General features: G+C 73.9%; 103 protein-coding genes and 4 tRNA genes (1 of these 107 cut by a window edge). 56 read left to right on the forward strand and 51 right to left on the reverse strand.

Going from position 1 to position 114,094, the window contains the following annotated elements; translation table 11 throughout:
• Together H505_RS44355 and selD are read left to right on the forward strand one after the other, a co-directional pair.
• Positions 1-472 (forward strand): SelB domain-containing protein (locus H505_RS44355; RefSeq protein WP_034519839.1); only part of this gene is annotated, 472 nt, incomplete at its 5' end.
• Positions 469-1,470, forward strand: a complete 1,002-nt coding sequence (gene selD, locus H505_RS0125775) for a selenide, water dikinase SelD (RefSeq protein WP_026404289.1) — start codon at positions 469-471, stop codon at positions 1,468-1,470. The genes H505_RS44355 and selD, both read left to right, overlap by 4 nt.
• Before the next feature lie 30 nt (positions 1,471-1,500).
• Here the strand turns inward: selD and fdh are convergent, their stop codons facing one another.
• The 4 genes from fdh to H505_RS0125800 all read right to left on the reverse strand — a co-directional run bounded on the left by fdh (position 1,501) and on the right by H505_RS0125800 (position 8,863).
• Positions 1,501-4,752, reverse strand: a complete 3,252-nt coding sequence (fdh, locus tag H505_RS0125780) for a formate dehydrogenase (RefSeq protein WP_211238563.1) — start codon at positions 4,750-4,752, stop codon at positions 1,501-1,503.
• Between the two features lie 93 nt (positions 4,753-4,845).
• Complete coding sequence (locus H505_RS0125790; protein ID WP_211238564.1) at positions 4,846-6,618, reverse strand: hypothetical protein; 1,773 nt, start codon at positions 6,616-6,618, stop codon at positions 4,846-4,848.
• A gap of 154 nt (positions 6,619-6,772) precedes the next feature.
• A complete protein-coding gene (locus tag H505_RS44360; protein WP_051301166.1) occupies positions 6,773-7,552 on the reverse strand; it encodes an SCO6745 family protein in 780 nt (259 codons plus the stop codon).
• Positions 7,553-7,666: 114 nt separating this feature from the next.
• Positions 7,667-8,863 (reverse strand): hypothetical protein, encoded by a 1,197-nt coding sequence (locus H505_RS0125800; protein WP_026404293.1) that lies wholly within the window; start codon positions 8,861-8,863, stop codon positions 7,667-7,669.
• A 239-nt stretch (positions 8,864-9,102) separates the two neighbouring features.
• On the opposite strand from H505_RS0125800, the gene H505_RS0125805 reads away from it, so the two are divergent.
• Positions 9,103-9,672, forward strand: a complete 570-nt coding sequence (locus tag H505_RS0125805; RefSeq protein ID WP_026404294.1) for a hemerythrin domain-containing protein — start codon at positions 9,103-9,105, stop codon at positions 9,670-9,672.
• 46 nt (positions 9,673-9,718) lie between these two features.
• On the opposite strand, the gene H505_RS52500 is transcribed toward H505_RS0125805, so the two are convergent.
• The 3 genes from H505_RS52500 to H505_RS44365 all read right to left on the reverse strand — a co-directional run bounded on the left by H505_RS52500 (position 9,719) and on the right by H505_RS44365 (position 12,893).
• On the reverse strand, positions 9,719-10,885 hold the full coding sequence (locus tag H505_RS52500) for a PP2C family protein-serine/threonine phosphatase (protein ID WP_051301167.1): 1,167 nt from the start codon (positions 10,883-10,885) through the stop codon (positions 9,719-9,721).
• Between the two features lie 253 nt (positions 10,886-11,138).
• Positions 11,139-11,699 (reverse strand): MarR family winged helix-turn-helix transcriptional regulator, encoded by a 561-nt coding sequence (locus H505_RS0125815; protein ID WP_169528860.1) that lies wholly within the window; start codon positions 11,697-11,699, stop codon positions 11,139-11,141.
• A 102-nt stretch (positions 11,700-11,801) separates the two neighbouring features.
• Positions 11,802-12,893, reverse strand: coding sequence for an Lrp/AsnC family transcriptional regulator (locus tag H505_RS44365; protein ID WP_034519844.1), 1,092 nt, complete (start codon positions 12,891-12,893; stop codon positions 11,802-11,804).
• Positions 12,894-12,964: 71 nt separating this feature from the next.
• Here H505_RS44365 and H505_RS0125825 point away from each other — a divergent pair, with 71 nt between their 5' ends.
• Together H505_RS0125825 and H505_RS44370 are read left to right on the forward strand one after the other, a co-directional pair.
• Positions 12,965-14,188, forward strand: coding sequence for a M20 metallopeptidase family protein (locus H505_RS0125825; RefSeq protein ID WP_026404297.1), 1,224 nt, complete (start codon positions 12,965-12,967; stop codon positions 14,186-14,188).
• Positions 14,185-15,612 carry an MFS transporter gene (locus H505_RS44370; protein WP_211238565.1) on the forward strand — a complete coding sequence of 476 codons (1,428 nt, stop codon included), beginning with the start codon at positions 14,185-14,187 and terminating at the stop codon, positions 15,610-15,612. The genes H505_RS0125825 and H505_RS44370 overlap by 4 nt, the downstream gene beginning before the upstream one ends.
• Before the next feature lie 40 nt (positions 15,613-15,652).
• Here H505_RS44370 and H505_RS0125835 read toward each other — a convergent pair whose 3' ends face one another.
• The 3 genes from H505_RS0125835 to H505_RS0125845 form a co-directional block, all read right to left on the reverse strand.
• The gene (locus H505_RS0125835) at positions 15,653-16,387 is read right to left on the reverse strand and encodes a DUF4184 family protein (protein WP_026404298.1); all 735 of its coding nucleotides are present in this window, start codon (positions 16,385-16,387) and stop codon (positions 15,653-15,655) included.
• A gap of 113 nt (positions 16,388-16,500) precedes the next feature.
• Positions 16,501-18,000: an FAD-dependent oxidoreductase gene (locus H505_RS44375; protein ID WP_084550817.1), complete on the reverse strand. Its 1,500-nt coding sequence runs from the start codon at positions 17,998-18,000 to the stop codon at positions 16,501-16,503.
• A 4-nt stretch (positions 18,001-18,004) separates the two neighbouring features.
• Positions 18,005-18,970: an AurF N-oxygenase family protein gene (locus H505_RS0125845; RefSeq protein ID WP_026404299.1), complete on the reverse strand. Its 966-nt coding sequence runs from the start codon at positions 18,968-18,970 to the stop codon at positions 18,005-18,007.
• Positions 18,971-19,104: 134 nt separating this feature from the next.
• Between H505_RS0125845 and H505_RS44380 the strand changes: the two genes are divergently transcribed.
• A complete protein-coding gene (locus H505_RS44380) occupies positions 19,105-19,728 on the forward strand; it encodes a TetR/AcrR family transcriptional regulator (protein ID WP_034519847.1) in 624 nt (207 codons plus the stop codon).
• On the opposite strand, the gene H505_RS0125855 is transcribed toward H505_RS44380, so the two are convergent.
• From H505_RS0125855 to H505_RS0125905, 11 genes are all read right to left on the reverse strand, one after another.
• The gene (locus H505_RS0125855; RefSeq protein ID WP_245592630.1) at positions 19,697-20,704 is read right to left on the reverse strand and encodes a TRM11 family SAM-dependent methyltransferase; all 1,008 of its coding nucleotides are present in this window, start codon (positions 20,702-20,704) and stop codon (positions 19,697-19,699) included. The two genes, H505_RS44380 and H505_RS0125855, sit on opposite strands and share 32 nt — an antisense overlap.
• Positions 20,705-20,951: 247 nt before the next feature.
• Positions 20,952-21,806, reverse strand: a complete 855-nt coding sequence (locus H505_RS0125860) for an SMP-30/gluconolactonase/LRE family protein (protein ID WP_051301168.1) — start codon at positions 21,804-21,806, stop codon at positions 20,952-20,954.
• Positions 21,803-22,723: a sugar kinase gene (locus H505_RS0125865; RefSeq protein ID WP_026404302.1), complete on the reverse strand. Its 921-nt coding sequence runs from the start codon at positions 22,721-22,723 to the stop codon at positions 21,803-21,805. Before H505_RS0125865 ends, H505_RS0125860 begins: the two co-directional genes overlap by 4 nt.
• Positions 22,720-23,358: a bifunctional 4-hydroxy-2-oxoglutarate aldolase/2-dehydro-3-deoxy-phosphogluconate aldolase gene (locus tag H505_RS0125870; RefSeq protein ID WP_245592631.1), complete on the reverse strand. Its 639-nt coding sequence runs from the start codon at positions 23,356-23,358 to the stop codon at positions 22,720-22,722. Before H505_RS0125870 ends, H505_RS0125865 begins: the two co-directional genes overlap by 4 nt.
• Positions 23,352-24,497 (reverse strand): galactonate dehydratase, encoded by a 1,146-nt coding sequence (gene dgoD / locus H505_RS0125875; RefSeq protein ID WP_026404304.1) that lies wholly within the window; start codon positions 24,495-24,497, stop codon positions 23,352-23,354. The genes H505_RS0125870 and dgoD overlap by 7 nt, the downstream gene beginning before the upstream one ends.
• Positions 24,498-24,537: 40 nt before the next feature.
• The gene (locus H505_RS0125880; RefSeq protein WP_051301169.1) at positions 24,538-25,305 is read right to left on the reverse strand and encodes an SDR family NAD(P)-dependent oxidoreductase; all 768 of its coding nucleotides are present in this window, start codon (positions 25,303-25,305) and stop codon (positions 24,538-24,540) included.
• Positions 25,302-26,291 (reverse strand): DUF4380 domain-containing protein, encoded by a 990-nt coding sequence (locus tag H505_RS44385; RefSeq protein ID WP_051301170.1) that lies wholly within the window; start codon positions 26,289-26,291, stop codon positions 25,302-25,304. The genes H505_RS0125880 and H505_RS44385 overlap by 4 nt, the downstream gene beginning before the upstream one ends.
• A complete protein-coding gene (locus H505_RS0125890) occupies positions 26,288-27,349 on the reverse strand; it encodes a zinc-dependent alcohol dehydrogenase family protein (protein ID WP_026404306.1) in 1,062 nt (353 codons plus the stop codon). Before H505_RS0125890 ends, H505_RS44385 begins: the two co-directional genes overlap by 4 nt.
• Positions 27,350-27,367: 18 nt before the next feature.
• Positions 27,368-28,387, reverse strand: a complete 1,020-nt coding sequence (locus tag H505_RS0125895) for an ABC transporter permease (protein ID WP_034519849.1) — start codon at positions 28,385-28,387, stop codon at positions 27,368-27,370.
• A 29-nt stretch (positions 28,388-28,416) separates the two neighbouring features.
• A complete protein-coding gene (locus tag H505_RS0125900; protein ID WP_026404308.1) occupies positions 28,417-29,913 on the reverse strand; it encodes a sugar ABC transporter ATP-binding protein in 1,497 nt (498 codons plus the stop codon).
• A 54-nt stretch (positions 29,914-29,967) separates the two neighbouring features.
• Positions 29,968-30,975 carry a substrate-binding domain-containing protein gene (locus H505_RS0125905; RefSeq protein ID WP_026404309.1) on the reverse strand — a complete coding sequence of 336 codons (1,008 nt, stop codon included), beginning with the start codon at positions 30,973-30,975 and terminating at the stop codon, positions 29,968-29,970.
• Positions 30,976-31,133: 158 nt separating this feature from the next.
• Here H505_RS0125905 and H505_RS0125910 point away from each other — a divergent pair, with 158 nt between their 5' ends.
• From H505_RS0125910 to H505_RS50060, 3 genes are all read left to right on the forward strand, one after another.
• Complete coding sequence (locus tag H505_RS0125910; RefSeq protein ID WP_034519851.1) at positions 31,134-31,832, forward strand: FadR/GntR family transcriptional regulator; 699 nt, start codon at positions 31,134-31,136, stop codon at positions 31,830-31,832.
• Positions 31,833-31,965: 133 nt separating this feature from the next.
• Positions 31,966-32,268 (forward strand): DUF6247 family protein, encoded by a 303-nt coding sequence (locus H505_RS0125915; RefSeq protein ID WP_026404311.1) that lies wholly within the window; start codon positions 31,966-31,968, stop codon positions 32,266-32,268.
• Between the two features lie 363 nt (positions 32,269-32,631).
• Complete coding sequence (locus H505_RS50060) at positions 32,632-32,781, forward strand: hypothetical protein (RefSeq protein ID WP_157433127.1); 150 nt, start codon at positions 32,632-32,634, stop codon at positions 32,779-32,781.
• Here H505_RS50060 and H505_RS48085 read toward each other — a convergent pair.
• From H505_RS48085 to H505_RS0125955, 6 genes are all read right to left on the reverse strand, one after another.
• The gene (locus tag H505_RS48085; RefSeq protein ID WP_084550821.1) at positions 32,774-33,451 is read right to left on the reverse strand and encodes a TetR/AcrR family transcriptional regulator; all 678 of its coding nucleotides are present in this window, start codon (positions 33,449-33,451) and stop codon (positions 32,774-32,776) included. The genes H505_RS50060 and H505_RS48085 overlap by 8 nt on opposite strands.
• Entirely contained in the window at positions 33,448-33,888 is a 441-nt protein-coding gene (locus H505_RS0125935; RefSeq protein WP_026404312.1) for a Zn-ribbon domain-containing OB-fold protein, read from the reverse strand. Before H505_RS0125935 ends, H505_RS48085 begins: the two co-directional genes overlap by 4 nt.
• Complete coding sequence (locus H505_RS0125940) at positions 33,885-35,045, reverse strand: thiolase family protein (protein ID WP_026404313.1); 1,161 nt, start codon at positions 35,043-35,045, stop codon at positions 33,885-33,887. Before H505_RS0125940 ends, H505_RS0125935 begins: the two co-directional genes overlap by 4 nt.
• Positions 35,042-36,292 (reverse strand): amidohydrolase family protein, encoded by a 1,251-nt coding sequence (locus tag H505_RS0125945; RefSeq protein ID WP_026404314.1) that lies wholly within the window; start codon positions 36,290-36,292, stop codon positions 35,042-35,044. Before H505_RS0125945 ends, H505_RS0125940 begins: the two co-directional genes overlap by 4 nt.
• A gap of 48 nt (positions 36,293-36,340) precedes the next feature.
• A complete protein-coding gene (locus tag H505_RS44395) occupies positions 36,341-37,810 on the reverse strand; it encodes an MFS transporter (RefSeq protein WP_051301172.1) in 1,470 nt (489 codons plus the stop codon).
• 162 nt (positions 37,811-37,972) lie between these two features.
• Entirely contained in the window at positions 37,973-39,220 is a 1,248-nt protein-coding gene (locus H505_RS0125955) for a CaiB/BaiF CoA transferase family protein (protein ID WP_084550824.1), read from the reverse strand.
• Between the two features lie 468 nt (positions 39,221-39,688).
• Here H505_RS0125955 and H505_RS0125960 point away from each other — a divergent pair, with 468 nt between their 5' ends.
• The 5 genes from H505_RS0125960 to H505_RS0125980 are packed head-to-tail and all read left to right on the forward strand — an operon-like array spanning position 39,689 to position 45,022.
• Positions 39,689-40,504: a mycofactocin-coupled SDR family oxidoreductase gene (locus H505_RS0125960; RefSeq protein ID WP_026404316.1), complete on the forward strand. Its 816-nt coding sequence runs from the start codon at positions 39,689-39,691 to the stop codon at positions 40,502-40,504.
• Positions 40,504-41,949 (forward strand): aldehyde dehydrogenase family protein, encoded by a 1,446-nt coding sequence (locus tag H505_RS44400; protein WP_051301173.1) that lies wholly within the window; start codon positions 40,504-40,506, stop codon positions 41,947-41,949. Before H505_RS0125960 ends, H505_RS44400 begins: the two co-directional genes overlap by 1 nt.
• 21 nt (positions 41,950-41,970) lie before the next feature.
• Positions 41,971-43,251 carry a cytochrome P450 gene (locus H505_RS0125970; RefSeq protein WP_026404317.1) on the forward strand — a complete coding sequence of 427 codons (1,281 nt, stop codon included), beginning with the start codon at positions 41,971-41,973 and terminating at the stop codon, positions 43,249-43,251.
• Positions 43,248-43,487, forward strand: coding sequence for a ferredoxin (locus H505_RS0125975; protein ID WP_051301174.1), 240 nt, complete (start codon positions 43,248-43,250; stop codon positions 43,485-43,487). Before H505_RS0125970 ends, H505_RS0125975 begins: the two co-directional genes overlap by 4 nt.
• Positions 43,488-43,495: 8 nt before the next feature.
• Positions 43,496-45,022 carry an AMP-binding protein gene (locus tag H505_RS0125980; RefSeq protein ID WP_026404319.1) on the forward strand — a complete coding sequence of 509 codons (1,527 nt, stop codon included), beginning with the start codon at positions 43,496-43,498 and terminating at the stop codon, positions 45,020-45,022.
• Here H505_RS0125980 and H505_RS0125985 read toward each other — a convergent pair.
• Together H505_RS0125985 and H505_RS0125990 are read right to left on the reverse strand one after the other, a co-directional pair.
• Positions 45,009-45,650: a response regulator gene (locus H505_RS0125985; protein ID WP_026404320.1), complete on the reverse strand. Its 642-nt coding sequence runs from the start codon at positions 45,648-45,650 to the stop codon at positions 45,009-45,011. The two genes, H505_RS0125980 and H505_RS0125985, sit on opposite strands and share 14 nt — an antisense overlap.
• A complete protein-coding gene (locus tag H505_RS0125990; RefSeq protein ID WP_026404321.1) occupies positions 45,647-46,618 on the reverse strand; it encodes a HAMP domain-containing sensor histidine kinase in 972 nt (323 codons plus the stop codon). Before H505_RS0125990 ends, H505_RS0125985 begins: the two co-directional genes overlap by 4 nt.
• Positions 46,619-46,780: 162 nt before the next feature.
• Here H505_RS0125990 and H505_RS44405 point away from each other — a divergent pair, with 162 nt between their 5' ends.
• Both H505_RS44405 and H505_RS0126000 read left to right on the forward strand, forming a co-directional pair.
• Positions 46,781-47,233 (forward strand): cation:proton antiporter regulatory subunit, encoded by a 453-nt coding sequence (locus tag H505_RS44405; RefSeq protein ID WP_034519853.1) that lies wholly within the window; start codon positions 46,781-46,783, stop codon positions 47,231-47,233.
• 11 nt (positions 47,234-47,244) lie between these two features.
• Positions 47,245-47,610, forward strand: a complete 366-nt coding sequence (locus H505_RS0126000) for a hypothetical protein (RefSeq protein WP_026404322.1) — start codon at positions 47,245-47,247, stop codon at positions 47,608-47,610.
• Position 47,611: 1 nt separating this feature from the next.
• Here the strand turns inward: H505_RS0126000 and H505_RS0126005 are convergent, their stop codons facing one another.
• From H505_RS0126005 to H505_RS0126015, 3 genes are read right to left on the reverse strand one after another with little or no spacing between them, the layout of a single operon-like run.
• The gene (locus H505_RS0126005; protein ID WP_051301175.1) at positions 47,612-47,938 is read right to left on the reverse strand and encodes a TraR/DksA family transcriptional regulator; all 327 of its coding nucleotides are present in this window, start codon (positions 47,936-47,938) and stop codon (positions 47,612-47,614) included.
• A gap of 37 nt (positions 47,939-47,975) precedes the next feature.
• Entirely contained in the window at positions 47,976-48,809 is an 834-nt protein-coding gene (locus H505_RS44410) for a hotdog domain-containing protein (RefSeq protein ID WP_064743706.1), read from the reverse strand.
• 45 nt (positions 48,810-48,854) lie between these two features.
• Positions 48,855-49,718, reverse strand: a complete 864-nt coding sequence (locus tag H505_RS0126015; protein ID WP_026404324.1) for a helix-turn-helix domain-containing protein — start codon at positions 49,716-49,718, stop codon at positions 48,855-48,857.
• 131 nt (positions 49,719-49,849) lie between these two features.
• Between H505_RS0126015 and H505_RS0126020 the strand changes: the two genes are divergently transcribed.
• Positions 49,850-50,890: an NAD(P)-dependent alcohol dehydrogenase gene (locus H505_RS0126020; protein ID WP_026404325.1), complete on the forward strand. Its 1,041-nt coding sequence runs from the start codon at positions 49,850-49,852 to the stop codon at positions 50,888-50,890.
• Between the two features lie 65 nt (positions 50,891-50,955).
• Here H505_RS0126020 and H505_RS0126025 read toward each other — a convergent pair whose 3' ends face one another.
• Positions 50,956-51,327, reverse strand: a complete 372-nt coding sequence (locus tag H505_RS0126025; protein ID WP_051301176.1) for a group I truncated hemoglobin — start codon at positions 51,325-51,327, stop codon at positions 50,956-50,958.
• A 241-nt stretch (positions 51,328-51,568) separates the two neighbouring features.
• Here H505_RS0126025 and H505_RS50065 point away from each other — a divergent pair, with 241 nt between their 5' ends.
• Complete coding sequence (locus H505_RS50065) at positions 51,569-51,925, forward strand: hypothetical protein (RefSeq protein WP_157433128.1); 357 nt, start codon at positions 51,569-51,571, stop codon at positions 51,923-51,925.
• Between the two features lie 61 nt (positions 51,926-51,986).
• Here H505_RS50065 and H505_RS0126030 read toward each other — a convergent pair whose 3' ends face one another.
• Together H505_RS0126030 and H505_RS0126035 are read right to left on the reverse strand one after the other, a co-directional pair.
• Complete coding sequence (locus H505_RS0126030) at positions 51,987-52,157, reverse strand: hypothetical protein (RefSeq protein ID WP_157433129.1); 171 nt, start codon at positions 52,155-52,157, stop codon at positions 51,987-51,989.
• Positions 52,158-52,424: 267 nt separating this feature from the next.
• Positions 52,425-52,498, reverse strand: a tRNA-Gly gene (locus tag H505_RS0126035).
• A gap of 140 nt (positions 52,499-52,638) precedes the next feature.
• On the opposite strand from H505_RS0126035, the gene H505_RS0126040 reads away from it, so the two are divergent.
• A tRNA-Pro gene (locus H505_RS0126040) sits at positions 52,639-52,715 on the forward strand.
• 58 nt (positions 52,716-52,773) lie between these two features.
• Complete coding sequence (locus H505_RS0126045) at positions 52,774-53,808, forward strand: NAD(P)-dependent alcohol dehydrogenase (protein ID WP_026404328.1); 1,035 nt, start codon at positions 52,774-52,776, stop codon at positions 53,806-53,808.
• Here the strand turns inward: H505_RS0126045 and alaS are convergent.
• Positions 53,789-56,359: an alanine--tRNA ligase gene (gene alaS / locus H505_RS0126050; RefSeq protein WP_026404329.1), complete on the reverse strand. Its 2,571-nt coding sequence runs from the start codon at positions 56,357-56,359 to the stop codon at positions 53,789-53,791. The genes H505_RS0126045 and alaS overlap by 20 nt on opposite strands.
• A 205-nt stretch (positions 56,360-56,564) precedes the next feature.
• Between alaS and H505_RS0126055 the strand changes: the two genes are divergently transcribed.
• Positions 56,565-57,011, forward strand: a complete 447-nt coding sequence (locus H505_RS0126055; RefSeq protein WP_233617611.1) for a hypothetical protein — start codon at positions 56,565-56,567, stop codon at positions 57,009-57,011.
• A gap of 9 nt (positions 57,012-57,020) precedes the next feature.
• Here the strand turns inward: H505_RS0126055 and H505_RS0126060 are convergent, their stop codons facing one another.
• Entirely contained in the window at positions 57,021-57,719 is a 699-nt protein-coding gene (locus tag H505_RS0126060; protein WP_026404331.1) for an HAD family hydrolase, read from the reverse strand.
• A 72-nt stretch (positions 57,720-57,791) separates the two neighbouring features.
• On the opposite strand from H505_RS0126060, the gene H505_RS0126065 reads away from it, so the two are divergent.
• Together H505_RS0126065 and H505_RS44415 are read left to right on the forward strand one after the other, a co-directional pair.
• Positions 57,792-58,409: a hypothetical protein gene (locus tag H505_RS0126065; RefSeq protein ID WP_034519857.1), complete on the forward strand. Its 618-nt coding sequence runs from the start codon at positions 57,792-57,794 to the stop codon at positions 58,407-58,409.
• Positions 58,406-59,200, forward strand: coding sequence for a nucleotidyl transferase AbiEii/AbiGii toxin family protein (locus H505_RS44415; protein ID WP_051301177.1), 795 nt, complete (start codon positions 58,406-58,408; stop codon positions 59,198-59,200). The genes H505_RS0126065 and H505_RS44415 overlap by 4 nt, the downstream gene beginning before the upstream one ends.
• A 171-nt stretch (positions 59,201-59,371) precedes the next feature.
• Here the strand turns inward: H505_RS44415 and H505_RS0126075 are convergent, their stop codons facing one another.
• The gene (locus tag H505_RS0126075; RefSeq protein ID WP_051301178.1) at positions 59,372-61,204 is read right to left on the reverse strand and encodes a glycoside hydrolase family 18 chitinase; all 1,833 of its coding nucleotides are present in this window, start codon (positions 61,202-61,204) and stop codon (positions 59,372-59,374) included.
• 206 nt (positions 61,205-61,410) lie between these two features.
• Positions 61,411-61,881 carry a MarR family winged helix-turn-helix transcriptional regulator gene (locus tag H505_RS0126080; RefSeq protein WP_026404334.1) on the reverse strand — a complete coding sequence of 157 codons (471 nt, stop codon included), beginning with the start codon at positions 61,879-61,881 and terminating at the stop codon, positions 61,411-61,413.
• Between the two features lie 59 nt (positions 61,882-61,940).
• Between H505_RS0126080 and H505_RS0126085 the strand changes: the two genes are divergently transcribed.
• The gene (locus H505_RS0126085; protein WP_026404335.1) at positions 61,941-62,360 is read left to right on the forward strand and encodes a cupin domain-containing protein; all 420 of its coding nucleotides are present in this window, start codon (positions 61,941-61,943) and stop codon (positions 62,358-62,360) included.
• 28 nt (positions 62,361-62,388) lie between these two features.
• On the opposite strand, the gene H505_RS0126090 is transcribed toward H505_RS0126085, so the two are convergent.
• Both H505_RS0126090 and H505_RS44420 read right to left on the reverse strand, forming a co-directional pair.
• Positions 62,389-63,036: a LuxR C-terminal-related transcriptional regulator gene (locus H505_RS0126090; protein WP_026404336.1), complete on the reverse strand. Its 648-nt coding sequence runs from the start codon at positions 63,034-63,036 to the stop codon at positions 62,389-62,391.
• Entirely contained in the window at positions 62,988-64,295 is a 1,308-nt protein-coding gene (locus H505_RS44420) for a sensor histidine kinase (RefSeq protein WP_245592632.1), read from the reverse strand. The genes H505_RS0126090 and H505_RS44420 overlap by 49 nt, the downstream gene beginning before the upstream one ends.
• Positions 64,296-64,668: 373 nt before the next feature.
• Between H505_RS44420 and H505_RS0126100 the strand changes: the two genes are divergently transcribed.
• Entirely contained in the window at positions 64,669-67,188 is a 2,520-nt protein-coding gene (locus H505_RS0126100; protein WP_026404337.1) for a Tex family protein, read from the forward strand.
• A gap of 114 nt (positions 67,189-67,302) precedes the next feature.
• On the opposite strand, the gene H505_RS44425 is transcribed toward H505_RS0126100, so the two are convergent.
• On the reverse strand, positions 67,303-68,544 hold the full coding sequence (locus H505_RS44425; protein WP_051301179.1) for a hypothetical protein: 1,242 nt from the start codon (positions 68,542-68,544) through the stop codon (positions 67,303-67,305).
• Between the two features lie 510 nt (positions 68,545-69,054).
• Between H505_RS44425 and tig the strand changes: the two genes are divergently transcribed.
• From tig to clpX, 4 genes are all read left to right on the forward strand, one after another.
• Positions 69,055-70,566: a trigger factor gene (tig, locus tag H505_RS0126110; RefSeq protein ID WP_026404338.1), complete on the forward strand. Its 1,512-nt coding sequence runs from the start codon at positions 69,055-69,057 to the stop codon at positions 70,564-70,566.
• A 272-nt stretch (positions 70,567-70,838) separates the two neighbouring features.
• Positions 70,839-71,471 (forward strand): ClpP family protease, encoded by a 633-nt coding sequence (locus H505_RS0126115; protein WP_034519902.1) that lies wholly within the window; start codon positions 70,839-70,841, stop codon positions 71,469-71,471.
• A gap of 61 nt (positions 71,472-71,532) precedes the next feature.
• Positions 71,533-72,198 (forward strand): ATP-dependent Clp protease proteolytic subunit, encoded by a 666-nt coding sequence (locus H505_RS0126120; RefSeq protein ID WP_233617615.1) that lies wholly within the window; start codon positions 71,533-71,535, stop codon positions 72,196-72,198.
• Between the two features lie 173 nt (positions 72,199-72,371).
• Positions 72,372-73,646 carry an ATP-dependent Clp protease ATP-binding subunit ClpX gene (clpX, locus tag H505_RS0126125; protein ID WP_026404341.1) on the forward strand — a complete coding sequence of 425 codons (1,275 nt, stop codon included), beginning with the start codon at positions 72,372-72,374 and terminating at the stop codon, positions 73,644-73,646.
• An 88-nt stretch (positions 73,647-73,734) separates the two neighbouring features.
• Here clpX and H505_RS44430 read toward each other — a convergent pair whose 3' ends face one another.
• The 3 genes from H505_RS44430 to H505_RS0126145 all read right to left on the reverse strand — a co-directional run bounded on the left by H505_RS44430 (position 73,735) and on the right by H505_RS0126145 (position 75,920).
• Positions 73,735-74,394: a response regulator transcription factor gene (locus H505_RS44430; RefSeq protein ID WP_034519906.1), complete on the reverse strand. Its 660-nt coding sequence runs from the start codon at positions 74,392-74,394 to the stop codon at positions 73,735-73,737.
• A gap of 23 nt (positions 74,395-74,417) precedes the next feature.
• The gene (locus tag H505_RS0126135) at positions 74,418-75,191 is read right to left on the reverse strand and encodes a sensor histidine kinase (protein WP_051301180.1); all 774 of its coding nucleotides are present in this window, start codon (positions 75,189-75,191) and stop codon (positions 74,418-74,420) included.
• A gap of 123 nt (positions 75,192-75,314) precedes the next feature.
• Entirely contained in the window at positions 75,315-75,920 is a 606-nt protein-coding gene (locus H505_RS0126145) for a hypothetical protein (RefSeq protein ID WP_026404344.1), read from the reverse strand.
• A 956-nt stretch (positions 75,921-76,876) separates the two neighbouring features.
• On the opposite strand from H505_RS0126145, the gene H505_RS0126150 reads away from it, so the two are divergent.
• Complete coding sequence (locus tag H505_RS0126150) at positions 76,877-79,498, forward strand: valine--tRNA ligase (protein WP_026404345.1); 2,622 nt, start codon at positions 76,877-76,879, stop codon at positions 79,496-79,498.
• 136 nt (positions 79,499-79,634) lie between these two features.
• Positions 79,635-80,582, forward strand: coding sequence for a hypothetical protein (locus H505_RS0126155; protein WP_026404346.1), 948 nt, complete (start codon positions 79,635-79,637; stop codon positions 80,580-80,582).
• Here H505_RS0126155 and H505_RS0126160 read toward each other — a convergent pair.
• Positions 80,542-81,759, reverse strand: a complete 1,218-nt coding sequence (locus H505_RS0126160) for a folylpolyglutamate synthase/dihydrofolate synthase family protein (protein WP_026404347.1) — start codon at positions 81,757-81,759, stop codon at positions 80,542-80,544. The genes H505_RS0126155 and H505_RS0126160 overlap by 41 nt on opposite strands.
• A gap of 113 nt (positions 81,760-81,872) precedes the next feature.
• On the opposite strand from H505_RS0126160, the gene H505_RS0126165 reads away from it, so the two are divergent.
• The 18 genes from H505_RS0126165 to H505_RS0126250 all read left to right on the forward strand — a co-directional run bounded on the left by H505_RS0126165 (position 81,873) and on the right by H505_RS0126250 (position 106,205).
• Complete coding sequence (locus tag H505_RS0126165) at positions 81,873-83,294, forward strand: bifunctional folylpolyglutamate synthase/dihydrofolate synthase (protein ID WP_026404348.1); 1,422 nt, start codon at positions 81,873-81,875, stop codon at positions 83,292-83,294.
• 5 nt (positions 83,295-83,299) lie between these two features.
• Complete coding sequence (locus tag H505_RS0126170; protein WP_051301186.1) at positions 83,300-83,674, forward strand: DUF4233 domain-containing protein; 375 nt, start codon at positions 83,300-83,302, stop codon at positions 83,672-83,674.
• A gap of 654 nt (positions 83,675-84,328) precedes the next feature.
• Entirely contained in the window at positions 84,329-86,053 is a 1,725-nt protein-coding gene (locus H505_RS0126175; RefSeq protein ID WP_026404350.1) for a hypothetical protein, read from the forward strand.
• A 41-nt stretch (positions 86,054-86,094) separates the two neighbouring features.
• Positions 86,095-86,505 carry a nucleoside-diphosphate kinase gene (gene ndk, locus H505_RS0126180; RefSeq protein ID WP_026404351.1) on the forward strand — a complete coding sequence of 137 codons (411 nt, stop codon included), beginning with the start codon at positions 86,095-86,097 and terminating at the stop codon, positions 86,503-86,505.
• A gap of 183 nt (positions 86,506-86,688) precedes the next feature.
• Positions 86,689-87,723, forward strand: coding sequence for a rod shape-determining protein (locus tag H505_RS0126185; protein WP_026404352.1), 1,035 nt, complete (start codon positions 86,689-86,691; stop codon positions 87,721-87,723).
• A 51-nt stretch (positions 87,724-87,774) separates the two neighbouring features.
• Entirely contained in the window at positions 87,775-88,797 is a 1,023-nt protein-coding gene (gene mreC, locus H505_RS44435; RefSeq protein ID WP_064743707.1) for a rod shape-determining protein MreC, read from the forward strand.
• 1 nt (position 88,798) lies between these two features.
• Positions 88,799-89,401 (forward strand): rod shape-determining protein MreD, encoded by a 603-nt coding sequence (mreD, locus tag H505_RS0126195; protein WP_026404353.1) that lies wholly within the window; start codon positions 88,799-88,801, stop codon positions 89,399-89,401.
• Positions 89,398-91,473: a penicillin-binding protein 2 gene (gene mrdA / locus H505_RS0126200; protein WP_026404354.1), complete on the forward strand. Its 2,076-nt coding sequence runs from the start codon at positions 89,398-89,400 to the stop codon at positions 91,471-91,473. Before mreD ends, mrdA begins: the two co-directional genes overlap by 4 nt.
• Entirely contained in the window at positions 91,470-92,654 is a 1,185-nt protein-coding gene (gene rodA / locus H505_RS0126205) for a rod shape-determining protein RodA (protein ID WP_125617274.1), read from the forward strand. Before mrdA ends, rodA begins: the two co-directional genes overlap by 4 nt.
• Positions 92,655-92,727: 73 nt before the next feature.
• Complete coding sequence (locus H505_RS0126210; protein WP_026404356.1) at positions 92,728-94,650, forward strand: TIGR03960 family B12-binding radical SAM protein; 1,923 nt, start codon at positions 92,728-92,730, stop codon at positions 94,648-94,650.
• 326 nt (positions 94,651-94,976) lie between these two features.
• A complete protein-coding gene (locus tag H505_RS44440) occupies positions 94,977-95,831 on the forward strand; it encodes a TIGR03936 family radical SAM-associated protein (protein ID WP_064743708.1) in 855 nt (284 codons plus the stop codon).
• A 191-nt stretch (positions 95,832-96,022) separates the two neighbouring features.
• On the forward strand, positions 96,023-99,508 hold the full coding sequence (locus H505_RS44445; RefSeq protein ID WP_051301181.1) for an Rne/Rng family ribonuclease: 3,486 nt from the start codon (positions 96,023-96,025) through the stop codon (positions 99,506-99,508).
• A gap of 318 nt (positions 99,509-99,826) precedes the next feature.
• Positions 99,827-100,141, forward strand: coding sequence for a 50S ribosomal protein L21 (gene rplU / locus H505_RS0126225; RefSeq protein ID WP_026404357.1), 315 nt, complete (start codon positions 99,827-99,829; stop codon positions 100,139-100,141).
• 13 nt (positions 100,142-100,154) lie between these two features.
• On the forward strand, positions 100,155-100,412 hold the full coding sequence (gene rpmA, locus H505_RS0126230; protein WP_021595697.1) for a 50S ribosomal protein L27: 258 nt from the start codon (positions 100,155-100,157) through the stop codon (positions 100,410-100,412).
• A gap of 100 nt (positions 100,413-100,512) precedes the next feature.
• A complete protein-coding gene (gene obgE / locus H505_RS0126235; RefSeq protein ID WP_034519863.1) occupies positions 100,513-101,907 on the forward strand; it encodes a GTPase ObgE in 1,395 nt (464 codons plus the stop codon).
• 18 nt (positions 101,908-101,925) lie between these two features.
• On the forward strand, positions 101,926-103,038 hold the full coding sequence (gene proB / locus H505_RS0126240) for a glutamate 5-kinase (RefSeq protein WP_026404359.1): 1,113 nt from the start codon (positions 101,926-101,928) through the stop codon (positions 103,036-103,038).
• A gap of 8 nt (positions 103,039-103,046) precedes the next feature.
• The gene (locus tag H505_RS0126245) at positions 103,047-104,342 is read left to right on the forward strand and encodes a glutamate-5-semialdehyde dehydrogenase (RefSeq protein WP_281173492.1); all 1,296 of its coding nucleotides are present in this window, start codon (positions 103,047-103,049) and stop codon (positions 104,340-104,342) included.
• Between the two features lie 99 nt (positions 104,343-104,441).
• A complete protein-coding gene (locus tag H505_RS0126250; protein ID WP_026404361.1) occupies positions 104,442-106,205 on the forward strand; it encodes a TIGR03767 family metallophosphoesterase in 1,764 nt (587 codons plus the stop codon).
• A gap of 83 nt (positions 106,206-106,288) precedes the next feature.
• Here the strand turns inward: H505_RS0126250 and H505_RS0126255 are convergent, their stop codons facing one another.
• Complete coding sequence (locus tag H505_RS0126255; RefSeq protein WP_026404362.1) at positions 106,289-107,320, reverse strand: M48 family metallopeptidase; 1,032 nt, start codon at positions 107,318-107,320, stop codon at positions 106,289-106,291.
• Positions 107,321-107,478: 158 nt separating this feature from the next.
• On the opposite strand from H505_RS0126255, the gene H505_RS0126260 reads away from it, so the two are divergent.
• From H505_RS0126260 to H505_RS0126280, 5 genes are all read left to right on the forward strand, one after another.
• Positions 107,479-108,687, forward strand: a complete 1,209-nt coding sequence (locus H505_RS0126260) for an RNA-guided endonuclease InsQ/TnpB family protein (protein WP_026404363.1) — start codon at positions 107,479-107,481, stop codon at positions 108,685-108,687.
• 118 nt (positions 108,688-108,805) lie between these two features.
• A complete protein-coding gene (nadD, locus tag H505_RS0126265) occupies positions 108,806-109,408 on the forward strand; it encodes a nicotinate-nucleotide adenylyltransferase (RefSeq protein ID WP_026404364.1) in 603 nt (200 codons plus the stop codon).
• Between the two features lie 183 nt (positions 109,409-109,591).
• Positions 109,592-110,005, forward strand: coding sequence for a ribosome silencing factor (gene rsfS, locus H505_RS0126270; RefSeq protein WP_026404365.1), 414 nt, complete (start codon positions 109,592-109,594; stop codon positions 110,003-110,005).
• Positions 109,998-110,654, forward strand: coding sequence for a histidine phosphatase family protein (locus H505_RS0126275; protein ID WP_026404366.1), 657 nt, complete (start codon positions 109,998-110,000; stop codon positions 110,652-110,654). The genes rsfS and H505_RS0126275 overlap by 8 nt, the downstream gene beginning before the upstream one ends.
• A 79-nt stretch (positions 110,655-110,733) precedes the next feature.
• A tRNA-Ala gene (locus tag H505_RS0126280) sits at positions 110,734-110,806 on the forward strand.
• A 125-nt stretch (positions 110,807-110,931) separates the two neighbouring features.
• Here H505_RS0126280 and H505_RS51195 read toward each other — a convergent pair.
• Complete coding sequence (locus H505_RS51195; protein WP_026404367.1) at positions 110,932-111,540, reverse strand: peptidoglycan-binding domain-containing protein; 609 nt, start codon at positions 111,538-111,540, stop codon at positions 110,932-110,934.
• A gap of 195 nt (positions 111,541-111,735) precedes the next feature.
• On the reverse strand, positions 111,736-111,924 hold the full coding sequence (locus tag H505_RS50075) for a hypothetical protein (protein ID WP_157433131.1): 189 nt from the start codon (positions 111,922-111,924) through the stop codon (positions 111,736-111,738).
• 50 nt (positions 111,925-111,974) lie between these two features.
• Between H505_RS50075 and H505_RS0126290 the strand changes: the two genes are divergently transcribed.
• Entirely contained in the window at positions 111,975-112,532 is a 558-nt protein-coding gene (locus tag H505_RS0126290; RefSeq protein ID WP_157433132.1) for a hypothetical protein, read from the forward strand.
• 85 nt (positions 112,533-112,617) lie between these two features.
• A tRNA-Ala gene (locus H505_RS0126295) sits at positions 112,618-112,690 on the forward strand.
• Positions 112,691-112,778: 88 nt separating this feature from the next.
• Here the strand turns inward: H505_RS0126295 and H505_RS0126300 are convergent.
• Together H505_RS0126300 and H505_RS0126305 are read right to left on the reverse strand one after the other, a co-directional pair.
• The gene (locus H505_RS0126300) at positions 112,779-113,879 is read right to left on the reverse strand and encodes a baeRF2 domain-containing protein (protein WP_026404369.1); all 1,101 of its coding nucleotides are present in this window, start codon (positions 113,877-113,879) and stop codon (positions 112,779-112,781) included.
• 55 nt (positions 113,880-113,934) lie between these two features.
• Positions 113,935-114,094, reverse strand: partial view of a DUF1360 domain-containing protein gene (locus H505_RS0126305; RefSeq protein ID WP_026404370.1) — the 3' end only. 350 nt of this gene lie beyond the right edge of the window; 160 of the gene's 510 nt are visible here — the last part of the coding sequence; its start codon lies beyond the right edge, outside the window; the stop codon is at positions 113,935-113,937.

The following is a 114,094-nucleotide window of genomic DNA, read 5'->3' on the forward strand; positions in this document are numbered from 1 at the left end:
CGCCGCCCGCCGCGCCCTCGGCCTGCCCGACCGCGCACTCGTCGACGCCCTCGCGGACGGGCTGCTGCACCGCGACGGCCGCCTCTACGCCAAGCCCCCCGAACTGCCGCCGCACGTCCGCGCCGCCGTGGACGCGGTCCGCCGCGACCTCGCCGCGGCCCCGTTCCGCGCACCCGACGCGCACCGGCTCGCCGAACTCGGCCTCACCCCGCGGCTGCTCGCCGCGGCCGCCGCCGCGGGCGCCCTGCTCAGGATCGGCGACGGGCTCGTCCTGCTGCCCGGCGACGACGCCCGCGCCGCCGCCCGGCTCGCCGAACTCGACGGGCCGTTCACCCTCAGCGAGGCCCGCCGCGCGCTCGGCACCACCCGCCGCACGGCCGTCCCGCTGCTGGAGCACCTCGACGCCCGCGGGTACACGATCCGCGTGGACGACCTGCACCGACGCTGCCGCGACCCCGAGGGGGCACCATGACCGCCACCGCCGAACGCCTCACGCAGTACGCGCACGGCGGCGGCTGCGCCTGCAAGATCCCGCCCGGCGAGCTGGAGGACGTCGTCGCGGGGCTGACCGCCGCGCCCCGGGACCCGAACGGGGAGCTGCTCGTCGGGCTCGACACCGGCGACGACGCCGCCGTCGTCCGGATGCCCGGCTCCCCGGACGCGGTCGTCGCCACCGCCGACTTCTTCACCCCCGTCGTGGACGACCCGTACGACTGGGGGCGCATCGCCGCCGCGAACGCCCTCTCGGACGTGTACGCCGTCGGCGGCCGCCCGCTCGTCGCCGTCAACCTGCTGGCCTGGCCCCGCGACGTCCTGCCGTTCGACGTCGCGCGGGAGGTGCTGCGCGGCGGCCTCGACACGGCGGCGCTCGCGGGCTGCCACGTCGGCGGCGGGCACAGCGTCGACGACCCCGAGCCCAAGTACGGGATGGCCGTGACGGGCGTCGCCGACCCGGACCGGCTGCTGCGCAACGACACCGGCGCCCCCGGGCTGCCGCTCACCCTCACCAAGCCGCTGGGCGTCGGCGTCCTCAACAACCGGCACAAGGCGACCGGCGCGGTGTTCCCGCAGGCCGTCGCGGCGATGGCGGAGCTGAACCGGGACGCGTCCGCCGCCGCGCTCGCCGCGGGCGCCCGCTGCGCCACGGACGTCACCGGCTTCGGCCTCCTCGGGCACCTGTACAAGCTCGCCCGCGCGTCCGGCGTCACCGCCGTCGTCGACGCGGCGGCCGTCCCGTACCTGGACGGCGCGCGGGAGGCCGTCCGGGACGGGTTCGTCAGCGGCGGCACCCGCCGCAACCTCGACTGGGTCGCGCCGCACACCGACTTCGGCGCCGCCGGCGAGGAGACCCGCCTGCTGCTGGCGGACGCGCAGACCTCCGGCGGCCTCCTCGTCGCCGGCGAGGTCCCGGGCCACCCGGTCGTCGGGGAGCTGGTCCCCGCCGCCGGCCGTGCGGTCGTCGTCCGCTGAACCCGCCGCCCGGCCGCCCCGCGCCGGCCCCTAGATCCCGGTGCCCGTCTCGTCCGTGATGCCCGCGCGGCGCTGGTAGTCGCGGACGAAGTCGAGGAGCGCGGCGCCGCGCGGGCGGCGGCCGGGCCGGATGTCGCAGGCGAGGGCCTTCGTCTCCTGGATGTGGGTGTTCGGGTCCAGCGAGAGGTGCAGCAGCTCGTTCGCGGCGTCGCCGGTGCTGTAGCCGTTCGGGCCCCAGTGGTAGGGGAGGCCGATCTGGTGCAGGGGCCGCCCGTCGACGACGAGGGGCTTCATCCGCTCGGTGACGAGGACCCGCGCCTCGACGGCGCTGCGGCCGTTCACGATCGTCGCCCAGCCGCCGTGCAGCAGGTTCCGCTCGGCGGCCAGCTCCGGCGAGACCTCGCAGAAGAACTCCGGCTGGAGCTCGGCCAGGTAGGGCTGCCACCGCGACATGCCGCCCGCCGTGTGGTGCTCGGTGAGGCGGTACGTCGTCACCACGTACGGGAACACGTCGGCGCCCGGCTCGCCGCCGCTCGGCTGGTACCGGTTCGCCGGGTGCGGCCGCAGCACGTCCCGGACGGGGTTGTGCTGCCGGGCGTACAGCGGGTTCGCGAACGGCGACTCCTGCGGCTCGTAGTGCGCCGGCAGGGGCCCGTCGATGAGGCCCGTCGGGGCGAACAGCCACGCCTTGCCGTCGGCCTGCATGATGAACGGGTCGTTGCCCGCGAGCGCGGCGGGGCCGGTCGAGCCGTGCTCCGGCAGGTGGTCCGGTGCCTTGTCGGCGGAGAAGTCCGGCACGTCGTGGCCCGTCCACCGGCCCTCGCCCGGGTCCCACCAGACGAGCGCCTTGCGTTCGCTCCACGGGTTGCCGTCCGGGTCGGCGGACGCCCGGTTGTAGAGGATGCGGCGGTTCATCGGCCACGCCCAGCCCCACTCGGGCGCGACCCAGTTCTGGTCGCGGCCGGGCTTGCGGCGGGCCGTCTGGTTGACGCCGTCCGCGCGGCAGCCCGCGTAGATCCAGCAGCCGCACGAGGTCGACCCGTCGTCCTTGAGCTGCGTGTAGGAGGAGACCGGGTGCCCCTCGCCGTCGTACCCGTTGATCTCGGCGAGGACGGCCTCGGCGTCGGGCTCGGCGAGGTCGCCCTCCGTGGGGTAGTCCCAGGTGAGGTCGAGGACGGGCCGGTCCATCTCGTCGTCGGAGCCGGCGAGCTTCTCCCGGATGATGCGGCCCAGGTGGTACATGAACCACAGGTCGCTGCGGGCGTCGCCGGCCGGGTCGACGGCCTTGTGGTGCCACTGCAGCATCCGCTGCGTGTTGGTGAAGCTGCCGTCCTTCTCGGTGTGCGTCGCGGCGGGCAGGAAGAACACCTCGGTGCCGATGTCCTCGGTGCGCAGCTCCCCGGACTCGATCTCCGGGCCGTCCTTCCACCACGTCGCCGACTCGATCAGCGAGAGGTCGCGGACGACGAGCCAGTCGAGGTTCGCCATGCCGAGGCGCTGCACCTTCGCGTTGGCGGACCCGACGGCCGGGTTCTCGCCCATCAGGAAGTAGCCCTTGCAGACGCCGTCGATCTGCGCCATCGCCGTCTCGTACGTGCTGTGCGAGCCGGTGAGGCGCGGCAGGTAGTCGAAGCAGAAGTCGTTGTCCGCGGTGGCCGCGTCGCCCCAGTACGACTTCAGCAGGCTCACGAAGTACGACCGCATCTCGCCCCAGAAGCCCTTCTTCGCCGACTCGCCCTCGACGAACCGGTCCAGGTCCAGGCCGGGGTGCGCGTGCGGCATCGGGATGTACCCGGGCAGCAGGTTGTACAGGGTCGGGATGTCGGTGGAGCCCTGGATCGAGGCGTGCCCCCGCAGCGCCAGGATCCCGCCGCCGGGGCGGCCGATGTTGCCGAGGAGCGTCTGCAGGATCGACGCCGTCCGGATGTACTGGACGCCCACCGTGTGCTGCGTCCAGCCGACGGCGTAGGCGAACGCGGTCGTCCGGTCCCGGCCCGAGTTGTCGGCGACGAGCCGGCACACCTCCAGGAACCGGTCGGCGGGGACGCCGGTGATGCGCTCCACCATCTCCGGGGTGTACCGGGAGAAGTGCCGCTTGAGCACCTGGAACACGCACCGGGGGTCCTGGAGGGTCGGGTCGCGCCGCGGGTCGCCCTCGCCTATGCCGGGCCCGCCCGACCCGGCCGCCTCGCCGCGCCCGGACCGCGCCACCGCCCGCCGGTGCGCCTCGTACGCCTGGTCCCGCTGCCCCGACGCCGCCTGCACCTGCATGCCTTCGTACTGCCAGCTCCGCAGGTCGTAGGTGCGGTGCTCCGGGTCGAAGCCGGAGAACACGCCGTCGAGGTCCTCGGTGCCGCGGAAGTCCTCGCTAAGGATCACCGACGCGTTGCTGTAGTTCAGGACGTACTCGTGGAAGTACGCGTCGTTCTGCAACACGTAGTTGACGATCCCGCCGAGGAACGCGATGTCGCTTCCGGCGCGGAGCGGGACGTGGACGTCCGCGAGCGCGCTCGTCCGGGTGAACCGCGGGTCGACGTGGACGACCTTCGCGCCGCGCGCCTTCGCCTCCATCACCCACTGGAACCCGACCGGATGGCACTCGGCCATGTTCGAGCCCTGGATGACGATGCAGTCGGCGTTCTGCAGATCCTGCTGGAAGGTGGTCGCGCCGCCGCGTCCGAACGAGGTTCCCAGACCGGGAACGGTGGAGGAGTGTCAAATACGCGCCTGATTCTCGATCTGCACCGCGCCGAGCGCGGTGAACAGCTTCTTGATCAGGTAGTTCTCCTCGTTGTCGAGCGTGGCGCCGCCGAGGCTGGCGATGCCCAGCGTGCGCCGCACCCGCAGGTCGTCCTGCTCCCACTGCCAGCCGTGCCGCCGCGCCTCGATCACCCGGTCGGCGATCATGTCCATCGCGGCGTCGAGCCCGAGCTCCTCCCATTCGGTGCCGTGCGGGCGCCGGTACAGGACCTTGTGCTCGCGCGCCGACCCGGTGGTGAGCTGGAGGCTGGCCGAGCCCTTCGGGCACAGCCGCCCGCGGCTGACGGGCGAGTCGGGGTCGCCCTCGATCTGGGTGACCGCGCCGTCCCGGACGTACACGTCCTGGCCGCAGCCGACCGCGCAGTACGGGCAGACCGACTTCACGACCTTCTCCGCGGTGTCGACCCGCGGCTTCAGGTTCGCGGTCGCGGCGCTCTTGACGGCCGCGCCGCGCCCGAGCGGGTCGCCGTCGGAGAACTGGCGGTAGACGGGCCACGCGTCGATCCACTGCCGGACGCCCATGCCGCACACCGCCTCTCGTTCTCCCGGAACCACCCGGACGCAGCGTCACCTACCCGGCTCCGGCCCGCTAAACACCGCGGGCGCGGTCTCCGGTCATTTCCCCGCGAACACCGCGAGGTGCTGCGAGATCGGCTCCGGCCGCTCGCCGTGCTGCACGGCCGCCGCGGTGAGGACGTCCAGGTGCTGGTACCCCGGCGCGACGATGTCGCCGGGCCGCGGGTCGCGGGCGCCGAGACCGTCCCCGGCCTGCAGGTTCAGCGTCGGGTTCGCGTCGATCCCGCCGGTGTGGACGGCGTCGTCGGCGATGCCGGGGGCGTCCGCGAGCGCGATGTCGGCGATCAGCTTCGTGGGGAAGTAGTGCTCCGTGAAGTCCAGCGGATGCTCGGACAGGCTGCGGGCGAGCTGCGCGATGTCGGTGGCCTCCTTGGCGGCCGTCGTGAACGGCCCGCCGTGCTTCGACGCGTACCCCGGGTCGTCGGGGGCGCCGACGAGGTCGAAGTTCCGCCACGTGTACAGCGGGCCGTGCGGGGTGTCGGGGACCGCCTTGCGGTCGGGGCCGAGCAGCGCCGCGAGCCCCCCGAGGCCCAGCCGGTCCAGGTCGTTCGGCGCCGGGAACTCCTTGTCGACGACCTTCCCGCCGTCCCAGAACCCGACGCTGGCCTGCATGAACGCGAGCGGCTGCGAGTTGTCGTCCAGCAGCCCGCCGAGCGCGGCGGCGTTGGTGAACCGGAAGTCGCGGACGGTCGGGGTGCCGGCGATGAACGTCGGGTAGTCCTCGGCGAACAGCAGCCGGTAGGTGGTGTCGGTGTTGAACGACGACGGGACGTACGTCGCGAGCTCCGAGACGCCCTCGGGGTCGAGCCGCGCGGCGAGGCCCGCGATCGCGAGGAGGTTCATCGTCTCGGTGTTGACGACGGCGGGCGCCGACAGCGCGCGCGGGACGACCCCGGCCGCCAGCCCCACCCGGACGACGCCCGCGCCGAGCGCGACGAGCGGCACCATGTCCGCCGGGAACCCCTCCATCCCGAGGATGCCGGTGTCGATGCGGGTGTCGAGCGCGAAGTACCCGGCGCACTGCGCGTGCCCGGCGTCGGCGGTGGTGGCGCGGTCGCCGTCGAAGTCCCACATCGCGAAGTAGGCGGTCAGGACGCCGCCGAGCGAGTGCCCGCCGCACATCACCTTCCGCTTGCGGAGCTCCTGCTCCGGCAGCTCCCGGACGAGGAGGTCGTACTGGTCGCGGACGGTCTGCTCCAGCCCGACGTGCTGGAGCCACTCCACCTGATCGTTCGTCCGGTACCCGGCGAACCTCCGGCCGTCGACCTCCTTCTGCCGGTAGTAGTAGTCGACGGCGAGGCGGACGTCCCCGGCCGCCAGCCCCGCCTGGATGCCGGTGCGGTCCTCCAGGCAGTTGGACCGCCGGTCGAGCGCCCAGAACTCGACGCGGTCGCCGTTCTCCGCCGCCGCGCGGACGGTGTTGCGCGCGAGCCCGTCGAACGATCCGGCGCCCGCGAAGATGCCCGGTTGCGCGACGAGGATCCGGTCCGCGTCCGCCGGGTCCGCCGGGCCGTCCGCGTGCCGGTACCGCAGGTACGACAGCCAGTCGCACGCCTCGGGCCGCGGCCCGGCCGACTCCGGCCGCGGTATCCGGACCCGCACCACCGACTCCGCGACGTCGGTGACCGGCGAGCTCGACGCGACGGGCGTCTCGGTCCGGTCGGCGGCGCGGGCGCCCGCGGGCGGCGCGGACGGGACGCCGGCGGCGAGCGCCGCGGCCGCGAGCGACGCGGCCGCCAGGACCGCCGCGGCGCGGCTCCGGGACAACGGGGAACGGGCGGTGCGGCGTCCGGCGCCGGGGCTCGGCCTCATCACGCTCTCCTCGGGGGAGGACCGGTCGATGAGTCGACAATGGACGCCGCGGCCCGCCGGAGCTAGCCTCCGGCGGATGAATCGCCGCCCGCCGGTTGTCCGCGGCCGCCAAATTTCCGGACGACTGCCCGGTGCGGCCGCCCGGTGCGGCGGCTCAGGCCAGCGCGACCGCGCGGGCCTTCTCGACGAGCTCGGCGTACTCGGCGAACTCGGGCGGCGTCAGCGCGCGCCCGTACACGGCCGCGGTCAGGCGGTTCGTCGCGGCCTCGGCCTCCGCGCGGCGGGCCAGCGCGGACGCGTCGGCGGCCGTGCCGTCCTCGACGCCGCGCCAGCCGAGGAACCGGGCCCGTGCGGGGCCGCCGCTCTCGTACCCGGCGAGGATCGCCTCCAGGGGGCGGAGCCCGGCGGCGGTCGTCGCGCACAGGTGCAGGGCGCCGCGCCACTCGCGCAGCACGTTGATGAGCTGCATCAGCCGGGCCGGGCCGCCGTCGGCGGTCGGCTCCGCGCGCCAGCCGCAGAACAGCGGGAGGCCCGATCCGTCGGCGGCGTCGACGACCCGGCCCGCCAGGTCGGTGAGCCGCTCGACGTCGGCGGCGCCGAGCCCGGCGAGGCGGTCCTCGCCCCACCGGGCGCAGGCGCGGCCGTACCGGCGGGCGGCCTCGCGGGCGCCCGCGACGGCCACGCCCTCGTCCCAGAAGAGCCGGACGGCGCCCGGCTCGAACCAGCCGAACGCGGCGCAGATCACGCTCGCGTCGACGTCGCCGAGCACGCCGCCGCGCCCGGCGAAGTAGAACGCGAACGGGTTGTCGTACCCCGCCTCCTTGCCCCGCTCTCCGGTGACCGGGTCGAGCATCCAGGCGGCGCCGATGTCGTGCACGGCCCGGTCGACGGCCGGGACGGTCTGGTCGATGTCGGTTACGGTCGGTTCGCCCACTCGCGGCACCCTTCCCACGTGAAACCGAATGGCTTTCGGTGTGGGGAGCGTACCGGCCCGGGCGCCCCGCGGTCACGGGGCCGCCCCGCCCGCCCGGCCGTCCGGCCGCCCGGGCTACCCGAGGCGCAGCCGCTCGACCGGGTGCGCGCCCTCGGTCTCCAGGCGGTACTCCTCGCCGTACTTGTCGATGTGCTCCTCGATGACGCGCTGCTGCGGCGGCCGCTCGGCGTTGATCTTGGCCTGCCACTCCTCGAACCGGCGGTGCGCCTCCTGGACGTAGCCGGTGCCCAGGGTCGTCCAGTCGATCTGGGTCGCCAGCACCTCCCGGACGTACTCCTTGTTCGGCTCGAACCGGACCGGCTCGGGCAGCGCGGGCGCCAGGATGCTCTCGGGGTCGCGGCCGTCGTGCTGCCGCATCAGGTCGCACGCGATGTGCAGGTGCTCCAGCTCCATGTTCAGGTGGAGCTCCCAGATGCCCTTGACCCGCGGATCGGTCTCGGTCTGCATGAACGAGTAGTAGAGGTAGCACTCGTTGTACTCGTGGTTGACGAGCCGCTCCCACCAGGTCTCGCCCGGGTCGACCAGCGACTCGTAGTGCGTGACGTGCTCCTCTTCCACCAAGCCGATCTCCTGGTAGAGCTGGCGGGCGATCGGCTCCATGTACATGGGGCCGACGTTCATGTAGAAGTTCATCGTCTGCTGCTCGGCCGCCATGATGGTCAGCGCGTGCAGCTTCGACAGCGGCGCGGCCGTCTGCCGGTCGTAGGGCTCGCGGACGTTGTCCATCGGGTGCCGGTGCTGCAGGGGGCCGGGGCGTCCCGGCATGACCTCGGTGAGCTGGTCGACGATCTTCTCCGCCCGGCGGTGCTCGATCATCTCGTAGAGGTTCGCGTACCGGTAGAGGTGGTCGAAGTCCTCCAGCAGGCCGAAGTCGTACGCCTGCTTGAGGTAGGGGTCGGGCTCCATCCGCGCGACCCAGCCGGTGAGGTCGACGGCGACCTGCTCGTAGGACAGGGTCGTCTCCAGGACGGACGCCTGGCCCGGCAGCAGCCAGTTGACGGTCTTCTGCTGCTGCTGCTCCATGTAGCGGACGTGCGCGAGCTTCTGCTTGACCTCGGGGTCGGGGCAGACGCGGTTGAAGTGGTGGCTGAACATGATCGCCTCCACCTCGATGCCGTTCATCGTGATGATGCGGCACTTGGTGTAGGGATCGGCGTGGTCCGGGTCGACGGGCGCGACGTCGAGCTGGCCCCAGTCGCGCAGCTGGTCGTCGAGCGGGATGCCGCGGTGTTCGAGCGGGTTGAAGGCCACCAGGCTCACCCTCCTGTGGAGACGTTCGTCGGGTCGGCCGCCGTTCCCGCCGGCCGCTTCTCGTGGGCATTGCCGCACGTACCCCGCCCGTCCTGTTCACACATGGGCCGGACGACCGTGTACGGGATCTTTGCCCGCCCATCGCCCCTTCCTCGCTTACCGGTCCGGGTCCCGGGTACTCCACGGGCGCCCGCGCCGTGCGCCGGGCCGACCGTTCGCCGAGACACCGGAGGAACCGCATGAGCACCGCACCCACCACCGTCGAGAACGACATCGTCGACCTCCTGCGCGCCCAGCACGGCCAGATCCGCGACCTGTTCGACAAGGTCGAGCACACGACGGGCAAGGAGCGCACGGAGGCGTTCCAGTCGCTCGTCCGGCTGCTCGCGGTGCACGAGACCGCCGAGGAGGAGATCGTCCACCCGGCGGCCCGCAAGGCGCTGCCCGGCGGCGACGGGATCGTCGCGGACCGGCTGCGCGAGGAGCGCGCCGCCAAGGAGCTGCTCGCCGAGCTGGACGGCATGGACACCGCGGCGCCCGACTTCCTGGAGAAGCTCGACCGGCTCCGCGTCGAGGTGCTGACGCACGCGCGCGCCGAGGAGCGCTACGAGTTCGACCGGCTGGGCGACCAGTTCAGCGAGGGCCAGCGCAGGGGGATGGCGGCGGCCGTCAAGGCGGCCGAGGCGAGCGCGCCCACGCACCCGCATCCCGGCACGGAGACCGCGACGAAGAACATGCTCGTCGGGCCGATGGCGGCGGTCGCCGACCGCGTCCGCGACCTCATCCGCGACGCCCGCGACAAGGGCTGACGGCGCGGCGGCCGTCCCGCCCCGGTGCCGACCCGACGGGGGCCGGTCAGTGCCAGTCGAGGCAGACCACGACGGCGTCGTCGGCCAGGTCGGCGCCCTCGTGGTACTCGATCAGCTCGTCGATGACGGCCAGCGGGACCTCGCCGGCGTCCTGCAGCCGGGTGCGGCGGGTGGCCTGCTCCAGCGCGGCGGCGCCGAACTCGCCGCGCGCGGTCCGGGCGGAGAACACGCCGTCGCTGACGACGACGAGGCGGTCGCCGGGTTCCAGCCGGAACCGCTGCGGCTTGTACTCGGTGTCGGGGAACATGCCGAGCGGGAGCTGCTGCTCCAGCTCGACGGCGGTGACGTCGGTGCCGCGCATCCGCAGGATGCGCGGCGACCCGGCGTCGATGACGTGGACGACCCCGTCGGCGAGGTCGATGCGCATCACGAGCGTCTCGGTGAACTCGCGGCCGCCGTAGCGGACGTGCACCATGTCGTTGGCGAGGCTGGCCTGCTCGGCGATGTCCGCGCCGGAGCGGCGGGCGTTGCGCATCGCGCCGACGGTCAGCGACGTCAGCAGCGCCGCCTGGATGCCGGTGCCGGAGCCGTTGGTGACGGTGAGCGCGAGATGGTCCCGCTCGGCGGACCAGTCGAAGTTGTCGCCGCCGATGGAGTACGCGGGCTCCAGGTGCCCGGCGAGGGCGAACCGGTCGCCGGCGCAGGCGTGCCCGGGGAGGAGCTGCCACTGCAGCTCGGCGGCGAGGGTGAGGCGCTTGTGCCGCCGGGCCCGCTCGTAGCGGTCGGTGTGGGGCCACGCGACCTTCAGCGCCGAGCCCAGTATCTCGCCGACCTCCTCGAAGCGGGCGAGGTCGTCGTCCGTCCACGGGTCCACGGCGGCCAGCTCCAGCACGCCCATCCGCTCGCCGCGGCTGACGACGGGCACGAACAGGACCTCGGGGGCCGCGCCGCCGCCGTCCCGGCCGGGGGAGGACCGGACGGGGCGCCGCGACACGAACGCGCGGCCCGCGGCCGTCCCCCGGACGCGCAGGACGCCGCCGTCCCCGGCCGGTTCGGCGGCGTCGCCGTGCGGCGGGACGGGCAGCAGGAGGCGCGAGTGGTAGTCGTTCAGCAGCAGGCGCACCGCGGCGAGCCCGGGGCGGGCCTCCGCGAGGGCGGCGGCCAGCGCCTCGGGGAGCGCGTGCGCGGGCGCGGACCGCAGTGCCCGCTCCACCGCGCTCCAGGGACTCGCAGACCCGCCACCCACTTCGTCCCCCGTCCTGCCCCAACAGCGATGATCATGACGAACGGCGACCGCCTGCCCCCGGGCCCGGTTCGTCCGGTGGGTCCTACCCGCTCGGGACGGAGAACCGCAGGGGAAGACTGCCAGAGAAGTTTGCCATATGGCAAATACTTGACGGCGCGCGGGGCGGTCCGGCGGCGCCCGCCGTGCTCCGCGTCCCGAGCGCGCCCGTCCGGGCGCCCGGTCAGGCCGTCCGCGGGCCCGCCGCGCGCACCGCGCCCGGTCCGGCCGCCTCCAGCCGGTCGCAGGCCGTCCCGAACTCGGTCAGCGCGTCGATGAGCCGGCCCCGGGACGTCGGCGACAGCTGCTCCAGCACCTCGCGCACCGCCTCCCGGCGCCGCCGGGTCAGCTCCCCGTGCAGCCGCTCGCCCTGGTCGGTGAGCCGCACGATGATCTCGCGCCGGTCGGCCGGGGCCGGCTCGCGCACCACCAGCCCGGCCGCCTCCAGCCGGTCGCACAGCCGGCTCGTCGAGGACGGGATCGCGCCGAGCTGCTCCGCGAGCCCGCCGAGGTTGAGCCGCCCGAACCGCGCGATCGCCTCCACCGCGCGGAGCTGGATCGGCGACACCGCCGGCTCCAGCCCCTGGTCGGCGCGGCTCCACAGCTGCGCCGCCGTGCTCAGCGCCCGTTCCACGGCGGCCGTGACGTCGCCCGGCACGCCGCCCGGTACGGGGCCGGCCCCGCCGGCGCCCGTCCCGTCCGCCGCTTGCCCGCCGGTCGGCGGCCCTGGTCCTCGCTGAGTCACACCCCCGCCTTTCTGGAGCTCCTCCACCGCGCCCCCGGCGCGCCGCCGTGCCCGCCCCGCCGGGGTTCCGGGCGCGGTGCGGGCGGTATCCCACGATACGCCTCAGGCGGGGCCCCGCCGGGACGGGCGAGGGCCGGTGCGCAGCCGGTCCACCAGGTCGCCGAGCGCCGCCTCCGACAGCGGGTCGTCCCAGGTCCAGAACGGGACGGTCCGCAGGTGGCGGCCCCGCGGGTCGAGGATCTGCCCCGCCAGCTTCATCTGCCACAGCCCCACCGCGCGGTCGGTGACCGTCAGCTGCGGGAAGCTGCGGCGCAGCGCCGTCTCGAACGCCTGGACCCGCTCGATCGACCGCAGCCACACCGCGAACAGCATGTTGTCGGCGCCGGACAGGGACGCGCACATCCGCGTCTCGCGCAGTCCCGCGAGCCGTCCGGCCAGCCGCGCCACCTCGTCCGGCGGCGCGCTCGCCCACAGGTACACCGTCACCGGCCAGCCCGACAGCGACCGCGCGACCTCGCACCGGTACATCAGCGCGCCGCCCCGCTCCATCCGGGCCAGGCGCCGCCGGACGGTCGTGGGGCTGAGGCCGGTCCGCTCCGCGAGCCGCGCGACCGGCTGCCGGCAGTCCTCCACCAGCAGCCGCGCCAGGTCGCGGTCCTCCTGCCGCAGCGCCCACTCGCCGGTGCCGCTCGGGCGATCGCCGAGCAGCACGTCCCGCTGCCGGTCGTCGAGCCGGTCGAGGCGCCACCGGCTGCCCTCCGAGTGCAGCGTCGTCGCGATCTGGGTGCGGGTCGCGGTCACGCCCGCCAGCCGCCCCAGCCGGAACCCGACGTAGCGGGCCAGCTCGGCGTTGTCCCGCAGGACGACCGTCGCGATCAGGTCCCGGCCGCCGGTGACGTGCTCGAGGTTGAACACGTTGGGGTCCTCGGCGATCTCGGCGGCGACCTCGTGCAGCCGCCCCGGCGCGCAGTCGATGTCGATGAACGCGACGACCGGCGTCATCCACTCCACCGCCACCGGGAAGCACGCCAGCCAGGCCAGCCCGGCCGCGGTCAGCCGCGCCCAGCGGCGCGCCGCGGTGGAGGCGTCCACACCGAGGGCCGCGCCGATCCGGCGCCAGTCGGCGCGGGGCGCGGTCTGCAGCGCGGTGACGAGCTGGTGGTCGAGTTCGTCGAGGGTGCCCGATGCGTGCATGGAATCCGGGTGCCGTGGCGGATATCGGCAGGTGGCGACCGGATAAACGGTGCGAACCGCACCATACCCGCATGTCGATCCGTGAAGACGCCGCCGACCTGCGGGAAGAGCTCTCCCTGCTGCGGCGGGACCTGCACCGCGAGCCCGAACTCGGACTGGAGCTGCCGCGCACCCAGGAGAAGGTGCTCGCCGCCCTGGACGGCCTGCCGCTGGAGATCTCCACCGGCACGGCCCTCACCTCCGTCACCGCCGTGCTGCGCGGCGGCCGCGCCGGACGACCGGACGGGACGCGCGGGCCCGCCGTGCTGCTGCGCGGCGACATGGACGCGCTGCCCGTCCACGAGGACACCGGCCTCGACTACGCCTCGGCGATCCCCGGCCGGATGCACGCCTGCGGCCACGACCTGCACGTCGCGGGACTCGTCGGCGCCGCGCGGCTGCTCGCCGCCCGCCGCGCCGAGCTGCCCGGCGACGTCGTGTTCATGTTCCAGCCGGGCGAGGAGGGCATGGGCGGCGCCAAGATCATGATCGACGAGGGGGTGCTGGACGCCGCCGGCGACCGCGTCGCCGCCGCCTACGCCCTGCACGTCTTCTCCACCGTCCTCCCGCAGGGCATGGTCGCCACCCGGCCCGGGCCGATGCTCGCCGCGTCCGACGCCGTGCGCGTCACCGTCCGCGGGAAGGGCGGCCACGGCTCGTCCCCGCACGCCGCCAAGGACCCCGTCCCCGCCCTCGCCGCCATGGTCACGGCCTTTCAGACGATGGTGACCCGCGACCTCGACGCCTTCGACCCCGCCGTCGTCACCGTCGGGTCCGTGCACGCCGGGACCGCGGGCAACGTCATCCCCGAGACGGCCGTGCTGGACGCCACCGTCCGGTCGTTCTCCGCGGACGCCCACCGCCGTGTGCGCGCGGGGATCGAGCGGGTGGTCCGCGGCATCGCCGAGGCGCACGGCGTCACCGCCGACCTCGACTACACCGAGCAGTACCCGGTCACCGTCAACGACGGCGCCGAGGCCGCGTTCGCGATGGACACCGCGCGCGACCTGCTCGGCGGCGAGCGCGCCGTCGAGGCGCCGCGCCCGATGGCCGGCTCCGAGGACTTCTCGTTCGTCCTGGCCGAGGTGCCCGGCGCGTTCCTCGGGCTCGGCGCCTGCCCCGCCGACCGCGACCCCGCCACCGCGCCCATGAACCACTCTCCGCAGGCCGCCTACGACGACGCCGTCCTGCCCGACGCCGCCGCGCTGCTCGCCGAACTGGCCGTCCGCCGGCTGGGCCGCGGAGAGACCGCGTGACGGCCACCGCGGGCGCCGCGGCGCCCGGCCCCGGGGGCCCGGGCGGCGCGCCGCCCGTCCAGTCCGTGACCGCCGTCGTCGGCGTGCTGGTCATGTTCGAGGTCGTCAGCGGCTTCCTGCAGGCCGGCGTCGCGCCGATGCTGCCCGGCATCGCCGACCACCTCGGCATCTCCGACTCCGCCGTCACCTGGGTCGTGTCCGTCCAGCTCCTCGCCGCCGCCGTCGGCGTCCCCGCGTTCGGGCGGCTCGGCGACCTGTACGGCCACCGGCGGATGCTGCGCGTCGCGCTCGTCTCCGTCGCGATCGGCTCGGTGCTGGTCGCGCTCGCGCCCAACCTCGCGGTCATGCTGGTCGGCCGCTTCCTGCAGGGGCCGCTCGCCGCGCTGCTGCCGCTGGAGATCTCGCTCGTCCGGGACCGGCTGCCGGTCGAGCTCGCCCGCCGCGCGATCGCCCGGCTCATCGGCGCCCTCACCTTCGGCGGGCTGCTCGGCGGCGTCGGCATGGGCGTCGCGGACGCCGCGTTCGGCGACGTCCGGCTCGTCCTCGCCGTCCCCGCCGTCCTCGCGGTGCTGTGCGTGCCCGTCGCGTGGACGCTCGTCCCCGAGGCGGTCACCCGCGCCACCGGGCGGGTCGACTGGCCCGGCATCGCCCTGCTCGCCCTCGCGGTCGTCGGCGTCCTCGCGGGCGTCTCGCTCGCCGGCGAGCGGGGCTGGACGGACGGCGCCGCCCTCGGCTGCCTCGCGCTCGCCCTCGCCGTCCTCGCCGCCTGGGCGGTCATGGAGCTGCGCGTCCGGCAGCCCCTCGTCGACCTGCGCGCCATGGCCGGACGGCACGTCGCGCCCTACTACTTCGCCTCGTTCGCGTTCGGCGTCGTGTACTTCGGCGTCCTGTCCCCGAACTCGACGTTCATGGCCACCGACCCGGACGAGGCCGGCTACGGGTTCGGCATGTCCGCCCTGGCGATCTCCATGGTGACGCTGCCCGCGCTGGCCTGCAGCATCGCGACGTCCGCGCAGACCGCGCGGCTCGCCGCCAAGGTCGGCTACCGCAACGCGCTCATCGGCGCGTACGCGCTGGTGGCCGCCGGGTTCGCCGGGAAGGTCGTCGCGCACGACGAGATCTGGCAGTTCGTCGTCGAGACGATGCTCCTCGGCGCGGGCCTGGGCGTCGCGCTCAGCGCCATGCCCACCGTGATCGCCGAGGCCAGCGACCCGTCCCGCACCGGCGTCTCCACCGCGCTGTACAACAACGTCAAGACGATCGGCGGCGCCGTCGCGGGCGGCGTGTTCGGCACCGTGCTCGCCGCCGCCGCGGGCTCCGAGCACCCGAGCGAGGGCGCGTACATGACCGTCTGGTTCGTCAGCGGCCTGTGCGCCCTCCTCGCCGCCGGGCTCGCGTTCCTCGCGGGCGGGCGGCGCGCCTGACCCCCGGTCCCGGGCCCCGCCGCGGGGCCCGGGACCGCGCTCAGTGCTCCAGCGCCGCCGGGCGGGCGGCGTGCCACCAGACGGCGTACGCGGTGAGCGCGAGGCCCGCCGCGGCGATCGTCCCGACCGCCCCGTAGTACAGGACCGTGTGGACGCCCCGCTCGTCCGGCAGCAGCAGCGCGCTCAGCAGGCCGCCCGCCGCCGTCACCGCCCCCAGGCCCGCGCACACCGGCACGCGCCACGGCCCGCTCCCCGCGCCCGCCGCGTCGCCCGCCGGGGGAGCCGTCCGCAGCCAGCGGGCCAGCCACAGCAGGACGATCGCCAGCCCCGCCGCGCCGCTGACGTACTGGAGCCAGACGTACACCGCCATGCCGCCGAACGAGCGCGTGAGCCATGGCAGCTCACCGGCGAAACTCCAGTTCAGGTGAGTGAAGGCGTCCCAGAACACGTGCGTGGCGGCCCCGAGGACGAGCGACGGGACGGCCCACCCCCAGCGCACCGGCGCGTCCATCGGCAGCCGCCTGCGGACCGCCGCCGGGGCCAGCGCCGCCAGCGGCCGCTTCCACACCAGGTGGAACACCGCGAACGCCGCGAGGCCGATCAGCAGGTCGACGGTCACGACGCCGTGCGCCCGATGGGTCGCCCCGCGCAGCTCCATCGCGAAGAAGAAGTACGGGATGTCCGGCGCCATCGACCCGATGACCAGCGCCGACGGCACCAGCGGCCCCCGCGCCAGCGGCAGGACGGCGGCGGGATGGCTCAGCGTGAACGGCACGCGCGCTCCCTCACAGCACTCGACTCACAACTCTCTAGGGGATCGTCCGTCCTGTACGACGGGCCGCCGCCGCACCGAGTTGTGGAGAGATCGTGAAGAACCGTGGCGGCCCGTCAGGCGGGTTGCGGGGCCGCCCGCGACGCCAGCAGCCGCTCCAGGCCGCCGGGCGGCTCCGCGGGCTCCGGCAGGAGGCCCGCGTTGAAGTCGTCCACGAGGGTCCGCACGGTCTCGCGGGCGCACGACTTGTTCGTCCCGATGAAGCCCGTCGGGCCGCGCTTGATCCAGCCGGCGACGTACGCGCCGGGCACGGGCTCGCCCGCCCCGACCCGGCCCGCCGTGTTCGGGACCGTCCCGGTGGCCTCGTCGAACGGCAGGCCCGGCACGGGGCGCCCGTGGTAGCCGATCGACGACAGCACCAGGCCCGCCTCGACGAACTCGCTCTCCCCGGTCGGCACCGCCCGTCCGTCGACGAGCTCGTTGCGGACGAACTCGACGCCGTCCGCCGCGATCCGCGCGGGCGACACCAGGTACCGCAGCGTGATCCGCCGCTTCCCGGACGGCGCGCGGTCCCCGAGCTCGCGGAGCATCCGCAGCTTGTGGACGGTCGAGTGCGGCGCGCCGCCGTCCGGTTCGGCGTCGGGGCCGGCCCCCTCCACCGCGACGCCGATGCCCGGGACGTCGAGGAGGCCGCGCAGCTCGGCGACCGTGAACGCCGACTGGGCCGGGCCGCGCCGGCCCGCCACCACGATCTCCTCGACCCGGCTCCCGCGGAGGGCGTCGAGCGCGGCGGGGGAGATGTCGGTGCCCGCGAGCCGCTCGGGGGCGCTCGCCAGGATGCGCGCGACGTCCAGCGCCACGTTCCCGTTGCCGACGATCACCGCGCGCCGGTGCGACAGGTCGAACGTCCGGTGCGCGTGGTCCGGGTGGCCGTTGTACCAGGCGACGAACTCCGTCGCCGTCCCCGCCAGCTCGGCGCCCGGGACGTTCAGCCGCCGGTCCGACGACGCGCCGACCGCGTAGACCACCGCGTGGTAGTGGGCCAGCAGCTCCTCGTGCGTCACGTCCCGGCCCACCTCGACGCCGCGGAGCAGCCGGCAGCCGTCCTGCGCCGAGATGCGGTCGAACAGGTCGGTGACCTGCCGGGTCTTCGGGTGGTCGGGCGCGACGCCCGTCCGGGCCAGCCCGTACGGGACGCTCAGCCGCTCGAACACGTCGACCCGCGCGCCCGGGATGGTCAGCAGCTCGTCCGCCGCGAACATCGCGGCCGGGCCCGCCCCCGCGATCGCGACCCGCGGCGGCTCGCCGCCGCGCACCCGCAGCGGCGGCGGCGCGGGCGCGAGCAGCGGCGCCGGCGGGCGCGGCGCCCGGTAGAAGTCGGCGTTCAGCGGCAGGAACGGGAGCTGCTCCTCCGCCAGCTTCGTGTGCGGGACGATCGCGCCCACCGGGCACGCCGACACGCACGCCCCGCAGTCCACGCACGTCGCGGGATCGATGTAGAGCATCTCCGCGGTGCGGAAGTCCGGTTCGTCCGGTGTCGGGTGGATGCAGTTGACCGGGCACGCGTGGACGCACGAGGCGTCGTTGCAGCACGACTGCGTGACGACGTGGGGCATCGGGCTACGCCGCCTGCCGCGCCGGACGGTGCGGCTCGCCGCGGTACCGGGACGCCGCGCCGTCGATGCCGCACAGCCGCCACACCCGCTTCGCGACCGGGTTCATCAGGCCGAGCTGCCGGGCCAGCATCCGGACGTCCCCGAAGTAGCCGCGCAGGATCTCCCGCGAGTGCGGGCGGCTCCAGAACGCCTCCCGGATCACCTTGCGGGGGATGCCGAACTCCTTCGCCATCTCCGGCGGCGGCGCCATGATGGCGCCCGCCAGCCAGCGCATGATCAGCGGGTACGCGATCGAGGTGACCGCGCGCCCCGCCTTCGTCTGCCGGGACACGTGCTCGTGCAGGAACCGGTGCGCGAACGAGATGTGCCGGGCCTCCTCGGCGATGTGGATCTGCATCGTGCGCAGCAGCGCCGGCGGGCGGGCCGCGCCGTCGTGGATGACGCTCTTCTGGAAGTGGTCGATGGGCTCCTCGCCGGCGAGGATGCCGATGAAGAACAGGATCGGCAGGTGCGCGCCCAGGTGCCAGTACTGCGACGTGAACCGGTAGTGCCGCCGCATGCCGGGCACGTCCGCGCCCGTCCGGTTCACCATCTCCTGGAACATCTGGATGTGGTTGCACTCCTCGGTCATCTCGTGGAGGCAGTACCGGAACTCGGGCGACCCGTTCGGCAGCCGCATCGCGTACTGCATCATGCCGCGGATCAGCACGCTCTCGAACTGGAGCCCGACCTTGGTGATGTTGGCGGACCGCCACATCCCGATGGCGATCTGCTTGTCCTCGGGCAGCGCCTTGTACCAGGGGTGCGCGCCGAGCGGGTCGCAGTCCGGGAGGATCCACCGCGGGTCGTTCGGGTCGACGGCGAACTCGGGGGAGTCCCAGTCGATGTCCAGGTAGGGGTCGAAGCGCCGGTGGACCGATCCCTCGGACAGGGTCTGCAGCACGTCCCGGTAGTCCTGATCGATCTTCACGATCGCCTCCAGCCGAGCGACGTTTACACTTACATGGGCGACTGTAAGCAGCAGATGACCAAGGGGTCAATACCTCGGACCGGCTTCGCGGGGTGACGTGGGATACTTTCCGGGACGGACCCGGAAGGAAGGCCATGGTGACCCAGACGAAGAGCGCGCCCCGGCGCCCGTCCCTGTCACCCGAGGAGATCCGGGCCAGGATCCTCGACGCCGCCGCCGACTGCCTCGTCGACGGCGGGTTCGCCTCCGGGCGCCTACTGTCCGCGATCGCCCGCAAGGCCGGGCTGTCCCGCCCGACCCTCTACAAGTACGGCGGCACGATCGACGACATCAAGCAGGCCCTGCTCGAACGCGAGCTCGCCGCCTTCCTCGACGAGCTCGCCCCCCGCCTGCGCGCCCTGAGCTGGTCGGTCGACGGCATCGCCGACCTGCTGATCTTCATCGTCGGCTACGCCCGCGGGCACACCCTCCTCAACGCCGCGCTCCGCGACGTCCCCGAGCTCGTGCTCCCCGTCTTCACCCTGCAGGCCGCGGACTCCATCCGGCTCATCACGGAGATGGCGGAGCCGATCGTCCGGGAGCAGATCGACGCCGGGAACCTCCCGCCGGTCGACGTCCCCGTCCTCACCGACGTCCTGTTCCGCGTGACGCTCTCGACCGTCCTCATCCGCAGCGACCTGGACTTCGACGACCCCGCCACCCTCCGCAGCTACCTGCACACCGCGATCAACTTCGCCGCCGAGCTCCCGACGTCCTGAGCTCCAGCGCCGCCACGGTGACCGGACCGCCGAACAGGCTCAGCCGCTGCGCGAACACCGGGACCAGGCCGCTCGCGACCGCCTGCACCAGCCCCTCGTCCGGGACGAGCACCACCGCGCGGCCGTCCGGGGCCAGCACCCGCGCGATCTCCCGCCACAGCCGCGCGGGACGGTCCGCGAGCCGTCCCCGCGCCCCCACCTGGACGCCCCACGGCGGGTTGCACAGCACGCGGTCGACACTGCGGTCGTCCACGGGCAGCGCCCCGGCGTCGCCCCGCCGCACCCGGACGGGCGCCGCGCCCGCGTTCCGCGCGGCGGCCCGCAGCGCCCCGGCGTCGAGGTCGAAGCCCTCCAGGGACGCCCCCTGCCCCGCGGCCTCGATCAGCAGCGTGCCCGCGCCGCAGCACGGGTCCACCACCCGGTGCCCCGGCCGCACGTCCGCGAGCTGCGCCATCGCCGCCGCGACCGGGGGATGCAGCGTCCCGGGCACGCTCTCGACCTTGTACGCCCGCCGGTGCGCGGGCCGCTCGCCCACCCGGAGCAGCACCGACGCGCGCGTCCCGTCCAGCGTGACGCGCCAGCCCGCGTACCCGTCCGGCGGCGCCGTCCCGTCCCGCCGCGCGTGGTAGGGGACCCCGGCGCGCTCCGCGAGCACCCGCCCCACCGCGTCCTCGACGTCGAACCGGTTGAAGTTGCGGCGCCCCAGGAAGGACGCCGACACCTCCACGCCCGCGAACCCCCGCGGCCCGCCGAGCGCCGCGCGCTCCCGCACCAGGCCGTCGAGGTCGACGCCCCGCGCCAGCCGGGCCAGCGCCCCGAGCCCGTCCTTGCGCCTCCCGACGTCGTCGCCCCGCGCGGCCGCCAGGAACACGTCGTCGGCCGTGCGCAGCCGGCCCACCGCTCCCCGGAAGCCGACCTCGCGGTGGCCGACCGACTCGACGCACGCGGACCCCGTCCGCAGAATCTCCGTGCTCACCACGGGCTCCAGCCCGCGCACGCACCGCGCCACCAGGCGCGCCCCCGTCACGAGACGGCGGACGCACCGGGACGCGAGGAACCACCGAACGCACGCATGACAGCGTTCTCCCACGTCGCAACCCGGGACGGCGCACACCGCCGCCCCGCATCGCCGGCGCCGGGCCCTGCCGCGCCGCGCCGACGGGCCGCTAACGCAGGTGGAAGAACGTCATGATCGCCAGACTAGCGCCCGATCCCCGTCGGCTTCACCCGATTTGCGGGCGGTAGGGGGCGGTGGGGAGGCCGCGGACCGAGGCGGGGGCGGCGAGGACGCGCCCGTCGGCGGGGCCGGGGGAGTCGAGGCCGTAGGCGGCGGTCGTGACCAGCACGCGGTACGGCGGCCGCGGGGACAGGCACACGCTCGTGGGCTGCACGGCCGGGACCGGCAGGACGGCGAGGAGTTCGCCGGACGGCGCGTACCGGTGGACGGCCGAGGCGCCCCAGACCGCCGACCACACGCAGCCCTCGGCGTCGACGGCCATCCCGTCCGGGGAGCCGCCCGACACGCGGGCGAACACCTCCCGCTCGCCCGGGGCGCCGGACGCCGGGTCGACCGGGACGCGGTAGATCACCCCGCGCGGGCTGTCGGCGAGGTACATCGCCGTGCCGTCGGGCGTGAACACCGGGCCGTTCGGCACGGTCAGGCCGTCCATCACCCGGTGCACGGACCCGTCGCGGTCCGCGCGGTAGAGGGAGCCCGCGCCCTCCGTGCCGTCGTAGGCCATCGACCCCGCCCAGAACCGGCCGGACGGGTCGGCCGCGCCGTCGTTCATCCGCATCGGCGTCGGCGCGCCGTCCTCGGGGCGGGCGAGCCACTCGGGGGCGGCGCGCTCCCGCAGCAGGACGACGCCCGTGCCGGCCGCCGCGATCCAGCCGTCCCCGGCGGGCGCGACGGCGCCGAGCGGGAACGGGACGGACGCCGCGAGGGTAGGGGGTTCGAGCCGGTACAGGTTCCCGGCGAGGAGGTCGACGGCCACGAAGCCGCCGCCGACGGCGCGCAGGCCCTCGCCGAGTTCCCACGGGCCCGCACCGGGCAGCGGGGTGAACGGTCCGGCGGTCATCGCAGCGCGGCTCCTTCGGGCAGGCCGGCGAGGTCGAGCTCGTCGCGGCGGGGGAGCCCCTCCCAGTCGCCGCGGCTCTGCACGGCGAACGCGCCGACCGTGTGGGCCCGGACGAGCCGGGCTTCGGCGCCGAGGCCGTCGAGCAGCCCGGAGAGGTATCCGGCGACGAACCCGTCCCCGGCGCCGACCGAGTCGACCGGGCGGACGCGCCGCGCGGGGACCGCGCGGGTGCCCTCGGCGGTGTGCGAGCGGGCCTCGGCGCCGTCCTTGACGACGACCTCGCGGACGCCGCCCGCGAGGAGCCTTTCGGGGTCGCCGACCAGCGGGAGTTCGTCGGGCGACGCGACGACGTGGTCGGCGCGGGCGGCGAGCGGGGCGAGGACCGCGGCGGCGTCGTCCCGGGACCAGAGCCGCTCGCGGTGGTTGACGTCGAGGCTGACGCGGGCGCCGCGGGCGCGGGCGAGGTCGCACGCGGCGGCGACGGCGTCGCGGCACGACCGGCCGAGCGCGGGGGTGATGCCGGTGACGTGGACGATCGCGGGTTCGACGGCGAGGGCGGCGACGTCGTCCGGGCCCAGCCGCGACCCGGCGGAGCCGTCCCGGAAGTACTGGACGCGCGTCACGTCGGGCAGCCGCTGCTCGAACATGATGACGCCCGTGGGGGCGGCGGGGTCGCGCCGGACGCCGGAGACGTCGACGCCTTCGGCCCGCAGGGTGCGGGTGACGAGGTGGCCGGGCTCGTCCGTCCCGACGCGCCCGGCCCACGCGGCGGCGTGGCCGAGGCGGGCGAGCCCGATCGCGACGTTGCTCTCCGCGCCCGCGATGCTCGTCGCGAACCCGGCGCCGAGGCGGATCGGGCCCGCGGCGCGCAGGGCCATCATCGTCTCGCCGAGGGTGAGGACGTCGACCCGGGTCACGGCCGCACCGCCGCGGTGAACGCGCGGGCGCGGCGGCGCAGCGCGTCGAGGTCGCCGCCGTGGGGGGCGTCCCCGCACAGCGGCGAGCCGACGCCGACCGCGACCGCGCCGAGCGCGAGGTACTCGGCGGCTTCGGCCTCGCCGACCCCGCCGACCGGGACGAACGGGACGTCCGGGAACGGGTCGCGGAGCGCCTTCAGGTAGCCGGGGCCGTGCGCGCTCGCCGGGAACAGCTTCACGGCCGTGGCCCCGGACGCGACGGCGGACGCCGCCTCGGTCGGCGTGAGCGCCCCCGCGAGCACGGGCAGGCCGAGCCGCAGCGCCTCGTCCACGCCGGCGCCGAGCGACGGCGTCACCGCGTACCCGGCGCCCGCGTCCCGCGCCCGCCGCGCGTCGTCCGCCGTGCGGACCGTCCCGGCGCCGACCCGGACGCCCGCGCGCGCGACCTCCTCGATCACCCGCAGCGCGTCGGCGCCGCTGAGCGACACCTCGACCAGCGCGATGCCCTCGTCGGCGAGGGCGAGCGCCGTCCGGACGGACGCCGCGCGGTCCCGGCCGCGCACGATCGCGACCAGCCGGTGCCGCCGCAGGTCGCCGAGCATCCGGTCGGCTGTCGTCTTCTCGTCGTTCACCATTCCGCGTGCCCTCCGTCGGGGTGCCGCCACACCGGCGGCCGCCAGCGGTGCCCGGTCCGCCCGGCGGCGCGCACCGCGTCCTCGTCGATCTCGATGCCCAGGCCGGGCGCGTCCCACCGCTCGATCGAGCCGTGCACGAACGCGAACGGCGACGTGTCGGCCAGGTAGTCGAGCACCTCGGCGCCGTCGTTGTAGTGGATGCCGATGCTCTGCTCCTGGATCAGGAAGTTCGGCGTCGCGAACGCCACCTGCAGGCTCGCCGCCAGCGACAGCGGGCCGAGCGGGCAGTGCGGGGCGAGCAGCGCGCCGTGCGTCTCCGCCAGCGACGCGATCCGCCGCACCTCCGAGATGCCGCCCGCGTGCGACAGGTCGGGCTGCGCCACCGCGATCCCGGCCCGCAGCGCGGGCAGGAAGTCGGTGCGGGAGAACAGCCGCTCGCCGGTCGCGATGGGCGTCACCGTGGCGGCGACGACGTCCCCGAGCCGGTGCGTGTACTCCGGCAGCACCGGTTCCTCGACGAACATCGGCCGGTACGGCTCCAGCAGCGGGACGAGCCGGCGCGCGGCGGCGACGCCGATCCGCCCGTGGAAGTCGACGGCGAAGTCGTTGCCGTCCCCGACCGCGTCCCGGACGGTCGCGACCCGCCGGACGATCGCGTCGATCTCGCGGACCGTGGGGGACGGGCCGACCCGCCCCGACGCGTTGATCTTCACGGCGGTCAGGCCCGCGTCGAGCTGCGCGGCGACGGCCTCGCCGACCTCGCCCGGCTCGTCGCCGCCGACCCAGCCGTACACCCGGACCCGGTCGCGGACGGCGCCGCCGAGGAGCTGGTGCACGGGCGCGCCCAGCGACTTCCCGAGGATGTCCCAGAGCGCCTGGTCGAGGCCCGCGACCGCGCTCGACAGCACGGGCCCGCCCCGGTAGAACGCCGCCTTGGTCATGAGCTGCCACAGCCGCTCGATGCGGCGCGGGTCCTCGCCGAGCAGCAGCTCCGCCACCTCGTCGACGGCGGCGCGCACCGTCTCCGCGCGTCCCTCGACGACGGGCTCGCCCCAGCCGACGAGGCCGTCGTCGGTCTCCACCCGGCAGAACAGCCAGCGGGGCGGCACCAGGAACGTCTCCACTGCGACGATCTTCACGCGGCCCCCTCGGCGGTGCGCCGCCCGACGATCGCGGCGGTCACGCCGACCCCTTGGTGATGCTCCAGCCGCCGTCGACGAACAGCGACGCGCCGGTGACGAACGAGGCGTCCGGTCCGGCGAGGAACGCGATCGCGGCGGCGACCTCCTCCGGGCGGCCGAGGCGGCCCGCGACGGTCTCGGCGGCGCTGCGCTCCCGGTCGTCCTCGCCGATCCCGTCCCACTGCGCGGTGAGCACCGGCCCCGGCAGGACGGCGTTGACCCGCACCCCCGGGCCGTACTCGACGGCGAGCTGCCGGGTCAGCCCGGTCAGCCCCGCCTTCGCCGCCGCGTACGCGGGGCGGGCGGGCAGCCCGAACGCGGCGTGCACGGACGACACCACGACGACCGACGCGCGCGGGCTGCGGCGCAGGTCGTCCAGGACGGCCCGGACGCCGAGGAACGTGCCGGTGAGGGTGACGTCGAGCTGCCGCCGCCACGACTCGAGCGAAACCTCGCCGGCCGCGCCCGGCTCGTAGCGGACGGCGTTGGAGACCAGGACGTCGACCGGGCCGAGCGCCGCGCGGCAGGCGGCCGCGGCCCGCTCCCAGTCGGCGGCGTCGCCGACGTCGCAGCGCACGCCGAGCGCGCCGGGCAGCTCCGCCGCGACGGCCTCGACCTCCGGCGCGACGTCGAGCAGCGCGACGGCGTACCCGTCGGCCGCCAGCCGCCGCGCGGTCGCCGCGCCGATCCCGCCCGCCGCGCCCGTCACGACCGCGACGGGCCGCTCCCCCGCGGACGCCGGCCGTTCCCCCGCAGACGACGTCATCGTCCCCCCGTCTCCATCGTTCGCGTCTCCTCGCTCTCCGCGTCGCTCTCCGCGTCCGGCGCGCGTTCCACGCCCACCCGGACGGCGAGCGACGTCGCCCCGCCGGGCCCGATCGGCTCCCAGGGGCCGAGCGCCTCGCACTCGACGATCCGGTCCGGCGGGTTCAGCCCACCGAGGTGGTCCAGCGGCCGGGGCAGCGGGTGCTCCATCCACACCTCGGCGCGCGACCCGCCGTCGGGGTAGGCGGCCCCGTCGCGGACGCCGAAGTCCATCGTCAGCCGCCGCCCCGCGCGGGTGTAGGCCAGCCGCCCGGTGGCGCCGGGGAAGCCGAGCTTGCCGACGGCGTCCTGGGCCGGCACCTCGATCGCGTCCGGGCCGGGACGCGTCCACGCCGGCGCGGCCGTCCCGACCGCGAGCTCGACCGGGTCGGCGGAGCCCGGGGCGACCTCGACCCGGACCGTCCCGCCGCCCGGGTACTGGGCGACGTTCCACAGCGCCCACCGCACCGGCGCGGCCGTCTCGTTGACCGCCGTCAGCCGCAGGTCGTAGGCGGCCCCGGCGGCGAGCCGGATCTCCCGCCGCAGCCGCAGCCCCGTCCGCGGGTCGTGCTCGCTGGTCAGCGTCACCGCCGCGAACCCCGGACCGGTCCGGACGTCCGCCCCGTACGGGCCCGAGTCCAGCACCGGGTCCGGCGGCCCCGCCCATTCGGCGTCCGACGACCAGCCCTGCGGCGCCGGCCAGGTCTTGTCGCCGCCGTAGTTGCGCCAGTTCGCCATCGGCCCGGACGTGCGCGCGGGCCGGTGCCCGCCGACCGGGTGCAGCCGGTCGTCCAGCAGGGCGGGGTTGCGCCACAGCAGCTCCTCGCCCTCATGGACGAGCGCGAGCAGCCGCCCGCCGAGCGCCGGGACGATCCCGAGCCGCAGCACCCCGTTGTCGAGCCACACGACCTCGTACGGGCCGGATGCGTCGGTCCGGACTTCCGTCATGAGGCGTCCGGCACGAGGACGACCTTGCCCTTGCTGCTCCCGGCGGCGAGCGCGTACGCCTCGTCCGCGCGGGAGAACCCGAAGACGTCGCTGACGACCTTCTCCGGCCGCAGCCCCCAGCCGACCAGGTTGCGCGCCAGCTCGCTCATCGCGGGCAGCGACGTCACCCAGGACGCGTGGATCGTGAGCTGCTTGTGCAGGAGCGTGTCCGACACCTCGGTCACCAGGTCGCCGCCCTCGCCGACGAGGGACACGTGCCCCCACTCGGCGGCCGCCTCCAGCGCGAGGCTCCGGCCCGGCCGCGAGCCCGAGCAGTCGATGGTGACGGCGGCGCCGCCGCGCCCGGTGAGGTCCGCGACGGCGCCGGCCGCGCGGTCGTCCGCCGGGAGCGTCGCGTCGAACACGCCGAGCCCGTCCGCCCACGCGCGCCGCGCCTCCGACGGCTCGACGCCGATGACCCGGCGCGCGCCCATCCCGCGGCCGATCATCCCGGCGGCGAGGCCGACCGGGCCGAGCCCGACGACGAGCAGGTCGGCGTCGCCGCTGACGCCCGCGCGCCGCAGCCCCTCGTAGGCGGTGCCGAACCCGCAGGCGACGAGCGCCCCGTCCACGTACGACAGCTCGTCCGGCAGCGGCACGCACGTCCGCTCCTCCGCGAGCAGGTACGGGGCGTGCCCGCCGTCGCGCTGCCACCCGTACGACTCGCGCCCGGCGCCGCAGCTGATGTAGTGCCCGCGGCGGCAGTTGTCGCACAGGCCGCAGCCCACGATGTGGTACACGATCACGCGGTCGCCGACGCCGAAGCGCCGCACCCCCGGGCCGGCCGCGACGATCCGGCCGGACGGCTCGTGCCCCGCGACCACGCCGCGGTAGGCGGGGCCGTCGACGCCCCGGTACCCCTTGTACTCGCGGTAGATGAAGCCGATGTCGCTGCCGCAGATCCCGGACGCGCCGATCTCGATCAGCACCTGCCCGGGGCCCGGCTCCGGCACCGGGTACGCGCGGAGCACGGCCGTCGAGTCGCCGGGCAGGAAGACGCCCCGCATCGTTCGTTCCATGGAGAGCACCCCCGGTTCTCAGGCCGCCGCGTTCGCCCGGCCGCGCCGCGCGACGAGCACGTTGATCAGCACGGCGCCGACGATGATCACGCCGCGCACCACGTTCTGCAGGAAGGAGTCGACGCCGAGCAGCACGAGCCCGTTGCCGATGACGGTGATGAACACGACGCCGAGCAGGGTGCCGAGCATCCCGCCGCGGCCCCCGGCGAGCGCCGTCCCGCCGATCACCACGGCCGCGATCACGTCGAACTCCAGGCCGGACGCCGCGCCGCCGCTGCCGGAGCCGAGCCGGGCGGCGAGCAGCACGCCGGTGATCGCCGACAGCAGCCCGGTCGTCGCGAACAGCAGCACCCGGACGCGGGTCAGGTCGATGCCCGCGAGCCGCGCGGCCGCCGCGTTGCCGCCGATCGTGTAAATCGACCGCCCGTACGCGGTGAACTTCGCGATGTAGGCGAACACGGCGAACAGGACGAGCATTACGATCGCGGACGTCGGGACGCCGAGGACGTCGCCGCCCAGCACGTCGAACAGGCCGCTGTCGGGGAGCGTCACCGGCAGCGCGTCCGTCAGGTACAGGCCGAGGCCGCCGAGGACGCTCCACAGGCCGAGCGTCGTGATGAACGACGGCACGTCGAACGCGGCGCGCAGCCAGCCCGCCAGCGCGCCCCACGCGACGCCGAGGGCGAGCGTCACCGCGATGGCGCCCACGGGGCCGAGCCCCCACTCGGTCGCGCCCTTCGCGACCAGCACCGACGCGAACGCCGTCGCCGGGCCGACGCTGATGTCGATCTCCCCGGCGATGATCACCAGCGTGACGCCCCACGCGGCGATGCCGACGGACGCGGCGTCCCGCAGGATGCCGAGCTGGTTGTCCAGCGTCAGGAACCCCGCGGCCGAGCTCGTCAGCGCCGCGTACAGGACGACGATGGCGACCAGCAGCCCGATCTCGTTCAACTGGTGCGCCCGGCCCTGGAGCAGGCGCGCCGCGCCGCCGCCGGTGCGCGCCCCGCCGGGCGGGGCGGTCTGCGTGGTGGTCATGGGTCTCTCCTCGTTGTTCCGGCGGCCGCTCACGCGGCCATGGCGGCGGACAGGACGGCGTCGACGGTCACGTCGTCGCCGGCGAACTCGGCCGCGACCGTCCCGCCGCGCAGCGCGATCACGCGGTCGCACACCAGCGGCAGCTCTTCCAGCTCCCCCGACACGAACAGCACGGCGGCGCCCTGGTCGGCCAGCTCCCGGACCAGCCGGTAGATGCCCTCCTTGGCCTCGACGTCGACGCCGCGGGTCGGCTCGTCCAGCAGCAGGATCCGGCTGCCCGCGTGCAGCCACCGGCCGATCACGGCCTTCTGCTGGTTGCCGCCGCTGAGCGTGGCGATGGGGGAGCGGCCGGACGCGGTCCGGATCGACAGCCGCTCGATCAGCCCGCGCGCGACCCGGTCGACCTTCGCGGGGACGACGGACGTCCCGCTGCTGACCGCCCGGAAGTCCGACATCACCATGTTCTCGCCGACGCCGAGCAGCGGGACGATCGCCTCGCCCTTGCGGTCCTCGGGCGTCAGGCCGACGCCGCGCCGCTTCATCGCCGCCGCCGTGACGCGCGGCACCGCGCGGCCCTCGATCCGGACCGTCCCGGCGGCGGCCGGGTCGAACCCGGCGATCGCCCGCAGGATCTCGGTGCGTCCGGACCCCATCAGCCCCGCCAGCCCCAGGATCTCCCCCGGGTACAGGTCGAACGACACCTCGGTGACCTTCGGCGGCACCCGCAGCCCCGACACCGACAGCAGCGGGACGCCGTCCCGCCGCACGTCCCGCGACGGCGGGCGCACCGCGGCCTCGTAGGCCGAGCCGAGCATCATCGCGACGGCCTCCTCGGTGGAGGTGGCCGCCATGTCGACCGTCCCGACGACCTCGCCGTTCCGCATGATCGTCGCGGTGCGGGCGATCCGCCGGATCTCGTCCAGCCGGTGGCTGACGTAGACCACCGCGACGCCGTCCGCCGCGATCCGCCGCACCGCCTCGAGGACGATCTCGACCTCGGCGGCGGCGAGCGCGCTCGTCGGCTCGTCCAGGATCAGCAGCTTCGGGTCGCGGCGCACGGCCCGGCAGATCTCCACGAGCTGCTGCTCGGCCAGCGGCAGCGCGCCGACGCGGGCGTCGGGGGAGACCGCCAGCCCCAGCCGGTCGAAGACCTCGCGGGCGGCGGCGCGCATCGCGGCGTGGTCGACGCGGCCCGCCGCCGTCCGCGGCCAGGCGCCGAGGAACAGGTTCTCCGCCGCGGTCATGCCCGGCACGAGGCTCAGCTCCTGGTGGACGGTCCGCACGCCGAGCTCCCCGGCGCGGCGGACGCCGCCGTCGCCGAGCGCGGCGCCGCCGATCTCGACGGTGCCCGCGTCGGCGCGCTCCACCCCGGACAGCACCTTGATCAGCGTGGACTTCCCGGCCCCGTTGCGGCCGAGCAGCGCCCGGACCTCCCCGGGCTCGATCTCCAGGCTCGCCCCCGTCAGGGCCCGGACGCCCGGGTAGTGCCTGGTGACGTCGGCGACGCGCAGCAGCGGCGTGCTCATGGCGCTCCTTCTCTCCTCGGACGGGACGACGACGGCGTGCGGCGCGCGGCCGGCCTACGGGATGCCATCGGGGTGCTCCCGCATCCAGCGGGCCCCGTCCCGCGGGCCGAGGTAGCGGTCGACGGGCGCCGGGACGATGAGGTCCGCGGGCGGGTTCCCCGCGAGGACGTTCGCGACGGCCTCGCCCGCCAGCCGTCCGACCTTGATGCCGGAGATGTCGGCGACGCCCTTGAGGACGCGGCCGTCCTGCAGCTTCCCGGCCGCCTCGACGGACATGTCCCCGCCGAACACCGCGACCCGCCCGGTCTTGCCGCGCGCCTCGACGGCCCGCACGGCGCCGAGCATCTGCGACCCGGCCTCGCCGTAGAAGGCGTCGATGTCCGGGTGCGCGGTGAGGAGCTGCTCGCCGCGCTGCACGGCCTCGTCCATCGTGAGGCCCTGCTGGTTCGCGACGATCTTCGCGCCGGGCACGGCGGCGGTCAGCGCCTTCTCGAAGCCCTGCCGGCGCTGGATGCAGACCTCGAACTGCTCGCAGTTGATGACGCCGACCTTCGGGTCGGCGATCCCGGCGGCGCGGAAGTGCGCGGCCATCTGCTCGCCGCTGACCCGCCCGAACTCGAACGGGTCGCCGAGCACGAAGGCGTCCACGTACTCGCGCGCGGCGGCGTCCTCGACGCAGGTGTTGTAGCAGATCACCGGCACGCCGCTCTCGTGGGCGAGGCGCAGCGCCGGGATGGACGCGGTGGCCGAGGCGGGCGACACGACGAGCGCGTCGACCTTCGCGGAGCTCATCGTGTTGACGAACGAGCTCTCCTTGGCGGGGTCGGACTGGATGTTGGTCTGGACGAGCTGCGGCCGGTCCGCCCCCTGCCCGAGCACCCCGCCGAGCCCCCGTTCGACCCCGGCGTAGTAGCCCTCGGCGTTGAGGTAGACGACGCCGATGCGGCCGTTCTCGCCCACCCTGTCGCAGGCGGCCGTGACCGCCAGTACCAGAGCCGCGAGCAGGGCCGGCACGAGCACTGCCCGGCCGACCGGCCGCCTGCGGCGCTTGGCATGGTTCATCGACGTTCTCCTCGTTCCCGGCTGCCCGGATCGTTCCCGGATGCCCGCTGACCTTGTCTAATGCCTCTCCGGCGGCCCTGTCAATATTAATTCATAATTTATGGATAGTCTGGTCACCGTTAGAGTGCTCGCCGGACGACCAGGAAGGACCGCCGCACGTGGTGCACTACTCGGAGCGAGGGCTGCACGGCCAGACGGTGCAGGAGATCGCGCGCCGCATCCTGACCGGGGAGCTGGAGCCCGGCGACACGATCGACGTGGCGGCCCTCGGCGCCGAGCTCGACCTCAGCCTGACCGCGCTGCGCGAGGCCCTGAAGGTGCTCGCCGCGAAGGGGCTGGTCGCGTCCCGGCAGAAGCGCGGCACCTTCGTCCGCCCCCGGGCGGACTGGAGCCTGCTCGACCCGGACGTCATCCGCTGGCAGTTCGCCAACCGCAACGACCAGGCGTTCCTGGCGAACCTCGCCGAGGTCCGCGGCATCATCGAGCCGCAGGCCGCCCGCCTCGCCGCGCTCCGCCGCACCGCCGACGACCTCGCCGCCCTCGACGGCGCGCTGCGCGCCATGGCGGAGGCCGACGGCGACATCGCCCTCGCCGTCCAGGCCGACCTCGACTTCCACCGCGCCCTGCTCACCGCGACCCACAACGAGCTGCTGCAGCGCATGGAGGTCGTGATCGAGGTCGGGCTCGCCGAGCGGGACCGGCTCGTCCACGGCGTCCGCCGGCACGACGACCCGGTGCCCAGCCACCGCGCCGTCCTCGACGCCGTCCACGCCGCCGCCCCCGACGACGCCGAGCGCGCCATGCGCGACCTGCTCGCCAAGGCCGCCCGCGACCTCGACACCCTCGACCGCGACTGATCCAGCGTCGAGATCAGCCGAGTGTCCCTCCGCGAGAGTCCTCGGCGAACGGTATCCAGCCGTGCGGCACGGCCGGAGCCCGTAGACTCGGCCAAAGGTATTGCGGGCAGGAGAAGCGCTGAGGAGGGGCGGAGTGACAGCTGATCCACTCGAGCACGGCCCACTCGACCCGGAGGAGATCCTGCGTCGGCTGCCTCATGAAGAGCGGGACCGGTTCGTCCACGAATACCGGAGCGCTCTCGACGCCGCGCATGAGATCTGGCGTTTCCGGCAGCTGCAGGAGGTGCTGCGGCTGTGGCACCTCCGGGCGGTCGCCTACGCTCAACCCGACTTCAAGGAGCGGGCGGAGCAGGCTCGTGCGGGGACCGGCGACTTCATCTCGGCGGATGAGGCATTTCCGGAGTGGGCGGCCAGGCGCAGGGACGGTTCTCGTTGAGCTTCCGCGTCGAGCTCCACGCAACGGCGCTCGCTCAAATCGGTGGATTGCCGACCGACGCCTTCGATGAGCTGGTGTCCGCGCTGGCCGACGTCTGTGAACGTCCCTGGGACGCCATGGCCGCTTAGACGGGGGAGCCGGAGTTCCGCCAAGTCATCTTCGGTGGGCTCGGTCTGGTCTCTTTCTACGTCGACGACACGGCCGGAATCATCTGGGTCTTCGACATCACCTGGGCGGGCTGACCGCCGCGGGCGACGTCCTGCTGCTGCGGACGGGCGCCTCCCCCTGCAGCGGCGCGGCGCCGACGTCGGGCCGGGCCGGTCGCCGGGCCACACCTGGGAGTGCGCCCGCTGGCTCCGCGACATGGGCCTGCTCCTCGGCGAGATGTTCGACTTCGAGGACCTCGCCGCCGACTGCGCCGCCGACGGCGTCCACGAGGTCCTGTTCACCGCGTCCCCCCTGAACGTCCCGTACGCGGTCGGCTCCCCCCTCAACCCGATCGCCGTCAAGTGACGGGGGCGGCGGGACGGGGTGGGGCGGGGGCGCGGAGGGCGGTGAGGCAGAAGCGCCACACGTTGTCGGCGAGGAGCCGCCGGTCCGGCGGATCGGCCATGCCGATGATCAGCGACAGGAACGAGTTCGTCACCATCGACGTGATGATGTGGACGTCCCAGTCGAGGTCCGCCGGGGCCAGCAGGCCCGCGTCGGACGCCTCCACGATCAGCTCGCGCATCAGCGCCTCGTACGCGCGGCCCGTCGCGGCGATCGTCTCCGGGCTGGTCGCGGCGATCCGCACGTGCTCGTGCGCGATGACCCGGCTGAGCGCCTCGTTCTCCCGGTGCCACTCCAGCGGGCGGGTCACCGCGAGCCGCAGCCGCTCGAGGGGGTCGTCCGTGCTGGTCAGGACGTGGTCGCGGATGCGCGGCGTCGAGTCGGTGACGATCGTGGTGAAGACCGTCCGGAGGAACTCCTCCTTGTTGGCGAAGCAGCGGTAGAACGTCTTGATCGCCACGCCCGCGCGGCGGACGAGCTCCTCGATCGTGTACGAGGAGTCGCCGTGCTCCAGCAGCAGCCGGTGGCCGGCGGTGACGAGCTTCGCCCGCGGGCCGACGAACGTTCCCGGGCGGGGACGCGCGGTGGCGTCGCGCTCGACGCGTTCCGCCCAGCCTGGCTCCAACGTCACCCGGAAAGGCTACCGCGCGGCCGATCACGGGCCGGGCGAAAGACCGGAAGCACGACATCCGGGGCGATCTCCTCGAACGCCACCTCCAGCCGCATCCCGATCTCCAGCCGTTCCGCGCCGAGCACCGTCGCGTGGACGAGCGGTCCCTCGTCCAGCTCCACCAGCGCGACGTTCGGCGGCGCGCCCGCGAACGACGTCGCGTACCGCTGGTGGACGACCGTCCAGGTGACGAGCGCGCCGCGCCCGCTCGCGTCCGTCCAGGCCATCGGCGCGGCGCCGTGCCGCGGGCAGGCGCCGGCGGGCCACACCGCGTGCCCGCACGTCCCGCAGCGCATCACCAGGTACCGGCCGTCCCGGCACGCCGCCCAGAACTCGGCGTCCGCCGCGTCCGGCGCGACGTCCCCGGGGAACGGCCGCGGCGCCCCGCTCCCGCTCACCGGGCCCTCCCGAGGACGAGCGAGACGTGCGCCCACGAGCCGTGCACGCCGCCGTTGCCGCCGCTGCCGCTCACCAGGCACAGCTCCGCGTCCGGCACCTGGCCGGTCGGCGCGTCGCCCCGAATCTGCATGATCCCCTCCGACAGCGGGGTGAAGCCGGTCGCGTAGAAACCCGAGTGCTGCCCGCCCCCGGTGTTCGTGGGCAGCGTCCCGCCGGGCCCGGTGCGCCCCTCGCGGACGAACGCGGGCGCCTCGCCCGGCCCGCAGAACCCGTACTCCTCCAGCTGCAGGAGGGTGGCGATCGTGAACGGCGCGTAGAGCTGCGCGACGTCGATGTCGTCCGGGCCGACGCCCGCCTGGCCGAACGCGCGCGGGGCGGCGTCCGGGAGCGCCCCGAACCGGCCCGCCATCGTCCCGTCCCACCAGTTCGCGATGTTGTGGCCGGTGCCCGCGCCGAGCACGGCGACGGGCGCGCCCGCGCAGTCCGCCGCCCGCTCCGCCGTGGTGACGACGACGGCGGCGCCGCCGTCGGTCGGCCGCGAGCAGTCGAGCAGCCGCAGCGGGTCGACGATCATCCGGGACGCCTGGTGGTCGGCGACCGTGATCGGCGCGCCGTACCCGACGGCGCCCGGCCGGACGCTGCCGTAGCCGCGCTCCACGACGGCGACCTCGGCGAGGTCCGCCGAGGTCGCGCCGTGCGCGTCGAGGTACCGGCGGGCGGCCATCGCGTAGACCGCGCCCGGCCCGACCAGCCCGTACAGGTACGGGTAGCCGTAGCTGTACCCGCCGATGTCCGACCTGCCGCCGCCACCGCGGTGGGGTTCCAGCCGGGGCGCCGCCCCGGTGAAGGCCTCCCCGTAGACGCTGAGGACGTACTCGGCCTGCCCGCTCGCGAGCAGCCCCGCCGCGACGACCACCGAGAGGGCGGGCGTCGCGCCGCCCGACATCAGCGCGAACGACGAGCGCGGCGACAGGCCCGCGTACCGCAGGTCCTCGGGCAGCGCGCCGAAGCAGATGACGGTGTCGATCCGCTCGCGGGGCACGCCCGCGTCCGCGAGCGCGGCGTCGATCGCCCGCCGCCGCAGCTCCCGGGGGGAGATCCCGAGCCGGCGCCCCTGCTCGGTCAGGCCGAGCCCCACGATGGCGGCGCCGGTCACGCGGTCCCGCCGGGCGCCGGGAGCGCGGCGGTGTCCGCGGGCGTGAACTCGAACAGCCGCTCGGCGTTGCCGCGCAGGATCTTGTACTGGGTCTCGGCCGGCAGCCCGGCCAGCCGCTCGTGCGCGAGCTTGATCGAGTGCGGCCAGGTCGAGTCGGAGTGCGGGTAGTCGGTCTCGATCATCACGTTGTCCTCGCCGATGAGGTCGAGGTTGCGCAGCCCCGCGATGTCGTCGATGAAGCACCCGTAGACGTGGTCGCGGAACGACTGCCGGATGTCGAAGTTCAGGTAGTCGATCGTCTGCGCGCCGCCGTCCCTGCGCTCCTGCTTGCTGCCCTTGCCGGGGTCGTAGTCGACGCCGCGCTGCACCCAGTACCGCTGCTTGTCGATGACCTGCTCGGCCCGCTCCAGGAAGTACGGGATCCAGCCGATGTTGCCCTCGGCGAGGGAGATCTTGAGGTTCGGGAACCGCTCGAACACGCCGCTGAACAGCCAGTCGAGCATGGTGCCGGACGTCCGCACCGCGCCCCACGACAGGTTCGCCATGAAGGACGTGTCCTTGTTGATGGACGGGATCTGCGACGACGAGCCGACGTGCATGCAGATGACGACGCCGCATTCCTCGGCGGCCTGGAAGAACGGGTCCCAGTAGCGGTCCGGGTCGTTGATGGTGGGCAGGCCGAGCGGTTCGGGGTTCTCGCTGAACGCGACGGCCCGCACGCCCCGTGCGGCGACCCGCCGCACCTCGGCCGCCGCCTTCTGCGGGTCCCACAGCGGGATGAGGGTGAGCGGGATGTACCGGCCGGGGGCCGCCGCGCACCACTCGTCGATCATCCAGTTGTTGTACGCCTCGATGCAGGCGAGGCCGAGTTCCTTGTCCGCGCCGCGGTAGAACGTCTGGCCGCAGAACGCGGGGAACGTCGGGAAGGTCATCGAGGCGAGGATCCCGGCCTCGTTCATGTCCTCCGCGCGGGCGACCGGGTCGTAGCAGCCGGGCCGCATCTCGTTGTAGCCGAGCGGCTCGGGGCTGTAGCTGCTCTTGTCGCGGCCGATGCAGGCGGACAGCCCGCTCGCCCGCATCTCGAAGTCGAGGTAGTACCAGGTGCCCTTGCCGTCCGCGTCGATCTCGAGGCGGGGGCCGCGCTCGCGGTGCTTGGCGGGCAGCCAGCGCTGCCACAGGTGGCCCGGCTCCAGGACGTGGTCGTCGACGGAGATCAGCCAGTTCAGGTCGGGAGTCGCTTGCGTCATGACGGGTCGTTCCCTTTCGTCTTCGGTGCGGGACGGGCGGTGCCGGGGTCACGCCTCGGCGGGGGCGGGCTCCGGTTCGGCCGCCGTCGTGCGGCCGCCGCGGATGAACAGGGCGAGGACGGTGCCTGCGAGGGACAGGCACGTGAAGATCACCACGGTGGTGACGAAGGAGCCCTGCGTCGGGATGTGGGTGCCCTCGACGGTCGAGGTCGCGAGGATCACCGAGGTGACGGCGAGGCCGCAGGCGACGCCGGTGTTGAGCGTGACGCGGTTGACCCCGGTGGCCTCGCCGGTGTTGCGCACCGGCACCGCCTCGACGACCAGGATCGGCAGCGCGGTCAGCGCGAAGCCGTTGGCGAGGCCGGTGAGGCACAGGCAGAACATGGTGCCGGCGAGGGACTTGTCCAGGAACATCCAGAGGAAGATGCCGACGGCGTAGATGAGGGTGCCGAGGACCAGGCAGGGGCGGGCGCCCATCTTCCCGGCGATCCGCCCGCTCGCGATCGCCCCGGCGTAGGCGACGACCGCGACGACGAGCAGCACGTACCCGGCGTCCGTCGGGGACAGCCCGAGCCCGACCGGCGCCGTCTCGGGCAGCTGCAGGACCATGTGCGACAGGATCGACACCGCGCCCATCGGCCCGGCGCCCACCATGAAGGCCGCCGCGGTCGCCAGCGCCACCTTCCGGTTCCGGAACAGGTCGATGCTGACGAGCGGCTCCGGCGTGCGCCGCTCCCAGGCGACCCAGGCGAGCAGGACGGCGGCGCCGACCGCGATCGACAGGATCACCCGCGGGTCGCTCCAGCCCCAGTCCTCGGTCTGGCTGACGCCGAGCAGGATGCCGCCGACGCCCGGGGCGAGCAGCAGGGCGCCGACCACGTCGACCGACGGCCGGGGCGCGATGCCCGGGGTGCGGGGCAGCGCGAACAGCGCGATCAGCGCGGCGGCCGCGCCCATCGCGGTGGCCGCGACGAACATGTTCCGCCAGCCGCCGTGGTCGATGAGCAGGCCGGCGAGGAGCGATCCCGCGCCGGTGCAGACGGGCACGACGCCGCCGAGCAGCGACATCGTGAACGGGACGTGGCGTTCGGGCAGCAGTTCGCGGACGAGCCCGAACGACAGCGGCAGCGCGCCCGCCGCCATCCCCTGCACGCCGCGGCCGGCGACCACCAGCCACAGCGAGGTGGCGAGGACGCTGATCAGCGACCCGACGGCCGCGATCGCCAGCACGGCGACGAGCACGTTGCGGCGGCCGAAGATGTCGCCGAGCCGTCCGGCGGTCGCGGCCGACACCGCGCCGACCAGCAGGTAGGCGGTGCCGGTCCAGCCGACGGCCGCGGAGTCGGCCTCGAAGACCCGCATGAACGTCGGGATGGCGGCGAGCGCCATCGCGGTCTCGAAGACGGCGAAGATCTCGATGGCGACCAGGGCCGCGACGATGCCGGCGGGCCCGAGCCCGCCGGGGGACGCGGGCGGCGGGGCCTTCTCCGGCGGTGGACGGTCGGGGGTGGTGGTCACGGGTCCTCCTGGGCGCGTGGGGTGGGCTGGAGGCGGGGCGAGCGGAGGCGGGGGGCCGGGCGGCGGAGCCGGGCACGGGGCGGGGGCGCGCGCGAAGAGGAGCGAGGGCGAAAGGGGAGCGGGACGAGGGGCCGCGGAGGAGGGGCCGCGGAGGAGGGGCGCTCAGAGCACCGCGGCGTCCTTGAGCGCGAGGATCGCCTCCCAGTCGTAGCCGAGTTCCAGAAGCACCTGCTCGGAGTGCTCGGCGTGCTCGGGGGCGCGGGTCAGGTCCGGGACGCGCTCGTCGAACTGCACGGGCGCGCTCATCAGCCGGACCTCGGTGCCGTCGTGGTCGACGGGGACGGCGTAGCCGTTCGCGGCCACCTGGGGGTCGTCGGCCGTCTCCCGCATCGTGCGCAGCACCTCCCACGGGGCCTCGAAGCCCGCGAACCGGCGCCGCCAGTCGGCGAGGGCGCGGGCGGCGAACACGGACTCGAGCTCCGCGACGCACGCGTCGTAGTTCGCGGTCCGGGCCTTCGCGTCGGCGAACCGCTCGTCGTCGACGAGGTCGGGGCGGTCGACATGCCGGCACAGGCCGGGCCACCAGCGGTCCGACTCGATCATCATCAGCGCGATCCAGCGGCCGTCGGACGTCCGGTACCCGCGGGCGATCGGGTTCGCCGACCGGCCCGACTGCACGGGGAACTCGCGTTCGAGGCCCCAGCTGTAGAGGATCGCGCTCGAGTGCTGCCACAGCGCGGTGCCGAGCAGGGAGACGTCCACGAGCGCCCCCTCGCCCGTCCGCTCCCGGCGGAACAGCGCGGCGGCGATCCCGAACGCGAGGTTCATCGCCCCGGCCTTGTCGCCGAACGCGGGCGGCTGCGGCAGCGGGCGGTCGGCGTCCGGCGCGGTCAGCGCGGACGCGATCCCGCCGCGCATCCAGTACGAGGTGAAGTCGTACCCGCCCCGGTCGGCGTCCTCGCCGCGCGGGCCCTGCCCGGTGGCGCGGGCGTACACGATGCGCGGGTTGCGGGCCCGGACCGCGTCCTCGTCGAAGCCGAGCCGCTTCCTCGCGGGACCCCGGAAGTTCGTCACGAACACGTCCGCGCGGTCGACGAGCTCCATGAGCAGCCCCCGGCCGCGCGGGTCGCGCAGGTTCAGCCCGACGCTGCGCTTGCCCCGGTTGGTCTGCGCGGTGACGATGTTGACCCCGCCGAAGGACGGGACGACGCCGGACGACGCGAGCCCGCGCTGCGGGTCGCCGGCGACCGGGTCCTCGATCTTGATGACGGACGCGCCGAAGTCGGCGAGCACGGCGGCCGCCGCGGGCGCGAACGTCCACTGCGCGACCTCCAGCACCCGGACGCCGTCGAAGACCGGCGCCTGGGGGACCGGCGCCGGGGGGCCCGCCGCCCGCTCGGCCGGGCTCATGCCGGCCGCGCCGCGGCGCGGTGCGCGGGCCGCGCGACCGGGGTGGGCGGAATGGCGTGACCGAATGGCTCTGCCCGCATGGTGCTGTCTCCTCGAAGGGGGTGGCCGCAAGCGGCGCGAGCACGGCGCCGATCGCTGCTTCGTCGGGGCGAACGAAAGTCACCGTAACCAGTAGAAGTGCATATGTCCATAGGTAGAAGCCGCTTCTCCGATAGCAAACCGCCAAGGTGATCAAGCCGCAGCCGCCTGCGGTGTGCGATGTCCGGACTAGCGCGTTGACCTGGTCAGGATTATGGAGAAGCTCATTCTCTTGACGCGGTAGTCGCCGCCGCTTATGGTGAGCCCACCCGACCGATCGCCCGCCCGACGCGGCGCCGAGCGCTCCCGGGTGTCTTTTCCGGCCATTTCCCGCACATTCCTCGGAAACCCGAGAACCGCGCACGAGCACTCATACGGAGGCGCCGAATCATGGGCCAACTGGACGGCAAGGTCGCGTTCATCACCGGAGCCGGCCGCGGGCAGGGACGCTCGCACGCGGTGCTGCTCGCCGAGCACGGCGCGGACGTGATCGCCGTCGACATCGGCGCCGACATCCCGACCGTCCCCTACCCGATGGCGACCCCCGACGACCTCGCCGAGACCGCCCGGCTGGTCGAGGCGGCCGGGCGGCGCTGCGTGACCGGACTCGCCGACGTCCGCGACATCCGCGCCCTGGACAAGGCGCTCGAACACGGCATGGCCGAACTCGGCGGCGTCGACATCGTCCTCGCCAACGCGGGCGTCCTGCACAGCGACCGCACCGAGACCACCCTGGAGCAGGCCGCCGCGCGGTGGGACGACGCCGTGGGCGTGATGCTCACCGGCGTGTTCAACACGCTCAAGGTCGTCCAGCGGCCGCTCGTCGACCAGGGGCGGGGCGGCGCGATCGTGATCACCGGGTCGACGGCCGGCCTCAAGGGCATGACGGACGGCTCCGGCGGCATGTCCGGCTACAACGCGGCCAAGCACGGCGTCGTCGGCCTCGCGAAGGGGTTCGCGCGGCTGCTCGGCCCGCACAACGTGCGCGTCAACGTCGTCCACCCCACGGCCGTCGACACCTACATGATCAACAACCCGCACTCGCCGATGACCTCCGCGAGCGGCGCCGCCGCCCTCGCCCGGGTGCTGCCGGTCGACCGCCTCCAGCCGATCGACGTCAGCCGCGCGATCCTGTGGCTGGTGTCGGACGCCGCGTACGCCGTGACCGGCGCGGCGCTCCCCGTCGAAGCCGGCGTGAGCCTCTGATGACCCCCCGCTCCTACGTGGACGGCGCCCGCGCCGGCTCCGGGCCGCCGCTGCGGGTCGAGAACCCCGCCGACCTGTCCGCGGTCGCCGACGTCCCCGCGGCGGAGCCCGCCGACTTCGAACGGGCCGTGCACGCCGCCCGCCGCGCCTTCGACGGCGACTGGTCCCGGACGCCCGCGGCCGAGCGCGCCGCCCTCGTCCTGCGGTTCCTGGACGCCCTCGAAGCGCGCCGCGCGCCCCTCGAGGACACGATCGTCGCCGAGACCGGCGCGCTCGCCGCGTCCGTCCGCACCCTGCACGTGAGCGGCGCGATCGCGCAGGCCCGCGACGCCGTCCGGCTGCACGCGGCGCTGCCCGCCGAGGAGCACAACCCGGTCCCGCTGGACGCGCTCGTCACCGGCGGCCGCGTCGCCGCGAGCGTCCTGGCCTGGGAGCCGCTCGGCGTCGTCGCCGCGATCCCCGCCTACAACGTGCCGCTGTTCCTCGCCCTGTGGAAGACCGTCCCGGCGCTCCTCGCGGGCAACACCGTCGTGCTGCGGCCGAGCCCGCTCGCGCCCCTCGCCGTGCTCGCGGTCGGCGAGGCCGCCCACGAGGCCGGGTTCCCGCCCGGCACGGTGAACGTGCTGGCCGAGCCGGGCAGCGCGGGCGCCGAACTGCTCACGACGATGCCGCAGGTCGACGCCGTGTCGTTCACCGGCTCGGCCGCCGTCGGCGCGGCGATCGCCGCGCAGGCGGCGCCCACCCACAAGCGCGTCATGCTCGAACTCGGCGGCAAGTCCGCCGCGATCTACCTGCCGGACGCCGTCGACCGCGCCGCCGCCGGGATCACGACCGTCATGCGGGCGATGGCGGGCCAGGGCTGCGCCCTGCAGACCCGCGTGCTCGTCCCCGAACACCTGAAGAAGCGGGTCCTGGACGACGCCGCCGACGCCGTCGCCGCGCTCCGCCTCGGCGACCCCCGCGACCCGTCCACCGAGGTCGGCCCCCTCGTCAGCGCCGCGCAGACCGCCCGCTGCGCCGAGCACGTCGCGGCCGCGCGAGCACACGGCGGACGCGTCGTCGCGGGCGGCCGGGCCCGGCCCGACCTCGGCGGCCACTTCTTCGAGCCCACGGTCGTCGACCTCGCCGACACCGCCAACCCCCTCGCCCAGGAGGAGACGTTCGGCCCGGTCGTCTCCGTGCTCGGCTACCGCGACCCCGACCACGCCGTCGCCCTCGCCAACGACACCGTCTACGGGCTGTCCGGGGCGGTGTACGGGCCCGCGGACGAGGCGCTCGCCCTCGCCCGGCGGGTCCGCGCCGGGACCGTGTTCGTCAACGGCGGCTACATCGGCGCGTTCGCGTCCTCCGGCGGCCGCCGGCACAGCGGCGACTGGCGCGAGCGCGGCCGCGAGGGCATCCGGGCCTACCAGCAGGCCAAACACGTCACGGCCGTGAGCGCCTGACCCCCCCACGGGAGAAACCAGATGCTAGACGAGATCGCCCGGCTCGACCCGATCAAGATCCGCACCCTCTTCGACACCGGCGGCGAGTACCGGCGCTCCCGGTCCGGCGGCGACTTCGCCGTCGACTTCCACGCCGGGCTGCGCCGCGCCCGCGAGACCGGGCCCGTCCACGAGGGGACGGTCGAGCAGGTGCTCGGCCTGCCGCACCCGGCGCCCGTCGCCGGACGGGCGCGGCCCGCGGCGGGCTTCTCGGTGTTCGACTACGCCACCGCGAACGCCGTGTTCCGCGACCCCGACACGTTCGGCTCCGAGGCGATGCAGAGCACGTTCGACACGTTCGGGCGCAACATCCTCGGCATGGGCGGCGCCGAGCACGCCCGCCACCGCGCGGTCGTCCAGCCGTCCTTCAACCGCAACATGATGCGGTGGTGGGCCGATCGCTGGATCGACGGCATCACCCGCACCCTGCTCGACCGGATCGAGCCGCGCGGCTCCGCCGACCTCAACCTCGAGTTCTGCGCCCTGCTGCCGCTGCTGACCATCACCGGCAGCTTCGGCGTCGGCATGGACGACACGCTGCGGCTCCGCGAGCTGATCGAGCAGATGATCGGCGCCACCGTCGAGCGGGACGACCGGATCGCCGCCGCCGCCGAGGCGGGGGACATCCTCGGGCCGGTCATCGCCGACCGCCGCACCGCGCCCCGCGACGACCTCATCAGCAGGCTGCTCAACGAGACGATCCGCGACGAGGACGGCACCCGGCGCGGCCTCACCGACGCCGAGATCCTCGCGTTCGCCCGGCTGATCCTCACCGCCGGGTCCGGGACGACCTGGCGGCAGCTCGGCATCACGCTGTGGGCGCTGCTGAACGCCCCCGACCAGCTCGACGCCGTCCGCCGCGACCGCGCGCTCGTCCGCAACGCCATCGAGGAGTCGCTGCGCTGGGAGGTCACCGACCCGACCTTCTACCGCACCGCGACCCGCGACACCGAACTCGCCGGCGTCCCCGTACCCGCGGGGTCCCGCGTCGCGCTCTGCCTCACCGCCGCCAACCATGACCCGGACCGGTGGGACGACCCCGAGCGGTTCGACGTGCACCGCCCGCTCCGCCCCCACCTGTCGTTCGCCGGCGGCCCCCACGTGTGCCTCGGCATGCACCTCGCCCGCGCCGAGATGGCCGTCGCGCTCAACGCGATCCTCGATCGCCTGCCGAACCTGCGCTGGGCCCCGGACGCCGTCCGTCCCGTCCTCATGGGCCTGCACTGGCGCGGCCCGAGCGACCTCCCGGTGGTGTTCGGATGACCGACCGCGCCGACACCGGCCCCACCGAAGACACCGACCGCACCGGGGCCGCCGCCATCTGGGTCACGCCGGAGACGTGCGCGGGCACCGGCATGTGCGGCTTCTACGCGCCGGACACCTTCGGGCTGGACGACGACGGCAGAGTGACGATCCTGGACGAACGGGGCGACCCGCCGGCCGACGTCCGCAACGCCGCCGAGGCGTGCCCCACCCGCTCGATCCGTCTCCGACCGTAGGAGCCGCCATGCGAACGATCCCCAGCGAACTCGCCGAACGGTACGAGGCGGAGGGATGGTGGACGCGCGACACGATCGGCGACCTCCTCCGGCGCGGCCTCGACGCCGCGCCGGACACGGTGTTCCGCGTGCACTCGTCCGTCCGGCCCTGGTCCGGGACCTTCGCCGACGTCGAGCACCTCGCCCGCCGCCTCGCCGGCGGGCTCCGCGACCGCGGCGTCGGCCCCGGCGACGCCGTCGCGTTCCAGCTCCCGAACTGGATGGAGGCCGCCGCGGCCTTCTGGGCGTCCTCCTTCCTCGGCGCCGTCGTCGTGCCGATCGTCCACATCTACGGCCCCAAGGAGGTCGGCTACATCCTGGACGCGGTGCGGCCGAAGGCGTTCGTCACCGCCGAGCGGTTCGGCCGGATGGAGTTCGACCCCGCCGTCAGCGCGTCCGTCCCGCACGTCGGCGTCGTCGGCCGCGACTTCGACGACCTGCTCGGCGACCCGTTCCCCGGCGTCGCCCCCGTCGACCCGGCGGGCCCCGCGCTGATCACGTTCACCTCCGGCACCACCCGCGACCCCAAGGGCGTCGTGCACAGCCACCAGACCCTCGGCTGCGAGGCCCGCCAGCTCTCCGACCGCTACCCGCCCGAGATGGCCCGGCAGCTCACCTCCGCCCCCGTCGGCCACTTCATCGGCATGGTGAACGCCTTCCTCGTCCCCGTGCTGGACGGCACCCCGATCCACCTCGCCGACGCCTGGGACGCCGGCCGCGTCCTCGCGCTCATGGACAGCGACGACCTCATCGTCGGCGGCGGCGTCCCGTACTACATCACGAGCCTGCTCGACCACCCCGACTTCGCCGACCGGCACCTCCGCCGCATGAAGTACGCGGGCCTCGGCGGCGCGCCCGTCGCCACCGCCGTCACGTCCCGCCTCACCGACCTCGGCATCACCGTCTACCGCTCGTACGGCAGCACCGAGCACCCCTCCATGACCGCGTCCCTGCACACCGCGCCCCGGGACAAGCGGCTGCACACCGACGGCAAGGCCCTGCCCGGCGTCGAGCTGCGCCTCTCCGACGACGGCGAGATCCTCAGCCGCGGCCCCGACCTGTGCCTCGGCTACACCGACGACGCCCTCACCGAACGTGCCTTCGACGCCGACGGCTGGTACCGCACGGGCGACATCGCGGTCATGGACGACGACGGCTACATCACCATCACCGACCGCAAGTCCGACATCATCATCCGCGGCGGCGAGAACATCAGCGCCCTCGAGGTCGAGGAGGCGCTGCTCGCGCTCCCGTCCGTCGCCGAGGCCGCCGTCGTCGCCGCGCCGGACGCGCGCCTCGGCGAGCACGCGGCCGCGTTCGTCCGGCTCAAGGACGGGCCCGCCCCCACCCTCGACGACGTGCGCGGCCACCTCCACCGGACGGGCCTCGCCCGGCAGAAGTGGCCCGAGGAACTGCACGTCGTCGACGACTTCCCCCGCACCGCCAGCGGCAAGGTGCAGAAGTACGTGCTGCGGAACGAGGTCAGGGCTCGATGAGGCCGACGCGGATGGCGTAGCGCAGCAGCTCCAGCCGGTCCTTCATGCCGAGCTTCGTCAGGATGTTGGCGCGGTGCCGCTCCACCGTCTTCACGCTGATCACCAGGATGCCCGCGATCTCCTTCGAGGAGTGCCCCTCGGCGACGAGCTTCAGCACCTCCTCCTCCCGCGGCGTCAGCACGTCGTCGGACCGTCCCGTCCGGGCCCGGTCGAGGTACGTGCGGATCAGCGTGCCGACCGCGCCCGCGTACAGGAACGGCTCGCCGCGCATCGCCGCCCGGCACGCCGCGATCAGGTCCCGGTCCGCGAGCGTCTTCAGCACGTACCCGGCCGCGCCCGCCTTCAGCGCCTCGAACAGGTACTGCTCGTTGTCGTGCATGGTCAGGATGAGCACCCGCAGCCCGGGGAACGCGCGGGTCAGCTCGCGGGTCGCCTGCAGCCCCGTCATCCGCGGCATCGCCACGTCCAGGACGGCCAGGTCGGCCTCGACCCCGCCGCGCAGCAGGGCGATCGCCTCCGCGCCGTCCCCGGCCTCGGCGACGACCCGCAGGTCCGGCTCGCCGTCCAGGATCAGCCGCACCCCGCGGCGCACCAGCGCGTGGTCGTCGGCCAGCAGGATGCGGATCACGGCAGCCCCTCCGGAACGTGCCGGCGCGCCGGCACGAACAGCGTCACCCGGGTGCCGCCGCCCGGCGCCGCGTCCAGCGTCAGGGTGCCGCCGACCAGCAGCGCGCGCTCCCGCATCCCGCGGATGCCCGCGCCCTCCCGGGCGTGGCCGAGCCCCTTGCCGTCGTCCTCCACCCGCAGCAGCACCCCGCCCGGCTCGCCCGCCGGGGCCAGGCTCAGCTCGACCGCCGACGCGTCCGAGTGCCGCGCGGCGTTCGTCAGCGACTCCTGCGCGATCCGGTACAGCACCAGCTCCACGTCCGGGGCCAGCGCGGGCAGGTCCGGGTGGAGGTTCCGCTCCACGCGCAGGACGGTGTGGGCGTCGAACTGCGACACCAGCGCGGCGAGCGCGCTCGCCAGCCCCAGATCCTCCAGCACGTCCGGACGCAGCCGGCGGGCGATCCGCCGCACCTCCTCCAGGCTGTCCCGCATCGTCTCCTGCGCCACCCGCATCTCCTCCCGCAACTCCGCCGGCGCCTGACCCGTCAGCCGCTTCAGGTCCAGCAGCAGCGCCGTCAGGCTCTGACCGATCTCGTCGTGCAACTCCCGCGCGATGCGGCGCCGCTCGTCCTCCTGCGCCAGCAGCACCCGCGCGGTGCTCGTGCCCCGCTCGTCCTCCAGCCGCTCCAGCATCCGGTTGAACGCGTCGATCAGCGTCGCCACCTCGCCGCTGCCGGTCACCGCCAGCCGCTGCCCCGGACGCAGCAGGTCCACGGTCTCCATCAGCCGGATCAGCTGCCCCAGCGGAGCGAGCCCCCAGCGCAGCAGCGCCGCGTTCGCGACCAGCATCGACGCCAGCCCCGCGGCGAGCACCAGCGCCTCCGTCAGCCGGATCGGCACCGACACCGTCCACGGACCGACCATCAGCAGGACCGTCGCCACCGTCCCCACCAGGGTGTTCAACCAGAAAACACGCCAGAACAGCCGCATCCGCACCCCCTCCGCTTCCCATTGTCGGCGCCCGCGGCCCCGCCCGTCCGCCTACACCCTCCGCCGTCCGTAAATGGGTGCCGCCCCCGATGGTGACACCCGCGACGGCCGCCCAAGGTGGAAGGGAGACGGCCATGAAAGACGGCAGTGAGGAGGACATTGATGCTGCTGGACAGGACGGACCTGCCCAGGACGGGCACCTCGTTCACGTTCACCACCTCCGCCGGGCAGCGCGCCGGCGTGGTCGCGCACCGCGACGGCCGCCGCGACCTCGTCCTGCACGGCCCCGACGGGGTGGAGCGGACGATCGCCCTCACCGACATCGAATCCCGGACCGTCGCCGAACTGCTCGGCGCCTCCGCCGTCGCCGACCGCGTCCCGCACCTCGAGCTCGCGCACCTGGAAGCCGTCCACATTCCCGTGCCCGCCTCGTCGCCCTACGGCGGCCGCCGCCTCGCGGACCTCCGCACCAAGGCCAGCGTCGTCGCGATCCTCCGCGACGGCCGCACGATCGACGCGCCGTCCGGCGACGTCCGGCTGCGCCACGGGGACGCCCTCGTCGCCGTCGGCGCCGAAGCCGCGATCCGCGAGCTGCGCAGATCGCTCGACCACTGAGAGGAGGAACCTTGGCCCGCGACAGCACCGTCCCGCAGGTGCACCTGCCGCTCACCGGCTGGACCGTCCGCCTGGACGACGCGCACCTCGTGGTGAACCCGGGGGGCTCTCCGCTCACCCACCACGTGCTCGCCCAGCCGATCCTCGGCGCGCACCGCGTCCGGCTGGCCCGCCCGTTCGGCCCGTCCGCCGTCGACACGGTCACCGTCGCCTACGGGACCGCGCCCGGCACCGTCGTCCTGGCCCGGCACCGCCCGTGGCGCCCCGCCCGCCTCCACGAGGTCCGGCCGGTGATGCTCGCCGACCGGGTCTGGGTGGTCGAGCAGCCGGGGCGCTACGACGAGGTCCGGGTGGGGGACGCCGTCCGGCTGCTGTGACTCAGCGGGTCGCCCGCCCCTGGCACCGCACGCAGTACCGCGCGTACGGCAGGATCTCCAGCCGTCCCGCGGGGATGTCCTGCGCGCATCCCTCGCACCTGCCGTACGCCCCCTCGTCGACACGGCGCAGCGCCCCGTCGATCTCCGCGAGGCTCTGCCGCAGGTTCTCCGCCCGCGAGTAGTCCGCCGCCTCGACCTCCTCGAGCGGCGTCCGGTCGATCTCCTCCTCCAACGCGACGAGCTGGGCCTCGCGCTTGCGCCGCTCCTCCTCCAGCCGCCGCCGCACCTCGCGCGTCGCCGAGCCGTCCGACACCTCGTTCGTCGTCATGTGCCATTCCTTCCGATGGTGAGCGGAGCACGTCCATTCACCATCGGCGATCGGAACCCCCGGCGACATCGGTGCTGACACCCATTTCCGGCGGGCGCCGGCCCCCGGACGTCCGGGCGGTGGCGGCGACCGCCACCCGGTCGCCGCCGCCCGCGTCGCGCAGCACGGCCCGCGCGAGACCGCGCCGCAGGTCCGCGGTGGCGACGACGGGCCCGACGCGGGCCGCCGCCAGGTAGCGCAGGGCGAGCGACTCCACCGCGGCGCCGGGCGCCAGGGACAGCACGGCCTCCTCCGCGGCGAGGGCCAGCAGCCCGCCGTGCACGGTGTTCGAGGAGTTGAGGCCCTCCTCGGACCGGGGCAGGACCACCGTGCCCGGCTCCCGGCGCACGCATCCCGCCCGCTCGGCCAGCGGCGCCTCCAGCCGTCCCGCCGGCGCCGGAGCGTCGACGCCCAGCCGCTCCGGCAGCCGGACCGCCGGATCGGGCGCGGCCATGAACGAGGCGGCGCCGAAGCCGAGCGGCGCGCCGCCGGCGGCGAACTCGGCCTCCGCGACGAACACCGACCGTCCGGCCTTCACGACCCGGGCGACGCCGCGCACCTCGCCCGCGGCGGGCGCCGGACCGTACAGGTGGACGTCGAGCTCGATGGTGACCGGGACGCGCGGGGCCATGGCGCGCGCGGCGAGCAGCCCGGTCAGGTGGTCCGTCCACGCCGCCAGGACGGACGTCCGCAGGCGCGCGGTCCCCGGCGCGTGCAGGTGCGGCGTGACCGCCCCGGTGCCGTGCAGTTCCCCGCCGTGCGACCGCACCGCGAGGCCGAACTCCGTCAGGATCCGGCTCCGGCCCTCCCAGGCCGCCTCCGCCCGTCCCATGCGCCCTCCATGACATCATGATTCCCCCACTGGAGAATCATGTTCTCACGTGTGGGCGTCGGACCCGCGCACCGGCTCGGCGGCCCAGCTGGCCAGCAGCCGCAGCCCCTCCTCGGACTCGCTGCCGGGCTCGCCGCCGTAGACGACGAGCGTCAGGTTGTCGGCGGGCAGGTCCAGCGACTCGTACGTGAGGTGCAGCTCCCCGACGACCGGATGGTGGAACGGCTTCGCGCCGATGTGGTGCTGCCGCACGTCGTGGCGGGCCCAGCGGGCCCGGAAGTCGTCGCTGCGCGTGGACAGCTCGCCCACCAGCTCCGTCAGCTCCCTGTCGAAGGGGTCCCGGCCGGCCTCCGCCTGCAGCAGCGCCACGGTGTCGTCCGCCGCGCGGTCCCAGTCGCCCCAGAAGTCGCGGGAGCGCGCGTCGAGGAAGATGAACCGCGCATGGTTCGGGACGGCCCCCCGCGCGGCTTCGATCATGGGCGCGTAGAGCGCGCGCCCCAGCGCGTTCGCGGCGAGGATGTCGCCCCGGCCGTTCATGACGACGGCCGGGTCCGCCATGCCGTCCAGCATCCGCCGCACCGTCGGCCGGACCCGCTGCGGCGCCGACCGCCGCCGGCGGCGCGGCCCCGGACCGGCGGCCCGGGCCAGGTCGTCCAGATGCGTGCGCTCCTCGTCGTTGAGCCGCAGCGCCCGCGCCAGGGCGTCCAGCACATGGTCGGAGACCCCGGACAGGTCCCCGCGCTCCAGCCGGGAGTAGTACTCCACGCTCACCCCGGCCAGCTGCGCGACCTCCGCTCGCCGCAGACCCGGCACCCGGCGGGCGCCGTACGAGGGCAGCCCCGCCTCCTGCGGGGTGATCCGGCCCCGCCGGGAGGTCAGGAACTCACGGACTTGGCTGCGCTGGTCCACGCCCCCAGGCTAAGCGCCCGGTTTCGCCGCAGGGGTGCCCTGCCAGTACACCTGTCAGCAGTACCTTCCCCCAGTCCGCCCCAAAGCGTTCCATTGGGAGCGACCCCGAAAGAGACAGAAGGAGCTTCACCTTGCGCGTTCACGCCTATGCTGCACCGGCCGCCGGACGGCCGCTGGCCCCGACGACCATCGAGCGGCGTGACGTCGGCCCGAACGACGTGCTCATCAAGATCGAGTACGCAGGCATCTGCCACTCCGACATCCACACCGTCAACGGCGACTGGGGCGCCCAGCCGTTCCCCGTCGTCCCCGGCCACGAGATCGTCGGCACCGTCGCCGCGACCGGCGCCGACGTCACCCGGCACACGACCGGGGACCGCGTCGGCGTCGGCTGCATGGTCGGCTCCTGCGGCGAGTGCGCCAACTGCCGCAACGGCGACGAGCAGTACTGCGTCGAAGGCATGATCCCCACCTACGCGGGCACCGACCGGGACGGCACCACCACCCAGGGCGGCTACAGCACGCACGTCGTCGTCGACGCCGACTACGTCCTCGCGGTCCCCGACGGCCTCGACCCGGCCGCCGCGGCCCCCCTCCTGTGCGCCGGCATCACCACCTACTCGCCGCTGCGCCGCCGGGGAGCCGGCCCGGACCGCCGCGTCGCCGTCGTCGGCCTCGGCGGCCTCGGCCACATGGCCGTCAAGCTCGCCCACGCGATGGGCGCCGAGGTCACCGTCCTCTCCCAGTCGCTGAAGAAGCGCGAGGACGGCCTCCGCCTGGGCGCCGACCACTACCACGCCACCGCCGACCCCGACACCTTCAAGCGGCTCCGGAACCGGTTCGACCTCATCATCAACACCGTCAGCGCCCCCATCGACGTCGACGCCCACCTCCGGCTCCTCGCCGTCGACGGCGCCCTCGTCAACGTCGGCGCCCCCGCGAAGCGGCTGGACCTCAACGTGTTCAGCCTCCTCAACGGCCGCCGCTCCTACGCCGGATCGATGATCGGCGGCATCGCCGAGACCCAGGAGATGCTCGACTTCTGCGCCGAACACAACATCGGCGCCGACATCGAACTCATCTCCGCGGACTACATCAACCAGGCGTACGAACGCGTCCTCGCCTCGGACGTCCGCTACCGCTTCGTCATCGACGTCGCCACCCTCGGCTGACCCGAAGGTCCGGTCCCCGCCTGGGGACCGGACCTCCCGGCAGCCGGATGCGGCCTCCTGCCGCGTCACTCCGCCGTGGAGCCGCCGCCCGCCACGATGTCGTCGGAGAGCGGCAGCACCACGGCGGCGATCTCGGCGATCGTCCCCTCCGGCACGCCCGCCTCCGCCAGCGCGGCCACCAGATGCTCGGCGACCCGGTCGAAGTGCTCCCGCTCGATCCCGAGCCCGCGGTGGACGTCCTTCATCGTCCTGCCGCCGTACACCATCGGCCCGCCGAGCGCCTGCCCGAAGAACTCGACCTGGCGCCCCTTCACCTTGTTGAGGTTCGTCCCGACGAAGAACACCGCCAGCACGTCGTCGGCGAGGATCCGCTCGTACAGCGAGTCCACGACCGCCGTCAGCCCCTCCTCGCCGCCGACCGACTCATAGATGCCCATCCGCCCTCCCAGCGTCCAGACGTCCGCGCCCCACCGTTATTGGCACCTCGCCAATAGCGCCCACACTACGACGATCACCCCACCCCCGCCAGCCCGAATTCCTCCGACGTGCCACGATCGAGCAAAGCGAGGAGGGCAGCACGGTTTGGAAGTGTTGGCAGTGTGGGCGACCGTCGGGCTCTGTGCATGGGGCGTAGTCGCCGGCCACCTATGGCTCGCGCGCCGTCACTACCCATGGTTGGTGCGCACAGCAGGACCGGGCATCCTTCAAGCCGTCGTCCTCACGCTGGCGGTCCACACGACGGGCATGCTCCTCTTCGTGGCCGTCGCAACCTCGCTCCACCATCTGGACGCGCGGTCTGTACCGCCCTGGCTCGCCGCCTGCCTGTTCGTGTTGGCCGGCATGGCTTACGCACCCCTGGCAGGACTGGCTTTCCCGAACCGCAACCCCCCGTACTACGAGCACATCCGACGGCCTCTGAAAGAAGCGGGTGCAACGCCCGGACAAGAGCGCGCGGTCACTTGGGCGAGCGCACCACTGGCACTGCTCGGCACCGGAGTCCTCATGACGAGCTCGGTAATCCTGCTCGCATCATGACGCCAGCCAGCAAACCACCGACCAAGCACGATGCAAAGGCATCAAGAAACTGAGCAACAGTTCACGGTGGTGTCCCCATCCGGCAGATGCCGGAGAAGGCGGTACGCAACCAGGCATCCATCACCTGGCCGGCTGCGGCGGTGAGGAGGAACCGGCCGCCGCAGTCACGCCGAGTTCGCCTGCGACCGATGGCGGTGACCGTGATCGCGATGGTCGTCGGCGGCATCGACATGGCACGAATGGTGACGCCGCGGCTCAAGCCCGTTGACCCGGACGACGTCAGCACCAGGACCGACGCCCTCGTGTTCCGGGAGGCGCCGGACGGTGCGACCGCCCACCGATCATCTGAACCAAGTGATCACAACCGCGCCCGCCGCCGACACGACGGCCGCTGTGAGAACGGCATCCTGAACCAGTCGAAACGTGGCAAGCGAGTGGCAAACGATCCGTGGAAGGAGTGCCCAAGATCGTCCTGCAGGGCTTTGACCTGGGGAAAGATTGGAGCGGGCGACGGGAATCGAACCCGCGTAGCCAGTTTGGAAGACTGGGGCTCTACCATTGAGCTACGCCCGCGGGGCGCCGGGAGGGCCTGGGCGGTCCTTGTGCGCCATCCGTAGCGTACAGGGTTTCGGGTGCGGTCGTGGTCGCCGGGCGGCGGGCGGGGGCGATCGGCACTAGACTTCGGGCTGCACCCGCGCTCGTGCGTCGGGGTGCGGGCTGTAGCGCAGCTTGGTAGCGCACTGGCTTTGGGTGCCAGGGGTCGTGGGTTCGAATCCCGCCAGCCCGACCATCGGTAGGTTCGTGACCTCGTGGGCATATCCCCCGGACGTACGTCCGGAGGGGGAGACATGAGGGCGGTTCAGTATCGCGAGGTGGGCGGTGCGCCCGAGGTCGTGGGCGTGGCGGATCCGGAGCCGGGGCCCGGGCAGGTGCTGCTGAAGGTGTCGGCGGCCGGGGTGTGCCACTCGGATCTCGAGGTGATGAGCTGGACGGCCGAGCAGTTGACGTTCCCGTTGCCGTTGACGCTCGGGCACGAGGGGGCCGGGACGGTCGAGGCGGTCGGCGACGGGGTGCGCGGGGTCACGATCGGGGAGTCGGTCGCGGTGTACGGCCCGTGGGGGTGCGGGGTGTGCGTGATGTGCGCGCGGGGCAAGGAGAACCTCTGCGTGCGGGCGGACGAGCTGGGGATCCTGCCGCCGGGGCTGGGGGAGCCCGGGGCGATCGCCGAGTACCTCGTGGTCGATGACGTGCGGCATCTCGTGTCGTTGGGCGATCTGGACCCGGTGACGAACGTGCCGCTGACGGACGCGGGGCTGACGCCGTACCACGCGATCAAGGGGGCGCTGCCGAGGCTGGTGCCGGGCAGTGCGGCGGTCGTGATCGGGACGGGCGGGCTCGGGCATGTGGCGATCCAGCTGCTGCGGGCGCTGACGCCCGCGACGGTGATCGCGCTGGACGTGTCGGAGGAGAAGCTGGAGCTGGCGCGGACGGTCGGGGCGCACGAGACGGTGCTGTCGGACGAGCGCGCGGCGGAGCGGGTCCGCGGGATGACGGGCGGGGCGCAGGCGGTGTTCGACTTCGTGGGGGCGCCGCCGACGGTGGCGACCGCCACGTCGGTGGCGGCCGCCGAGGCCGATGTCGTGATCGTGGGGATCGGCGGGGGCGTTGCGCAGGTGGGGTTCGGGGCGATCGCCTTCGACGCCTCGGTGCGGGCCCCCTACTGGGGGTCGCGGAGCGAGCTGATCGAGGTCCTGGAGCTGGCCAGGGCCGGGGTCGTCGACGTCCATGTGGAGACGTACTCGCTGGACGAGGCGCCGAAGGCGTACGAGCGGCTGCGCGCCGGGAAGGTGAACGGGCGGGCCGTCATCCTGCCGAACGGCTGAGGAGGGCGCGGGCGTCGGCGGTCGCGAGCTCCATCGCGCGGGGCAGGCGGTCGGCGTCGCGGCCGCCCGCGTGCGCGACGGGGCCCTTGCCGCCGGCGCCGCCGCCGACCTCGCGCGCCGCGCGGGCGAGGACGTCGCGGGCGGGCGTGCCGAGGCCGGGGCCGAGCGCCGCGACCAGCGTCGCCTTGCCCTTCCGGCGGGTGCCGAGGACGACCGCGTCGGCGTGCGGGAGGAGTCTCGTGGCGACGGCGCGGAGGTCCTCGACGTCGACGATCCGGGTGATGAGGCGGCCGCCCGGGTGGTGCTCCGGGGACGACGCGAGCGCGGTGACGAGGTCGTCGAGCCGCCGGCGCTGGAGGGCCTTGAGTTCGCGCTGCGCTTCGAGGAGGACCTCGATGCGCCGGGCGAGCCGGTCGGGGGGCGCGTCGAGGAGGTCCGCGAGCTCGGTCAGGACGTGCTGCTCGTGGTCGTAGTGCCGGAGCGCGTCGGCGCCGGTGAGCGCCTCGATGCGGCGGAGCCCGGTGCCGATCGAGGATTCGCCGACGATGCGGACGGGCCCGGCCTGCGCGCCGTGGGCGACGTGGGTGCCGCCGCAGAGCTCCCGGGACGCGTCGCCGATGTCCACGATGCGGACGGTGTCGTCGTACTTCTCGCCGAACAGGGCGGTCGCGCCGGCCGCTTCGGCCTCGGTGCGGGACGCCTCCCAGACGCGCACCTGCGGGTCGTCGAGGAGGTAGTCGTTGACGAGGGTCTGGACGGGCGTGACGTCGACGGGGGAGAAGTGCGCGAAGTCGAACCGCAGCCTGCCGGGTTCGACGCGCGAGCCGCGCTGGGCCGCGTGGTCGCCGAGGACGCGGCGCAGCATCGCGTGCAGGACGTGCGTCGCGCTGTGCGAGCGGGCCGCGGCGGTGCGGCGGTCGGCGTCGACGACCGCGTGGCCCGGGGTGTCCGGGCGCAGCTCGCCGTCCACGACGCGGACGGTGTGGACGTGCAGGCCGAGCTCGGGGCGGGTGTCCAGCACGCGGAGGGTGCCGGCGGGGGTGCGGATCTCGCCGGTGTCGCCGACCTGGCCGCCGCTTTCGGCGTAGAACGGGCTGCGGTCGAGGACCACTTCGAGTTCGTCGCCCGCGGACGCGCCGGTGCGGTCGACGAGGGACAGGACGCGCGTCTCCGCCTCGGTGGCGTCGTGGCCGACGAACTCGGTGCGGCCGTGCTCGGTGAGGACGCGGCGGTAGAGGTCGCGGCGCGCGACCGCGGTGTCCTTGGTGTCCCGGCCGGCGTCGCGGGCGCGGCGGCGGCGCTCCTCGACGAGTTCGCCGAACCTGTCCTCGTCGACGGTGAGGCCCGCGGAGCGCGCCGCGTCGAGGGTGAGGTCGATGGGGAAGCCGTAGGAGTCCTGCAGCTTGAACGCGGTCTCGCCGGAGAGCGTGCCGGACGAGCGGGAGATCGCGGTGTCGAGGAAGCGGGTGCCCTGCCGGAGCGTCTGCTCGAAGCCCTCCTCCTCGGACGCGACGACGTGCCGGATCAGCTCCGCGTGCGACGCGAGTTCCGGCCACGTCCCGCCGAGGTTGTCGACGACGCTCGCGGTGAGGGGCGGCAGCGCGTCGTCGATGCCGAGGCGGCGGGCGTGCAGGATCGCGCGGCGCATCAGCCGGCGCAGGACGTGCCCGCGCCCGTCGGGGGACGGCAGGACGCCGTCGGCGATGAGGAACGCGATGGAGCGGGAGTGCTCGGCGACGATGCGGAAGGACACGGGCTCGTCGGCGTAGTCGCGGTCCGCGCGTTCCCGGACGAGGCGGAGGGTGGGGCCGACGAGGTCGGTCTCGCACACGCCGTCCGCGCCTTGCAGGATCGCGGCGAGGCGGTCGAGGCCGAGCCCGGTGTCGATGTTCTTCGCGGGCAGTTCGCCGAGGATCGGGTAGCCGTCCTTGGCGGGTCCTTCGCCGCGGAGGTTCTGCATGAAGACGAGGTTCCACAGCTCCTGGTAGCGCTCCCCGTCCACGGCGGGTCCGCCCTCGCGGCCGTAGCGGGGGCCGCGGTCGTAGTGCAGTTCCGAGGACGGGCCGCAGGGGCCGGGAATGCCCATCGACCAGTAGTTGTCCTTCATTCCGAGCCGCTGGATGCGGTCGGACGGGACGCCGATGCGGCGCCACAGCCGGACGGATTCGTCGTCGTCCAGATAGACCGTGACCCAGAGCCGGTCGGGGTCGAGACCGAAGTGCCCGGTGAGCAGCTCCCACGACCAGGAGATCGCCTCCTGCTTGAAGTAGTCGCCGAAGGAGAAATTGCCGAGCATCTCGAAGAACGTGGTGTGCCGCGCGGTGCGGCCGACGTTCTCGATGTCGGAGGTGCGGACGCATTTCTGCACGGTCATCGCCCGGGGGTGGCCGGGCGTCGACTCGCCGAGGAAGTACGGCTTGAACTGGTTCATCCCCGCGTTCGCCAGCAGCAGCGTCGGATCGGACGGGACGAGCGGGCTGGACGGGACGGCGCGGTGGTCGCGCTCGCGGAAGAAGTCGAGAAAGGTCGTGCGGATGTCAGAAGAGCGCATGGAACGGCCTCACGAGGTCGATGGGACAACGGCGCACACCGCCGAGCCGGGCCGGGCACGACTGCTCGTTCCCCAGCTCGGCGCGGCTAGCTCGCCGCCCCACCTCGTGAAAGGCCATCGGACTTCCTGACTCGCGGACGTTCTTCGCACCGTAGCGCACGGAAAGCGTGATCGGCACGTTCTTTTAACGTCTACGGTGACGGGCGTGTACGACTATGTGGGTCCGGCCGAGTTGTTCGACAGGGCCGTTCCGGGCAGGGTCGGCGAACCGGTCGGATCGCCGGCGGACGTCGAGGGGCTGGACGACGAGCCCCGCACCTACGTCGTCGATCTGGACGGCGTCCTGCGGATCGCGCCCCGGCGCAGCGAGCACGTGTCGTGCGCGGGCGGGCGTCCGGTCCTGGCGGCGGGCGAGATCGCGTTCGGGGACGGCCGGGTGGCGGAGGTGACGAACCAGTCGACGGGCTACTGCCCGGGGCCGGAGTCGTGGCCGGCGGTCGCGGGCGCCCTCGACCGCGCGGGGATCGGCCGTCCGGACGGCTTCACGCACGTGTTCGTCTTCCGCCGCTGCCCGTCCTGCGCGGAGCTCAACGTGGTGAAGGACGGGCATTTCGTGTGCGTCTTCTGCGACGCCGACCTCCCGGCGCGCTGACCCGTCCGGCTACCCGGGGCCGTCCGCGAGGACGCGGGGGAGCGCGTCGAGGCCGGTGATGCGGACGACGCCCGCGTGGTCGGGCGCGGGGCCGTCCGAGCGGTCGAGCCAGACGCCGGTCAGCCCGGCGGCCGCGGCGCCCCGCGCGTCGGTGGCCAGGCGGTCGCCGACGTAGGCGACGGCGCCGGGCGCCAGCCCGAGCCCGGCGCAGGCCGTGTGGAAGATCTCCGCGGCGGGCTTGGCGCAGCCGGCCTCGCTGGACGCGGTGAGGTGCGGCAGCAGCTCCGCGAGCCCGGTCCGCGCGAGCTTCGCGCGCTGCTGCCGGACGTCCCCGTTGGTGATCACGCCGAGCGGCAGGCCGCGCGCCGCGAGCGCCGCCAGGGCGCCGGGGGCGTCCGGGGACGCCCGCCACGCGGCCTCGTAGCGGACGGTGTAGGCGGCGAACCACGCGTCGGCCCGCGCGTCGTCCCAGGTGCCGAGGCCCAGCTCGTCCGCCAGCGCGGTGATGCGGGCGCGGCGCTGCCCGGTGAAGTCGAGCTCGCCCGCGAGGTACCGCTCCACCGCCGCCTCGCCGAGCTCGTTCCAGCGGGGGACGAGCCACGCGGCGTCGACGCCGGGGAACGCCCCGGCGATCGCCGCCGCGGCGGAGCCGTCGTGGTCGACGAGCGTCCCGTCGAGGTCGAACAGCACCGCTTCGATGTCGCGCACGGTACGCACCCTAGACGGCCCGCCCCGAAAACCCGGGTGAATCGGCCCAAAGGCTCTGGGACCATCCGGAGCGTGGATTTCGCCGGGGATTTCGAGACGCACGTGACCGTTCACGGGGATGCCCGCGCCGTCGCGGACTGGGCGGCGGCGCGCGGCGTGAAGTTCGCCCACATCGTGCTGGAGCGCGGCCGGGTCGCGTCGCAGCCGATGCTGACGCTGACCTGTTCGGGGACCCTGGACGACGCGCGGGCCCAGGCGGCGCGCACCGCGCTCGACCTGCGGGCGGACGGCTTCGCGGCGGCCCGCGTGAAGATCGAGGCGGCGCCGTGGAACGCGGGCGTCCCCGCCGCCGACGACGAGGCCCTCGACCCCGCGCGCTACTTCGAGCACCACGTGAAGCTCCTCCTCGCCCCGGACGCCGCCGCCGCGCCGGGGCTCGCGGAGGTCGTCGGCCCGCACGCGGCGCACGTGTCGCGCAACGCCCGCCGCGTCCGGACGGACGGACGCGCGGAGCGGTTCGTCACCCAGCGCTGCCGGCGGGTCGGGGCGCGCACGGCGGGCGCCCGCCTGGACGCCCTGACCGGCGCGCTGCGGGCCCGCGGGTTCGAGATCGTCGAGGTGGAGCGCGAGTTCGTCGTGTTCGACGGCGACGAGTCCCTGGACGACGGCTGGATCGAGGAGCGGCGGTGAGCGGCTACCGCGCCGCGCCGTCGTACGACGAGCCGGTGTTCGGCACCCCGCAGGAGCGGGCCGACTGGCGCGCCGCGCGGTGGGAGGCGCTGGGGCACGTCCTGTCGGCGGTCTCGGAGTCGCCGTGGGCGGACGACCTGGTGCTGCGGGGCAGCGTGCTGCTGCGGGCCTGGTACGGGGACGCCGCGCGCGACCCCGGGGACGTCGACTTCGTGGTGCTCCCGTCCGACCTGCACGCGCGCGACTGGTGGTCCCGGGGCGTTCTGGACGGGGTCGAGCGGCTGGTGACGTACCGGACGGGTTACGAGGAGATCGAGGTGGACGGCACCGCCGCGGAGCGGTCGGAGCTCTGGCCGTACTCGGACTCGCCGGGCGTGCGGCTGTCGATGCGGTGGCGGTCGGACGCGGGGCCGCGCGGGAGGATCCAGGCCGACTTCTCGTTCGGCGAGCCGCTGCCGGCGGAGCCGGACCTCGTGCTGGTGCCGGTGCCGGGCGGGGTGGACGGGCCGCACGAGGTGCCGCTGCGCTGCGCGGCGCCCGGGCTGTCGCTGGCCTGGAAGGTGCGCTGGCTGCTCGCCGACTCCGTGCCCCAGCCCAAGGACCTGTACGACGCGTGGCTGCTCGCGGGCGACGCCCGCCTCGACACCGGCCTCGTCGACGGGCTGGAGCATTTCGACCCGGAGCGGATCAAACTCCTCCGGTTCGACGCGAGGCGGTTCGCGGACGCGTGCCCGCAGGCCGACGGGCCGCCCGAGCGGTACGTCCGGGAGCTGGCGGAACGGCTCGCGTGACCGTCCGTCCGCGCCCGTGACCCGGCGCCCGTCACCCGGCGCCCGTGAGCGGGGGAGCGGGCGCCGGGCGACCGGACGCCGGGAAGGGACGGGCCCCCGACCGGCGTCCGGGGTGGGTCGGGGGCCCGCGTGGCTCGGCCGGCGGGGGCCGGGAGGTCCCCCGCGCCTCGATCAGCCGAGACCGTTCCTCATGGCGGTGATCAGCTCACCTCCCGTGGTGTCGCCGCTCAGCTCCCAGAAGAAGGCCCCGCCAAGGCCCTCGTCCGAGGCCCAGCGCATCTTGCCGTCGATGGTGGAGGGCGTGTCGTAGCTCCACCACTGGCTGCCGCACTTGGCGTACGCGGTCCCGGCGACGGTGCCGGTCGCGGGGCAGCGGCTCTTGAGGACCTTGTAGTCCTCGATGCCCGCCTCGTAGGTGCCGGGCGCGGCGCCGGTGGCGGTGCCGCCCGGCTCGGACTGCGTGACGCCGGTCCAGCCGCGCCCGTAGAAGCCGATGCCGAGCAGCAGCTTGTCCGCGGGGACGCCCATCGCGGTGAGCTTCGCCATGGTGTCGGCGGAGTTGAAGCCCTGCTGCGGGATGCCGGGGTAGGACGTCAGCGGGGAGTGCGGCGCCGTCGGGCCCTGCGCGGCCCACGCCCCGAAGAAGTCGTAGGTCATCGGCAGGTACCAGTCGACGTACTGGGCGGCGCCCGCGTAGTCGGCCTTCTCCAGCTTGCCGCCGTCGCTGGCGTCGGCGGTGATCGCGGCCGTGACCAGGTTGCCGTCGCCGAACCGGCCGCGCAGGGCGCGCATGAGGTTCTCGAACGCCTCGGGCCCGCTGGTGTCGCAGGTGAGGCCGCAGGCGTTCGGGTACTCCCAGTCGATGTCGATGCCGTCGAAGACGTCCGCCCAGCGCGGGTCCTCGACCAGGTTGTAGCAGGACTCGGCGAACGCCTGCGGGTTCTGCGCGGCCTGGCCGAAGCCGCCCGACCAGGTCCAGCCGCCGAAGGACCAGATGACCTTGATGTGCGGGTACATCTTCTTCAGCTTGCGGAGCTGGTTGAAGCTGCCCTTGAGCTCCTGGTCCCAGGTGTCGGCGACGCCGTCCACGCTCTGGTCGGCGGTGTACGCCTTCTCGTAGTCGGCGAACGAGTCGCCGATCGTGCAGCGGCCGTTCTGGACGTTGCCGAACGCGTAGTTGATGTGGGTGAGCTTCTCGGCCGAGCCGCTCGTGTGGATGTTCTTGACGTGGTAGTTGCGCTGGTAGATGCCCCACTGCGCGAAGTAGCCGATGACCTTGTCGCCGCCGGGTCCGGGCTGGCCGCCGCCCGCGTCGGTGGTGACGGACACGGCGTTGGACGCGGCGGACACGTTCCCGGCGGCGTCGCGGGCCTTGACGGTGAACGTGTAGGCGGTCTCGGCGGTGAGGCCGGTGACGGTGGCCTCGGTGCCGGTCACCGTCTGGACCTTGGCGGAACCGCTGTAGACGTCGTAGCCGGTGACGCCGACGTCGTCGGTGGAGGCGGTCCAGGCCAGCGCGACGGTGGTGGCGGTCTTGCCGGTGGAGCGCAGGCCGCTCGGGGCGGTCGGCGCCGCGGTGTCGCCGCCGGGCCCGCCGGAGCCGTCGCAGGCGGCGCCGTTGACGGTGCAGCCGGTGAACCAGCCGGGTCCGGTGCCGCTGAACCCGAAGGAGACGCCGGCGCCCGCCGCGACGGTGCCGTTCCAGCCCGCGTTGGTGAAGGTGTACCGGTTTCCGGAGACGGTCTTCGTCGCGTTCCAGGTGGCGCCGACGGACGTCCCGGACGGCAGGTCGCCCGTGAGCGTCCAGCCGTCGATCGCGGCGTCCGTCCCGTTGGTGATCGTGCAGCGGCCCTCGAAGCCGGTGCCCCAGTCGGAGGTCTTGGTGCAGGTGGCGGTGACGGTTCCGGCCGACGCCGCCGGGAGCGCCGTGAGGAGTCCGCCGGCCGCCGCGAGGACGGCCGCGCCCGCGAGCGCGATGGCCCGCCGTACGCCCGGTCTTGACATGATTCTCCGTTCGTTCGGCCCCCGAGCAAACAGGAATCCCCGCTCAACTCTTAGGAAACTTTCCTAAGAATTGTGGCGATGGTAACCGGGCGGATCCGGCCGTTCAAGGGCCGGATCGGGGGCCGCGCGGCCCCGCGCGGGCGGTGCGGGCGCTGGTCCGGGCGTCGGCCTGCACACGTACGTACCGGGCGCGCGGCGGAAAAAGTTCAGGCCCCGCCGAACCAGCCGGGCACGTCCAGCCGCCACGGGTCGGCGGGCGTGAGGGCGCGGAGGTCGTCCTCCAGGGCGCGGACGCGCTCCGGGCCGAGCCGCCGCGCCCAGTCGGCGCGGACGCGCTCGAACGCCTCCTCGGAGCGCCGCAGGGCGTCGGCGGCCCGGGGCGTGAGCCGGACGGTCTTGCGGCGCGCGTCGCCGGGGTCGGGCACCCGCTCGACGTAGCCGATGCGCTCCAGCGACTCGATCATCTTGCCCGCGGCCTGCTTGGACACGCCGAGCCGGCGGCCCAGCTCGGCGGCCGAGGAGCCGCCGCGCATGATCGCCTGGAAGACGAACCCGTGCGTCGGGCGCAGGTCGGGGTGGCCGTGGGCGGCCAGGTCGGCGTGGACCTCGTCGATGGACGCGCGGAACGCCAGGAACATCCGCAGCGGCAGCTCGAAGCCGGGGGACTCGCTTGACATGAAAGACAACCTCGTTGACTATATAGACAACCTCATTGCCTAACTTAGGGGATGCCCCCATGACTCTCGTCCGCGATGCCGAAGCCCGCCGCACCGAAACCCCGAACGGGACGATGACCACGTTCGCCACCCCCACCCAGGGCGGCACCGCCGGGCTCGCCGTCTGGCGCGTCGACGTCCTCCCCGGGAAGACCGGCCCCCGGCACGCCTTCGACACCGAGCAGGTCTGGACGTTCCTGGACGGCGCGGCCACCGTCGACGTCGGCGGCCGCACGGAGCGCGTCGGCCCCGGCGACACGCTCGTCCTGCCCGCCGACGTCGCCCGGCAGATGACCGCCGGCGCGGAGACCGGCTTCACCGCCGTCGTCGCCGCGCCCGCCGGCTGCCTCGTCTACGACCCGGACGCGCTCGTGGACGACACCAAGTGCGACATCGCGCCGCAGGGGGACGAGCGCCTCGTCCCGCCCTGGGCGCGGTGACGGCCGTCCGGCCCGTCCGGACCCGGGGCTAACCGGCGTTCAGGTAGGCCAGGACGGCCAGGACGCGCCGGTTGTCGTCCTCCGACGGGGGCAGCCCGAGCTTGCCGAAGATGCTGTTCGTGTGCTTGCTGACCGCCTTCTCGGTGACGAACATCCGCGCGGCGATCGCCGCGTTCGTCCGTCCCTCGGCCATCAGCCCGAGCACCTCGCGCTCGCGGGGGGTCAGCGCCTGCAGCGGCTCCTCGCGGGCGTGCCGGGTGAGCAGCTGGGCGACGACGTCCGGGTCGAGGGCGGTGCCGCCGTCGGCGACCCGGCGCACCGCCTCGACGAACTGCTTCACGTCCGACACCCGGTCCTTGAGCAGGTAGCCGATGCCGCCGCCGCGGTCGGACAGCAGCTCCCGCGCGTACAGCTGCTCGACGTGCTGCGACAGCACCAGCACCGGCAGGCCGGGGATCTTCCGCCGCGCGTCCAGCGCCGCCTTCAGCCCCTCGTCGGTGAACGTCGGCGGCAGCCGGACGTCCACCACCGCGACGTCCGGCCGGTGCGTCGTCAGCGCCCGCAGCAGCGACGGGCCGTTGTCGACCGCCTCGACCACCTCGAAGCCGAACGCCTCGAGGATCCTGATCAGGCCGTCCCGGAGGAGGGCGAGGTCCTCGGCGATGACAACGCGCACGGCAGCTCCATGGTCACGACGGTCGGGCCTCCGGTCGGGCTCGTCACCGCCATGGTCCCATCGAACGCGGCCAGCCGGCGCTCGATCCCGCGCAGCCCGCTGCCGCCCGCCGGGTCCGCCCCGCCCGTCCCGTCGTCCCCGACGATCACGAGCAGGCGGGCGCCGTCGTGCTCCACCTGCACCCAGGCGCGCCGCGCGGCCGAGTGCTTCACCACGTTGGCGAGGGTCTCGGCGACCGCGAAGTAGGCCGCCGACTCCACCGGGGCGTCGGCGCGGCCGGGCAGCCCGATCCGCACGTCCACCGGCAGCGGCAGGGTCAGCGCCAGCGCCGCCACCGCGCCCTCCAGCCCCCGCTCGGCCAGCACCGGCGGATGGATGCCCCGCACCAGGTCGCGCAGCTCCGTCAGCGCGGTGCCGCCCGCCTCCCGCGCCTCGGCGAGCAGCTTCGCGGCCGTCTCCGGGTCGTGCTTCAGCATCTCCTCCGCCAGCCCGATGTTCATGCTCAGCGCGACCAGCCGCGCCTGCGCGCCGTCGTGCAGGTCGCGCTCGATCCGGCGCAGCTCGGCGGCCGACGCGTCCACCGTCTCCGACCGCGTCTCGGTGAGCCGCTCCACCCGCGCGGCCAGCGCGCCCCGCGTCGGCGCGAGCAGCGACCGGCAGAACAGCGCGTGCCCCTTGAGGAAGGCCGTCCCCGCCGGGACCGACACCGCGACGAGCGCCGCGCCGAGCACGATCGTCCCGGCGAAGCCGAGCGCGCCCCAGTCGTCCAGCATCCAGAACGGGCCCCAGCCGTAGTCGATCACCTGCGCCAGCCACGGCGCGACGAGCACGCCCTCCAGCCCGTACACGGTCAGCCCGCCGCCGAGGACCCCGAGGACGAGCCCGAGCGGGGCGTTCAGCAGCGCCCACAGCAGGTCGCGCCACGTCGCCGGGTCGCCGAGCAGCCACCCCAGCCGCCGCCACGGACCCAGCCGGCCGGACGGCCGGGGCCGGTGGGGCGCCGGGATCCGCACCCCCGACCAGTCCGCCGCCCACAGCCGCTGCTGGTTCGTCACGCCGCGCAGCGCGAGCACCGCGACCGGCGTCAGGAAGACGCCCGCGCCGAGCGGGATGAGCAGGATCGACAGCACCGTCAGGATGAACAGCGGGAGCCCGACCGCGCACGCCACCACGACCTGGACCAGCCCTCGCACGAAGTTGAGGAAGGCGCGCTCGGCGAAACCTCCCCGGCGATCGGCGGGCCGCTCGTGCTCGTTCAACGTTCCTCCAGGCGTCCGAGGGTGCTCTGCGCCCATTTTCGGACCCCGCGCCGCGGACGGCAGTGGGCTCAGGCCCCCGATCCGCGAAAGGCGGGGTGGAGTTATGCCTACCCTCTCCCGGCCGATCCCCGTCCGGACGCCCGACGGGCCCGGCGTCCTCGTGCGGCGCGGCTCCGACCGAGCGCGGCGGCCGGCGGCGCGGCGCCCGTCCGGGGAAGGCCGTACGGTGGGCGGGCGGCGCACCGGGAGCCGGGCACGCCGGGGTGACAAGACAAGCGGCCCGGTTCCCTGGACAATGCACTGCGACACCCAGGGGAGAAAGCGAATCGAAGTTGTGACAGCGACCACTGGCCAGACGGCCACCGAGCAGACCGTGACCGAGCAGTCCGCGGGTGCGGACGGCCCGCCGCCGATCACCCGGCGGATCGCCGACGAGATCGGCGTCCGCGAAGGACAGGTGCGGGTCGCGGTGGACCTGCTCGACGGCGGGGCGACCGTCCCGTTCATCGCCCGCTACCGCAAGGAGGCGACCGGCGCGCTCGACGACGCGCAGCTGCGGGACCTGGAGGAGCGCCTGCGCTACCTCCGCGAGCTGGACGAACGGCGCGGCGCGATCCTGGAGTCGATCGAGTCGCAGGGCAAGCTGACCGGCGAGCTGCGCGCCCGCATCATGGCGGCCGAGTCGAAGGCGCGGCTGGAGGACATCTACCTCCCGTACAAGCCGAAGCGGCGCACCAAGGCGCAGATCGCCCGCGAGGCGGGCCTCGAACCGCTCGCCGACCTGCTGCTGGACGACCCGGACCGCGACCCGCGGGACGAGGCCGGGGCCTACGTCGACGCGGAGAAGGGCGTCGCCGACGCGGCCGCCGCGCTGGAGGGCGCCCGCGCGATCCTCGTCGAGCGCTTCGCCGAGGACGCCGACCTCATCGGCGAGCTGCGCGAGCGCATGTGGAAGCGGGGCCGGATGACCTCCCGCGTCCGGGAGGGCAAGGAGGAGGCCGGGGCCAAGTTCTCCGACTACTTCGAGTTCGCGGAGCCGCTGGAGAAGCTGCCGTCGCACCGCGTCCTCGCACTGTTCCGCGGCGAGAAGGAGGAGGTCCTCGACCTCGACCTCGAACCGGAGGAGGAGCCGCAGGAACCGGGCGTCCGGACGTCCTACGAGGCGGAGATCGCGCGCCGGTTCGGCATCGTCGACCGGGGCCGCCCCGCCGACGGGTGGCTCGCCGACACCGTCCGCTGGGCGTGGCGCACCCGCATCCTGGTGCACCTCGGCATCGACCTGCGCACCCGGCTGCGGCAGGAGGCCGAGGACGAGGCCGTCCGGGTGTTCGCCGCGAACCTGCGCGACCTGCTGCTCGCCGCGCCCGCCGGGTCCCGCGCGACGATGGGCCTCGACCCGGGCCTGCGCACCGGCGTGAAGGTCGCCGTCGTGGACGCCACCGGGAAGGTCACCGCGACCGACACGATCTACCCGCACGAGCCGCGCCGCAAGTGGGACGAGTCGATCGAGACGCTCGCCAAGCTGGCCCGCGAGCACGACGTCGACCTGGTGTCGATCGGCAACGGGACGGCGTCCCGCGAGACCGACAAGCTCGCCGCCGACCTGATCGCCCGGCACCCCGACCTCAAGCTCACCAAGATCATGGTGTCCGAGGCGGGCGCGTCGGTGTACTCGGCGTCGGAGTACGCGGGCCGCGAGCTGCCCGGGATGGACGTGTCGCTGCGCGGCGCCGTCTCGATCGCCCGGCGGCTGCAGGACCCGCTCGCCGAGCTCGTCAAGATCGACCCGAAGTCGATCGGCGTCGGCCAGTACCAGCACGACGTGTCCGAGGTGAAGCTGTCGCGCTCCCTCGACGCCGTCGTCGAGGACTGCGTGAACGCCGTCGGCGTCGACGTCAACACCGCGTCCGCGCCGCTGCTGACCCGGGTGTCCGGCATCGGCGAGGGCCTCGCGGAGAACATCGTCGCGCACCGCGACGCCAACGGCCCGTTCCGCGGCCGCGACGGGCTCAAGGGCGTGCCGCGGCTCGGCCCGAAGGCGTTCGAGCAGTGCGCGGGCTTCCTGCGCATCCGCGGCGGCGACGACCCGCTCGACGCGTCGTCGGTCCACCCCGAGTCGTACCCGGTGGTGCACCGCATCCTCGGCGCGGCGGGCGGCGACATCAACGGGCTCATCGGCAACACGGCCGTGCTGCGCGGCCTGCGCCCGGACGAGTTCGTCGACGAGACGTTCGGCCTGCCGACCGTCACCGACATCATCGCCGAGCTGGAGAAGCCGGGCCGCGACCCGCGCCCCGCGTTCAAGACGGCCGCGTTCAAGGAGGGCGTCGACAAGCTCTCCGACCTCGAGCCGGGCATGATCCTCGAGGGCGTCGTGACGAACGTCGCGGCGTTCGGCGCGTTCGTGGACGTCGGCGTGCACCAGGACGGGCTCGTCCACATCTCCGCGATGTCCGACAAGTTCGTGTCCGACCCGCGCGACGTCGCCAAGCCCGGCGACATCGTCCGGGTCAAGGTGCTGGACGTCGACCTGCAGCGCAAGCGGATCTCGCTGACGCTGCGGCTGGACGACGAGCCGGGCCGCGAGCAGGGCGGCCGGCGCGGCGACTCCCGCGACCGGCGGCAGGGCCGCGGCGGACCCGGCGGCGGCCAGGGCGGTCAGGGCGGTCAGGGCGGCGGCCAGAACGGCGGCGGACGCGGCCAGAACGCGCGCGGCGGCCGCGGCGGCCAGGGCGGCGGCGGGCGCGGCGGCCAGGGCGGACGCGGCCAGGGCGGCGGCCGCGGGGGCCAGGGCGGCTCCTCCGGCGGCGGCGCGATGGCCGACGCGCTGCGCCGCGCGGGCCTCGACAAGGGCCTTCCCGGCGACGGCCGCAAGGGCGGCAAGCGCCGCTAGGACGCCTTCGCGGAGCCGCAGCCGACGCACGGCGGGCCGCCGTCCCCTCGCACACCGGGCGGGACGGCGGCCCGTTCCGTCACCCGGCCCCGAACAGGGCGTGCCGGCGGCGGGTCAGCGGCGGCGGTTCCGGTCGCCGTTCTGCCCGCGGTGCCCTTCCTCGGGCGCCTCGGGCGCCTCGGGCGGGCGCGGCGGCGGCACGTCCGCGCTCCAGCGGCCGGACGGCCCCCGCCCGAGCGGGTCCTGCGCGAACGGGCCGGGCCGCGGCGGCTCCCGCAGCCACGGCGGCTCGCCGCCGCGCTCCTCGCCGTACCCCTCGCCGTACTCCTCGAAGGCGGGCGCGCCCAGCACGGGCTCGGCGGCACCGGGACCGGGACCGCCGAAGCCGCGCCCCGCGAAGCCCCGGTCGCCGAGCGCCGGACCGCCCGCGGACGTCGCGCCGAACGGGTCGCGCGCGGCCGCCTCGCGCTCGCGGGCCGCCTCCCGCGCCGCGTCCGCGACCGGCCGGTGCCGGGGGAACTGCAGGACGGCGACGGCGGCGAGGGCGAGCGCCGCGATCCGCATCGCCGACCGGTCCGCTTCGTCCGGCCACGGCTGCCCGTACACGAACGTGCCCATGATGAGCAGGTACGACTTCGCGCACACGGTCATGACGGTCGACACGATCGCCACCCGGCAGCGCTGGAACGCCGCGACCATGATCCCGAACCCGATCGCCGCGGCCAGCACCGTCAGGTACGGCCACGGCGTGGCGAGGATCCCGAGGTCGGCGCGGTGCGCGTGGTCGCTCCACCCCTTGATCGCGATCTCCGCGGTGCCGACGGGGAGGCCGGACGCGACGCCGTAGGCGATCCCGGTGACCGGCCGCGCGTGCCGTCCGTCCGGCCGGTGGTCGCCGACGACGAGGATCAGCAGCGGCACCAGGACCGACGGCGCGAGCACCAGGCCGAGCTTCCAGGCCGGTGCGTCCGCCGAGCTGATCGGATCGTCGCCGACCACGGACGCCGCCAGCAGCAGGATCGCCGCGCCGGTCAGCACGAGGCTCAGCCACTCGCGCGCGGTGAGCCGCTCGCCGAAGAACGCCAGCGCGATGACCAGCAGCGGGACGATGCCCGACATGAAGATCGGCACCGCCGTCGGCAGGGACAGCTTGCTGAGGGCCACGATCTGCAGGCTCAGCCCGCCGAGGACGAGGCCCAGGCCGATCAGGAACACCCAGTTGCCCAGGATCGTCCAGATCATGTGCAGGATGCGGTTGCCCCGGAGGACCGCCATCTGGTCCGCCGCCAGCTTGAAGACGGCGAACCCGAGGTAGTAGAGGGCGGTGGCGCTGAAGGCCGCGATTATCCCGTTCATCCCGGATGAGTATGAAGGTTCCGGGTGCCGGATGTCACTGCCTGTGTGGCCGTGTTAACACGGAATCGACATTCCGCCCGTCCCGACGTGCACGTATGCTCGCCGTGACCCGCGTGTCACCGCCGCGCCCCGTCCCCGACGGCCGCTGTTCGGCGCGCGTCCGCACGCGCGACACCGCGGCACGGCACCCTCCCGGGAGGCCGGCCCCGGCACCGGAGACGGGCGCGTCCCCGGGTTTCTCCGCCGTTGTGGACCTCCGATGTCCGCAGACGACGCCCGTACCCCATAGACTTGCGCGCGAAGGCGCGGAGCCGTATTCGGCGTGCCCGCGCCGCCCTGAGACACTGCCGGGCTGAGGAATGACGCGCAGCCGGACCGGTCGGCCGGGATCGACCCGGCCGGGATCCACCGGGTCCGTGCGCGGGATGGCCGAGGGCTCGCAGGCAAGAAGGACAGAGACGCGTCGAACGCCGCGGCCGAGACAGCGCCCGATCAAGGAGACCAACCCCAGTGAAGACCGATGTCGAGGAGCTGACCCCCACCCGGGTCAAGCTCACCGTCGAGGTTCCGTTCGACGAGCTCAAGCCGAACCTCGACAAGGCGTACAAGGAGATCTCGCAGCAGGTCGCGATCAAGGGCTTCCGACGCGGAAAGGTCCCCGCCCCGCTGATCGACAAGTACGTCGGCCGGGGTGCGGTCCTGCAGGAGGCGGTCAACGACGCCCTGCCCGGTCTGTACGGCAAGGCCGTCGAGGAGAGCGAGCTCTTCGTGCTCGGCCAGCCCGAGGTCGAGGTGACCGAGCTCGACGACGGCAACCAGTTCGCGTTCACCGCCGAGGTGGACATCCGGCCCAAGTTCGAGGTGCCCGACTACGACGGCCTCGAGGTCGTCGTGGACGACGCCGAGGTGACCGACGAGCAGGTCGACGAGACGATCGACAACCTGCGCGAGCGGTTCGCCTCCCTCACCACCGCCGACCGGCCGATCGAGGAGGGCGACTTCGCCACCATCGACCTGGTCGCCAAGATCGACGGCGAGGAGGTCGCGGACGCCTCCACGACCGGCTACTCCTACGAGGTCGGCAGCAAGTCGGCCGTCGAGGGCCTCGACGACGCGCTCGTCGGCCTGTCGGCCGGCGAGGAGAAGACCTTCACCGGCGCGCTGGCCGGCGGCGAGCACGCCGGCGAGGAGGCGGAGATCACCGCCACCGTGCAGAGCGTCAAGGTCAAGAACCTGCCCGAGCTGGACGAGGAGTTCGCGCAGCTCGCGAGCGAGTTCGACACCGTCGAGGAGCTGCGCGAGGACGTCCGCAAGCGGCTCGAGCGGCAGGTGCGGATGCAGCAGCTGTCCGAGGCCCGGGACAAGGCCCTTGAGGCGCTGCTGGAGAAGGTCGACATCCCGCTGCCGGACGCCGTGGTGGACGAGGAGATCGGCCGCCGCAACCAGCAGCTCGAGCAGCAGCTGCAGATGGCCGGGATGTCCAAGGAGGACTACCTCGCCGACCAGGAGAAGTCGGAGGAGGAGTTCGAGACCGAGGTCGCCGACGCGGCCCGGCTCGCCGTCAAGGGCGGCTTCGTCCTCGACCAGCTCGCCGTCCAGGAGGAGCTGAACGTCGAGAACGAGGAGCTCAGCGAGTACGTCGTCACGCAGGCCATGCAGATGGGCGTGCAGCCGCAGCAGCTCGCCCAGTACCTCACCGAGAACAACCAGCTCCCGGCGATCGTCTCGGAGGTGCTGCGCAGCAAGGCGCTGAACCTCGTCGTCGAGCACGTCAGCGTCAAGGACGAGTCCGGCAACGTGATCGACGTCGAGGCCGTGCAGCGCGAGCTGAACGGTGAGACGGGCGAGACCGTCGAGACCGGCGAGGACGCCGACGAGACCGCCGACGCCGCCGACGCCTCCGGCGCCGACGAGACCGCCGAGGGCTCGGAGGCCGCCGCGGAGACGGCGGAGGCCGCCGAGGACAAGCCCGCGGACGCCGAGGCGTCCGAGGGCGCCGCCGAGGGCAAGAAGGACGCCTGAGGCGCTCTCCGAGCCGCTCGACCGCCGCGGCGCCGCCGCCCGGCCCCCGCGGGCCGCGCGGCGGGCGTCCGCGGCCCGCGAGGCGCACGCACGCCCCGTACCCGATGACCGGGTACGGGGCGTGCCGCATTCCGGTAGATCGCCGCATACCCGGCGCCGACCGGGTACGCCCCTGGCGAAAAGGCGGGCCCCCGGGCTTAAGGGGGCCGCTGAGCGCGTTAATGTCCAATCATCCGAACCGATTTAAAGGACCGGAGGAACACCCGGTGAGCATGCCTCCGACTTTCGACGAGTCGTCGCGGATCCAGGCGCGGGTCGCCGAGGCGCCCCTGTTGCCTCTGGGCGACCAGCTCTTCCAGCGGCTGCTGCGCGAGCGCATCGTCTTCCTCGGCCAGCAGGTCGACGACGACATCGCCAACCGCATCTGCGCCGAGCTGCTGCTGCTGTCGGCCGAGGACGGCCGCCGCGACATCACGCTCTACATCAACTCGCCAGGTGGCTCCGTCACCGCCGGCATGGCGATCTACGACATCATGCAGTACGTCCCCAACGACGTCGTCACGGTCGGCATGGGCCTGGCCGCGTCGATGGGCCAGTTCCTGCTGTGCGCCGGCGCGCGGGGCAAGCGCTACGCGCTCCCGCACGCGCGGATCATGATGCACCAGCCGTCCGGCGGCATCGGCGGCACGGCCTCGGACATCAAGATCCAGGCCGAGCAGATGCTGTACGTGAAGAAGACGCTCGCCGAGAAGATCGCCGAGCACACCGGCCAGTCCCTCGAGCAGATCGAGCGCGACTCCGACCGCGACCGCTGGTTCACCGCCGACGAGGCCAAGGACTACGGGTTCGTCGACCACGTGGTGCTCAGCGCCAGCCAGGTGCCCTCCGAGGGCCCCGTCTCCTGACGACCCCACTGACGATTCGGAGGCAACAGTGAGCGATCTGACGCGACCCGGCATCGGCGACCTGGTCCGCCCGGGGGTTCCCGCGGCGGGCGGATCCCCGCTGCCGGTGGACAACCGCTACATCATTCCGTCCTTCGTGGAGCGGACCACGTACGGGGTCAAGGAGATGAACCCGTACAACAAGCTCTTCGAGGAGCGGATCATCTTCCTCGGGGTGCAGATCGACGACGCGTCCGCCAACGACGTGATGGCCCAGCTGATCACGCTGGAGTCGATCGACCCCGACCGCGACATCAGCATCTACATCAACTCGCCCGGCGGCTCGTTCACGGCCATGACGGCGATCTACGACACGATGCAGTTCGTCAAGCCCGACATCCAGACGGTCTGCATCGGCCAGGCGGCCTCGGCCGCGGCCGTCCTGCTCGCCGCCGGCACGCCCGGCAAGCGCGCCGCGCTGCCCAACTCGCGGATCCTGATCCACCAGCCCGCGACCGAGGGCACCTACGGCCAGTCCAGCGACATCGAGATCCAGGCCCGCGAGATCATGCGGATCCGGGAGCTGCTCGAGTCGATCCTGGCCGAGCACAGCGGGAAGAGCATCGAGGAGGTGCGCCGCGACATCGAGCGCGACAAGATCCTCACCGCCGAGGAGGCCAAGACCTACGGCCTCATCGACGACGTCTTTGCGAGCAGGAAGCGCAAAGCCGAGGTAGTGTCGTCCTGAGGCGACACGAGGACGAGGGAGTCCCCCAGCCCGGTCGTCATACTTCCGGGCGAGGGGCTTTCGAAGCCCGTCGGAGGCGGTAACGTCGAGTCCAACGTCGAGAGCCTTCGGGACGCAACCGAGCCGCACCGCATCTGAACCAGAGAGCGGCCCCACGAAAAGGAGACAGTTGGGTGGCACGCATCGGCGACGGTGGTGATCTGCTCAAGTGCTCTTTCTGCGGAAAGAGTCAGAAACAGGTCAAGAAGCTCATCGCGGGTCCGGGCGTGTACATCTGCGACGAGTGCATCGATCTCTGCAACGAGATCATCGAGGAGGAGCTCACCGAGACCTCCGACCTCAAGTGGGACAACCTGCCCAAGCCGCGGGAGATCTACGAGTTCCTGGACTCCTACGTCATCGGGCAGGAGACGGCGAAGAAGGCCATGGCCGTGGCCGTCTACAACCACTACAAGAGGATCCAGTCGGGTGACACCGGCAGGGACGATGCGGTCGAGCTGGGCAAGTCGAACATCCTGCTCCTGGGACCGACCGGCTCCGGCAAGACGCTGCTCGCGCAGACGCTCGCCAGACTCCTCAACGTGCCGTTCGCGATCGCGGACGCGACGGCCCTGACGGAGGCCGGCTACGTCGGCGAGGATGTCGAGAACATCCTCCTCAAACTGATCCAGGCGGCCGACTACGACGTCAAGAAGGCCGAGACCGGGATCATCTACATCGACGAGGTCGACAAGGTCGCCCGCAAGAGCGAGAACCCGTCGATCACCCGGGACGTCTCCGGTGAGGGCGTCCAGCAGGCCCTGCTGAAGATCCTGGAGGGCACCACCGCGAGCGTCCCGCCGCAGGGCGGCCGCAAGCACCCCCACCAGGAGTTCATCCAGATCGACACCACGAACGTGCTGTTCATCTGCGGCGGCGCGTTCGCCGGGCTCGAGAAGATCGTCGAGGCCCGGGTCGGCAAGCAGGGCATGGGCTTCGGCGCCCAGATCCGGTCCAAGGCCGACTTCGAGGAGTCGTCGGCCGTGCTCGGCGACGTGATGCCCGAGGACCTGCTGAAGTTCGGGATGATCCCGGAGTTCGTCGGCCGGCTCCCGATCATCACCAACGTCCACAACCTGGACCGCGAGGCGCTGATCAACATCCTCACCGAGCCGAAGAACGCCCTGGTGCGCCAGTACCACCGGCTGTTCGAGCTCGACGGCGTCGACCTCGAGTTCACCGACGACGCGCTGGAGGCCATCGCCGACCAGGCGATCCTGCGCGGCACCGGCGCCCGCGGCCTGCGGGCGATCATGGAAGAGGTGCTGATGTCGGTGATGTACGAGGTGCCCAGCCGCGAGGACGTCGAGCGCGTCGTGATCACCGCCGAGGCGGTGCTGGAGCACGTCAACCCCACCCTGGTGCCCCGCGAGCGCAAGAAGCGGGAGCCGCGCGAGAAATCCGCGTAGCACGCGCGAACGGCGACGCCCCCGGACGAACCCGTCCGGGGGCGTCGCCGTGTGTCCGCGGGGTCGTGCGCGGGGCCGTCCGCCGGGGTCAGCGCCGCCCGGACTCGCCGAGGCCCGCCTCCCGCGCCAGGACGATCGCCTGCGCGCGGTCCGCGACGTGCAGCTTCATGAAGATGTTCGACACGTGGTTGCGGACCGTCTTCGGGCTGAGGAACAGCGTCCCCGCGATCTCGGTGTTGCTGCGGCCCTGCGCGATCAGCGCCAGCACCTCGCGCTCCCGCTCGGTCAGCTCCGGGAACGCCGACCGCCTGGGGTCCGGCATGTCGGTGAAGAACGTCAGCACCCGCCGCGCGATCTCCGGCCCGTAGATCGCCTCCCCGGCGGCGACCGCCCGCACCGCCCGCGCGATCTCCTCGGCGCCCGACTCCTTCAGCAGGTAGCCGCGGGCGCCCGCCCGCATCGCCGCGAACACCGAGTCGTCGTCGCGGAACATCGTCAGCACCAGCACCCCGATGCCCGGATTCGTCCGGGTGATCGTCCGCGTCGCCTCGATGCCGTTCCCGCCCGGCATGGACAGGTCCATCACCACGACGTCCGGCCGGAGCTCCGCCGCGATCCGCACCGCGTCCGGCCCGTTCCCGGCCTCCGCCACGACCTCGACGCCGAGCGCCTGCAGCAGCCCCTTGAGCCCCTGCCGGAACACCGGATGGTCGTCGGTGATGAGGACCCGGATCGTCTCCCCGCTCATGGCCTCGCCTTCGCCCGGCGGGCTCACGCCCGCCCGTCCGCAGGCCGATGGTATCCGGCGCCCAGCGGCAGCCGGGCCGCGACGACGGTGCCGCCGCCGTTCCGTGACGTGATCGTGCACCCGCCGCCGACCTCGGCGGCCCACTCGCGCATGGCGTCCAGCCCCCGCGCCGCGGCGCGGCGCCCGCCGCCGCCCGCCGGCGGCAGCCCGGGGCCGGTGTCGGCCACCGTCAGGTGCAGGTCCGCGTCCCGGCCGATCAGCACCATGGCGGTGCTCTCCGGCGCGTGCAGCCGCACGTTCGTCAGCGCCTCCCGGACGATCCGGTACGCCGCGACCTCGACCGCCGCGGGCAGCTCGCCCGGCGGCCCGTCGCAGCGCACCTCGACCCGCTTGCAGCAGCCCGCGGCGAACGACTCGATCGCCGCGATCAGGCCCAGGTCGTCCAGCGCGGGCGGGCGCAGCCCGTGGGCCAGCTCCCGCACCTGCCCGACCGCGCACGCCAGCCGGTCCCGGACGTCCGCCAGCAGCGGGTCCGTGCGCTCCGGCTCGCACGCGAGCGTGATGCGGGCGGCGTCCAGCGACATCGCGAGGCTCGCCAGCGTCGGGCCCAGCCCGTCGTGCAGGTCGTGCCGCAGCCGCCGCCGCTCCTCCTCGCGCCCGGCCAGGATCCGCTCCCGGGAGCGCTGCAGGTCCGCGGCGATGCGGTGGAGGTGCGGGATGGTCGCGGCGTGCGCCGTCACGGCCCCCGCGGCGAACGCGCCGGCCAGCACGGCGGCCCGTGCCAGTACCGCTCGCATCCCGTACCTCTCCCTCCGCGCCCGCGGTCACGGGCACCGCCCTCCAGAGTGACCCGGGACGCGACCCGGTGTCAGGTGACCTGTGTCCCGAACCGGACGGGAAAGCCCTTTCCGGGGTGCCGGTCAGCTCTCGACGTCCGCCCGGAGGTCCCGCATGACCCGCTGCAGGCCCTCGACCTTGTACTCCGGCGGCTCCGCCCGGTCCTGCCCGGCGACCTTCACGCCGAGCGGCAGCACCACCGCGAACGTCGTCCTCGTGGCCCAGGCGCAGATCGAGGAGTGCGCGTAGGACGACGACCGCACGGTCGTGGTCACGCGTCCGCAGAAGGCTTCGCCGTCGCCGCCCGCGTCGTCGATCTCCCAGATCCGCACGGAGACGTCGGCCTCGCCCAGGCTGAGCGAGTTGCGCAGGTGGAAGTCGAGCTTGGACACGAGCCCGTCCCGCTGCTCGTAGCCGCCGGTGTAGCCGATGAGCAGGAACCCGAGGTCGCCGTCCCGGTACACCCCGCGGACCCAGTCGCCGTCCGCCGGGGCGATGGTGCTGCGGATCACCCGCTGCATCTCCTCGTAGGCATCGTCGTACTTGCCGGTGGCGAGGATGTCGAGGGTCATCCCGCCCGCCGAACGCGGCGTGGTGATCTTGTGGTCGGTGCTCAGGACGTAGTAGCCGGCCCCGCCGACGACCAGCAGCACCAGCGCGAACCCGCCGGCCAGCAACCCGATCAGCACCCCCTTCCCCCGCCTCCGCCGCGGCGGCGCCCCGAACGCCCCCGGCCCACCGGGCGGCCCGGGCGGCCCGGGCGCCGCTCCGGGCGAGCCGGGGCCGCCGGGCGCGGCGCCGTACGGGCCGGGAGCGCCGTAGGGCCCGGGCGCGGCAGGCTGGCCGGGAGGCCCAGGAGCGCCGGGGCCGCCGGGAGCGCCGGGGGCGCCGGGGGCGGCGGGCGGTTCGGGCGGGCCGTACGGGCCGGACGCGGCTGGCTGGCCCGGCGCGCCGGGTGCGCCGTAGGGGCCGGGTCCGCCCGGGGCGGCGGGCGGGTCGTGCGGGCCGTACGGCCCGGATGCGGCTGGCTGGCCCGGCGCGCCGGGTGCGCCGTAGGGGCCGGGTCCGCCGGGGGCGGCGGGCGGGTCGTGCGGGCCGTACGGCCCGGATGCGGCTGGCTGTCCCGGCGCGCCGGGAGCGCTGGGACCGCCCGGGGCGGCGGGCGGCTCGGATGGGCCGTACGGGCCGGATGCGGCGGGCCGGCCGGGTGCGCCGGGTGCGCCGTAGGGGGCAGGGCCGCCTGGGGCGGCGGGCGGTTCGGGCGGGGCATACGGGCCGGGTTCGGCGGGCTGGCCGGGCGCGCCGGGTGCGCCGTAAGGGCCGGGGCCGCCTGGGGCGGGGGGCGGTTCGGGTGGGCCGTACTGGCTGGGAGCACCGGGGGCGGCGGGCGGTTCGGACGGGTTGTGCGGGCCTTGTGCGGCCGGTCGGCTGTGGGCGTCCTCAGGGGCGGGTGGGCCGGGCGAAGGGTCCGGGGTGCCCTGGTGGGCGGACGGACGGTCGGGGTCGGGGGTCGGGTTCCAGCCGCTCATGGGTCTCCTCTTCCGGGGGCGGGAAGGGTGGGCTGGGAGCGTGCCCACGGTCATTCCATTGACGCACGAGCGGGCTCGGGCGTTCTACCGTTCTCGTCCCCGTAGAATCATCAGCCGTGACACAGCCCAGCAATGAGCGCGGCCAGGGGGCCGCCGCGGACGTCGACCTGCCCACCCAGTACCGACCGGCGGACGTCGAGGGCAGGTTGTACGAGCGCTGGGTATCGGCGGGCCTCTTCGCCGCCGATCCGGCCCGCGACCCGTCCCGGCCCGCGTACTCGATCGTCATCCCGCCGCCGAACGTGACCGGGTCGCTCCACATGGGGCACGCCCTCGACCACTCGATCCAGGACACGCTCGTCCGGCGCCGCCGGATGCAGGGGCACGAGGCCGTGTGGGTGCCGGGCATGGACCACGCCGGCATCGCCACCCAGAACGTCGTGGAGCGGGAGCTGGCCAAGGAGGGCCTGTCCCGGCACGACCTCGGCCGGGAGGAGTTCGTCGAGCGGGTCTGGCAGTGGAAGGCCGAGTCCGGGGGGCGGATCCTCGGGCAGATGCGGCGGCTCGGCGACAGCGTCGACTGGTCCCGCGAGGCGTTCACGATGGACGAGCCGCGGGCCCGCGCCGTCCGGACGATCTTCAAGCGGCTGTTCGACGACGGGCTCATCTACCGCGCCGAGCGGATCATCAACTGGTGCCCGCGCTGCCTCACCGCCCTCTCCGACATCGAGGTCGAGCACGCGGAGCGCGAGGGCGAGCTCGTGTCGATGCGGTACGGGTCGGGCGAGGACGAGATCGTCGTCGCGACCACGCGGGCCGAGACGATGCTCGGCGACACGGCCGTGGCGGTGCACCCGGACGACGAGCGGTACAAGCACCTGGTCGGGCGGGAGGTCGAGCTGCCGCTGACCGGCCGCCGCATCCCGGTCGTCGCGGACGAGCACGTCGACCCCGAGTTCGGCACCGGCGCGGTCAAGGTGACCCCGGCGCACGACCCCAACGACTTCGAGATCGGGCGGCGGCACTCGCTGCCGTCGCTGACCGTGCTGGACGAGCGCGGCGTGGTGACGGCGCACGGCCCGTTCGAGGGCCTCGACCGGTTCGAGGCGCGGCCCGCCGTGGTGGCGGCGCTGCGCGAGCAGGGCCGGATCGTCAAGGAGGTCCGTCCGTACGAGCACTCGGTGGGGCACTGCCAGCGGTGCGCGACGGTCGTGGAGCCGCGGGTGTCGCTGCAGTGGTTCGTGAAGGTCGAGCCGCTCGCGAAGGCCGCCGGGGACGCCGTCCGGGACGGCCGCGTGGCGATCCACCCGCCGGAGATGGCGGCCCGCTACTTCGAGTGGGTCGACAACATGCACGACTGGTGCATCAGCCGGCAGCTGTGGTGGGGGCACCGCATCCCGGTCTGGTACGGGCCGGACGGCGAGACCGCGTGCCCGGGCCCGGACGAGGAGCCGCCCGCCGGGTGGACGCAGGACACCGACGTCCTCGACACGTGGTTCTCGTCGGCGCTGTGGCCGTTCTCGACGCTCGGCTGGCCCGACGACACCCCGGACCTCAAGCGCTTCTACCCGACGTCCGTGCTGGTCACCGGGTACGACATCCTGTTCTTCTGGGTCGCCCGGATGATGATGTTCGGGCTGTACGCGATGGACGGCGTCCCGCCGTTCGGCACCATCGCCCTGCACGGCATGGTCCGCGACCAGTACGGCAAGAAGATGTCGAAGTCGTTCGGCAACGTCGTCGACCCGCTCGACTGGATCGACCGGTACGGCGCCGACGCGACCCGCTTCACGCTGCTGCGCGGCGCGAACCCCGGCGGGGACGTGCCGGTGGCCGAGCAGTGGGCGGAGGGCTCCCGCAACTTCTGCAACAAGCTGTGGAACGCCACCCGGTTCGCGATGATCAACGGCGCGCACGTCGAGGGCGACCTGCCGGACGAGCCGACGACCGTCGACGCGTGGATCCTGTCCCGGCTGCACGCGGTCATCGCCGAGGTGGACGCGCAGCTCGAGTCGTACGACTTCGCGAAGGCGTGCGAGACGCTGTACCACTTCGCGTGGGACGAGGTCTGCGACTGGTACGTCGAGCTCGCGAAGGTCCAGCTCGCGGACGACCGCGCGCCCGCGACCCGGCGCGTCCTCGGCGAGGTCCTGGACAACCTGCTGCGGCTCCTGCACCCGGTGATCCCGTTCGTCACCGAGGAGCTGTGGACGTCCCTGACGAAGGGCGAGACGATCGTGCGGGCGGCGTGGCCGTCGGCCGACCCGTCCCGCGCCGACCGGGACGCCGAGGGGCTGGTGGAGTCGCTGCAGCGGCTCGTCACCGAGGTCCGCCGGTTCCGCGCCGACCAGGGCCTCAAGCCGGGCCAGAAGGTCGCCGCCGCCCTGGAGTGGAACGGGTCCGCGCTGGCCGCGCACGAGGAGGGCGTCCGCTCCCTGCTGCGCCTGACCGCGCCGGGCGACGGGTTCTCCGCGACCGCGTCGCTGCCGGTGGAGGGCGTCGCGGTCCGGCTGGACACGGCCGGCGCGATCGACGTCGCCGCGGAGCGCAAGCGCCTCGAGAAGGACCTGGCCGCCGCCCGCAAGGAGGTCGACCAGGCGAACAAGAAGCTCGGGAACGAGGCGTTCATGGCGAAGGCGCCCGAGGCCGTCGTCGCGAAGAACCGGGAGCGGCTCGCGCAGGCCGAGACCGACATCGCGCGGCTGGAGGCCCAGCTCGCCGCACTGCCCGCGGGCTGACCCGAGCCCGCGGCCGCGCCGGCGTCCCGTCCGGGGGCGCCGGCCGGACCGTTCACCGTGCCACGCCGCCCGCGGAGGGTTACGATCCCCATGATCGCGGGCATTCCGGTCGCCTCGAGAACCCCCCGGGAGTGCAATGGCCGACTCACGTCCTCGGACCGACCCGCCGGGCCGCCACGCCGACGACGCGGCGCCCGGCGACGCCGCGCGCGCGCCGCGGGGGGACGGGACGGGCGAGTTCACGGTCGCGCCGACGCCGTGGGGCGACTCGGTGCCGTGGTGGTCGGCCGAACCGCGCGGGGCGACGGGCCCGCAGAAGGTCGCCGACCCGAGCGGCCCGCAGCGGCTCCCGTCCGACGGCACCGGCCCTCACCGCATGCCCAACGGCACCGGCCCTCACCGCATGCCGAACGGCACCGGACCGCACCGCACGCCGAACGGCACGGGGCCGCTCCCGCCCGCTCCGGACGTCCCCGCCCGGCGGGGTTCGGGGATGCTGCTGGGCGCGGGCGCGGGAGCCGTCCTGCTCGTGGTCCTGGTGGCGGGCGTGCTGCTGCTGCGGTCCGGTGACGCGACCGGGCAGACGTCCGGGGGGCGGGCGCGGACGGCGAAGGCGTTCGAGTCGACGCGGACGATCGCCGCCGGGGCCGCCGCGGGCGGGCTGCGCCGCGACGCGCTGGCGCCCCGGGTCGCCGTCGCGTACCCGTTCGTGATGGGCGGCGTCCGGGCGGGCGGGATCCCGGCCGCGGGCAAGGGCGCCGCCGTCTACACCGAGGGCCCGGACGGGGTGTTCGACGTCCTGTTCGTCGGCGGCACGGGCCGGGTGGGGGACCCCGCGGCGTTCCTGCGGAAGATCCGCCCGACGACGTTCATCGACTGGCAGAACGCCAACCCGGGCAAAGCGGGCGGCAACGCCGTCTGCGGGACGTTCGCCGTGCTGACCGACGTCCACACCTACTGCGCCTGGGCGACCGGCGACTCCTACGGCGTCGTCGCGTCCAACGTCGCCTCGCAGCAGCCCCGCTACGCGATGATGGACGCGCTCATGCTGCGGATCCGGGCGGACGTCGAGCGGGCGCGCTGACGAACAGCCGCTCGGTGTCGGCGTCCACGGCGTCGAGGACCGCCCCCGTGAAGTAGACGGTGCCGAGCGCGAGCACGCGCCGCCCGAGCGCGGCGATCGCCGCGGGCGTCACCGCCGCGGCCTCCACGGCCCGCCAGCCGGACGGCAGCGGCCGGGTGAACCGCAGGTGCGGCAGCGGCAGCCGGACGAACGTCACCGCGAGCCCGTCGAGCGCCGCCACGGCGCCGTCGAGGTCCTTGTGGTCGGGCAGGCACACCAGCACGTGGTCGACGCCGCCCCAGCGCCTGCGGGCCGCCGCGAGCGCCGCGCGGACGCCCGTCCGGTCGATGGCGGAGTCGACGAGCACCTCCGCGTCCGAACCGGGCACGGGATGCGCCGACAGGCGCCCCGGCAGGACGACCGACGCGAGCACCTCCCGCGCGCGCTCCGCGGGCGCGTCGCGCCCGAGCAGCCGCCGGGCCGCGACGATCCCCAGCTCGGCGCTCGTCCGCCCGAGCCCGGACGGCAGGACGTCCGCGAACGCGGGATCGCCCGGGCGGACCACCTCGACGGGCGCGAGTGCGCCGGTCACCTCGGGCGACTGCGGCGCCGACACCAGCCGCGTCCCGGGCCCCGCCACGCCCCGCTTCTCCCGCGCGATCTCCGCCGGGGTGTCGCCGAGGACGCCCGCGTGCTCCAGGAACACGGGCGTGACCGCCGCGACGTCCGCGGGCACGAGGCTCACCTCGTCCGACCGTCCGCCCATCCCGGCCTCCAGCACGATCGCGTCCGCGCCGGCGCTGCGCGCCCGGAGCAGCCCGGCGAGCATGAACAGGCCGGCGGGCGACAGGTAGCCGTCCGAACGGGCGGGCAGCCCGGCGGCGCGCCGGTCCAGTTCCGCCGCCAGCGCGCCGAGCTCGCCGGCGGTGACCGCGCGCCCGTCGACCCGGATCCGGTCCCGGTTCGTCCGCAGGCCCGGGCTCGTCACGGTCACCACCCGCAGACCGGCCGCCGCCAGGTACGCCGACGCGTACACCGCCGCCGTGCCCTTCCCCTTCGACCCGACCACCGCGAGCACCGGCGCGTCCGGCGGCAGGACGCCCAGCGCGTCCGCCAGCGCCCGGGCCCGCCGCAGGCTCCGCCGCTCGCCGGGGGCCCGCGCCTCCCACTCCCGGAAGAACACCGCGTCCGCGTCCATGCCCCCATCATCGCCGCCCCGCGACGGGGCGGGGCGCGGCGGGAGCGCGGCGGGCTGCGGATAGGCTCGGAGCATTCCCTTCCGTCAAGCCGTCCGCCATCGCCAGGAGCATCGTGAGCCAGCCAGCCGAGCCGCTCGACTACCGGGACGCCGTGCGGGAGATCCGGAGCCGCGGCGTCGAGTGGGACATCGACCCCACGCTCGACCGCGTCCGCGACCTGGTGGACGTCCTCGGCGAACCGCAGCGCGCGTACCCGGTGATCCACATCGCCGGGACGAACGGCAAGTCCAGCACCGCGCGGCTCGTCGAGGCGCTGCTGCGCGAGCGCGGGCTGCGCACCGGCCTGTACACCAGCCCCGAGCTGAGCACGCTGCGGGAGCGGATCGCGATCGACGGGGAGCCGATCTCCGAGGAGCGGTTCGTCGAGGTGCTGCGGGACGTCCTGCCGTACGTCGGGATGATCGACGGGAAGCACGGGGTGCGGCTGTCGTTCTTCGAGGTCCTCACCGCGATGGCGTTCGCGGCGTTCGCGGACGCGCCGGTGGACGTCGCGGTCGTCGAGGTGGGGATGGGCGGACGCTGGGACGCGACGAACGTCGCGGACGGCACGGTCGCGGTCCTCACGCCGGTCGGGCTCGACCACACCCGGTACCTCGGCGACACCCTGGAGGAGATCGCGGAGGAGAAGGCCGGGATCGTCAAGCCCGGCGCGGTCGCGGTGGTGGCGCAGCAGCCGGTGGAGGCCGCGGCGGTGCTGCTGCGCCGGGTCGCCGGGACGGGCGCGACGGCGGCCCGCGAGGGCATCGAGTTCGGCGTGCTGAGCAGGGACATCGCCGTCGGCGGCCAGCAGCTGCGGATCCAGGGCCTGCACGGCGTGTACGACGAGATCTTCCTGCCGCTGTTCGGCGAGCACCAGGCGGGCAACGCCGCGGTGGCGCTCGCGGCGGTGGAGGCGTTCGCGAGCGGCGCGCCGACGGGGGGCGAGCCGAACCTGGAGGCGGCCACCCGGATCGCGCCGGGCGAGACGTACACCGGCGGGGAAGCCGGGCAGCTCGACCCGGCGCTGGTCCGCAGCGGTTTCGCCAAGGCCGCGTCGCCGGGGCGGCTGGAGGTCGCCCGGACGAGCCCGACAGTGCTGCTGGACTCCGCGCACAACCCGGCGGGGATGGCCGCGACCGTCCAGACGATCACCGAGGCGTTCGGGTTCACCCGGCTGATCGGCATCCTCGCCATCGCCGAGGACAAGGACATCCCGGGCGTCCTGGACCAGCTCGAGCCGGTGCTGGCGGAACTGGTCGTCACCCGGAACTCGTCGCCGCGGTCGCTGTCGCCGGAGGAGCTGGCCGACGAGGCCGAGAGCGTGTTCGGGTCCGACCGGGTGCACGTCGCGGAGCGGCTGGACGACGCCATCGACCGGGCGATCGGCCTGGCCGAGGAGACCGGGGAGTACCGGGGCGCCGGGGTGCTCGTCACCGGTTCCGTGGTGACCGCCGGCGACGCGAGGACGCTGCTGCGCGTTGAGGAGGGGCGTTGAGCACGATGGCCGACGAAGTTTCGGGCGAAACGCGACAGAGTTCCGGACGACCGAAAAATCCGGTGCGGAGTTTGCTGTCCGCGGTGCTCACCTGTGAGGCGCTGATCATCGGCCTCGCCGCGCCCGTCGCGGTCACGGTGATGGACGTCCCGGGCGCCACCGCCGCGTGGGTGTGCGGCGGTCTCGCCGTGATCTGCCTGCTCCTGACGGGGATGCTCCGCTTCCCGTGGGCGGTCGCGGTGGGCGGCGTGCTGCAGGTCGTCATCATCGCGACCGGTTTCATGGTGCCGGCGATGTTCGCACTGGGCGCCATTTTCGGTGCGCTCTGGGCGACGGCGATTTGGATGGGACGCAAGGCGCAGGACGCCGCGGCACGCTAAATTCATCGGGGACGGCACCGTTCCATTCCGCCGAATTTCCCCGACCACTCCGCTCTCAATTCCGACATTTTTATCTTTCGGGAAAGCACGCGCGGCGGATGACGACTCCGAGGAGGAGGCGTGTCCCTGCCCGCAGAATCCACCCCCGCCGACCCCGACCCCACCGACCCGACCACCCCCGCTCCGACCACCCCCGACCCGAGCGGCCCCGACCCGGCCGCCCCAGACGCGAGCGGCCCCGACCCGGCCGCCCCAGACGCGAGCGGCCCGGACACGAGCGGCCCGGACACGAGCGGCCCGGACACGAGCGTCACCGGTCCGAGCGTCACCGGTCCGAGCGTCACCGGTCCGAGCGTCACCGGTCCGAGCACCACCGGTCCGGGCGGCCGTGACGCGAGCGGCGCCCGTCCGAGCGGCCCTGACACGAGCGGCGCCGACCCGAGTGCGGCCGGTTCGAGTGTGATCGGCCCGGGTGGCCCGGACTTGAGCGGTACGGGTTCGAGCAACACAGGTTTGACCGCGACCGGTCTGACCGGCCCTGACCCGAGCGGCCCTGACACGAGCGGCGCCGGTCCGAGTGCGGCCGGTCTGAGCGGCGCGAGCCCGAGCGGCCCCGGTCCCGGCGGCACGGACCCGAGCGGCTCTGCGCCGAATGTGAGCCCTCTGAGCGGTGCCGACCCCAGCGGCACGGACCCGAACGGCACCGACCCGGGCGGCACGGGCGTGAGCGGGGCCGGATCGAGTGGCGCCAGGGCGCGAGGGACCGACTCGGACGGGACGGGCTCCAGCCTCGCGGACCCCGGTCGCACGGATCCCGACCCCACCCTCGTCGACCTCGCCCTCCGCGAGCAGGCCCCCCACGAGCACGCCCCCGGCGGTCGGGCGCTCGACCGGCGCGGGGTGGTGCAGGTTGCGCCTGGACGGGCGCGGGGGCGGGAGCGGGGTGCGCGGATCGGCGGGCTCCTGGCGGTCGCCGCCGCGGTCCCCGCGAGCGTGCTGGTGCTTCCCGACGCCACTGCCGGGGTCGTCCCGGACGCCGCGGCCGCGCTCGGGCTCGACGGCGGGGACGGCGGGGACGTCGCGGGCCTGCTGCGCGCCACCGGGCTCGCCCTGCCCGCGCTGGTGGTCGCGGTGCCGCTCGCGGCGCTCGCCGCCCGCCGCTTCCCCGCCTGGACGGTGCTCGCGGCGGGCCTGCTGACGCTCGTGGCGGCGCTCGGCGCGGCACGCGCGGTCGACTCGGTGGCGCTGGCGGGGACGGTCCGCGCCCTGCAGGGCGTCGGGGCGGGCACCGCGCTCCCGGCGGCGCTGGTCCTCGCGTGGGAGCGGGGCGGCCGCGCCCCGGCCGCCGCGTGGGCGGGGCTGCTCGCGGCGGCGCTGCTGCTCGCGACGCCGCTCGTGCTGGACGCCGTCCCGCAGCCGCCCGGGGACGACCCCGCGGGGACCGGACGCGACTGGCGCGCGGCCCTCGCGCCCTGGACGTGGCCCGCCGCCGCCGCGCTCGCCGCCGTCCTCGCCCACCGGGCCGCGGCCGGGCGCGCGCCGTCGCCGCTGCCGCCGCCCCGGCGGGCGGAGCGCGGCGGGCTGCTCCTGGCGTCGGCGCCGTGCGCGGCGTTCGCGCTGCTGGCGGTCGTGGCCGCGCACGGCTGGTCGCCCGGGGCGCGGCTCGTCGTCGCCGGCGTCGCGGTCGCGGGGCTGCTCAACCTCGCGCACGCCGGCACCCGGGACGCGGTGACCGGCAGCCCGTTCGGCTGCGCGATCACGATGGTCGCCGCCGGGCTGCTCGTCCAGTCGGCGGCGGGCCCGCTCGCCGGGATCGCCGCCGCCGAGGCGCACGCCGGGGGAGGCGCGGGCGCGCCGTCCCCGCTGCCGTTCGCCGCCGGGGCCGCGGCGGCGCTCGCGGCGGCGGGGCTCAGTGCGCGCGTCCCGCCGCGCGGCGCCGTCCTCGCCGGGCTCGTGCTGATGGCGGCGGCGCCGCCGCTCGGCGCCGTGCCGCTCGGGACGGGCGCGCCCTGGGCGGCGGCGCCGCTGCTCGTCCCCCTCGGCGCGGGGGCCGGGCTGGCGCTGGCCGCGTCGCTGCGGGACGCGGGCCCCGGCGCCGCGCTGTTCGGGCTGTCGCTGTGCTTCCCGGCGGTGCTCGCGGGGCAGCTCGCCGCGCTGTCGCTGCAGGCGGCGTCGCTGGCGCGGATCCGCCCGGAGACGGACGCGCAGCGGCTCGCCGGGCTCGTCGAGGGGCAGCGCACGTGGCTGCTCGCGGCCGCCGCGGCGGGCGTCGTCGCCGCCGTGCTGGCCGCCCGCGCCGCGCGCAGCGCCCCGGCCGCGGCCCCGGCGGCGGGGCGGCACTGCGCGGCGAACGCCTCCGGGGCTCCGGCGGCCCGGTAGGATTCGCGCGCATATCCCAACCTTCCTGAGGAGAACCACTCGTGTCCGAGCGCACTCTTGTCCTGGTCAAGCCCGACGGTGTCCGCCGCGGCGTGGTCGGCGAGGTCGTCTCGCGGATCGAGCGCAAGGGCCTGAAGCTCGTCGCGCTGGAACTGCGCACCCTCGCCCGCGAGACGGCCGAGGCCCACTACGAGGAGCACGCGAGCAAGCCGTTCTTCGGTGAGCTGGTCGAGTTCATCACCGGCGGCCCGCTGGTCGCGATGGTCGTCGAGGGCCCCCGCGCGATCGAGGCGTTCCGCTCGCTGGCCGGCGCCACCGACCCGGTGAGCGCCGCCCCCGGCACCATCCGCGGCGACTTCGCCCTGGAGATCGGCGAGAACATCGTGCACGGCTCCGACTCGACCTACTCGGCCGACCGGGAGATCAAGCTGTTCTTCCCGGAACTGGGCTGACGACGACCGACGACGCGCGGGCCGGAAACCTCCGGCCCGCGTCTCTTTAACTAAAACAAGCCTGGTCAGCACCCGTTTTTTCGGTGACTCGCGGTCTCGGGGTACCTGCCCTGACAGCCACTCTCGCGTTACGATGGACGCGCCGCTATGAACGCCCGACAATCGTGAAGGGCTCCCTTTTTCATGGGTAACAAGCTGTCGTTTCTCGGCCGTGACATGGCGGTCGATCTGGGCACCGCCAACACGCTGGTCTACGTGCGCGGGCGTGGCATCGTCCTCAACGAACCGTCCGTCGTCGCGATCAACACCAACACGGGGAAGATCGTGGCCGTGGGCATCGAGGCGAAGCGGATGATCGGCCGCACGCCCGGCAACATCGTCGCCGTCCGCCCGCTCAAGGACGGCGTCATCGCCGATTTCGACGTCACCGAGCGGATGCTCCGCTACTTCATCCAGAAGGTCCACAAGCGCCGGCACTTCGCCAAGCCGCGGATCGTGGTGGCCGTCCCGAGCGGGATCACCGGCGTGGAGCAGCGCGCCGTGAAGGAGGCCGGCTACCAGGCCGGCGCCCGCCGCGTCTACATCATCGAGGAGCCCATGGCCGCCGCCATCGGCTCCGGGCTGCCCGTCTACGAGCCGACCGGCAACATGGTCGTCGACATAGGGGGCGGCACCACCGAGGTCGCGATCATCTCGCTCGGCGGGATCGTCACGAGCCAGTCGGTCCGCGTCGGCGGCGACGAGCTCGACCAGGCGATCATCTCCTTCTCGAAGAAGGAATACTCCCTCATGCTGGGGGAACGGACCGCCGAGGAGATCAAGATGGCCATCGGTTCGGCCTATCCCGGCGGCGACGAGGAACCGCACGCCGAGATCCGCGGCCGCGACCTCGTCAGCGGGCTGCCGAAGACCGTCGTGATCTCCGCTGAGGAGGTGCGGCGGGCCATCGAGGAGCCGGTCAACAGCATCGTTGACGCGGTGAAGACCACGCTCGACAAATGCCCGCCCGAGCTTTCGGGGGACATCATGGACCGTGGTATCGCGCTCACCGGCGGCGGCGCGCTGCTGAAGAACCTGGACGAGCGGCTCCGCGAGGAGACCGGCATGCCGATCCACCTCGTCGACAACCCGCTCGACTCGGTGGCGCTCGGCACCGGCAAGTGCGTGGAGGACTTCGAGTCCCTCCGCCAGGTCCTCGTCCCCGAACCCCGTCACTGAGCGCCTCGCGGCACCACTAGGCGGCTCCACTAGAAACGGGGAGGTCCGTGGGTGAGGGACACCCGGCGCACCCGTGTGATCCTCGGCGTACTGCTCGTCGCGGCGCTCACGATGATCACCATCGACCACCGCGGTGGGGACGACTCCCCGCTGCGCGGCCTGCGCGGACTCGGCGCGACGGTGTTCGGACCCGTCGAGCACGCGTCCGCCGCGATCGTCCGTCCGGTCGGCAACACCTTCGACGCGATCACCGACGCGCCGGGGCAGCGCCGCCGCGCCGAACGGCTCGCGCGGCAGAACCAGCGGCTGCGCGAGCAGCTCCGCTCGGCGCGGCTCGACAAGGACCACGCCGAGCAGCTCCGGCGGCTGCTCGGCACCGCCGGGATGGGCGGCTACGAGATCGCCGCCGCGCGGGTGATCTCCGCCGGCCACGGCTACGAGGACACCGTCACCATCGACGTCGGCAGCCGCAGCGGCATCAAGCGCGACATGACGGTGATGAGCGCGCAGGGCCTCGTCGGGCGCGTCACCCGCGTCGGCCCGGCCACCGCGACCGTCCTGCTCGCCACCGACCAGACGTCGTCGGTCGGCGCGCGGCTCGAGGAGTCCAAGGAGATCGGCATCCTGCAGGGCCGCGGCCGGCACGGCCGCGACGCCGACGAGAGCCCGCTGCGGTTCCAGCTCCTCAACGCGGGCGCGCCGATCAAGGTCGGGCAGCGCATCGTCACGTTCGGCTCGCAGGGCCAGCGCCCGTACGTGCCGGGCGTCCCGATCGGCGTCGTCGAACGCATCGAGCAGGGCACCGGCGGGCTCACCCGCACCGCGCACATCCGCCCGTTCGTCCGGTACAGCGCCCTCGACGTCGTCGCCGTCGTCGTCGCGCCGCCCAAGACGGACCCGCGCGACTCGGTGCTGCCGCCGAAGCCGAAACCGACCCCCACGCCCACCCCCACGCCGTCGCGGACGCCGCGGCCGAGCGGATCACCGGGCCCCGGCGCGCCGACCGACGGCGGGACCGAGGCGCGGCCGAGCGGCGAGCGGAGCCCGTCCCCGCAACCGAGCACGGGAGAGTGACGTGCTGAACCCACCGGACCAGTCGCCGGCCGGCCGGAACCTGGTCACCGCGCTGGTCGTCGCGGTCGCGCTGATCCTGCAGGTGTCGGTGGCGAACCGGCTGCCGCTGCCCGGCGGCGTCCAGCCCGACCTGGTGCTGCTCACCGTGGTCGCGCTGGCGCTCGTCGCCGGATCCGGAACCGGTATGACCACCGGTTTCTGCGCGGGCCTCGCCGCCGACATCGTCCCGCCCGCCGACCACACCATCGGGCGCTACGCGCTCGTCTACTGCCTCATCGGCTACCTGTGCGGCACCGCCTCCGAGGGCGTCGACCGCCAGTCCGCCGTGCCGTTCCTCGGCGTCGCCGCGGGAGCCCTCGCCGGCGTCGTCCTGTACGGCGCGACGGGCATGCTGCTCGGCGACCCGCGCGCCGACTGGGGCACCGTGTCCGGCGTCGTCCCGCTGCAGGTCCTGTACACCGTGATCGCCAGCCCGTTCGTGGTGTGGGCGGTGCTGCGCGCCACCCGCCGGTACGAGCGCGGCGAGCGCAGCACCCGCGGCGACCGGTTCTCGGTGCCCGCCGCCCGCTACCGCGCGATGTCCGGACGGAGCGGGAACCTGTGAACCCGCGGACGCACTTCCGGCTCGTCGTCCTGTACGTGCTCGTCGGGGCGCTGCTGCTCGTCCTGCTCGGCCGCCTGTGGACCCTCCAGGTCCTGGACGGCGAGCGCTACGCGTCGATCGCCGCGCAGAACCGCACCCGCGACATCGTCGTCCCCGCCGTGCGCGGCATGATCCTGGACGACCGGGGCCGGCCGCTCGCCCGCAACCAGAGCTCGCTCGTCGTGTCGGTGGACCGGACGGCGCTCGCCCGGCAGGACGACGGCGGCGAGGCGGTCCTGCGGCGGCTCGCGAAGGTCCTCGACCTCGGCTACGAGGACATCCAGCAGAAGATCCGGCTGTGCAGCCCCACCGTGCAGCGGCCCTGCTGGCCCGGATCGCCGTACCAGCCGATCCCCGTGGAGGACGACACCGACCCGCGGGCCGCGCTGCAGATCATGGAGCGCAAGGAAGACTTCCCCGGCATCACCGCGCAGATCCAGCCGAACCGCGTGTACCCGGCGCCGCACGGCGCGACCGCCGTCCAGACCCTCGGCTACCTCCAGCCGATCACCGAGGAGGAGATGGCCGAGCGGGAGGGCATCAAGGTCACCGGGTACAGCGCCGTCGACCTCGTCGGCCGCGCCGGACTGGAAGGCGAGTACGACGAGGCGCTGCGCGGCGAGGCCGGGTACCGCCGGGTGCTCGTCGACAGCCAGGGCCGCGTCACCGGCGTCGCCGAGGAGCAGGCGCCGACGCCCGGCAACCACCTCGTCACCAGCATCGACGCCGAGGTGCAGGGCGGCGCGGAGAAGGCGCTGAAGGAGGGCATCGACGCCGCGCGCCGCAACGGCAGCCCCGCCGACTCGGGCGCCGCCGTGGTCATGGACGTCCAGACCGGGCGGCTGATCGCGACGGCGAGCTACCCGTCGTACGACCCGAGCGTCTGGACGGGCGGGATCACCCAGAAGAAGTACGACGCCCTCCTCGGCGAGAAGAGCAACAACCCGCTGATCTCCCGGGTCACGCAGGGCATGGGCCCGCCCGGGTCCACGTTCAAGGTGTCGTCGGTCGCCGCCGCGGTCCGCGCCGGCTACGACCTGCACGGCACCTACAACTGCCCCGGCTCCTACATGGTCGGCAGCCGCGCGTTCAACAACTTCCAGGGCGCCAACCTCGGCACGATGAACCTGCACACCGCGCTCGTGAAGTCCTGCGACACGATCTTCTACAAGTTCGCGCACGAGATGTGGATGCGCAACGGCGGCCGGAACGCGCCGCTCGACGCGAAGAACCCGATGGTGGAGACCGCCCGCGACTTCGGGTTCGGCTCCCGCACCGGCGTCGACCTGCCCGCCGAGAGCGAGGGCCGCATCCCGGACGCCAAGTGGAAGCGGGAGTACTGGGAGGCCACCAAGGTCGCGAGCTGCAAGCACGCCAAGACGGGCTACCCGAACGTCGCCAAGACCGACCCGGCCCGCGCCGCGTACCTCAAGCAGGTCGCCCACGAGAACTGCGCCGAGGGCATGGTGTGGCGCGCGGGCGACGCGGCGAACCTGTCGATCGGGCAGGGCAACGTGATGGTGACGCCGCTGCAGCTCGTCCGCGCGTACGCCGCCCTCGCCAACGGCGGGAAGCTGCACACGCCGCGCATCGGCGTCGCGGTCGTCCGCCCGGACGGCACGGTCGTCCGGAAGATCGACGCGCCGGAGCCGGAGAAGCTCCCGGTGGACGAGAAGGTCCTCGCCTACATGCGGGACGCGCTCGCGGACGTCCCGAAGGAGGGCACGGCCGCCGGGGCGTTCAACGGGTTCGACCTCAAGCGCGTCGCCGTCGGCGGCAAGACGGGCACCGCCGAACGCTGGGGGCAGGAGGACATGTCCTGGTTCGCCTCCTTCGGGCCGGTGAAGAACCCGCGCTACGCCGTCGTGGCGATGGTCTCGCAGGGCGGTTTCGGCGCCTCCACGTCCGGCGTGATCGTCCGCAAGATCTGGGAGGCGATGTACGGGACGAAGGACATCGAGCCCGCCCTGGACGACGGCCGCCTCCCCACGGAGGTGCCGCGGCTGCCGGCGGCGGAGGGCGCGGCCCCGTGATCACCGGGTCGAAGGCCGGGACGGTCGAGGGGTACGCGACGCGCTCGCGGTGGCGCGGCCGCCTCGCCGCGCTGCGCGGGCTCGACTGGCCGCTGTGCGTGGTGGTGCTGGCCCTCTCGGTGATCGGCGCGCTCCTGGTCCGCTCCGCGACGTTCCACTCGCTGGTCGAGCAGGGCCAGGACCCCAACGGCTTCGTCAAGCGGCACGCGCTCAACATGCTGATCGGGTTCGCGCTCGGCGCCGTCGTGTCCCTGCTGGACTACCGGCTGCTGCGCGCGTACGTCCCGATCCTGTACGGCCTGGCGTGCGCCGGCCTCGTCGCCGTCCTGACGCCGCTCGGCGCGACGATCAACGGTTCGCACTCGTGGATCGTCATCGGCGGCGGGTTCCAGATGCAGCCGTCGGAGTTCGCGAAGGTCGGCCTCGTCGTGCTGCTCGCGATGATCCTCGGCGAGCCCCGGGACGGCGAGATCGGCCCGGGCCCCCGCGACATCCTGTTCGCGCTCGGCCTGGCGGGAGTGCCGGCCGTGCTGGTCCTGCTGCAGCCCGACCTCGGCACCACGCTGGTGTTCATCGCGGTCGTCTTCGGCATGCTGGTGATCTCCGGGACGCGCAAGCGGTGGATCTTCGGGCTGGTCGGCGGCGCCGCGTTCGCGATCTTCTCGGTGTGGTTCTTCGGGCTGCTGGAGGACTACCAGATCGACCGGTTCACGGCGTTCCTCGACCCCGAGGCCGACCCGCGCGGCGCCGGCTACAACGCCCGCCAGTCGCGCATCGCCGTCGGCTCCGGCGGCTGGGACGGCCAGGGCCTCTTCCAGGGCGAGCAGACCAGCGGCAACTTCGTCCCCGAGCAGCAGACCGACTTCATCTTCACGGTCGCGGGGGAGGAGCTCGGCTTCATCGGCGCCGCGGCGATCGTCCTGCTGATCGGCGTCGTCCTGTGGCGGGGCCTGCGCATCGCCGTCCAGGCCGCCGACCTGTTCGGGACGCTCGTCGCCACCGGCGTCGTCTGCTGGTTCGGCTACCAGGCGTTCCAGAACATCGGCATGACGATCGGCCTGATGCCGATCACCGGCCTGCCGCTGCCGTTCGTGTCGTACGGCGGGTCCGCGACGTTCGCGAACATGATCGGCTTCGGGCTGCTGCAGGCAGTCCACCTGCGCCGCCGCCCGTTCGACTGACCGGTTCGAACGGCCGCCCCGGATCGGTAGGCTGGATCGTCCATCCCCTGTCCACTGCACGGAGGACGCCGTCATGCCCATCGAATCGCTCTTCCCGCGGTTGGAGCCCCTGCTCCCCAGCGTGCAGAAGCCGATTCAGTACGTCGGCGGTGAGCTGAACTCGCAGGTCAAGGACTGGGACGACGCCGAAGTCCGGTGGGCGCTCATGTACCCGGACGCCTACGAGGTCGGGCTCCCGAACCAGGGCGTGCAGATCCTCTACGAGATCCTCAACGAGCGCGAGGGCGTCCTCGCCGAGCGCACGTACGCGGTCTTCCCGGACATGGAGGCCGTCATGCGGGAGCACGGCGTCCCGCAGTTCACGGTGGACGCCCACCGTCCCGTCGGGGCGTTCGACCTGTTCGGCGTGTCGTTCTCCACCGAACTCGGCTACACCAACCTGCTGACGGCCCTCGACCTCGCGGGCATCCCGCTGGAGGCGGCCGACCGCACCGACGAGCACCCGGTCGTCGTCGCGGGCGGCCACGCCGCGTTCAACCCCGAGCCGATCGCCGACTTCGTCGACGCCGCCGTCCTCGGCGACGGCGAGGAGATCGTCCTCGCGATCACCGAGGTCGTCCGCGAGTGGAAGGCCGAGGGCCGGCCCGGCGGGCGCGACGGGCTGCTGATGCGGCTCGCGGCGTCCGGCGGCGTGTACGTCCCGCGCTTCTACGACGTCGACTACCTGCCCGACGGCCGGATCAAGCGGGTCGCGCCGAACCGTCCGGGCGTCCCGTGGCGGGTCGAGAAGCACACGGTCATGGACCTCGACCAGTGGCCGTACCCGAAGAAGCCCCTCGTGCCCCTCGCCGAGACCGTGCACGAGCGGTACAGCGTGGAGATCTTCCGCGGCTGCACCCGCGGCTGCCGGTTCTGCCAGGCCGGCATGATCACCCGTCCCGTCCGGGAGCGGTCGATCACCACGATCGGCGGGATGGTCGAGACGGGCCTCAAGCAGTCGGGCTTCCAGGAGGTCGGCCTCCTCAGCCTCTCCAGCGCCGACCACAGCGAGATCGGCGACGTCGCCAAGGGCCTCGCCGACCGCTACGAGGGCACGAACACCTCCCTCTCGCTCCCGTCCACCCGCGTGGACGCCTTCAACATCACGCTCGCCAACGAGTTCTCCCGCGGCGGCCGCCGCTCCGGCCTCACGTTCGCGCCCGAGGGCGGCTCGGAGCGCATGCGCAAGGTGATCAACAAGATGGTCACCGAGGACGACCTGATCCGCACCGTCACCACGGCGTACGAGAACGGCTGGCGGCAGGTCAAGCTCTACTTCATGTGCGGCCTGCCCACCGAGGAGGACGAGGACGTCCTCGCGATCGCCGACATGGCGAAGCGCGTGATCGCCGCCGGCCGCGCGGCGACCGGCCGCAAGGACATCCGCTGCACGGTCTCCATCGGCGGGTTCGTGCCGAAGCCGCACACCCCGTTCCAGTGGGCCGCCCAGTGCGACCACGAGACCGTCGACGCCCGCCTCCGCGCGCTCAAGGACGCCCTGCGCGGCGACAAGGAGTACGGGCGCGCGATCGGCCTGCGCTACCACGACGGGCAGCCCTCGGTCATCGAGGGCCTGCTGTCCCGCGGCGACCGCCGCGTCGGCCGGATCATCCGCGCCGTCTGGGAGGACGGCGGCCGCTTCGACGGCTGGAGCGAGCACTTCTCCTTCGAGCGCTGGACGTCCTGCGCCGAGCGGGCCCTCGCCGGCGAGCCCGTCGACCTCGCCTGGTACACCCTCCGCGAGCGCGACGAGGTCGAGGTCCTGCCCTGGGACCACCTCGACGCCGGCCTCGACCGCGAGTGGCTCTGGCAGGACTGGCAGGACGCCGTCGACGAGACCGAGGTCGACGACTGCCGCTGGACCCCCTGCTACGACTGCGGCGTCTGCCCCACCATGGGCACCGAGATCCAGGTCGGCCCCACCGGCAAGAAGCTGCTCCCCCTCTCGGTCGTCTGACCGGGGCCCGAACGGCACGCCGCGGCGGGCCGAGCCGTCCGGCTCGGCCCGCCGCCGCACTTCTTCCAGGCCCTTTCGCGTCTCGTGCACCGCGACGGAGACAGGACGGCAGAGATGTGCGGGGCCGGGCATCGAGCCGGAGCGAAACGGGATCGCGGAGGCCCTCGGGGGCCGTCCCGCGGGGGCCGGGAGTCTCAGTGCGCGGACCGGGCGTCCCTATCGGGGGCGGGGGCACCGTACTCTATAGGGAGACGTTTTCACACTCGGCACGAGTAGGAAGGACGAGAGCCCTGGCACCCAAGCCGGAGGGACCGGCACCGGCCCCCGTGATCCAGCGCCTGCGCGTCCGTTATGCCAAGCGCGGCAGGCTGCGCTTCACGAGCCATCGCGACATCTCCCGGGCCGTGGAACGCGCCGTACGGCGCGCCGGGATACCCGTCGCGTTCAGCGCCGGATTCACCCCCCACCCGAAGATCTCGTACGCGGGTGCGGCGGCGACCGGGGTTGCCAGTGAGGCCGAGTACCTCGAAATCGGGCTTACCGAGACCCGCGACCCTGCGCGGGTGCGGGCCGATCTCGACGCGGCCCTGCCGCCCGGGCTCGACATCGTCGATGTCGTGCCGGTGCGTGCGGGCGGCGCCGGAGACGCGCCGGCCAAGCCCGGCGCGTTCGCCGATCGGCTCGAGGCGTCCCGGTGGCGGATCCGGCTGGACGGCGTGCCCCCGGGCGACGCCGCCGCGGCCGTGGCCGCCTTCCTCGACGCCGACGTCATCGAGGTCGAGCGCCTCACCAAGAAGGGGCGGCGCCGGTTCGACGTGCGCGCCGCCGTCAGCGTGCTCGAGGCGGAGGCCGACGAGCCGGACCGGCGCGCCGCGGAGGCGGCGGATGCCCCTTGTGCGATACTTCGAATGGTTGTTCGGCATTCCACACCCGCCGTTCGACCCGACGACATCCTCACCGGTCTGCGCCAGATCGCCGACCTCGCGCCGCCGTCGCCGCCCATGGTGACCAGGCTGGCGCAGGGGCCTCTGGACGCGGCCACCGGTGGCCTCGGGGATCCCCTGGATCCCGACCGGGAGATCGGCCCGCCGTCCGGCGACGACGCCGCGGCGGCCGGCGGCCCGCAACGGCCGCGGCCCGGGGAGCCCGCGAGCGCGGATGCCGCCGGCGCCCGCCCGTGAGACCGAAGCCGTGGTGACACGGAACCGGTCCGCAGGGACGGTGGGCGCGCCCCCGACGACTTCGTCGGCACCGCCGGACGACGGCGGTGGCGACACCGACTGACGGAGAGTTCCCGTGCGGCGCACCGCACCGATCCGCCGAAGGGCGGAACGCGTGGTCGCGCCCGGGAGCCTGACGGGAGATTGCCCGCATGCTGGAGAACGAAGCCGATTCGGCGCAGGCCGAAGGCACTGAAGACGAGAACACCGCCGCGACCGGGGCGGACGGCACCGGAGGGTCGGGCGTGACGACGCGCCCGCGCCGCCGCGCCAGCCGTCCCGCCGGTCCGCCGCCCGAGGTCGACGAGGAACCCGCGACCCCGCCCGCCGCGCCGGCGGCGGAGACCGCGTCCGAGGACGAGACGGTCGAGGACGAGGACGAGGAGACGGCCGAGGGCACCGGCGAGACGGCCGAAGCCGAGGCCGCGCAGACCGAGGCCGCGCAGGATGCGCGGGCGGACGCCGCGCAGGCGGAGAGCGTGCCGGAGGGCGCCGCGGAGGCGGCGCCCGCCGAGGAGCCCGCCGCCGGGGCGGAGGAGCCCGCGGCCGCCGAGGAGCCCGCGGCCGCCGAGGAGCCCGCGCCGCCGAAGAAGACCGCCCGCACCCGCGCCCGCAGGAGCACGAAGGCCGCCGAGCCCGCGGAGACCGCCGAGCCCGTCCCGCCGACCGGCGCCGAGACCTCCCCGGAGATCGAGAGCGAGTCCGCGAAGAAGTCGGACGACAAGAACGCCGACGACGAGAAGGCGGACGAGAAGGCGGACGAGAAGGCCCCCGCGACCCGGACCCGGACCCGCCGCCGCACCGCCGCCGCGAAGACCGCGGAGCCGCCGGCCGAGAGCGCCGCGCCCGCCGAGCCGCCCGCCGCGTCCGCCGAGGTGCCGCCCGCGCCGACCGTCCCGCCCGCCGTCCCGTCCGTTCCGGAGGTCCCCGCCGTCCCGGTGGCCGGGGCGGCGCCCGGCACCGGCGAGGTGTCGGAGACCGAGCCCGCGAGCGGCATCGCCGTGCCCGGCGTGACGTTCCAGCCGCCCATGGTGGTGTTCCAGCCGCCGCAGCCGAAGCCGGAGGACGCCGCCCGCCGCGAGGAGGCGGTCAAGGCCGCCGCCGAGACGGCCGAGCGCGAGGCCGACGAGGAGGTCGACGACCGCGCCGACGACGACTCCGAGGACCGCCCGTCCCGCCGCCGGCGCCGCCGCGGCGGCCGCGGCCGGGGCCGCAACGGCAGGGACGGCGCCGACGACGACGCCCAGGGCGCCGAGGAAACCGAGGAGGAGCCGGCCCCCGCCGACAAGGGCCGCGCCGACAAGGCCGACAAGACGGAGAAGGCCGACAAGGCCGACAAGGCCGACAAGGCCAAGGAACGGGCCAAGACCGAGAAGTCCAAGGCGGCGAAGGCCAAGGACGCCAAGGACGCCAAGGAGCAGCCGAAGGAGGCCGAGGCCGACGCCGGGGACCACGACGACGAGTCCGGCCAGGGCGGGACGAGCCGCCGCAGGCGCCGCCGCCGGCGCCGTTCGGGCGGCGACGGGGACGGCGCGAACGGCACCGACGACCCGCCGAACACCGTCGTGCACGTCCGCGAGGCGCGCGCGGTCGAGGACGAGGTCCAGTCCGTGCGCGGGTCCACCCGCCTGGAGGCCAAGAAGCAGCGCCGCCGGGAAGGCCGCGAGCAGGGCCGCCGCCGCCCGCCGGTGATCACCGAGGCGGAGTTCCTGGCGCGCCGCGAGGCGGTCGAGCGGGTCATGGTCGTCCGGCAGGAGGGCGAGCGCACCCAGATCGCCGTCCTCGAGGACGACATCCTGGTCGAGCACTACGTGAACCGCGCGACGCACCAGTCGTACGTCGGGAACGTGTACCTCGGCAAGGTGCAGAACGTGCTGCCGTCGATGGAGGCGGCGTTCGTCGACATCGGCAAGGGCCGCAACGCCGTCCTGTACGCGGGCGAGGTCAACTGGGACGTCGCCGGGCTGGTGGGGCAGCCGCGCCGCATCGAGTCGGCGCTGAAGTCGGGCCAGTCGGTGCTGGTGCAGGTCACCAAGGACCCGCTCGGCCACAAGGGCGCCCGGCTGACCAGCCAGGTCTCGCTGCCCGGCCGCTACCTGGTGTACGTGCCGGACGGCTCGATGACCGGCATCAGCCGCAAGCTCCCCGACAAGGAGCGCAGCCGCCTCAAGCAGATCCTCAAGCGCGTCATGCCCGACAACGCGGGCGTGATCGTGCGGACGGCGGCGGAGGGCGCCACCGAGGAGGAGCTGGCCCGCGACGTGTCGCGCCTGGCGGCCCAGTGGGAGAACATCCAGAAGAAGGTCAAGACCGCGTCGGCGCCGTCGCTGCTGTACGGCGAGCCGGACCTGACCATCCGCGTCGTCCGCGACATCTTCAACGAGGACTTCAGCAAGCTCGTCGTGTCCGGCGCGGGCGCGTGGGACACGGTGTCGGAGTACGTCCAGTACGTCGCCCCGCACCTCGCCGACCGCGTGGAGCGGTGGACGGACGACCAGGACGTGCTGGGCGCGTTCCGCATCGACGAGCAGATCGCGAAGGCGCTGGACCGCAAGGTGTGGCTGCCGAGCGGCGGCTCGCTGGTGATCGACCGCACCGAGGCGATGACGGTCATCGACGTCAACACCGGGAAGTTCACCGGGCAGGGCGGCAACCTCGAGGAGACCGTCACCCGCAACAACCTGGAGGCGGCCGAGGAGATCGTCCGCCAGCTCCGGCTGCGCGACATCGGCGGCATCGTCGTGATCGACTTCATCGACATGGTGCTGGAGAGCAACCGGGACCTGGTGCTGCGGCGCCTGGTCGAGTGCCTGTCGCGGGACCGTACCAAGCACCAGGTCGCCGAGGTCACGTCGCTGGGCCTCGTGCAGATGACCCGCAAGCGCGTCGGCCAGGGCCTGCTGGAGGCGTTCTCGGAGACGTGCGAGTCGTGCAACGGCCGCGGCATCCACGTCCACCTGACGCCGGTCGACCTGAAGGCCGAGAAGGAGACCGGCGGACGGCGCCGCAAGCGCAAGGGCGAGGTCGAGCGGGCCGTCGAGGAGAAGCTGGCGAAGTCGGAGAAGCCGGAGAAGGCGGACGCGAAGGCCGCCAAGGGCGAGCCGAAGCAGGACGCCGCGAAGGCGGAGCCCGCGAAGGGCCGGCGGGGCCGCGCGGCGAAGGCCGCGGAGGCCGAGCCCGCCGAGGCCGCGGCGCCGGCTCCGGCGCCCGCCCCGGAGGAGGCCGCGCCGGTGCGGACGCGCCCGAAGAAGTCGGGCCCGGCCAAGCGCCCGGCCGGGCCGCCGCCGGAGCCGGACGCCGACGAGGCGCAGCCCGCGCAGGCCGCGGTCGAGGCCGCGGAGGCCGCCGCGGAAGCCGCGGACGTCGCGCCCGGCACGCTGGACGCCGCCGAGCCCGAGCCCGTCGCGGTGCAGGCGAACGGTTCGTCGAACGGGCTGTCGAACGGCGCCGCGCCCGCCGCCGCGCCGGACGCCGCCCCGGCCGACGAGGCCCCGGCCGAGCCGGCCGAGGCCGCCGAGCCGGCGGCGCCGTCCGAGGCCGCGGCCGGGGACGGCGACGGCGAGGCGGCCGCGGCACCGCGCCGCCGCACCCGCCGCTCCCGCGTCGCCGCGCAGGCCGCCGACGGCGCCGACGACTGACGGACGGACGGACGTCCCGGCCCGATCGCACGGGTACGCGCAATGCGCACGCGTTCGCGATCGGGTCAGGACGTCCAGTACACTCGTACTTCGGTGTGGTGACGCGCGCCGACACGAACTCGCACCGCGGTCCCCGTCCGGGGCCCGTCCGGTGCACCCCCCGCCGATCCGGTGGGGACGAGCAGAGAGCGCCGCGGCTTCGGCCCGGCGTGCCGCCTCCGGTCCCGTGCCGGGGGTAGGCCCTCATCCGAGGGCTGGTACAGCCACGCGTGGGACTGGTTCGGTCCAGAAGCACGCGCACGACGAGAGGTTTCCGCGGTGTACGCGATTGTCCGCGCAGGCGGCAGGCAGGAGAAGGTCGCCGTCGACGACGTGCTGACCGTCGACAAGCTGGCCGGCGAGGTGGGCTCGACCGTCACGTTCCCGGCCGTGCTGGTCGTGGACGGCGACCGGGTCGTCAGCTCTTCGGCCGACCTGGCCCGCTACGAGGTGACCGCCGAGATCCTCGGCGCGGTCAAGGGCCCGAAGATCAACATCATGCACTACCGGAACAAGACCGGGTACAAGCGGCGGATGGGGCACCGCCAGCCGTACACCGAGGTCAAGATCACCGGTATCGAGTCCGGAAAGTAAGGAGAGCGGTCACATGGCACACAAGAAGGGCGCATCGTCCAGCCGTAACGGTCGCGACTCCAACGCCAAGCGCCTCGGCGTGAAGCGGTTCGGCGGCCAGGTCGTCAACGCCGGCGAGATCATCGTCCGGCAGCGCGGCACCCACTTCCACCCCGGCCCCGGCGTCGGCCGCGGCGGCGACGACACGCTGTTCGCGCTCGTCGCGGGTGCGGTGGAGTTCCGGCGCTACCGCGGCCGCAACGCGGTCAGCGTCGTCCCGCCGGCGGAGTAGTCCGCTTCGGGAAGAGTCTTTCGCAAGGGGCGGACCGTTCGGTCCGTCCCTTGCGCTGTTTCTAGAGCCCTTCGCGGGGCCGAGCGCAAGGAGAGTCGCCGTGGCCGCTGGTGCGGGATCGGGTGCGCAGTTCGTCGACCGGGTGGTGCTGCACGTCGCGGCGGGCAGCGGCGGGAACGGCTGCGCGTCGATCCACCGCGAGAAGTTCAAGCCGCTCGGCGGCCCGGACGGGGCGAACGGCGGCAACGGCGGCGACGTCGTGCTCGTCGTCGACACCAACGCCGCGAGCCTCCTGGAGTACCACCGGCGCCCGCACCGCCGGGCGGGCAACGGCAGGCCGGGGCAGGGCGGGCACCGGACGGGCGCCAACGGCGACGACGTGGTCCTGCCGGTCCCCGACGGCACCGTCGTCAAGGAGGGCGACGAGGTGCTGGCCGACCTGGTCGGCGAGGGCACCCGGTTCGTGATCGCGCGCGGCGGCCGCGGCGGCCTCGGGAACGCGGCGCTGGCCACCGCCAAGCGCAAGGCGCCGGGGTTCGCGCTGCTCGGCGAGCCCGGCGAGGAGCGCGACGTCGTCCTGGAGCTGAAGAGCGTCGCCGACGTCGCGCTGGTCGGGTTCCCGAGCGCCGGGAAGTCGTCGCTGATCGCCGCGCTGTCCGCCGCGAAGCCGAAGATCGCCGACTACCCGTTCACCACGCTCGTCCCGAACCTCGGGGTGGTGAGCGCGGGCGACACGACGTTCACGGTCGCCGACGTCCCGGGCCTGATCGAGGGCGCCAGCGAGGGCCGCGGCCTGGGGCTGGAGTTCCTCCGGCACATCGAGCGGTCGTCGACGCTGGCGCACGTCCTCGACTGCGCGACGCCCGAGCCCGGCCGGGACCCGCTCAGCGACTTCGAGGTCATCGAGCGCGAACTGCAGGCGTACGACCGGGTCCTCGGCGACCGCCCGCTGTCGGACCGCCCGCGGCTGGTGGTGCTGAACAAGGTGGACGTCCCGGACGCGCGCGACCTCGCCGAGCTCGTCCGCCCGGAGTTCGAGGCGCGCGGCCTGCGCGTGTTCGAGGTGTCCGCGGCGACGCACGAGGGCCTGCGGGAGCTGTCGTTCGCGCTGGCCGCGATGGTCGCGGAGCACCGCGCGAGCCTGCCCCCGGCGGAGCCGACCCGCATCGTGATCCGGCCGGAGCCGGTCGGCGGCGGCGCGGAGTTCGAGGTGAAGCCGATGGGCGCGAACACCTACCTGATCACCGGGGCGAAGCCCGTCCGGTGGCTGCGGCAGACCGACTTCCAGAACGAGGAGGCCGTCGGGTACCTCGCCGACCGCCTGGCGCGGCTCGGCATCGAGGACGCCCTGCGCGAGGCGGGCGCCGAGGCCGGCGCGACCGTCATGATCGGCACCGTCGACGACTCGGTGGTGTTCGACTGGGAGCCCGACATCCCGGCCGGGGAGGCCGCCGCGGGCCCGCGCGGCACCGACCGCCGGCTCGACGGCCGCTGACCGGGGGAGGGGACGCAGGTGACCGAACGCGCGGGGATCGCGAAGGCCCGCCGGATCGTGGTCAAGGCGGGCTCGTCGTCGCTGACCACGCCGCAGGGGACGATCGACGCCGCCCGCATCGACGCCCTCGTGGACGTGCTGGCGGCCCGCCGGGACGCGGGCGCGGAGATCGTGTTCGTGTCGTCGGGGGCGATCGCGGCCGGGCTCGGCCCGCTCGGCCTGACGCGGCGCCCGTCCGACCTCGCGACGCAGCAGGCGGCGGCCAGCGTCGGGCAGGGCGCGCTGTTCGCCCGGTACACGTCGTCGTTCGCCCGGTACGGCGTCACGGTCGGGCAGGTGCTGCTGACCGCCGACGACATGATGCGCCGCTCCCACCACCGCAACGCGCAGCGGACGCTCGCGCAGCTCCTCGCGCTGGGGGTGCTGCCGATCGTCAACGAGAACGACACGGTCGCCACGGACGAGATCCGGTTCGGCGACAACGACCGGCTCGCGGCGCTCGTCGCCCACCTGACGCGCGCGGACGCGCTCGTCCTGCTGTCGGACGTGGACGCCCTGTACACGGGCGACCCGCGGCAGCCGGGCGCCCGCCGCATCACCGACGTCCGGTCCCCGGCCGACCTGGACGGGGTGAAGCTCGGCGGGTCGGGGCGCGTCGGGACGGGCGGCATGGTCACCAAGGTGGAGGCGGCCCGGATCGCGGGCATCCCGGTGGTGCTGACGAACGCCGCGTCCGCCGCGCGCGCCGTCGCGGGCGACCCCGTCGGCACGCTGTTCCACCCGGCGGACGACCGCCGCCGCGCCACTCGGCACCTGTGGCTGGCGCACGCCACGACCGGGCAGGGCCGCATCGTGCTCGACCCGGGCGCCGTCGACGCGGTCGTCCGGCGGGGCAAGTCGCTGCTGCCCGCGGGCGTCACGGGCGTCGAGGGCGACTTCGCGGCGGGCGACCCGGTCGACCTGTGCGGCGCGGACGGCGCGGTCGTCGCGCGCGGCCTGGCGAACTACGACGCGTCGGAGATCCCCGACCTGATGGGCCGCTCCACCCGCTGGCTGGCGCGGGAGCTGGGCCCCGAGTACGAACGCGAGATAATCCACCGCGACCACCTCGTGGTGCTGACCGACCGCTGACCCCAGTGATTCGACCCGGAGAGGAACGTCGGATGAGCGAGCAGGACCGGGAACGCGAGGAGTTCCTGCGGGTGGCGCGCACCGCCCGCGACGCCGCCGCGGGGCTGGCGCCGCTGCCGCGCGCCGCGAAGGACGCCGCGCTGCACGCGATCGCGGACGCGCTGGTGGCGGAGGCCGCGCGGATCATCAAGGCGAACGAGGCGGACGTCGCGCGGGCCCGCGAGAACGGCACCCCCGAGTACATGATCGACCGGCTGAGCCTGTCGGCGGAGCGGATCGCCGCGGTCGCCGAGGCCGTCCGGGAGGTCGCGGCGCTGCCGGACCCGGTGGGGGAGACGGTGCGCGGGAACGTCCTGCCGAACGGTCTGGAGCTGCGCCAGATCCGGGTGCCGCTGGGCGTCGTCGGGATCATCTACGAGGGCCGTCCGAACGTCACGGTGGACGCCGCCGCGCTGTGCCTGAAGAGCGGGAACGTCGCGATGCTGCGCGGCTCGTCGTCGGCGTACGAGTCGAACTCGGTGCTGGTGGCGGTGATGCAGGAGGCGCTGCGGGGCACGGACGTCCCGGGGGACGCGGTGCAGCTCGTCCCCGGCACGTCCCGTGAGTCGGTCAAGCACCTGATGCGCGCGCGCGGGCTCGTGGACGTGCTGATCCCGCGGGGCGGCGCGTCGCTGATCAACTCGGTCGTGGAGGAGTCGACCGTCCCGGTGATCGAGACCGGGGTGGGGAACTGCTCGGTGTACGTCGACGCCGCCGCCGACCTGGACGTGGCGCTGGACATCCTCGTGAACTCGAAGACGCAGCGCCCGTCCGTCTGCAACGCGGCGGAGACGTTCCTGGTGCACGCGGACGTCGCCGAAGCGTTCGTCCCGCGCGCGCTTGCGGCGTTCAAGGAGAAGGGCGTCACCGTCCACGGGGACGAGCGGATCCGCTCGCTCGGTGACGGCGTCGTCGAGGCGACCGAGGACGACTGGTACGCCGAGTACCTCTCGCTCGACATCGCCGCCCGCGTCGTCGGCTCCCTGGACGACGCCGTCGCGCACATCCGCCGGTACGGGTCGGGCCACACGGAGGCGATCGTGACGACGTCGCAGTCCGCCGCGCGCCGCTTCACCTCGCTCGTCGACTCGGCGGCCGTGATGGTGAACGCCTCGACCCGGTTCACCGACGGCGGCGAGTTCGGCTTCGGCGCGGAGATCGGCATCTCCACGCAGAAGCTGCACGCGCGCGGCCCGATGGGCCTGCCGGAGCTGACCTCGACGAAGTACGTCGTCACGGGCGACGGGCACCTGCGCGGGGCCTGACCGGCCGTCCGGTCCGGCGGCGGCTGATCCGAGATCCGTTCATCTATGTGACATCTCGGGGCTTGATGTCACTCATGTCCGTGTGATCTGATCCACAGCGTGACTCGTGAGATCAGCCGCCGCCGCGTCCTGCGGGGCGCCGCCCTGGGGGCGGGGATCGCCGCCACCGGGCTCACCGCCTTCCCGGCCCGCGCCGCCGCCGTCCCCCGCCTGCGCGGCCCGGTCGCCGGCACCACCCTCGACCGCACCTACCTCCTCGGCGCCCCGGGCGCGGGCGGCTACCGCCGGGTCGTCGCCGGCCCGGGCGAGCCGCACGTCCTGCGCCGCGACCTCGGCGGCACCGCGTCGCCCGGCCGGGCCGCGCGCCGCCGCGGCGTCCTCGCCTTCGGGCACCTCACCGACGTCCACGTGATCGACGCGCAGTCCCCGGCGCGCGTCGAGTTCGTCGACCGGTTCAAGGACGCCCTGAGCGTCCTGCCCGTCGAGGGGGCGTACCGGCCGCAGGAGATCCTGTCCACGCACGTCGCCGAGGCCATGGTCCGGTCGATGAACGCCGTCGGGCGCGGCCCCGCGACCGGCCTCGACCTCGCGTTCGTCATCAACACCGGGGACGCGGCCGACAACGTCCAGTACAACGAGATCCGCTGGATCATCGACCTCCTCGACGGCGGGCGCGTCCGCCCCGACTCCGGCGACCCGAACCGGTACGAGGGCGTCATGGACCTCGCCGCCTACGACCGCGCCTACTGGCACCCCGAGGGGCCGCCGCCCGGCGCCGAGGCCGACCTGCCGACGGTCCGGCACGGATTCCCGCAGGTCCGGGGCCTCGTGGACGCCGCCCGCCGCCCCTTCCGGGCGACCGGCCTGCGGGCGCCCTGGTACGCGGTGTTCGGCAACCACGACGGCCTGGTCCAGGGCAACCTGCCCATCAACCCGCTGGTCACCGCGCTCGCCACCGGCGGCATCAAGATCGGCGCCCCGGCCGACGACGCGCAGGCGCAGCGGCTCGCCCGCATGATCACCGACGGGGACGGGCGCGAGCTGGTGCGGCTGAGCCGCGCCCGCGGGGCGTCCGGCGGCGGCCTGTTCCGCCCGGTCACCCCCGACCCGGACCGCCGGATGCTGTCGCGCGCCGAGGTCGTCCGCGAGCACTTCCGCACGAGCGCGCCCCTGCGCGGCCACGGCTTCACCTCCGCCAACCTCCGCGACGGGACGGCGTACTACGCGTTCGACCAGGGCGTCGTGCGGGGCATCGCGCTCGACACCGTCAACCCCAACGGCTACTCCGAAGGCTCCCTCGACCGCGCCCAGCTCGCCTGGCTGGAGGACGAACTCAAGGCCGGCAGCCGCCGCTACCGCGACGCCCGCGGCGAACTCGTCGCGCACGACGTCCGGGACCGCCTGTTCGTCCTGTTCAGCCACCACCCGATCGCCTCCCTCGGCAACCCGCTCGGCGGAGACCGGGTCCTCGGCGACGAGGTGGAGGCCCTCCTCCTGCGCTACCCGAACGTCGTCCTGTGGGTGAACGGCCATACCCACCGCAACGAGGTCATCCCGCACGCCCGCGAGGGCGGGTCGGAGCCGGGCGGGTTCTGGGAGGTCAACACGGCTGCGCACATCGACTTCCCGCAGCAGAGCCGCATCGTCGAACTCGCCGACAACGGCGACGGCACCCTGTCGGTCTTCGCGACCGTCCTCGACTCGGCCGGGCCCGCCGCGCACGGCGGCCGCATCGGTGACCCCGTCCGGCTCGCGTCGCTCGCCCGCGAACTCGCCGGCAACGACTGGCAGGACGCGCCGGACGAGCGGCGCGGCGGCGCCGACGACCGCAACGTCGAACTCCTCGTCCCCAAACCGTTCTAGGCGTCCGGCCGCTCCAGGCGCCCCGGACGCCGAAAGGGCCGCCGTGTCCGTGTCACGGCGGCCCTCGCTCGGTTCCCGCGGCCCTAGCCGCCGTTCGCGCCGTTGGGGCGCCGGGCGATGCGGTCGAACAGGCCGCCCGCCGCGCCCGCCGCCGCGTCGGCCATGTCGCGGACCTTGCCGACGAACGGGTCGGCCGTCTGCTCCCACGACTCCCGGTACGACCGGGCCGCGTTCCGGATCTCGTCGGTGACCTTCGCGCTGCCGTCGTCGTCGCGGCGCGCGTAGTCCCCGGCGAGGATGCGCTCGTACTCGCCGCCGCGCGCCCACTTGTCGATCTCCGCGAACCGGATCACCGCGAACGGGTGCGACTGCGGCAGCAGGTTCAGGAACTTCAGCAGCCCGTCCCGGACGTCGCCGGCCGCGTCGTACTCGCGGGCCTGCTCCAGGAACGCCTCGGCGCTCATCTCCGACAGCTTCGTCCCGCCCGCGAGCTTCATGTTCACGCGCTTGGCGGCGTCCAGGTCCTGCCCGGCGAGCAGGCCCGCGCGGTCCGACGACAGCTCCGCCTTGCGGAACCACTCCCGCAGCCCGATGATGATCGCCGCGATGCCCACGTTGCCGAGCGGCAGCCACGCCAGCCGCGACCCGAGCCCGATGAGGATCTGCATCATCGTCTGGTAGACGGCGTGCCCCGACAGGATGTGCCCGACTTCGTGCCCGACGACGAACCGCAGCTCCTCGTCGTCCAGCAGGTCGATCAGCCCGGTGTTGATCACGATGAACGGGTCGTCGGAGCCCAGCGCCATCGCGTTCGGGGTCGGGTCCTGCTTGACGAAGACGTCGGGCACCTTCTTCAGGTCCAGGATGTAGGACGCGTCCCGCACCATGTCGTGCAGGTGGTGGAACTGGTTCTCGCCGACCCGGACGGTCCCGCCCAGGAACATCAGCCTGATGGCCCGCTCGTTGACCAGTCCCGACAGCTTGCGCAGGACGACGTCGAACCCGGACAGCGAGCGCAGCGCCACCAGCGCCGAGCGGTCCGCCGGGTGTTCGTAGGCCCGGGAGCTGATCCCGGGGAAGCGCTTGCGTGCTCGATCCGGTGTGTTCTCCGTCATCAAGGCTCCTTTGTGGATGCTCCGGCCTCCGGGCCGGGGGAGAAATGACAATCCTTCAGGACAGGACAAGGGCGGGGATAGGTGGGTCGCTGCCGGGGCGGACCTCCCTCCACCACGCGAGGACGGGATTCGGCCGATCTCGCGCTACGATCTGTGACGTGGCGCGTACAGTGAAGCGGGCGTATAAATACCGCTTCTACCCCACCGGCGAGCAGTCGGACGAATTGTCGCGCACGTTCGGGTGTGTGCGCCTGGTATACAACCGGGCGCTGGAGGAACGCACGCGTGCGTGGTACGGCGAGCGGCGGCGTGTCTCCTATGCGGAGTCGTCGGCTGCGCTGACCGCATGGAAGAAGACCGGCGAGGCGGCGTTCCTGAACGAGGTGTCCAGCGTGCCGCTGCAGCAGGCCCTGCGGCACCTGCAGGCGGCGTTCGCGAACTTCTTCGCCAAGCGCGCCGCCTACCCTCGCTTCAAGTCGCGGAGGAATTCCCGGCAGAGCGCGGAGTACACGCGGTCGGCGTTCAGGTGGCGCGATGGTCAGCTGATCTTGGCGAAAGTGCCCGGGCCGCTGGGCATCGTGTGGTCGCGGCCGCTGCCCGAAGGGGCGGAGCCCTCTACGGTCACGGTGTCCAGGGACGCTGCCGGGCGGTGGTTCGTGTCGATCCTGTGCGAGGACCGCATCGTCCGCCCGGCCCCGGCCAAGAACGCGGTCGGGATCGACGTGGGCCTCATCTCGCTGGTTACGCTGTCGACGGGAGAGAAGGTCGCCAATCCCCGGCACGAGCGCCGCGACGGCGAACGCCTCGCCCGAGCACAGAGGGAGTTGTTCCGTAAGGCCAAGGGCTCGGCGAACCGGGACAAGGCCCGCCGGAAGATCGCGCGGATTCATGTGCGCATCGCCGACCGGCGCCGGGACCTCCTGCACAAGCTGTCGACTCGGCTCGTCCACGAGAACCAAGTGGTCGTGATCGAGGACTTGGGAGTCCGCACCATGGTGAAGAATCGCTCCCTCGCCCGGGCGATCTCGGACGCGGCGTGGCGGGAGCTGCGGGCGATGCTGGAGTACAAGGCCGGGTGGTACGGCCGTGAGCTCGTGGTGATCGACCGCTGGTTCCCCTCGTCCAAGTTGTGCTCCGAATGTGGGAGGGCCGCTGAGCGGATGCCCCTCGCCGTGAGGGAGTGGCGGTGCGGTTGCGGTGCGGTTCACGACCGTGACGTCAACGCCGCCAAGAACATCCTGGCCGCCGGGCTGGCGGTGTCCGCCTGTGGAGACGGTGTGAGACCTCAACGGGAGCCCTCCCGGACGGGGCGGTCGTCGGTGAAGCAGGAAACCCAGCGGGTGACCGCTGGAGCCCCTCGCCTCTAGGCGAAGGAGAAAGTCAAGTCAGGCATGGTAGTTCCGACGAACCGGCGTGCCGCAGGGTTCCCGCCGGACGCCGGGGCGAACGTTCGGGCCGGTGCACCGGCTGGCTATTCTCGTCGTCATGACGCAAAAGCGGCGGCTCGGGATCATGGGCGGCACGTTCGACCCGATCCACCACGGGCACCTCGTGGCCGCCAGCGAGGTGGCGCACTTCTTCTCGCTGGACGAAGTGGTCTTCGTCCCCACGGGCCTCTCGTCCCACAAGGAGGGCCGCAAGGTCGCCGCCGCCGAGGACCGCTACCTCATGGCCGTGATCGCCACCGCCTCCAACCCGCGCTTCTCCGTCAGCCGCGTCGACATCGACCGCCCCGGCCCCACCTACACCGTCGACACGCTGCGCGACATCCGGGACGTCCGGGGCCCCGACGCCGACCTGTTCTTCATCACCGGCGCCGACGCCCTCGAGAAGATGCTCACCTGGCACGACACCGACGAACTGTTCGGCCTCGCTCACTTCGTCGGCGTCACCCGCCCCGGGCACCGCCTCGCCGACCCCGGCCTGCCCAACGGGCGCGTGTCGCTCATGGAGGTACCGGCCCTGTCGATCTCCTCCACCGAGTGCCGCGACCGCGTCCACTCCGGCGAGCCGATCTGGTACCTCGTCCCCGACGGGATCGTCCAGTACATCAACAAGCGCGGCCTCTACCGCGACGACGCCTCCTGACCTGCGCGGAGATCCGCACGCCCGGCCGTCCGCCGCGCCACGGCCCCCGCGCCGTCCGCATACCCTGGAGAGGGAAGGGCCGCGTGCGAACGCGGCCGGCCGACAAATTGATCGGGCCGCCGGCCCCCGCCCGTGAGATGGTGGAGCCGAGACGACCCCTACAGGGAGGATCGCGAGCGCATCGTGACCGCATCCGAAAGGGCCGCAACGCTGGTCCGGATCGCCGCGGAGGCGGCGGGAGACAAGCTGGCCGACGACATCCTGGCCTACGACGTGAGCGAGCAGCTCGTCATCACCGACGCGTTCGTGCTCTGCTCCGCCCCCAACGACCGTCAGGTCCGCGCCATCGTCGACGAGGTCGAGCGAAGGCTCCGCGAGGAGGCCGACGCCAAGCCCGTCCGCCGCGAGGGCGAGCGCGAGGGCCGCTGGGTGCTCCTCGACTACGCCGACGTCATCGTGCACATCCAGCACGAGGAGGACCGCGTCTTCTACGCGCTCGAACGGCTCTGGAAGGACTGCCCGGTGATCGAGCTGCCCGAGTCCGCCACCGCGCACCAGGAGCAGCGCGCCCGGACCGTCGGGAGCCTCGGTGAGTGACACGCGCCGCGAGCCCGGCAGGCGCCGGCTCGTCCTGTGGCGGCACGGCCAGACGGCCTGGAACGTCGAGAACCGCTTCCAGGGCAAGACGGACATCCCCCTGGACGAGACCGGCGTGCAGCAGGCCCGCCGCGCCGCCCGCCTCCTCGCCGGGCTGCGCCCCACCGAGCTGCTGGCGTCCCCGCTGCAGCGCGCGTCCGCCACCGCGGCCTGCCTCGCCGAGGTCACCGGCCTCCCCGTCCGCTACGACCGCGACCTGATCGAGCGCGACGGCGGCGAGTGGGAGGGCCTCACCGGCCGCGAGATCCGCGAGCGCTACCCCGAGGCGCACGCCGCCTGGCAGCCGCCCGGCGGCGAGACCAGCGCCCAGGTCGCCAAGCGCGTCGGCGCCGCCCTCGACCGCGCCCTCGACGACCTGCCCGGCACCGGGACGCTCGTCGTCGCCTCCCACGGCGCCGCGCTCCGGCTCGGCATGTCGAACCTCCTCGGCCTCCCCGAGAGCGTCTGGGAGCGCCTCGGCGGCCTCTCGAACTGCTGCTGGTCCGTCCTCACCGAGATGCGCGACGGCGGCTGGCGCCTCGCCGAACACAACGCCGGCACCCTCCCCGAACCCGTCCTCGGCGACGATCGCACCGACAACGGGGCCTGAGGCGAAACGATTCGTGTCCGGTCACTGAAGTCCGATACACTGGCGGAGCCCTGCGGGATGAACGTCCACGCAGCGGCGCGGGGCTATGGCGCAGTTGGTAGCGCGCCTCCATGGCATGGAGGAGGTCTGGGGTTCGAATCCCCATAGCTCCACGCGTTGGTCTTGAAAAAAGGCACCGGGTCCGTGGGCCCGGTGCCTTTCTCGTGCCATCGGCGACCGCTCCGTGACGGTGCGCGGAGAGCCCGGCCGCCCTACCGGTGCGGGGTCGGTCGATCCTCTAGAGGCCCGGGGTGGATCGCTGCTCGGCGCCCTGGGCCATCGCGGCGCGGAACGTCTGCGGGCCGAAGTAGCCGTCGACGCCGATCCGCTTGCGCGTCTGGAACGCGCGGACGGCGCGCTCGGTGGCGCCGCCGTACCAGCCGTCGACCTTGAGGCTCCGGTCCTGCAGGGCCTTCATCACGCCCTGGACGCCCTTGACGATGTGCGCCTTCCCGTTGTTCGGGCCGTCGCCCGTGAGGACCTCGCCGATGTCGCGCCGGAGCTCGCTCATGGTCTCGCCGGTGACGGTGCCCTGCGGGTCGACGTCGATGAAGCGGGCCCTCTGGTACCGCTTGACGTCGTCGACCATGTCCTGGAGGTACACGTCGCCGTTGGAGGCGGCCGGGTTGCAGTTGGTGTAGAAGCCGAGCTGCGTGAGCGCGCAGCGGACGAACGCGACGCGGTAGCTCTTGCTCCCCGCGTCGAGTTCGACCCACGGCTGGAGCTCGATGGCCTTGACGACCCGCGGGTCGGTGTCCGGGCCGTCGGCGGACGCCGCGCCGACGCCGGCGGCCGCCGTCAGCGCGGCGGCCGCGAGCACGGACAGCGTGCGAAGCAGGATCTTCATGTGAACCCCCCGTTCATCGGTTGGATCCTGACATTCGGGTGTGATGGGGGCTCCCGATTAATGGTTCGATCGTCTTCGGTAAAATTCGAAAGAGAACTTGACGGATTTGCGGGGCATCGGGTTTACATAGATCATCAGTCTTTGCCGAAACCGGGTGTGTCGGTGATCGTGATCGCGCTCTCTCGTGGAGATCACTCAAGTGCGCGGCATGTCGGGAATGCCCTCCACGCTGGAGGGTGAGGGGCCGTGCAGGTCGCGCCGGGTGCGCGCGGTGGCGAGGGCGGACGAAGGGCACGGCCGGGGCGTCGCGGTAAATGCGCACGCAAAACGTTGATCACGCGGACGGACGCCTTTGCCCTGCGCGCGCTTGGCGCTCTTGATCATGCGGGAACAGTCGTCGGTGGCGATGCCGATCGAGATGAGGGGTTAACCCAATGAGAGCTCGTATCACCGGAAGAGCGACCCTGCCCGCCGTCCTGGCCGCCTCGGTCGTGGCGGTCGCGGCGCCCGCGGTGGCGCAGGCGGCGGCGCTGGACCCGGTCGCGGTGCCGGTGGCCGTGCCGGTGGCGGAGAGCAAGGACTGCGAGCGGGGGCTGGAACTCCTGAAGCAGATCAAGCTGCTTCCCGGGCAGCCGGATCTCGCCAAGACGCTGTGCACGCTCGGCGCCGCCGGGGCGGGCGCGGACAAGCCGGTCGGGGACGGGGCCGGGGTGGACGGAGCGGGCGCCGAGGAGGTGTCGAGCACGGAAGGCCGGCCGCGGGGGCTGCAGATGCCCCGCGACTACACGCCGCCGGCCGCCGGGCAGCCCACCGAGCACAATGTCCAAGCCCACGACGTGGCGGAGCACCAGAACAAGCTCCTCGGGCTGCCCGTGGAATGGCCGGAGGGCCTCACCGTCTGGATCCCGACGTTCCAGCAGGGCGAGTGGCACTCCTACAGCAACAGCGCCGCGGACGGTATCCAGGACCCGGCCGCCGCGCCCGGCCGCTGACCCGCCGCGGGCCGCGGGGAGCCGTACCCCCGCGGCCCGCGTTCCGAGCGGTGTCCAACGTGCACTAAGCTCTTCACTGCACCGAGGGGCTATGGCGCAGTTGGTAGCGCGCCTCCATGGCATGGAGGAGGTCTGGGGTTCGAATCCCCATAGCTCCACGTTCTTCCTTACGGCGAAGGCCGCTCGAGACTCCAGGGTCTCGGGCGGCCTTCGCCGTTCGCGGTGCCGCTCGGGCCCGCCGCGCGTTCAGGCCGTGAAGCGCAGGACGGCGCCGATCTCGTGGTGCGCGTCGCCGTCCGAGGGCAGCACCACCAGCTCGCCGTCGGTCGCCGCCACGGCCCGGACGAGCGCGGCGTCCGCCCGGTCCTCGTGGACGTCCGTGACGCCGAACTCGGTGCGGAGTTCCTCCGGGGACGACGCGAGCTGGACCGGGTCGGGCCCGAACCACAGGCTCTCCCCGGAACCCGGGTCCTCCTCGTCCAGCAGCAGGGTCTCGACCTGGCCGTTGCGGACGGCCTCGACGATCGCGGGGATGCCGGACACGGCGCGCTTGCCGTTGGCGAGCTCCCGGTCGAAGCGCTCGGCGACCGTCATGACGCGCTCGGCCGTCTTGAGCTTCAGGATCCGGTTCAGCTCCGCCTCCAGCTCCGGATCGTGGACGTCGGTGTTGCGGTCGAGCTCGACGACGTGCTCCAGGACGGCCTCGGAGACCTCCTCCAGGACGGCCGTCCGGGCGCGGGTGTCGCCGGCGATCACCACCGCCTGCGCGCCGCAGCGGTCGGCGGCGCGGTCGATCTCGTGCGCGACCTTCTTGGCGTTGAGCTTCCAGACGTTCTCGGACGAGCGCTGGAACCGGGACTGGTTCCAGTCGCCCGCCTTCGTCTTGCGGATCGGGTACTCCTCGTCGCCGTCGACCTCGATGTGCTCGTGCCGTCCGGCGGCGGTCACGCAGTCGATCTCGCCGCCCCGGCGGTCCACGACGGCGACCATGTGCGGGAACCGCTCGCCGCGTTCGGCCAGGTAGGGCAGGACGTGGGGGAGCGGGGCGAACCGGGCGTGGGGCGTGCGGGGCGGGGCGGGGAGCCGCTCGGCGTGCACGACCTCGCCGTCCGCCGCGAAGACCACCAGCCCTTCGGAGCGGCGCTGCGCGATCTCGTCCTCGACGGTCGCCTCGATCGCGCGGAGGGTGTCGGCGGGGGTGCCCTGCTCCTCCAGGTCGGTGCGCAGCGCCCGCCACCGCAGCTCGACGGCCTTGGCGGCGTCCTCGGTGGTCCGGGTGAGGTCGGCGTACACCGACGCGTAGGGGCCGGGGTGCCGGTACAGCGTCTTGAGGAATGACAGCTCCATAGGATCGCCGTACCCGATCCATATGGGGCAAACGTAAAGAATGGGGCGCCAGGGGTCAGTCCTCGGCGGACCGCTGGAGCCGCGCGTACGCGAGCTGCAGCCAGTCCGACGCGGCCACCGCCGTCATGGTCGCGCCCGCGAACCGGGTCGTCTCCGGTGCGAAGACCAGCCCCGCCGCGTACGCCGTCGCCACCCACTGGCCCGTGCAGAACGGG

Source organism: Actinomadura rifamycini DSM 43936 (genome assembly GCF_000425065.1).
GTDB lineage: Bacteria > Actinomycetota > Actinomycetes > Streptosporangiales > Streptosporangiaceae > Spirillospora > Spirillospora rifamycini.

Excerpts from the sequence above, each read along its gene's own strand:
- selD (WP_026404289.1), top strand. The coding sequence starts at position 469 with ATGACCGCCACCGCCGAACGCCTCACGCAGTACGCGCACGGCGGCGGC.
- H505_RS0125790 (WP_211238564.1), bottom strand. The coding sequence starts at position 6,618 with ATGAGGCCGAGCCCCGGCGCCGGACGCCGCACCGCCCGTTCCCCGTTG.
- H505_RS0125805 (WP_026404294.1), top strand. The coding sequence starts at position 9,103 with ATGAGCACCGCACCCACCACCGTCGAGAACGACATCGTCGACCTCCTG.
- H505_RS44365 (WP_034519844.1), bottom strand. The coding sequence starts at position 12,893 with ATGCACGCATCGGGCACCCTCGACGAACTCGACCACCAGCTCGTCACC.
- H505_RS0125825 (WP_026404297.1), top strand. The coding sequence starts at position 12,965 with ATGTCGATCCGTGAAGACGCCGCCGACCTGCGGGAAGAGCTCTCCCTG.
- H505_RS44375 (WP_084550817.1), bottom strand. The coding sequence starts at position 18,000 with ATGCCCCACGTCGTCACGCAGTCGTGCTGCAACGACGCCTCGTGCGTC.
- H505_RS44380 (WP_034519847.1), top strand. The coding sequence starts at position 19,105 with ATGGTGACCCAGACGAAGAGCGCGCCCCGGCGCCCGTCCCTGTCACCC.
- H505_RS0125860 (WP_051301168.1), bottom strand. The coding sequence starts at position 21,806 with ATGACCGCCGGACCGTTCACCCCGCTGCCCGGTGCGGGCCCGTGGGAA.
- H505_RS0125870 (WP_245592631.1), bottom strand. The coding sequence starts at position 23,358 with ATGGTGAACGACGAGAAGACGACAGCCGACCGGATGCTCGGCGACCTG.
- H505_RS0125880 (WP_051301169.1), bottom strand. The coding sequence starts at position 25,305 with ATGACGTCGTCTGCGGGGGAACGGCCGGCGTCCGCGGGGGAGCGGCCC.
- H505_RS44385 (WP_051301170.1), bottom strand. The coding sequence starts at position 26,291 with ATGACGGAAGTCCGGACCGACGCATCCGGCCCGTACGAGGTCGTGTGG.
- H505_RS0125890 (WP_026404306.1), bottom strand. The coding sequence starts at position 27,349 with ATGGAACGAACGATGCGGGGCGTCTTCCTGCCCGGCGACTCGACGGCC.
- H505_RS0125895 (WP_034519849.1), bottom strand. The coding sequence starts at position 28,387 with ATGACCACCACGCAGACCGCCCCGCCCGGCGGGGCGCGCACCGGCGGC.
- H505_RS0125900 (WP_026404308.1), bottom strand. The coding sequence starts at position 29,913 with ATGAGCACGCCGCTGCTGCGCGTCGCCGACGTCACCAGGCACTACCCG.
- H505_RS0125905 (WP_026404309.1), bottom strand. The coding sequence starts at position 30,975 with ATGAACCATGCCAAGCGCCGCAGGCGGCCGGTCGGCCGGGCAGTGCTC.
- H505_RS50060 (WP_157433127.1), top strand. The coding sequence starts at position 32,632 with ATGGGCCTGCTCCTCGGCGAGATGTTCGACTTCGAGGACCTCGCCGCC.
- H505_RS0125945 (WP_026404314.1), bottom strand. The coding sequence starts at position 36,292 with ATGACGCAAGCGACTCCCGACCTGAACTGGCTGATCTCCGTCGACGAC.
- H505_RS0125955 (WP_084550824.1), bottom strand. The coding sequence starts at position 39,220 with ATGAGCCCGGCCGAGCGGGCGGCGGGCCCCCCGGCGCCGGTCCCCCAG.
- H505_RS0125960 (WP_026404316.1), top strand. The coding sequence starts at position 39,689 with ATGGGCCAACTGGACGGCAAGGTCGCGTTCATCACCGGAGCCGGCCGC.
- H505_RS44400 (WP_051301173.1), top strand. The coding sequence starts at position 40,504 with ATGACCCCCCGCTCCTACGTGGACGGCGCCCGCGCCGGCTCCGGGCCG.
- H505_RS0125970 (WP_026404317.1), top strand. The coding sequence starts at position 41,971 with ATGCTAGACGAGATCGCCCGGCTCGACCCGATCAAGATCCGCACCCTC.
- H505_RS0125975 (WP_051301174.1), top strand. The coding sequence starts at position 43,248 with ATGACCGACCGCGCCGACACCGGCCCCACCGAAGACACCGACCGCACC.
- H505_RS0125980 (WP_026404319.1), top strand. The coding sequence starts at position 43,496 with ATGCGAACGATCCCCAGCGAACTCGCCGAACGGTACGAGGCGGAGGGA.
- H505_RS0125990 (WP_026404321.1), bottom strand. The coding sequence starts at position 46,618 with ATGCGGCTGTTCTGGCGTGTTTTCTGGTTGAACACCCTGGTGGGGACG.
- H505_RS44405 (WP_034519853.1), top strand. The coding sequence starts at position 46,781 with ATGCTGCTGGACAGGACGGACCTGCCCAGGACGGGCACCTCGTTCACG.
- H505_RS0126005 (WP_051301175.1), bottom strand. The coding sequence starts at position 47,938 with ATGACGACGAACGAGGTGTCGGACGGCTCGGCGACGCGCGAGGTGCGG.
- H505_RS44410 (WP_064743706.1), bottom strand. The coding sequence starts at position 48,809 with ATGGGACGGGCGGAGGCGGCCTGGGAGGGCCGGAGCCGGATCCTGACG.
- H505_RS0126025 (WP_051301176.1), bottom strand. The coding sequence starts at position 51,327 with ATGGGCATCTATGAGTCGGTCGGCGGCGAGGAGGGGCTGACGGCGGTC.
- H505_RS0126030 (WP_157433129.1), bottom strand. The coding sequence starts at position 52,157 with ATGTCGATGCCGCCGACGACCATCGCGATCACGGTCACCGCCATCGGT.
- H505_RS0126045 (WP_026404328.1), top strand. The coding sequence starts at position 52,774 with ATGAGGGCGGTTCAGTATCGCGAGGTGGGCGGTGCGCCCGAGGTCGTG.
- alaS (WP_026404329.1), bottom strand. The coding sequence starts at position 56,359 with ATGCGCTCTTCTGACATCCGCACGACCTTTCTCGACTTCTTCCGCGAG.
- H505_RS0126075 (WP_051301178.1), bottom strand. The coding sequence starts at position 61,204 with ATGTCAAGACCGGGCGTACGGCGGGCCATCGCGCTCGCGGGCGCGGCC.
- H505_RS0126080 (WP_026404334.1), bottom strand. The coding sequence starts at position 61,881 with ATGTCAAGCGAGTCCCCCGGCTTCGAGCTGCCGCTGCGGATGTTCCTG.
- H505_RS0126085 (WP_026404335.1), top strand. The coding sequence starts at position 61,941 with ATGACTCTCGTCCGCGATGCCGAAGCCCGCCGCACCGAAACCCCGAAC.
- H505_RS44425 (WP_051301179.1), bottom strand. The coding sequence starts at position 68,544 with ATGAACGGGATAATCGCGGCCTTCAGCGCCACCGCCCTCTACTACCTC.
- H505_RS0126115 (WP_034519902.1), top strand. The coding sequence starts at position 70,839 with ATGCCTCCGACTTTCGACGAGTCGTCGCGGATCCAGGCGCGGGTCGCC.
- H505_RS44430 (WP_034519906.1), bottom strand. The coding sequence starts at position 74,394 with ATGAGCGGGGAGACGATCCGGGTCCTCATCACCGACGACCATCCGGTG.
- H505_RS0126135 (WP_051301180.1), bottom strand. The coding sequence starts at position 75,191 with ATGCGAGCGGTACTGGCACGGGCCGCCGTGCTGGCCGGCGCGTTCGCC.
- H505_RS0126155 (WP_026404346.1), top strand. The coding sequence starts at position 79,635 with ATGGCCGACTCACGTCCTCGGACCGACCCGCCGGGCCGCCACGCCGAC.
- H505_RS0126160 (WP_026404347.1), bottom strand. The coding sequence starts at position 81,759 with ATGGACGCGGACGCGGTGTTCTTCCGGGAGTGGGAGGCGCGGGCCCCC.
- H505_RS0126170 (WP_051301186.1), top strand. The coding sequence starts at position 83,300 with ATGGCCGACGAAGTTTCGGGCGAAACGCGACAGAGTTCCGGACGACCG.
- H505_RS0126185 (WP_026404352.1), top strand. The coding sequence starts at position 86,689 with ATGGGTAACAAGCTGTCGTTTCTCGGCCGTGACATGGCGGTCGATCTG.
- H505_RS0126210 (WP_026404356.1), top strand. The coding sequence starts at position 92,728 with ATGCCCATCGAATCGCTCTTCCCGCGGTTGGAGCCCCTGCTCCCCAGC.
- H505_RS44445 (WP_051301181.1), top strand. The coding sequence starts at position 96,023 with ATGCTGGAGAACGAAGCCGATTCGGCGCAGGCCGAAGGCACTGAAGAC.
- rpmA (WP_021595697.1), top strand. The coding sequence starts at position 100,155 with ATGGCACACAAGAAGGGCGCATCGTCCAGCCGTAACGGTCGCGACTCC.
- H505_RS0126255 (WP_026404362.1), bottom strand. The coding sequence starts at position 107,320 with ATGACGGAGAACACACCGGATCGAGCACGCAAGCGCTTCCCCGGGATC.
- nadD (WP_026404364.1), top strand. The coding sequence starts at position 108,806 with ATGACGCAAAAGCGGCGGCTCGGGATCATGGGCGGCACGTTCGACCCG.
- H505_RS51195 (WP_026404367.1), bottom strand. The coding sequence starts at position 111,540 with ATGAAGATCCTGCTTCGCACGCTGTCCGTGCTCGCGGCCGCCGCGCTG.
- H505_RS50075 (WP_157433131.1), bottom strand. The coding sequence starts at position 111,924 with ATGATCAAGAGCGCCAAGCGCGCGCAGGGCAAAGGCGTCCGTCCGCGT.
- H505_RS0126290 (WP_157433132.1), top strand. The coding sequence starts at position 111,975 with ATGAGAGCTCGTATCACCGGAAGAGCGACCCTGCCCGCCGTCCTGGCC.
- H505_RS0126300 (WP_026404369.1), bottom strand. The coding sequence starts at position 113,879 with ATGGAGCTGTCATTCCTCAAGACGCTGTACCGGCACCCCGGCCCCTAC.